The sequence below is a fragment of the Streptomyces sp. AC627_RSS907 genome, from assembly GCF_019049165.1.
Genome location: NZ_JAGMUE010000127.1, coordinates 1 through 107,942, shown reverse-complemented (window position 1 = coordinate 107,942; position 107,942 = coordinate 1). Strand labels below are relative to the sequence as shown.

Sequence of the window (107,942 nt, the reverse complement as noted above, 5' to 3'; positions counted from 1 at the left end):
CGGTACGGACCGTACGCATGCCTCGGACGCGTACGACCGGGGTCATCCGCTGTACCGGTCGATCGCGGCGTTGTCGAAGCTGACGAAGCGGCATCCCGCGTTGCGTGACGGTGTGCAGGAGGAGCGGTACGCGGACGACGGGCGGGGGGTGTACGCGTTCTCGCGCACGGACCTGGAGGAGGGGGTCGAGTATGTCGTGGCGGTGAACAACGCCGAGCGGTCCCGGACGGTCGGGGTGCCGACGTACTCGGCGGGGATGGACTTCCGCGGTGTGTACGGGTCGTCGGCGCGGGTGACCAGTGGCGGTGACAGGAAGGTGGCGGTGGAGGTTCCGGCGTTGTCCGCGGTGGTGCTGAAGGCGGCGAAGCCGCTTGGTGCTCCTGCCGCCGGGCCGTCGGTGTCGGTGCGGGCGCCGGCGGCCGGTGCCACCGGTGATGTGGAGGTCACCGCGGCGGTGGACGGCGGCCGGCTGAACCGGGTCGTGTTCGCCGCCCAGGTCGGTAACGGGCCGTGGCGGACCCTGGGTTCGGCCGACCACGCCCCCTACAGGGTGACCCAGCACCTGCCCGGCACGGTGCGGGCCGGAACACCTCTGCGCTACAAGGCCGTCGTGATCGACAGCGCCGGACGCACGGCGAGCGCCACCGCGGCCACCACCGCCGGACAACCGCCGCTCAAGGCCAAGCCTAGCGCCGTGGACCGCCCCTACGCCGTGGTCCACTACCGGCGGCCGGACGGCGACTACGACGGCTGGCAGCTCAGGTCGTCCGCGGGCACGGCGGACTTCACCGGCCGTGACGCCTACGGGGCCTTCGCCTGGGTCGAGCTGGACGACGCCGCCGACGTGACCTACACCGTCGAGAAGGACGGTACCGCGGACGGCCCGCAACGCACGGTCGAGACGGTGAAGACGGGTGAGGTGTGGATCGAGCAGGGCGGAACGGGGCAGGCGGTGACGGCACCCGACGGCGCGTACCCACCGCAGGACCAGAAGAAGGCCGTCCTGCACTACCACCGCGCCGACGGTGACTACGACGGCTGGGGCCTGCACACCTGGACCGGTGCGGCGAACCCGACGGACTGGTCCAAGCCGTTGGAGCCGGTCGGCAGGGACACCTTCGGCGTGACCTTCGAGGTGCCCCTGGCCGAGGGCGCCACGTCCCTCAGCTACATCGTCCACAAGGGCGACGAGAAGGACATCTCCGGTGACCGGTCCCTCGACTTCGCCACCCACGGCAAGGACGTCTGGCTCACCGGCGGCACCGGCGACTACCTGCTGCCGACCGTGGGCACCGCCCCCGACCTGGACCTCGGCACGTCGAAGGCCCACTGGATCGACGCGGACACGGTGGTGTGGCCGGTGAAGGCCACCGAGGCCACCAGCCAGCAGCTCGTGTACGCACGCAAGGGCCACATCGAGATCGAGGACGGTGCCCTGACCCACGAGGGCCACTGGCTCCGACTGGCGCCCACGACCCTCAGCGACGCGCAGAGGGCGGCGCACCCGCACCTCGCGGACCGCCCGGCCTTCAGGGTCGACCCGCGTGACCGCGACCGGATCCGTACCGCGTTGCGGGGCCAGGTCATCGCCACGCAACGGGCGGCCAACGGAGCGCTGACCGCGGCGACGGGCGTACGGATCGTCAGGCACTGACGCTGACCGAACGGCCCCCGGGGGTGCCCGTGCCGGACGACCGGCACGGGCACCCCCGGCTTTCCACCGGCACATTGCAAGAGTTGCTGAAACTTGTCGCAAAATCATTCATGCCCCTTCGCGGTCTCGTACCTTGAGTGAGTTCGTTCATCAAGTGAAGGGGAGAGTGTGATGAAGCGATTCATGCGTTCAACTTTCGTGTTCTTCACGATGACCCTGACGTTGGCGACGTTCGGCACGGCGGCTCACGCGGCGTCCCCGGAGGACGCGAGCGGCCGGGTCGGCGCACCCGACTGCGTGCGGTTCAGCGCCGGCTGGCGCTACACGTTCGTCACCAACGACTGCTCGAGCACCCACTCCGTGACGGTGGTGTACCGCGACGGAACCGACGTTCCCTGCCGCTCGGCACACCCGGGAGCCCTGGTCACCTTCCCGGGCTACGGAACTCTGGGCAACGAGGTTGTGGGCGTCGCCCTGTGCGACGCCGGCGGCAACGGCTGACCGTCGCCGCCGGCGGCCGGTCGCGCGCCGGCGGCGACCCTGGTCGCGCCTCCTCGTGACGACGAGGCGTGAGCCGTTCTCAGGAGCGATGAAGTGCGGTGCGTGAGCGCCTGATGTCGGTCACATGAATGCCGTTGACGGCACATGACCCAGGTGGAGCGCTGACGCCGGCCTGGTCGCCCTGACGCTCGTCGTGCACGCGGAGGCCCTGCGGGCACGTGGCGACGCACTGCCCGGCCGCGCCCCACGACGCCATCGCCGAGCCGGGTGCGGTGAGGGCCGAGGCACTGGTGGGGCGGCACCTGGCCGGCAACCGTGAGGCGGCCGGTGGGTGCCACCGGAAACAGGCCGGGCCTGCTCGGACCCGACGGTCGAGCCCCCCCGGCGGCGGAAGCCCACCCGCACGTCACCGAGGGGCGGATGCCGTGGCTGTCGTGGGGGCGGCCGATCGGGCCCGGGCGCGGAGTGTCCCCGGAGCCAGACCGAGCCGGGCCTCGGCGGTCTCGATGGCCACGTCGCCGAGGTCCAGGCCGCCCTCCGGCTCCGCGTCGTCGTTGGCATATGATCCCAGGCCGTCGACGGTGATGAGGATGTGCGCCGCTGTCCGGAGCGTGTCGTCGCTCGTGAACTCTCCTGCCTGCACGCCCCTGTCCATGAGGGCCACGAGAGCCGTGCGCGTCAACGATTCCTGCGTGCGCACCGCGAGCCGCAGGGGGTCCTTGAACCTGCTGAGGTGCCGTGCGTTGAGCCACAGGCGACTGAGGTCCAGGTAGTCGCCGTCCGCGAGCCCCACGAGGAAGCGGGCGAGACGGTCGACGGGCGGGAGGTCCTGCTCGTGCGGCGGCAGGAGCGACTCGCGTTCCCTGGTCGTGGCGTGCGTGAACGCCTCGCTCACCAGGTGGTCCGCGACCGGGAAGTAGTGGCTGATGAGGCCGGGGCGCACGCCCAGCTCCTCAGCGACGCGCCGCAGCGTGATCAGTTCCAGCCCCTCCTCCAGCGCGATGCGTGCGGCGGTCTCGACGATCTCCGCACGGCGCTGCTCGGGCGACTTGCGGGTGCGTTTCGGCTGAGGTCTTGACGTCATGGTGCCCAGGCTATTGGATCGGTGACCAACAAACGGTTGGCCGATTGACCAATAGCGGTTGGCCGCTTGTCCAACAACGGGCGACCGCAACGACGCGCCGCCACCGGCACACCCGAGAGGCCTCGATGACGACACAGCCCACAGCCGCCTCCGCGGGACCTCGCCACCTCCAGGGTTCCGAGCGGGCGGGGCAGCCGGAGACCCGGGGAATCGACCTGGTCCCCGTCGACGAGCGCGCGGGTCGCCCGCGCCAGCTCTTCGCGGTGTGGGCTGCGCCGAACGTCAGCTACCTGAGCCTGGCCGTCGGCGGCACGTTGATCCTCATGGGGCTGACGCTTCCGCAGGCGATCGCAGTGATCCTCGTCGGCAACCTGCTGTGGATCTTCACGGGGATCATCGCGGCGAGCGGTCCTGCCGCCGGCACGAGCGGCTCGGTCATCTCCCGCGCGTTCTACGGGGTCCTCGGCAACAAGGCCGTGCTCGTCCTGACCGGCTGGCTCATCGCCGCGGCCTACCTCGCCCTGAACTGGTCGGCCGCCTCGGTCGCGGGCATCAGCCTGGCGACACGCATGGGGCTGCCGGACAACTCGGCCGTGCACGCGGCCGTCATCTGTCTCATCGCCGCGGCGACCCTGCTGATCGCGATCTACGGATACGCGACGATCGTCCGCCTGTACGCCGCGCTCAGCATCCTGCTGACCATCGTGTTCATCGTCGTGACGGGACACGTCCTGGCCGAGGCCGACTGGTCCTACGCCCCGGCGGAGCCACTCAGGGGCGCCGCGCTCGCCGCCGCGCTCGGCATCGCCTTCACCATCGTCGCCTCCACTCCGCTGTCCTACAGCAACAGCCCGGACCTGGCCCGGTACCTGCCCCGTGACTGCAGTCCCGTCGCCATCGCCGGATGGACGGCCCTGGGCGCGTACCTGCCGAGCGTCCTGTTCACCACCGTCGGCGCGCTCGCGGCCACCAGCCTCGACATGACCGACCCGCAGGCCGCGCTGGAGAGCATCCTGCCGGGGTGGTTCGTCCCCGTCTTCGTCGTCGCGGTCGTCGTCAACACCATGACGAACAACGGCATGACGGCCTACAGCGCCAGCCTGTCGATCCAGTCCGTCGGCGTCCGTCTCGCACGTATCCCCGCGGTCCTGATCATCGGCGGCCTGGGTACGGCCATGACGCTCTACGCGATCCTCGTCTGGGACTTCCTGACCAGCGTCAACACCATGCTGCAACTCGTGGTCGTCGTGACCGGCCCGGCCATGGCGGTGGCCGTGACCGATGTCCTCATGCGGCGCAACCGGTACAACGGCGCGGACCTGCTCGGGCAGGAACGCGGCGGGCCCTTCTGGTACCGGGCCGGGATCCACTGGTCCGGCATCCTCGCGCTCCTCACGGGCGGGGTCACGTCCCTGATGTGGGTGACCACGAGCTCCTGGACCGGCCCGATCGCCGCGGCCATGGGCGATTTCGACCTCGCGATCCCCTCCGGCATGGCCGTCGCCGCCACCGTCTACTGGGCCTGCGCACGTCTCCTCGGGACCGTTCCGCGCGCCTGACCCTCCTCGGACCCCGACGCGCCCGTCTGCCGGCCCGCCGGGACGAGCCACCGCACACACGCACCACCAGAAGCACACACGCACCACCAGAAGGGAACCCCCGTGTACGCCGACGCCATCGTGCTGGCCGGTCACGTAGAGACCCTGGCCGGGGCACCGGCCGGTCCGTCCGCGAACGCCGTCGCGATCGCCGACGACCGCATCATCGCCGTCGGTGACATCACGGACCTCGGGCCCGTGCGCGGTCCCGGTACGGTCGTCCACACGTTCCCGGGCGCCACGATCCTGCCCGGCCTCACCGACGTCCACGCCCACCCCGTGTGGGGGTCGATCGAGATCGGCAGCGGCGTGGACCTCGGCGGGGCGTCCACGCTCGACCAGGTCCTCACGCGCCTGGCCGCCGCCGCGGACGGACGGCCGGCCGACAGGTGGATCACTGGCTTCGACCTCGACGTCAACGTCTTCGACGGACGCCCCGACGGCACCCTGCTCGCGGAACGCTTCCCCGGGCGGCCGGTCTCGCTGATGACACGTGACGCGCACGCGCTCGTCGTGAGCCCCCGTGTCGTGGAACTCGCCGGGCTCACCGGCCGCGAGACGTTCACCGACGCCTCGTCGGTCGAGGTGGACTCCGACGGCCGCCCGACCGGCTTCGTGGTCGAGCTCCAGGCGATGGCCCTGGTGTTCGACCACTACCCGGACGTGCCGGTGGGCACCGCCGCCGGGTACGTCCTCCACCAGCTCGAACGCCTCGCGCGCAGTGGCCTGACCGGGCTGCACGCGCTCGACTTCACCGACCCGTCCGAGGCCGTGTACCGGCACATCGAGGAGCACGGGGAACTGCCGCTGCGCGTCCGGTGCTCCCCACTGGTGCCGGCCGACTCGGCCCCCGAGGTCTGGCAGGAGATCGCCGGCCTCCAGGGCCGCCGTGGACGGCGCTGGCACGTCGAGGGCGTGAAGTTCATGCTCGACGGCACGGCGGACAACGGCACGGCGTGGTTCGACCGCCCGGACATCCACGGCGAGAACCGCGAGCCGCTGTGGCGCGACACCGAGGCCTACCGCGCCGCCATGAGGTTCTTCGCCGAACGCGGTGTCCCGACCGCCACGCACGCCATCGGCGACCAGGCGGTCCGGTTCGCCCTGGACGTCATCGAGGAGGTCGGCCCGGTCGCCCGCGCCCCGCACCGCATCGAACACATCGAGTCCATCCCCGACGACCTCCTGGACCGGTTCGCCGAACTCGACGTCGTGGCGAGCCTCCAGCCCGTGCACGGGACCCGGCACACGCACGCCGACGGGACGGACAACTGGTCGCGGCGCATCGGGCCCGACCGCGCCGCCCGCGGCTGGCGCACCCGTGACCTGCTGGACCACGGCGCCGTCGTGGCACTGGGCTCCGACTGGCCCATCGGCCCCGGCGACCCGCGCGTCGGCCTCGCCGACTGCCAGCTGCGCCGCCCGGTCGAGGAGCCGGACACGGCCCCCGTGCAGCCCGGACAGGCGATCTCCGCCCGCGAGGCCTACACCGGGATGACGGCGTCCGCCGCCCACGCCGCCGGCGCCTCGGACGACCTCGGAAGGATCACGGCGGGTCACCTCGCCGATCTCACGGTGTTCGCGGCGAACCCCCTTGACCTGACCCCAGACGCACAGGCCGGCAACCAGGTCCTCGCGACCGTGGTCGGCGGCACGGTGCAGGTCCACATGAACAGCGCAGAAGGAAACTCGTGAACCCGACCATCCCCCGCCCCGCACACCGCCCCCACGTCAAGGCAGCCGCCACCGACCCGTTCGACCGCGGCGTCGCCCGGGGCGAGCAGCTCCGGGACGGCATACCCGCCGCGAGCGAGGTGTACGACCGGCTCTTCGCGCTCGGCGGCATCACCCCCGCCCAGGTGAGTGAGGACGCCGAGCGTGCCCTCGACACGATCGGGCGGTTCCGCCCCGCGGCCCGCGCCGAGATCTCGGGCATCGCCCACGGAGCCGGCGTCGACGAGTGGCGCGTAGCCGCCCTCAACGCCCGTACGGAAATCCTGGCCCGCGGTTCCGCCGTGCCTCCGGGGGAGTGCACCACGATCGTGCGCCGCATCGACGGCGACGACGGTTCGCCGCGCACGCTCGGTGTGCAGACGTGGGACTGGCACGTCGAACTGGGCGCCATGTGGCACACGCTGGAGTCCCGCGGCGGCCGGCACGACTTCGTCGGCCTCACCGAGAACGGCATACTCGGCAAGATGGGCGTCAACAGTGCCGGTCTGGCCCTGCACTTCAACATCCTCGGTCACGTCCGCGACGGCATCGGCGGCATCCCCATGCACGTACTCGCGGCCATCGTCCTCGAGGAAGCGGGAAGTGTCGCCGAGGCCGTCGAGATCGTCCGCGGTTCGCCCCTCGCCTCCTCGGGGTCGTTCGCGCTCTTCGACGAGACCGACGCCGTCCTGCTCGACCTGAGCCCCGTCGGAGTCTTCGAGGTGCCGCCCACGCAGGGCACGCTCGTGCGTACCAACCACTTCCTGACCCCGGTCCCCGCCGCCGGCGAGAAGACCTGGCTCTACCAGCCGGACTCGGGCGAACGCCGCGACTTCGTCCGCGCTCGCCTCGCCCACCGGCAGCCGACGACGGTGGACGACCTGGCGGGTCTTCTCGTGACCGGTGAGGGCGAGCCGCCGGTGACCTGTCTGCCCGACCCGGACAAGCCACTCGGTCAGCGCTGGGCCAGCCTCGCCACCCTCACCCTCGAACCCGCCACACGCACGGCCCGAATCCTCGACGGCACGCCCGCCGACATCGGCTCCCGCGACTGGCGCGTCCTCACCGCCGGCTGACCGGACGCCCGGCCGAGGGCCGGCCACGGCAGGGGCACGAGGCAGCACGGAGCCCGCCGAGCCGGTCCCGGCGGCCGGGTGACCGGCGACGGACAGGGGACCTCCGCACGGCGTCCCGATGAGCACGGCACGGTCGCGAACGCGGGGCGGGCCCGCCCGGCGCTGCGGCAGGTCTCGGCGCACGACGGCCGTGTCGTGCCTTGCCGTGCGCACGTCTCCCGCCCTGGAAGGCGTCTGTCCGTCCGGGTTAGCATGCGTGCCATGGCAGACGCAGCGCCTTGCCCGCAACCGTTCACCCAGCGAACGGACCCCGCAGTGCTCGAGGACCTGCGGGCCCGGCTCAGGGCGACGCGCTGGCCGGACGCCCCCGAGGACGCCGGGTGGTCGCTCGGGACGGACGTCGCCCATCTTCGTGAGCTCGTCACCTACTGGGCGGAAGAGTTCGACTGGCCGAAGCAGGAGGCAGGGCTCGCCCGGCTGCCCCGTTTCCGGGTCCGGCTCGGCGGCCAGGCCATTCACTTCGTGCACGCCCGGGCCGTCGCCCCGTCCGGCCCCGCACTGCCCCTGATCCTCAGCCACGGCTGGCCGGACTCGTTCTGGCGCTACACGAAGGTCATCCCCCTTCTCACCGACCCCGGAGCACACGGCGCCGACCCCGCCGACGCGTTCGACGTGATCGTGCCCGACATGCCGGGCTACGGGTATTCCGACCGCCCCGCCACCGGCTCACCGCTCGACTCGATCGCCGTCGCGGGCCTGTGGGCCGAACTCATGGACACCCTCGGCTACGCCCGGTTCGGTGCGGCGGGCGGGGACATGGGAAGCCACGTGAGCCGCTACCTCGCTCTCGACCACCCCGACCGGGTCGTGGCCGTGCACCGTACGGACGCGGGCTTGCCCGTCTTCACCGGCGACCCGGCCGGTCTCACGGCCGAGGAGCGCGCCTGGTTCAAGGAGGTCGCGGCCTGGGGCGCGGAAGAAGGCGCCTACGGTGCCGTGCACCGCACCAAACCCCAGACCGCCGCGGTCGGGCTCACCGACTCGCCGGCCGGGCTCGCCGCGTGGATCGTCGAGAAGCTCCGGGCATGGAGCGACTGCGACGGCGACATCGAACGGAGCTTCACCAAGGACGAGATCCTCACGAACGTGACGCTCTACTGGCTCACGGGCACGATCGGCTCGTCGATGCGCATGTACGCGGCGAACGCCGAGATCCCGACCGAGCAGCTCACCCGCCGGGTCGAGGTGCCGTCCGGCTTCTCGATCTTCCGCGGCGACGTCGTCCGCCCGCCGCGGGCGTGGCTCGAACGCACGGCGAACACGGTGTACGTGAACGAACCGCCCCGCAGCGGGCACTTCGCACCGTTCGAGGAGCCCGAGCTCTACGCGGAGGAACTGCGCACCTTCTTCCGTCCCTACCGCACTTCCGGGCCCGGCATCCCGAGAGCAGGCGCCTGACGCCGCCCGGGCCGCCCCCGGCGAACGAGGGGCACGTGACACCCGGACCTGGCTAGCGGCCGAGGGCCTCCAGTACGCGGCCGAGCTGTCGCGCCGGCTCGGGGCCGGCCATCCGCAGGACGACCGTGTCCGCCCCGGCCGCCGCCAGGTCGTGGACGCGTTCGGCGGCTTCCCCGGCCCGGCCGGAGACGGTGAACACCTCTTCCGCTGGGCGGCCGAGCCATGCGCCCTGCCCCTCCACCTGGGGCCGCAACGTCTCCGCCACCCGCTGTGGATCGTCGTCCACGCAGCAGAAGGCGAGCACGGTCAGGGTGTGGTCGGGACCGGCCCCGCCCCTTTCGGCCAGCGCCCGGGCCGTCTTCACCTCGTCGGGCCCGTGTCCCTCGGCGATCACCGTGCCGTCCGCGACCCGCCCGGACAACTCCAGGGAGCGGGGCCGTACGACCCCCGCGACCACCGGCGGCGGCTCGACGGGCGGGTGGACCAGCCGCACGCCGTCCAGCCGCACTTCACGGCCCGACAACTCGACCCGTTCCCCGCGCAGCAGCGCACGCACCGAGCCGATCGTCTCCTCCAGGAGAGCGAGCGGAGAGCGTGGTGCGACACCGACGGAGACCATCCACTCCCGCACCCCGTGCCCGACCCCGGCCACCAGCCGGCCCGGGAACACCCGTGCCAGCGTGGCCAGTTCCATCGCCAGCAGAGCCGGACTGCGCAACGGCGCGGGGGTGATCCCGATGCCGACCCGCAGCCGCTCCGTCGCTCCCAGCGCCACGGCCGCGGCGGACACGCCCCCGTTCCAGCCGAGGTCCTCGACCACCCAGAGGTCGTCCACCCCGAGCGCCTCGACCTCCCGCGCGAAGCCGGGCAGCCCTTCCGGGGCCCAGTCGCGGTCGTACATCACACCGATCCGTACGGTCGTCATGGACCGCAACCTATGTTCCGCCCGGGAAATGATCAAGACCCGGACGAGGTGGCGGACGTCGGACGTCAGGTTCCCGGCGCATCCGCCGCCGTCCGCACGGCGGCGTCAGGTGACCAGTCCGTGGCGGTAGGCGTAGACGACGGCCTGGACGCGGTCGCGGAGCTGGAGTTTGGCGAGGATGCGGGAGACGAAGGTCTTGACGGTCTCCTGGCTGATGACGAGGGCCGCGGCGATCTCGCTGTTGGAGAGGCCGTCCGCGATGAGGCGGAGCACCTCCAGTTCGCGAGGGGTGAGCGGGATGTCGCGGGAGGTGTTCTCGGCGGGGCGGATGCGGGCGGCGTAGCGGCCGACGAGCTGGCGTGTCACGTCGGGGTCGAGGAGGGCCGCACCGGTGGCCACCGTCCGGATGCCGTGGAGCAGCCGGTCCGGGGGCGCGTCCTTGAGGAGGAAGCCGCTGGCGCCGGCGCGCAGTGCCTCGTAGACGTATTCGTCCAGGTTGAACGTGGTCACCACGAGGACCTTGACGGGGTGGGGTACACCGGCCCCGGCCAGCAGGCGGGTGGCTTCGAGGCCGTCGAGGACCGGCATGCGGATGTCCATCACGACGACGTCGGGCCGCACCTTGTGGGCGAGTTCGACTCCGGCCTGTCCGTCTCCGCATTCGCCCGCCACCTCCATGTCGGGCTGGGCGTCGATGATGGTGACCAGGCCGGTACGGATCAGCATCTGGTCGTCGCAGACCAGGACCCGGATCGGTGCGTTCACGAGGCGCTGCCGACGGGGATGCGTGCCCGTACCGTGAAGCCGCCGTCCGTACCGCCGTCGGCGCTGAAGTCACCGCCCAGGACGTTGACGCGTTCGCGCAGGCCGGTCAGACCCCGTCCGCTGCCGACGGCGGCGGCGCTGCGCGAGCCGGTACCGTCCGTGCTGACCTCCACGGTGATCTCCCTTTCTCCGTGCCGCACCTCGACCGAAGTCCGGCTGCCGTGAGCGTACTTGAGCGCGTTGGTCAGTGCTTCCTGCACCACCCGGTAGGCGACGAGGTCGGCGCTGCCGGTCGATGCCGGTGGTGTGCCGTGTTCGGTGAAGTCCACCGGCTGTCCGGCCCGGCGGGTCTGCTCGACGAGGGTGAGGAGCCTGCCGGCGGCGGGTGTCCTGGGTTCCTTGGCCTCCGCCGTCCCGGTACCCGTGCCGGTGCCGTGGTCGGGGTTGAGCAGGTCGAGCAGGTGCCGCAGGTCGGTGATGGCGCGGCGGCCGGTGTCGCTGACGGCGGTCAGGGACTGCTCGAGCCGCTCGGGTGCGGCGGTCAAGTAGCGGGCGGCTTCCGCCTGTACGACCATGGCGGTCACGTGGTGGGTCACCACGTCGTGCAGCTCGCGGGCGATCTGGGTGCGTTCGGCGGTACGGGTCTCCGCGGCGACGCGCTCGCGGCGTTCGGCCTCCGCGGCCCGGGTGGAACGCAGCCACGCACCGGCCCACCAGGCCATGCCCAGCAACAGGTAGAACGTCGCGAACCCCGCCGGCGTCTCGCTACCCGAACCGAGCTGGGAGAGCGCGATCGCCAGCGGCAGGTACGCCGCGGAGAGAAGGATCACGGTGGTGCGCCGGCGGCGTTCGAGATGGGACCCCGCACTGATCAGCACGATGGGCAGTGCGCTGCCGGCGACCGTGTGGTAGCCGCGCAGCTGGTCGAGGGCGAAGCCGCACGTGACCAGGGCGAGACAGACGAGCGGCCACCGCCGGCGCACCGCGAGCGGAAGGCATTCGAGGACGAGGGCCACGATGGCGAGCGCGTCGAAGGGACGGGTCGGCAGGTCCCCGACCGACGTCCCGTTGCCGCGCAGTTCCGGCAGGAACGACGCGACCAGGAACAGTATCCCTAGTGGAAGGTCGCGGACGGTGACGTCGAGCCGGCGCCACACCTGGCCGGCTCCCTGGGGGCTGATCACCGGGCGAGTGTAGCGAGGACCTGGGCCCGCTCGGCCCGCTGTCGGGGGACGATGGTGCCGCGCCTGCGGGCCAGCCACAGGAAGGCGATCGTCAGCAGCGCGCCGAACAGCACGGAGTACACACTGGCCTCCGGGCCGAACTCGCCGCCCGTGATCAGCGTGGCGCCCGATATCGAGGCGTCCAGCAGTCCGTGCGTGTCGCCGTTGCCCGAGACCACGGTGCCGAAGATACCGGATGCCGCGAAGTTCCAGCCGAAGTGCAGGCCGATCGGCAGCCACAGCGAGCGGGTGGCGGCGTACGCGGCGGCGAGCATGCCGCCGGCCTCGATCGCGATGGCGACGGCACCCAGCAGGGTGGCGTCCTCGTTGAGCAGATGGGCCGCGCCGAACACCACCGCGGACAGCGCCAGCGCGAGGTACGTGCCCAGACCTCGCTCCACCAGCCGGAAGAGCAGGCCGCGGAACATCAGTTCCTCCGTGACGGCGGCGCCGGCCATGAAGCCGACCAGCCCGATCGCTCCGGTCAGTGAGCCGAAGCCGTGGACCTCGTAGTCCCCGAGGAAGTAGATGTTCGCGATGACGCATCCGAACATCGCGACGCCGATGAACAGGCCCCGCAGGAGCGCCCCCTGCGCTCCCTCGCGGGCCAGCTCAGTGACCGGGCGCCGCTCGGTGCGCCCCACGACCCACCGGTAGACCGACACGGAGAGCACGACCGTCAGGCCGCCCAGGAGGAGCGACAGCCACGGGTTGTCCTGCACCGCGGTGACGCTCTGACCACCGACCGCCCCGACCGCGATCACGGCCAGGATCTGCCACACCATTTTCATGACGACTCTTTCTTCGGTTCCGTTTCCGGTTCCTTGTCCGGTCCGCGGCCGGGGGTGCCGCGGCTGAAACGAACGCTATGGAAACGGTGATCAGGAATCGTCACCTCACAGGGGACACTTGCACGTAGCTCTCACGGGGGACGGGTCTGAGCGCCTCCCGGCCCGGAGCCGGCGACGGCGTGGTAGTCCCGGAGGGGTCCCTGTCCGACGATGGAGTACTCGAACCGCTCGCGAGACTTCGAGACGTCCAACCGCGAGCCCAGCGAGGGCCGTCGGCGAGCACCATGCGCCGGATTGCGCTCCCGTCGGTCACAGCTTGCGGTAGGCGGAGGGCCGCATGCCTGTATGCCGCAGGAACGACGTGGACAACGAACCGGGGCTGCCGAAGCCGCACCGGATCGCGATCTCCGCGACCGAGAGGTTCCCGTCCCGCAGCAGTCACTGGGCGGCCTCGATCCTCAGGCGGGTGAGGTGGCGACGGGGTGTCTGGCCGGTCGTGCGCTTGAAGGTGCTGCGTCAGAACCGGGTCGCCCGCGGCCGCGAGGGCGGCCACCCGCTCGTGGTCCGCTTCGGCGCCGTCCATCTGCTGTGCGGCCCGCTCGACAGCGCGGCGCGGGATGTGTACCTGCACGCTCCGCATGGGCGCCGTCGCCCGATAGCGTCGTGTGGTCGCGCGGCCCGGAACGACCAGTTCCAATCGCCCCGGCACCCAGCGATGCCGCTGCCAGCCACCACCGCTCCGGGTCTCCAGCACCGCCGCGCCCGCGACAGCGAGGACGAGACGCAGATCCGCTGTGCCCGGCAGCTCCACGTGGCCGACGGTGGCCGTGTGCTCGCATCCCTGGACGAGCAGCGAGCGCCACCCGGCGTCGTCCCAGCCGCAGTGGGTCCGCCTGACACAGGGCTCCATGTCGAACCCCGCGTACGGCTGGAGATCGAAGTCGGGAGAGTCGAACACGGCTCTCAGGGGAGCGGCCGACCCCACCGGCCCGGGCGAACACGTGGCCGGCGGGGTCGTCCGGGCCCGATACCCCCGCAGCACGGGGAGACACCTGACCGTCGAACGCTCTGGTCCGGGTCTGGCTGCAGGGCCACTCGGCGATCCGGTCAGTGGCCCCGCAGCTCGATGTTCAGGATTCCGGCACCTTGTAGGCCATGGCCCGCGGGTAGTCCTGCCGGTGCAGGCGGACGCGGACCAGGAGGGGACCGGCGTTGACCGGGTCGTGCGGGTCGTTGAGGCGGGCCAGCAGGTCGTCCAGCTCCGCGGGGTGGCCGATGCTGAGACCGCTCGCCGGGGTGTCCTCGCCGGCGAAGACGGCCGCGAGGCGGTCGTAGTGCCAGGGGTGCAGGACGTTGTAGTGATCTGGCTCGGCGGGATCCTGCCCGGCGTAGTAGGCCGGCCGCACCAGCATCTGCTCGATGCCGTAAAAGTGCCCGTTGTCCAGGACGAACACGACGGAGCGCAGCCCGAGCCGGGTGTGGGTGGAGATCTCCTGGCAGGTCTCCTGGAAGGAGCCGTCGCCGACGAACACCATCGGGCGGGCCCCCTCGCGTTCGGGGGCGAGCGCGGCACCGGTGGCCGCGCCGACCGACCAGCCGATGGACAGCCAGCTGACCTGTGACAGGAAGCCGCCCGCGGGCAGGGACAGGTTCATCGAACCGATGAGGGAGAACGCGGCGTCGGAGACGACTGTCCAGCCCTCCCTGGTCTCCTGGTCCAGGAAGTGGTTGACCCGGTCGAACACGCCGTCGTAGGTGAGTCGTTCGGCATGCCGGGACCGTGCGCCGCTGACGCTCAGCGAGGCACGGTACTGCGCCAGTCCGGCGGGGCGGTCGTCCCGCGCTCCCCGGTAGTCGTAGGACTCGGCGTAGTAGTCGGCGGACAGGCCCTCGGAGCCGTAGGCCTTCACCAGCGCGTCCTGGAGGGCGGGCAGCAGGTGGACGAGCTGGACGTCGGGGAAGTAGGAGGTGCCGACGCTGACGCCGCCGTGCGCCGCCATCACCCAGTCGGTGCCGACGCTCTGCTCGCCGCCGAGGTTCTTCGACGTGGACCAGGCACCGAGCCCGATGCGGCAGGTGGCCCAGTCCTTGAAGACCGCGTACACGTCCGGGTGGCTGGCCTTGCCGTTGTACACGCCGTGGAACTCCGGCAGGTCCTCGTCCACGACGGCCTTGGCGCCGACGGTCGTGCAGAACGGCACGCCGGTGGCCTCCACCACGTCGACGAGCTCCCGGCCGAGCCCGTGCCGGGCGATCTCCTCGCCGGCCCATACGATCGGACGGGGCCTGCCGTCCGGGCCGGGGTGCTCCTCGATCAGGGCGAGGACCGCCTGCACGGCGTCCTCCAGCATGACCTGGTTGCGCGCACTGAAGGGCCGTTCGCGGCGGACGATCGGCACCGTCGGCTCGGGGCAGGGCTCGTCCCACAGATCTTCCATGACCTCCAGGTAGACCGGCCTGCGCTCGGAGACGCACGCGGTGAGCGCGGCGTCGATCTGTGCGGGCGCCAGGCCCGGGTGGGAGATGACCTGCGCGTCCACGGTGACCTGCCGGTAGACGTTCAGGTTGCTCTCCGCCCGGGGGCTCATGTGCGAGGTGAGCAGGCCGACGGCACGGAAGTTCTGCCACTGCTCGTACGGCGGGCAGGCGTTCACCGCGATGAGCGGGACCTGCTCGACGTACGCGCCGCCGCAGGAGTTGAGCAGGTTGAACGCGCCCACGCTGTACGTCACCGCCGCCGCGCCCACGCCGTGGATGCGGGCGTAGGCGTCGGCGGCCTGGCCCGCGCCGCCCTCGGTCGGCGTGCCGACCCACTCGATGTCGCCCTCGGCCCGCAGGGTGGTGAGGAACGGGCCGAGGTGGTTGCCGGGGACGCCGAACAGATGGGTGATGCCCAACTCGGCCAGCCGCAGGGCGAGATAGCGTGCGACCGTGCAGGTGGGGGTGATAGCGGTCATGAGGATTCTCCTTCTCGGTCCGGGCCCGGGGCGTCCTGGTGCGGGGCCGGGCCTGCCCTGTCGGTGACCGGCGCGGCCCGGTGGACGGCGAGCGCGGCGCGGACGGCGCTCTCCAGGGCGCCCTCGATCCAGGCGTGCTTGAGGGACGTGTGCTCGCCGGCGAAGTGCACCGGGCCCTCGGGCCGGGAGACGTCCAGGTGGAAGCTGGTCATCTGGTGCGCGGTGTAGATGGCGGCCTCCCCGAAGGCGTACGGGTCGCGGGCCCAGCTCTGGGTGGCGCCCCGGCCGGTGAAGAACACCTCGATGCGCCGGCCGTGCAGGGCCTGGAGGTTGCGCAGGGCGTAGACGTAGCGCTCCGCCTTCGGCAAGGAGTCCCAGCGGGCGGCGTCGTCGGACCAGGAATACGAGGCGAGGACGACGCCGCCCGTGCTGCCCTCGACCGGGTGCGAGGGGTAGTACATGAATCGGTTGGGGTTGTCGGCGGCGGAGCCTCCGCCGACGCAGTGCGTGGCGGGCCGCACGGCGGGACCACGCAGCGGCAGGCTGGCGTCGATCTGCCGCATCTCCTCGGTGACGAGGTTGTCCTTGACCGCGGCGCCGAGCAGCCCGGCCCCCGGTTCGGGCAATGCGGGCACGGACACGGACAGGGACTCGGTGTCCGCTTCGCGCCCCTGCCGGTAGTACTCGTACAGGCCGGGCGCTATGCCGTCCAGTGCGTCGCGCCAGTCGTTCTCGGTCCACTCCCACCAGCGGTGGCTGAACTCGAGCAGCACCTTGGTGGCCTGGTCGTAGTGGGTCTCGATGATGGCGCGCCGCTTCTTGTACGACATCGAGGGGACGATCTCCACGAAGCGCAGGGCGGAGAAGGGGACGGTGACGATCGCCAGGTCCGCCGTCCACAGACGGGGCGGTCCCTGCGGATCGCCCTCGTCGACGGTCTGCACGGCCACGCCCCACCCATCGGGTCCCACCGTCCCGGTCCCCTCGGGGTCGGTGTCGCGGCCGGGGTCGTGGTACTCGAGGCGGATCATGCGCTGCCCGAACCGCACCTCGTCGCGCAGGCCCTGGTACAGGGCGTGCGGCAGGCGCCAACTGCCGCCGGGGATCTCCCAGTAGCGGACGCCGGGGTTGATGTCGCTGCGGCTCAGGAAGCTGTGGAAGAAGGAGAGATGGAGCCGCGAGGACATGTTCTCCAGGGTTCCGACGGCCTCGACGGCCTCGTCACTGAGCCCGGCGTGGTCGCGCAGGAAGGCGCCCATGGAGTAGCCGTCGAAGTCGCGGATCACCCGCGCCCAGCCCTCGACCCACTCGTCGAACGGCTTGTTGACCCGCTTGCCGTCGACGACGTCGGAGTAGTAGTCGCGCACGCTCTCCAGAGCCTCGTCCACCATCCGCACGACGGGGGCGCGGACCTCGTCGTCGGTGAGGTGGAAGCCCTCGTTGATCCGCTCGGGACCGGCGGCGTAGTCGGCGCGCCGTACCTGGACGCGGTTGGCGCGGATCCAGGAGTTGCCGCGCTTGTCGGGTTCGCGGAAGTCCGGGCTGTCGTCGCCGTACGTCCAGGTCCGGCCGGTGAAGGAGGTGTACGTCACCGGGGGGACGGGCACGTCGGGACCGCTGCCGGTGTCGGGATCGATGTCCACGTTGTAGAACTGGCGCCGGCCGAGTCCCAGTTTGTCGATCAGGGCGAGGACGAGCGGGTGGAAGTCGGGCAGGCGCATGGCTCCGGCCTCGGCGTACTGGGCCGGGTCGGCGAAGGGCTGGTGGTGCTTGGTGGTGCGGAACGTCTTGATGCGTCCGCCCACACGGTTGGCGTTCGCCTCGAGGATGGTGACGTCGTGTCCGGCGTCCTTGAGCAGCCGGCCGGCGACGAGGCCGGTGATACCGGCGCCGACGACGAGGATCTTCTTGCGCGGGTGACGGGTGGGCCCGAGGTCGTCCGTGTCGATCAGGGTGTGCAGGTACTCGAGCTTGAGGTCCTTGCCGTCGGGTCCGACGAGGAGGAGTTCACGGGCGAGCCGGAGACAGGTCTGCCAGCGGGCACGGGTGGCGGAGTTGTCCCGTGGAATGTCGGTCATAGCCTGCGATAGTAGATATGCCGAAACGGTTTTCCGGTTCGCCCTCGGTATAAAGTCCTGAAACCGCCGGGGGATCGAGTGGCGCGTTTTCCACTAGCTCAGATTTTCGGCAGGAAAACGGAGGGCCTTTGAGGGCCGGGAGGGGAGGTGGGGGGCAATTGAAAAAACAATTCGCCTCGCGGAATATGGAATTCCTGGGGTGTGGACGTGCCGACTCCGCCTACTGGCCGGGAGGAAATCCGCCAGCCGACGCCCCAGACAACTGGCCTTTCTGGAAGGCGAGTTGGAACACTCGTCCGGTCGAAGTGCGCCTGACCGCTACTGCGGCACCGGCAGCAGGCAGCCCGTCCGGAATCATGGGGCTCGCGCCGGGCCGGTCGCTGTCGGGCACGAGCTCAATCGGACGGTGTGACGGGGGGCCATATGCCGAACCACTGCTCGGCGCCGTAGGCCTGGAAACGCTCGACCTCGATGAAACCGAGCCGTGCCGCGAGACGCATCGAGCGGACGTTGGCGGTCTGGGTGGCGAGCACGACCGGTTCGCCGGGAGCCGCGCCGGCGAACCACTCGAGCACCGCCGCGCACGCCTCGGAGGCGTACCCGTGTCCCCACGCCGTCGGCAGGAAGAGGTAGCCGAGTTCGGCCTTCCCGGCGGCCTGGCGAAGGTGCCCTGTGTCTTTGGTGAGCGTGACCTGGCCGATCATCGCCCCGTCGAGATCGACGGCGAAAAGGCCCGGGCGTCGGCCGGGCACGCCGGGCATCGTGCGCTCGATTTCGTCACGCGGTCGGGGGCCACCGAGGTAGGCGCCCACCTGTGGTGAGGCCAGCAGCTCGATGACCGCGGCACGGTCCCGGGCCTCGGGCTCACGGAGCACGAGCCTCTCGGTCCTGATCGGCGCGGGTGGCCAGGCGACGGGTGCGAGGTCAGTCATGCCGACCAGCACATCAGCGGGTTCGGCGGCGATCAAGACTCGCGGACCGGCCGGCACACCGGCCCGCGTCCCACCCCCCTCACCGACGGGCCGGGCCCCACCAGCCACGCGGGACGAGCAACGGCTTCCGGCTCGGTGACGCGATGTCACCTGCGGTCAGTCCGTACGACCACGTGGGGGCTTGAGTGCTCGTGCTCGTGCACGCGCCTGGTGGCCCCGGCGGCCGGGAGAACGAAGCCATGACGTCCCTCTGGACCCGCTGGGCGAGCACCGGGACATGTTCCCGCACGGTGGCGGGTGGCGAGCGGCGTCGTCGCCCTCCGGTGGCGCGTGGGGCGCCGTGGGGACAGGGCGGCGTCGCGTCGCGGTACCGGTCCGGTGGCGAGGAACGGCCGCAGGCCCGGACCTGTCCTGCCGCCGCTTGCGCCTCGCGCCGGGGTGCGAGCCTTTCCGGCCCGCCGACCGGCTCCTGACACCGCCGGAGGTCCGCGGTCCCTGCGCATCGAGGCCGTCCGCCCCACCGAGCCGTGACCCGGTGGGCTCGGTGGGGCGCCGGACCCGTGGCGGTACCCCGTCCGTCTCAGGACCGGTGGACGATGGTTCCGCCCGTCATGGTCAGTACGACGGGGGCCGTGCCCAGTTCGTCGGCGGGCGCGGTGACGGGGTCGACGGCGAACGCCGTGAGATCCGCCCGGTATCCCGGGGCGACCCGCCCCGCCACGTCCTGTTCGCCGACGGCGAGGGCGGAGTGCGAGGTGTAGCCCTCGAGGGCCATCAGGCCGGTGAGGGCCTGCTCGGCCGTGACCGGTTCGGTCTCCGGCTGCCCGGGCAGTCGGCGCAGGCGGGCGGTGGCCAGTACCTCGCGCGGATCGTAGTGCGCGATGGGCCAGTCCGAGCCGAGCATCAGGGTCGCGCCCGCATCCCGCAGGTCGCGGCAGCGCCAGGCGCGCGCGGCGCGGTCCTCGCCGACGCGCTTCGACCACTCGTCGGAGTGGTCGGCGCGGGTGTACGCAAGATGGGTGGGCTGCATGGAGGCGGTCACGCCCAGGCGGGCGAAACGGGGCAGCTGACTGCTCGGCACCGTCTCGATGTGCTCGATCCGGTGCAGGGCTCGCCGCCCGGGGTCGTCGAGGAGTTCCACGGTGTCGAGGACGTGCCGGACGGCGGCGTCCCCGATGGCGTGGGTGGCGGTGCGCACTCCGGCCCGGGCGAGATGGTGGACGGCCCGGGTGTAGGCGGCGGGGTCAGGCCAGAACGCCTCGGTGCCCTGCCCGTGGCAGTCGGGGTGTTCCAGCCAGGCGGTGCCGCCCTCGACGGTGCCGTCCATGAAGAACTTCACGCCGCCGACCCGCCAGCGCCGTCCGTGTGAGCTCTGCAGTTCGACCAGGTGGTCGAGGTCCTCCCTGTCCGCACCGGGCATGCACCAGGGGAAGATCCGCAGACGCACCGGAAGCTCGCCGTCCTCCTCCATGTCCGTCAGGAGGCCGAGGACCTCGGGGTCCTGGAGGTCCATGACGTGAGCGCCCGTGAGCCCGGTCGCGGCCATGTCGCGCAGCAGGACGAGGAGCCGTTCCCGGCGCACGGCCGCGGTCTCGCGCGGCAGGACGGCGTCCATCAGGCTCATGGCCGCGAACTCGATGAGATGTCCGGTGGGCCGCCCCTCCGGGTCGCACACGACCTGGGCCCGCTGCTCGAAGCGGCGCGGTCCGTCGATGCCCGCGGCGGACAGGGCCGGGCCGCTGGCCAGGGCGGAATGGCCGTCGTAGAGCCGGATGAAGGCGGGCACTCCGGCCAGGGCCGTGTCGATCAGGTCGTGGTGGACCGGTCGGCCCCCGAAGGCGTTGTGGTCCAGTCCGTGGGCGAGTACCCAGTCGCCGCGTCGGGCAGCGCGGGCCGCGGTGGCCAGCGCGGCGCGCAGCGCGTCCAGGTCCTGGCAGTCGGAGAGGTCGAGTCCGGTGGACATCTCGACGCCCAGACAGGGGTGGCTGTGCCCGTCGACCAGGCCGGGCGTGAGGGTGGCCCCGGCCAGGTCGACGATCTCGGTGTCCGCGCCCCGCCAGTCCCGTACGTCTGCCTCGTCGCCGACGGCGACGATGTGGCCCTCCTTGACCGCCACGGTGCTCGCGGAGGACCGGTCCGGGTCGAGGGTGCGGACCCGGGCGCCGGTCAGGATGGTGTCGGCGGCGGAGGACAGGGGCTCGACGGGGTGTGACACGGGTGTGCTTCCTTGCGTAGAGGGATGGTGCGGGCCGCCGGACGAACGGGGGCGGCGGTTTGGGGAGGGATCGGTCAGCGTGCGGCCTCGCCCGCCTCGCCGGGGTCCTGCGCGAAGTGCGCGTACACATCGGGCCGGCTGCGGCGGACGCGGAGCGAGAGGAGGACGCCGAGGACGAAGGAGGCGGGGACCAGCAGTACGAGTACGACGTTCGTGGCGAACGGCGCCCCGGTCATGAGGCCGATCTTGCTGATGACCAGCCACATCGCACCGGCCATCAGCACGGCGGCGGCCACCGGCGCGATCAGGGACCGCCAGCGGCCCTCCTCGTGGCGGATGCGCCGGAAGTAGCGGAGCACGGCCACGGCGGTGACGGCCTGGAGGCCCAGCAGGCCGAGGGCGCCAGGGGTGTTCACCCACAGCAGGAGTTGCCGGTACGGGTCGGCGCCGGCCAGAGCGAAGCCGGCGACCACCAGCAGCGCGAGGACGCTCTGTGCGATGCCCGCCACATAGGGCGAACGGTGTGTGGGGTGCACCTTGCCCAGTGCTTCGGGCAGGACGCCCTCCTGGGCGAGCGCGAGCCCGTAGCGGTTGATCGCGTTGTGGAAGGCGAGCTGCGAGGCGATGATGCTGGTGACGATGAAGACGTGCATGAGGTCGGCCGCCCAGCCGCCGACGTACCGGGTGGTCGCGGTGAAGAACAGCCCCATGGGGTCGGTGGCGACGGCCTTCATGATGTGCGCGCTGCCGAAGGCCTGGATGACGATCCAGACGCTGAAGGCGTAGAAGAGGCCCAGGAAGCCGACGGCGATGTAGGTGGCCCGCGGGATGGTGCGGGCAGGGTCGCGTGCCTCACTGCGGTAGATGGCGGTGGACTCGAAGCCGGTGAAGGCGGCGAACGCGAAGGCGAGTACCGCGCCGGTGCCCGGCACCAGCACGTTGTCCGGTGTGAAGGAGTCCAGCGCGAGGCCCTCGGCTCCGCCGTCGAGCAGGACGCCACCCGCGAGCAGCACGAGCATGCCGGTCTCCGCGAGAAGCAGGACGCCGAGGACCTTGGCGCCGAACTCGATGCTGCGGTAGCCGAGGAACCAGATCACGAGGACACCCGCGAACGCGATCGCGGGCCAGGGCACGTGGACGCCCCACAGGGCCTCGAGCGCGGACTGGGTGCCCGTGGCGAGCAGCCCGTACACGCCGATCTGCATGCCGTTGTACGCCAGGAGCGCGACCGTGGCGGCGCCGAAACCGGCCGGCCGGCCGAGCCCGCGGGTGATGAAGGCGTAGAAGCCGCCGCCGCTGCGGACATGACGTGTCATCGCGGTGAAGCCCACGGCGAACAGGGCGAGCGCGGCACCGGCGAGCAGGTAGCCGATGGGGGCGCCGATGCCGCCCACACCGATGGCGAGGGGCGCCACACCGGCCATCACCGTCAGCGGTGCGGCGGCGGAGACGACGAAGAACGCGATGTCGGCCACGCCGAGACTGGCCCGGCGCAGCCCGGAGGACCGGTCCTGCTCGGCGGTGCCCGCGCGTGGCGGCGCAGCGCCCTCTGGTACTCCCTCGCGGGGTGCGGACTCAACGGCCATGACGCTCGGCCCTTCTTCGACGGGGAAAAGGGGTGGGCGGCGGCCCGGGACTTCCCAGGGGTGGGGAAGGACGGCGAGGCCGCGGCGTAAATCTAAACCGTTTCGGTTTAGGCAATGTAGACGCCCCCCGTAGGATTCGGGAAGACCTCACGTCAGGAGAGCGGAATATGGGGCGGCCGCGGAAGGCTCTGCTCGATCGGGGGCGCATCGGCCGGACGGCGCTCGAACTCGTCGACGAGACCGGTGACTTCACCGTCCCCGAGGTGGCGCGCAGACTCGGAGTGCAGACGGCGTCGGTGTACCACCATGTGGAAGGCCGGGCCGGGGTGATCGAACTGCTGAGGGAGCAGGTGGTCGACGACCTCGACCCCGGCACGCTCGACGAGCGTCCTTGGGACGTCGCTCTCGAAGCATGGGCACGCGCCTACCGCGCCGCGTTCGCGGCCCACCCCCGGGCTATCGCCATGCTGATGACCTCGCCGGTGCGCGCTTCGCGGGTGATCGAGCAGTACGAGCGGGTGGCCGGCCTGCTGCTGGACGCGGGGTTCGCCCCGGAGGCGGTCATGCCGATCATCATCGGCCTGGACAACATCGTTCTCGGTTCTGCGCTGGACATGTCGGCCCCCGAGGTGATGTGGGTGGTCGGGGACGAGGCGCAGGCCCCGCGCCTCGCCCTGGTGCAGGCGGCCACCGGGCCGGCCCGGGCCGACCTGGCCTTCGACCTCACACTGGCGGGGTTCCTGTCCCATTGCCGGGGACTTCTCTCGCCCGGCCGGTCCGCCGCCGACGGGCCGTCCCGGGGCGCGGTCTCCGACCGGGGCTCCAACGGGCCGGCCCGCGAGTGATGCCGGGCCGTGGTGGCCTGTCGCCGGGCCGGTGGGCGACGCGGCAGGCCACCGCGCGGACCCGCGGTGGGTCCGGCGCTCGGCCTGTGCGGGGTGGCTCGCTCGGCCGCGCGGCCGGAGACCGCTGCGGCGGTGGCCGCGACGGGGCTCGCCGCACTCCCTTTCTCCGGGCCCGGTGTGCCGTGGGGAGTGGGTACCACTGCCGGCGTGCCGCGTCGGCGTTCTCGACGCGGATCAGGTTCGAGGACGGCGGGGCTCGTCCCGCGTCGTCCCTGGCGTCCGGTCAGTGGCGCGTCGTCGGTGCCCTCCGGCTTCCGCGGCGGTGCGCTGATCCGGGCGGGGTCCGTGTCGGCCGGGCCCGTGCTCCTCGTCGACCCCGGGCTTCGCCGCGGGGTGGGCCGGAACTGGTCGGCGATGCCTTCCGCGCGCACGGGGGACCGGTCGCGCACCAGGCCCGAGAGACGTCAGACCCGCTCCAGGCGGCGGTGCGGACCACGAGGAAGCTCCGCCTTGATCGTGTCCCCCGGGTGCACCGCGCCGCCCTCCTTCACGATGCTCATGATGCCGGCCTTGCGCACGACGTTCCCGGCTTCGTCGCGGCCGACGACCTGCTTCAGCAGCCCGTCCTGGAAGTTGTCGATCTGCAGGCAGGGATTGCGCAGGCCGGTCACCTCCAGTACGGCGTGGGCGCCGATGCGCAGCAGTGTGCCGGCCGGCAGGCCGAGCAGATCGATTCCGCGGGTGGTGATGTTCTCGCCGAGGTCACCGGGCGCCACCGTGAATCCCTCCGCACCGACCTCGGCGAAGAGCTCCTCGTGGATGAGGTGCACCTGGCGCAGGTTGGGCTGGGTGGGGTCCTGTGCGACCCGCGAGCGGTGCTTGACCGTTACACCGGCGTGCACATCGCCCTCCACGCCGAGCCCCGCGACCAGCGTGATGCTGTCCCGGTTCGGCTTGGTGAACGAGTAGTCACCGTTGCTGCTGACTGCCGTCACTGTGCCGTTCATCCTCGAAACCCCTTCGCCATGACAACGATCAGCCACGACCCTAGCCTTCGGGCTCCAAGGAGCGGCAGGGAACGGTCGATCGCGGCTGAAGCCCCGGGGACTCCGGTCTGCTGACCGCCCGTCGTAGGAGGCAGAGGAACTGCTCCCGTTCCTCTGGTGTGAACGGTTCGAGCATCTGCTCGCTCACCGCCACCACCGCGGGGGCCAGCTGGACGGCCAGTCTCCGGCCCTCCTCGGTGATGCTCACCAGCTTGCGCCTGCGGTCGCTCTCGTCCCGGGTGAGGTGCACCAGCCCCCGTCGTCGCAGCCGTTCGAGAAGCGGCGCCGCGGTCGACTTGTCGAGATGGGCCCGCGCGCCGAGTGTGCCCTGGTCCATGTCTCCATGGGTGTCCAGCAGGCTCAGTACGGTGAACTGCGGCCCTGTGAGGTCTTGATGCACCTGCTCGTACCAGAGACGGGTGTGCACCTGGTTCAACTGGCGTGCGAGAGGCCCCAGTCCGCCGAGCGCGTCCAGGGGAGCGCCCGGGAGCCCGCCCTCCTGCGTCATCGTTCCCGCCTCCGCCGCGATTGATCAGGACGTACACCTACTATACGGGAGCCCGTATGACGTGCGGAATGACCGGGTGACGAGGAGAACGGCAGAGTGGGAGTCGTCGTCGCCGGAGATCGCCGGAGATCGCCGGTGCGCACGGCGACGCCTTCCGTGGCCCTGGCCGTGTGGCCGGGACGCTGCTGGCACCCGCCTGACCCGCGCGCCTCCAGGGGCGGGTGGGGGTGGTGACCGGGCGGGGTGTGACGGTACGGGGCAGTCGCCGCGCGCTGCCCCGATGCCGTGGACCAGTCGAGGGCCGTGAGGCCTTCGGAGAGGCCGGTGACCAGGCGCCGGACCGGCCGCCCGCCGGGGCGCGGATCGACGCGTGCCCGCGGGCCCGTGGGGCGGATGTGTCCCCTTCGTGTGTGTCCCACACGCGAACCCCGCGGCCCGCTGTCCGGACCGGCCGCCTCATGAGCCCGAGCGGCGGCCGTTCACCAGTAGTGGCGGCGTCCGGCGACGGCGTGCCCCATCCCGCCGAGGATCCACAGGATCGCGCCGACGACCACCAGGACGATCCCGATGGTCCACAGGATGGAGATACCGGTGAGGAAGCCGATGACGAGCAGAATGACGCCCAAGATGATCATGATGTCTCCCTGTGTGGGCTGCGCATTTCCTGTGGTGAGACGTTGCTCCGACGAGGTGGGTGGGGCCGGGAGGGAGCGTCGCGGCGGGTCATCTCACACGGCCTTCGCCCGGTTCGGACTCCTCCTCGTCGGGGAGGTGGACGTCGCCGACGGCGATGTTCACCTCGACGACCTCCAGGCCCGTCATCCGCTCCACCGCACTGACCACGTTGGAACGCACGTCACCGGCCACGTCGACGATGGAGACGCCGTACTCGACGACGATGTCCAGGTCCACGGCGGCCTGCCGCTCCCCGACCTCGACGCTCACGCCCCGGGTGACTCCGCCGCCTCCGCCCGGGACCCGGTCACGCATGGCTCCCCAAGCACGGGCCACGCCTGCGCCGAGGCTGTGGACGCCCGGGACCTCGCGGGCGGCCATGGCCGCGATCTTGGCCACCACACCGTCCGCGATGCTGGTTCTCCCACGGGTCTGCGCCGGAACGTCGGCCCCGGTGCGTCCCTTGAGGGCGCTCACGCCGGTGGCGGTGCTGTTCTCCGTCATGCGATCACCTCGATCGGTGGGGTGGGCACCGAGCGATGCCCTGGAAGACCCGCCCGAAGGCCACCGAGCGCCGCACCCGGGACCGGGCGGGAAGGCCGGCGAACGAGGACGAGCCGGAGAGAGGAGGGGGCCTCGTCCGCGCCCGGGAGGGCGTGTCACGGAGCGCGTTCATGTCGCGTCCTCCGTCCCCGGGCCGCACAGCGGGGCCCGGTTCCGTGGTGCGCCGGGAGCGACGTCGACGTAGGAGGCGGCGTACGGGCGAACTCCCGGCTTCCTCCACCGTAACTCCGTCGGCACGCCGATGCGGTGGCGTGCGCCGGCCGGAGCGCTCCGGTGCTGCTCCTGGTCCGCTGCTTCCTTCTCTTCCCGCTCTTCGTCCTTCTGCCCCTCCGTCAGCCGGATGTCCTGGTGTCTCAGGGAGGCTGAGGCCGTGTGCGGCGGGTGGTCCGGCCCACGCGGGTCAGGCCTTCGGCGGCCAGGTGGGCGCAGGTGGCGGCGAGGTCCTCGCCGGGGTCCAGCTCGCCGCGGAGCGTCGATCCGCCGGCGTCCGAGCCGCCTCCCGCGTCACGGTGCCGGAACACGCAGGGCGAGGAGGGCCACGTCGTCGGCACTGCCGGGAGGCAGGCCGGCGAGCACCTGATCGCAGAGGACGTCCAGCGGTTCGTGCGCGAGCGTGAGCGCGTGACGGCGCAGTCGGCGCAGGCCGGTGTCGAGGTCACTGCCGGGGGTCTCGATCAAGCCGTCGGTGTACAGCAGCAGGGTGGAGCCGGGCGGCAGGGGCCGTGTGGCGGTCGGCCGGCTTGTGCCGGGGAGGGGACCGGTGCCGAGGAGGAGCCCCTGACCGGCCTCCAGGTACCGCGCCTGTCCGTCCTGGGTGAGCAGCAGGGGCGGCGGATGCCCGGCGCTGGTCCACTGCAGGGTCCAGGGGCCGCTGTCCGGGTCGCCCACCACCCGGGCGAGCACGAGCGTGGCCAGCGGCACGCTGGTGATCACGGGCATGGCGTCGTCGAGACGGTCGGCGACGGAACCGGGCGGTCCGGTGCGGTCCCAGGCCAGGGAGCGCAGGATGCCGTGCAACTGGGCCATGCCGGCCGCCGCGGTCAGGTCGTGGCCCACGACATCGCCGATGACCAGGGCGAGCGTGCCGTCCTTCAGCTCGAAAGCGTCGTACCAGTCACCGCCCACCTGGGAGCCGGCCGGGGCGGGCTGGTAGCGGGCGGCCAGTCGCAGGCGGCCGGGCTGGGGCAGCGGGGCGAGCAGGTTGCGCTGCATGGCCTCGGCGACGGCGCGCTGGCGGCCGAACCGGCGGGCGTTGTCGATCACCAGGCCGACCCTGCGGCCGATGTCGCGTACGACCTTCAGGTCGTCGGTGTCGAAGGGGTGGGCGGGGTCGGTGCGCACCACCGTCAGGGCCCCGGTGATCCGGTGCTCGGCGCCGAGCGGCACCGTGATGGCGGAGGTCGCGCCGACCGCGCGCAGGAATCCGCTGTGGACGGCGGCCAGGGGGGAGTGGTCCTCGGGCGGGGCCGACGACTCCACCTCGCCCTGGAGCACGGCATCCCCGTCGTTCAGCACCCGGAACAGAGGCGAGGGAGCCGCCTCACCGGCCTCGGGGAGGTGCTCGCGCCAGCCCTCCAGCCCGCTGTCCCGGCCGGCGGGTCCGGTCACCGCCACGCGGTGGATCTCCCCGGAGGCGAGCCGGAGGTCCACCGCCGTCCAGTCGGCGAGGCGTGGAACCAGCAGATGGCCCAGCCGGGCCAGGGCGTCGTCGGTCTCCAGGGTCTGACCGAGTACGTCGGTGATCTCCGCGACCAGGGTCAGCCGCTCCGTCAGGTCCTCGAGGGCGCGTGTGTAGGCGGCCCGTGCCCGCCGCGCGCCGCGCCCCGCCGCGGCATCCGTGAACAGTACGGCCATGCCCGTGACGGAGCCGTGGTCCGTCAGGGGAGAGGCCGACCAGGAGATCGCGACCAGGCGACCGTCGCCCCGCAGGCAGGTGTCGCCCTCCCCGTGCGCCGTGGTCCCCTCGGTCAGGGTGCGCAGCAGCGGGCACTGACCCCGCGGGACCCTGCCGCCGTCCGCCACCCGGTGCAGCAGGTCGTGGACGTCCTGCCCGCGCATCGCCGCGGCGGTGCGGCCCAGCAGCCGCTCGGCCGCCGGGTTGACCGCGAGGATCCGCCCGGTCCGGTCCGCCACGACCAGGGCCGTGCTCAGCCGCTCGACGACCTGCTGCCACAAGCCCGGCTCGGCCGCGGGCCACCGTGGCCCCTCATCTCCCGCGCCCAGCACCGCACCCGCCCTCCTGTCAGGGAAACTCTCGGCAACCCTCGCCGACGACGGTGGGCATCGGCGGACCGACACACCAGTAGCCCAAGGGTCTCTCCACAGCGAGGACGACGCCCGCACCAGCCGGCGTGAGCTCTCCACCGCACACGCCCCCTGCGCACGCTGAACGCCACGGTGTCCGGTTCTCGCCGGTCCGCGGTAAATGCCTGGACTGGGAACCTCCTCTGACGGGACACTTCCGACTTCCGAACCTCCGGGAGTGTGATGGGGACAACCGACACGCGAGGCCCGGCACCGGGCAGGAGCGCGGTCGTTCTGGCACTGCGCCGCTACGGCCGGGAGCTGTTGCGACTACGCAGACTGGCCCTGCCCGCGCTGCTGCTGCCGGCCGTGGGCAACATCGGCATCCGCTACGTCGCCCCCCTGCTGATCGCGAAACTGGCAGGACAGGCCGCCGACGACGGGGGGCTCACCCTCACCTCCGCGCTGCCCTACGTGCTGGGCTTCGGTGTGACGCTGCTGCTCGCCGAGGCCGTGTGGAGGGTCGGGCAGCACTGCCTGAACCGCGTGGACGCCTTCGGCATGGAACACCTGTACGTGAGCGGCATGGACGAACTCCTTGCCAAGGACGCGGCGTTCTTCCACGACAACTTCGCCGGCTCCCTGACCAAACGGGTGCTGAGCTTCGGCAAGCGCTTCGAGGACTTCTTCGACACGGTGACGTACCGGATCGTGGGCAGTCTCGTTCCCCTGGTGTTCGGTGCCGTGGTGCTGTGGAGCTACGAACCCATGCTCGTCGCCGGCCTCCTTGTCATGATCGCACTGACCGTGGTGGCCGCGACACCTCTGATCCGCCGTCGGCAGAGGCTCGTCAACGACCGTGAGGCGGCCATCGCCCGGGTCTCCGGCCACGTCGCCGACAGCCTCATGAACATGGAGACCATCCGGGCGTTCGCGGCCGAGCCCAGGGAGGCGGAAGAGCACCGCAGACGAGTCGCGGACTCCCGGCGCCTGACGCTGAGGTCGTGGGACTACGGCAACCTGCGCGTCGACACCCTGATCGCCCCGATGTCCGTGCTGACCAACGTACTGGGTCTGCTGGTCGCCATCGCCTTCGGTGGCCCGGGTCAGGGGGTGGAGGAGGTCGTCGTCGCCTTCACCTACTACTCCAACGCGACCCAGATCATGTTCGAGTTCAACCAGATCTACCGGCGCCTGGAGAGCTCGATGACCGAGGCCGCGCAGTTCACGGAGCTGCTGCTGGACCCGCCCACCGTGCTCGACCCGACGGAAGCCGAACCGCTCGCACCACGGGACACCGGCATCCGCTTCGAGGCGGTGACCTTCGCCCACGCGGGTGCGAAGCCGATCTTCCAGGGACTCGACCTGGACGTGCCCGCGGGAGCACGGATCGGTCTGGTCGGCAGGTCCGGCGGCGGCAAGACCACCCTCACCCGGCTCCTGCTGCGGATGTCGGACATCGACGACGGCCGCATCCTGATCGGTGGTCAGGACATCAGCCGGCTGCGCCAGTCCGACCTGCGCTCACTGATCGCCTACGTCCCGCAGGAACCCGCCATGTTCCACCGCAGCCTGCGGGACAACATCGCCTTCGCCCGCCCCGGCGCCACCGACGAGGAGATCCACGCGGCGGCCGCGGCCGCGCACGTCACGGAGTTCGCCGACCAACTCCCCGACGGCTTCGCCACCCTGGTGGGGGAGAGGGGAGTCAAACTCTCGGGCGGCCAGCGCCAGCGCGTCGCCCTCGCCAGGGCCATCCTGCGCGACGCCCCGATCCTGCTGCTCGACGAGGCGACCAGCGCGCTGGACTCGGAGAGCGAGGTCCTCGTCCAGGACGCCCTGTGGCGGTTGATGGACGGACGCACGGCCCTCGTGGTCGCCCACCGACTGAGCACCGTCGCCGGCATGGACCGCCTCGTCGTCCTCGACCACGGAAGCGTCGTCGAGCAGGGCAGCCACGAGGAACTGCTCGCGGCGAACGGCGCCTACGCCAAGCTGTGGCAGCACCAGTCGGGAGGCTTCCTCGGCGAGAGCACCGAGTCGGCCCTCGGGCGCCCGGCCTCAGGAGCCGGTCCCGTCGGACTGCCGGTACCGGCGGATCCGGCGCCGGAGGGGAACCGCAGGACGCCGTCGCACGCGCGCACGAGAACCGGGTCCACGTGACCGAGCCGGAGTCCGGACGACGCGGCTGCCCCCCACCGGGCCGGCGTCGTCGAGTTGGTGCAGTACAAGCTCCTCGCCGCGATGGGACCAGGCGCATCCCGCTGAGCGAGACCCCCCGGACGCCGCTCCCCGTCGCGGCAGTGAAAGCATCGGTCCTGGACTGACACAGCCGAGGAGGGGGAGGGCGTGCCCGAAGGGCGAGTGACCTATGAGGTGAGGTACGCCGTGTCTCCGCCGGCCGTCGTCAGCGAGAGGGGAGCTCTTCGCCTCCACCGCGACGCCGACGCCCCTGCCTCGGGCGGGCACCAGTCCGCCCGCGCCTTCCATCTGGTCCCCGACGGGCAGGCTCCCGTGGCCCGGGTGACCACGGAGCGGAACCTGGGCCCGCGCGTGGGCGGGCACCCCGCCGTCTACCGGGTCGAGGACCCGACCGGCACGCTGATCGGACGGATCACCCTGCGGCGTGGCCGTTTCTTCCGTCTCAGCCGTACCCGGTGGACCGTGGAGCCGGCCAACGGTCCTGCCCTGCGCGGGTATCGGGGACGTCTGGTGTGGTGGGCGCTGTGGTGGCCAGTGGGACTGCCCGTCGGCCTGCTGTGGTTGATCACTTCCCTCCTGGGCGAGGGAGACGGCGCGTTCGGCCCTCCCCGCCGTGTCATCTGGAGAGACGGTTTCGGCCGGGCGCACGTCGTCTTCCGCGGCCTGGCCGACGAGTACCGGGTGCTGGTGCCCGGCTGGGACCCGCGCCTGGTCACCGCGCTCGTCGGACTCCATCAGTCGTTCGATCCCTCCGAGGGGGGAGGAGCGCTGGGCTGGTACGAAGCCTGAGACCGGACGGCGTCCGGGCGCACGGAGCCGTTCTCCGGCGAACAGGTCGACGCCGCGACGGGCCGCGCGCCCTCGGCCGACCGGGAGCAGGCCGAGGCAGCCGGCGGCCTGTGCCCACGTCAGCCCGTTGCGATGCCGCCGTACGTCGGACAAGGTCATGGGCATGGAGTTCTTCTGTTACCACCGCGACCGGCCCGATTCCCTCACGCTACGCAACGAGTTGCTGGAAGAGCACTGGTCGTACATGGACCGGTACGCCAAGGAGATGATCGCTCGCGGCCCTGTCTTCGCCGCCGACGGTGACACGCCCCTCGGCAGCGTGCACATCGTCGACCTGCCTGACCCCGCTGCCGCCCGCGCGTTCGCGTTCGACGAGCCCAACTACCAGGCCGGCGCGTACCGTGACGTGCTGCTGCGCCGGTGGCGCAACATGCTGGGACGCACCATGTGGGACTTCCCGGGTGGCCCGGCCGGCGGCAACCGGTATCTGGTCCTCGGCCTCGGCCCGGGCCGGTCCGCCGACCTGGTCCTGCCGTCCGACCGCGACGAGCTGATCGCGTTCGGCCCGCTGCTGTCGGACGACGGTGACACCTGGCTGGGTACAGCGGCGCTGCTCAGGGCCCCGGACCCGGCTGCGGCACGCGCCGTCCTCACCCCCGGCGGGTACTCCGCGATCGAGGTGCACGACTGGGAGTTCGGCGGGCGACGGTCATAGATCCTGTCTGACCGGCGAGCCACGGTCGTTCCGCGACGAGGCGCTCGCGCAGGGCGTTCCGCAGCGTCTGCGCCCGCCGCGTCGATCGGGCGCAGGCCGACACCCTCAGGGAGCCCTGAGCTCGCCCCACCACTCGGTGCCCCTGCCGCCGCCCTCTCTCCGGGCTCTCTGGTCGGCCCGCAGCGGCGATGCCGCGCAACGACGAGACCTTGCCGTCGCTCACGTCGAAGGCGACGGCACCCACGACCCGGTCGTCGAGCACGGCCAGGGCAGCGGGGGAGCCGTTGACCCGCGCGATATGCAGGGCGGGTGAGCCGCCGGCCAGCCGCCGTTTCGCCGGCGTGGGCTTGAAACCGGCCCGCACGTACGAGGCGCGTCGCGGCGCCTCGATTACTGACAGGACTCGGATGTGATGCGGGTCACTTGGTCGACGCCGCTGCTCGGTCGGACACCAGGGTTCAGGCGGGCAGCGCTCCGTGAACGAGCAGGCGCGAACGGTCCGGTGGCCGGCCGCCGGTGAAGTGGAGCGTGACGGCCGCTTCCTTGGAGATCCCAGGCGCGGCGTCGGTGCTTCCTGCCGGCCCGGTTGTCGTCCCGGGCCGGCGTGCCGCCGCGCATGCCCGCCGCGGTGGCGGGTACGACCCTTCCCGTACGGGGCGTGGGAGAAGCGACCCCAGAGCGAGGGGCGTCGGAAGTGATTCGAAAGCTGCAGGCTGTCGCGCTGGACTGTGCCGATCCGGTACGGCTCGCGGAGTTCTACGCGGAGTTGCTCGGCGGGCGGGTGGTCGCGGACCCCGAGGACGCCGACTGGATCGAGGTGCACGGCTTCGAGGGGACGCCGCTGGCCTGCCAGCGGGTGGACGGCTACCGAGCACCCGAATGGCCCGGCCAGGAGCGCCCGCAGCAGCTCCACCTGGACTTCGACGTGGACGACCTCGACGGAGAGGAACAACGGGCACTCGCCCTCGGCGCGACCGTGCTGCAGCGGACGGACCGGATTCGCCCGGGGGCCAATTGGCGGATCTACGCGGACCCGGCCGGCCATCCGTTCTGCCTCTGCCTCCACTGAGTCTGCTGGCCACCGCAGGCATCGAGGTGGGGCGTCAGGGCCGGTCGCCGGGCGGGACTCCGGCCCCGGGGCTGATCGTGTGGACGCAGTTCGGCGACACGGTCCGCACCGGGGCGTCGACGTGCGTGTGGTGCGGTCGGAGCCGGCCGCGCGAGTCCCACCCCGGCCGGGGCGAAGACCGCCGGAGCTGAGCGGTCGTAGCCCAGCCGCGGGCGGAGGCCGGCCGGCGCGAGCGCCAGGAGCAGGAGCGCCTCTTCCGAGCAGGAGCAGGAAGCCGAGCGGGCCGCGCACAAGGCCGGCGGCCGGCTCTCCCGCTTCCGCGCCTGACCGGGGCAAGCCCGCAGCGACCGACCACGCGGGCAAGCCCGGGACGGTCCTGCGCGAGCACTCGTCGCCGGTGCCCGGAAAGCCGGAGAGAGAGGTCAGGCGTCGGGCGACCACGACCCGTGCCAGGCACTGGCCACCGACGACCCACCGGTACGAGCCGTCCTGGCGTGCGCCACGGCCCGTCGGACCGCGCCGCGCCGACCCCTTGTCGCAGCCGCGCCCGCGAGGAGGAGCGGTCAGCCGCGCCACCACGGTTCCCGCACGTACAGGCTTTCCACGCTCGTGCAACCCGCACCGTTGGAGATCTCCTCGGAGTCCAGGTTCCAGCCCACGATGCCGCTCCCCTTGCGGCCCAGCTCGATGAGGCGGTTGCTCTCGGCCCGCGTGCCCGTGACGACCTGGCAGCGGACGATCGAGGTCCACGCCTGCCCGTCGAGCGCCGAGGCGAAGGACAGCACCGGGAGCGCGACGGTGGTCAGGCCCAGGGCCAACCACTGTTCGAGGGCCGCTGCCCGGCGCAGCCAGGGCGACGGCTGGTAGCCGCCACCGTCACGGCGTGATGCGGTTGTCGTCCGCCGCCCCGCTCGGTGCCCGTGCGGCCGCCGTCTGCCGGAGCGGTACTCCACCACCACGCCCTTGCGCAGCGCGTAGGCGGCGAGTCCGGTGCCCAGCCCCCACCAGGGGCCGAAGAAACACGCGTCCACCACCCCCACGGCGATCGGGTTGACGACGGTCAGGGCCGTCCGCTGGAGCGCCCGCAGAATGCCGCCGCCCACCGGCACCGCGCCGCGCGCCGCGAACAGGGCGAACACGATCCGGGAGACGGTGACGGCCAGCACGGAGGCGAGGAGGGGATCGGTGAGCACCATGCCGATCAGGACGTCCGGCCAGTTCGCGGGTTCCATGGCGACGAACACGTCCCGGGCCGCCCCGCCGCCCCCGACCGTGTACGCGACCTTCGTCACCGGAACCGCGAGGACCAGTGCCAGAAGGACCGTGTGCCCAGGGCCGCCCTTGCGGTCGACCGGCCAGGCCGGCTCCGCCTCGTCCCATGCGCCGTTCGTGCCGCCGCCCGAGCCGTCCGAGCCTGTCGTCTTCGCCACGGCACCTACCGGTGGTCGTGGACGGCGCCCGGTCGTCGCCCGAGCGGGCCGGTGACGAGGGCCGGCCGTTCGCGTGCCGCCTCGGCGCACGGCCAGACGTCCGCGAGGGCCCGCCTTTCCTCGATGCCGGCGGGGTGTGTGAAGGCCATGGGCGTTTCCTGCTTCCGGGACGACGGAGACGCCGACGTGTGATCGCCGTACCTGTCCAGCCTCCGTCCCTCTCCCCGCGTCGGCCACCAGCACTGCTCCAGCCGGGGCGGCCGGGCAGCTCGGCCGCGGCATCGCTGAGCAGGGCACGTCCCCCGCGGGACACCATCGGGGTGCTCGGCTCTCCGGTATCCGACCGCGGGGCTTTGGCCCGGAGGACTGAGCGTTCGCCGGCGCAGTGCCGCATGCGGCATGCCGCTCGTTCTTGCTCCTCCAGCCCGCATCGCGCGCATGCACGAGGCGCCGTCCGACGCCTCGCCCCGCACCGACGGTCCCCCGCGGGCCGGTGGCTCGGTCAGTGCGGCACGGTCTGCGGGGCGGTGGCGAGGGGCGCGAGCCGGTAGGCGTTCCCGTGGGTGATCACGCGGCCGGCGGTGGGCGGCGCGAAGTGGGTGCCGAGGACCAGGGTGTCCGTGTCGGCGAGGGAGCCGAGCAGCTCGCGACGCGAGGCCACGGCCAGTTGCGGGTCGATGTCGACGCACGCGCCGATGGCGGGGTGAGCGATCTGGACCGGGTGGTGGATGCAGTCGCCGGTGATCAGCGCCGACTCGCCCCGGCTGGTCAGCTCGACGGCGATGTGGCCGGGAGTGTGGCCGGGCGTGGGCAGCAGGCGCAGGCCCGGGGCGACCTCGACCCCCTCGGCCGGGACGTCGACGAGGTCGAGCAGCCCCGCCTCCTCGACCGGGATCACGGAGTCGCGGAACATCTGCTCGCGCGCCTCCTCCATGGCGTACGTGGCCCAGAACTCCCGCTCGACGCGGGAGGTGACGTAGCGGGCGCCGGGGAAGGTGGGGACCCACTCGCCGTTCACTTCCCGTGTGTTCCAGCCGACGTGGTCGGCGTGCAGGTGGGTGAGGATCACCAGGTCGACGGAGTCCGGCGGGAAACCGGCGGCGGTGAGGCGCTCGAGGAAGTCGGTCCGCAGCTGGTGCCAGGCGGGGTTGGCCCGCTCCTTGCCGTTGCCGACGCCGGTGTCGACGAGTATGCGCAGCCCGCCGACGGTGAGGGCGAAGCTGTGGCTGTCGAGGTGCAGGACGCCGTCGTGGTCGGCGAAGTCGGGGTGCAGCCACTCCTGCTGCTTGACCACGTCCGTGGTGGCGTCCGGCAGCAGCCAGGGTCCGGTCGCCGGCGGCAGAGGGAGCTCGTCGACGCGGTGGACGGTGACATCGCCCACGGTCCAGGAGGGGGTGGCGGTGGTCTCGATGGCCGGTGCGGTGTTCATGGTCTGTCGTCTTCCTTTGTTCTCAGTGGTGTTCAGCTGTGCTCTGTGGTGTTCAGCCGACGGTGTTGTCCGCGGTCGAGTGCCGTGCGCCGGGGCGCGGTGAGTGCCGTCGTCGCCGGGACACGGTGAGTGCTGCCGCCGCCGCGACGGCGAGGAGAGCGGCGGCCAGGGCGTAGGTGAGGGAGGTGGTCCGCAGTCCGAAGCGCTGGGTGGCAGCGCCCGCGGCGATGGCGGGCAGACTCATGGACAGGTAGCTGAGGACGTAGTAGGCGGCCAGGGTCGCGGCGCGGTCCCCTTCGTCGAGCGAGGCGAGCATCATGCGCAGCGCGCCTTGGGAGACGGCGCCGAAGGCGATGCCGGCCAGCGCCGCGCCGCCGTAGACGGCGGTCAGGCCGGCGCCGTGCAGACCGAGCAAGCTGAGGGCCGTGGAGGGGATGACCACCAGGGTCCCGCCGGTGGCGGCGGCGCGTGGCGCGGTCCCGCGCAGCGTCCACACGGTGAGCGTGGCCGTGGCGCTGACGATGAAGAAGACCATCCCGGCGAGCGCGTGCGGGGCGCCGGGGGCGACCAGACGCACGAGCGCCGGTCCGAGGGAGGAGTAGAAGCCGCCCAGTGCCCAGACTGCGGCGACTGCGGCGCCGGCTGCCAGCAGGGCGCGGCGTGCAGAGGGCGGCACGGCGAGCCGCGGACGCAGCGAGCGCAGCGCGCCGGGGTGCGGGCGGGCCGTTTCCGGCGTCCGGACGACCGCGATCGCCTGGGCGGCGAAGAGTGCCGCCAGGAGTACGTACACGGTGGCCGTGGGGGCGGGAAGGTAGCGGACGAGCAGGGTGGAGGCCAGCACGCCGGCCGCCATGCCGGCGACCGGGGCGATGCTGTTGGTCAGGGCCGACCTGCCGGGACGCCGGGGGTCTTCGAGGTCGAGGAGGGCGGCGCCCGCGGCGCTGGTGGCCGCTCCCGTGGCCGCCCCTTGCAGGATGCGCGCGGCGACGAGTGGCCCGGCGCCGTCCGCCGAGGCGAGGAGCAGCATGGAGGCCGCCTCCAGGAGCAGGGCGCCGACCAGGACGGGGCGCCGTCCCAGGTGGTCGGAGAGCGCCCCGACGGTGAGCAGGGCCACCAGCAGTGTCAGGGAGTAGGCGCTGAAGACCACCGTGACGGTCAGGGCGGTGAGACCCCACTGGTCCTGGTAGACGGGGTACAGCGGCGTCGGAGCACTGGAGGCGGCAAGGAGGGAGGCCACGATCGACGCGTCGAGGGCGAAGGAGGCCGCGCGGTTCCCCGCGCGGGCTGCGGAGCAGGGGCGCGGCGCGGCGGCGTCCGACGTGGCGCTGGGCATGGGACTCCTCTCGTTAAAGGCAATTGGTTTGCTTTAAGGAACCGTAGGCTCTACTGTCACTTAAAGCAAACCGTTAGCTTTTGGTGCGGGGTGCTCCCGTCGCTCCACCGATCAGGAGAGAACCTTCATGTCCGCTGCCGAACTCACGCCACCGGAGGCGGCCCTCTGGGCCGACCGCGCCGGACTCCCCCTGCCTGCCGACCGGCACGCCGCGGTGGCCGCCACCGCCGACCACATCCACTCCGTCGTCGCGGTCCTGCGGGAACTGGACTTCGGGGACACCCCGCCTGCCGCCGCCTACCGCGCCGGAGAGGAGAAGAACGATGCAGCCGTATGAGCTGTCCCTCGCCCAGGCCGCTGACGCGATCCGGGCACGGGTGCTGTCCCCCGTCGAGTTGGTGGACTCCGTCCTCGACCGCATCGAGAAGGTCGAGCCGCGTCTGGGGGCCTATGCCGCCGTCACCGCGGAGCAGGCCCGCCGCGCGGCACGCGAGGCGGAGCGCGACGTCGCGGCCGGCCGCCCGCACGGCCCGCTGCACGGCGTCCCCGTGGGACTGAAAGACCTGATCGACGTGGCCGGCGTGGCCACCACGGCCAGCTCCCGGGTCCGTGCCAACCACCGGGCGCAGGCCGACAGCACGGTCGCCGCCCGTCTGGGCGCGGCCGGCGCGGTCCTGGTCGGCAAGACCCACACCCATGAATTCGCCTACGGCCTGACCACCCCGCAGACCAACAACGCCTGGGACCCGGACCGGGTCGCCGGAGGCTCGAGCGGCGGGTCCGCCGTCGCCGTGGCCGCGGGCGCCGCGACCTTCGCGCTGGGCACCGACACCGGCGGTTCGATCCGGGTTCCCTCCGCGCTCAACGGCGTCGTCGGCCTCAAGCCGACCTACGGCCTCGTCCCCCGTCACGGGGTCACGTCCCTGTCCTGGTCGCTGGACCACGTCGGCCCCATCACCCGCACCGTCGAGGACGCCGCCCTGGCCCTGACCGCCTTGGCCGGCCACGACCCCCGCGATCCTGCCTCCCTCGCCGCCTCCGACCCCGGCTACCGGCCGGTCGGTGCCCCGGAACTGACAGGACTGCGCGTCGGCGTACCGCGCAACTACTACTTCGACCACGTCCACCCGGAGGTCGAGGCCGCCGTACGGCGCGCCGTGGCCGAGCTCGAGAGCCTCGGCGCGCACCTCGTCGAGGTCGAGATCCCCATGACGCGCTACATCCAGGCCACCCAGTGGGGCCTGATGGTGCCGGAGGCCACCGCCTACCACGAACGCACCCTGCGCACCGTCCCCGAGCTGTACCAGGCCGACGTGCGCATCCTCCTCGAAGCCGGTGAGCTGATGCCGGCCGGGGACTACCTGCGCGCCCAGCGCTCGCGCACCCTCATGCGGCAGGCCTGGGCGCGCCTGCTGGAGGAGGTCGACGTGATCGCCGCCCCGACGGTCCCGGCCACCGCGGTGAGGGCCGACGACGAGACGATCACCTGGCCGGACGGCACCGTCGAGGGTGTCTCCGACGCCTACGTACGTCTCTCGGCCCCCGCCAACATCACCGGGGTGCCCTCGCTGTCCGTACCGGTCGGCCACGACACGGCAGGCCTGCCCATCGGCATGCAACTGCTCGGCCGACCCCTCGGCGAGCGGGTGCTGCTGCGCGTCGGCCACGCGTACGAGCAGACCCGGCCCGCGCGTCAGCCGGCGGCGGTATGACGAACTGAGCGAGTGGCCCCGGCCGCACCAGCCGGGGCCGGGTGCTGAGGCCGGGCCGGTACTGGAGGCCGGAGGCGAGGTGAACCCTTGAAGCAACATATTGGCTTTAAGCTGGATCCATGAGCCGAAAAGCAATGGTGCGCCCCGGTGGGCGCAGCGCCAGGGTGCAGGCGTCGGTGCACGCCGCCGTGCGCGAACTGGAAGCGGAGGTGGGCCGCGAAGCGCTCACGGTCCCCCTCGTGGCCACCCGCGCCGGAGTCACGCCGTCCACGATCTACCGCCGCTGGGGCGACCTCCAGGAGCTGCTGTCGGACGTGGCCGTCGAGCGCCTGCGGCCCGAGACGGCGCCGCAGGACAAGGGAAGCCTGGGGGCCGACCTGGAGGCCTGGGCCGAGCAGTTCCTGGAGGAGATGTCCGCCCCCACGGGCCGCGCCTACATCCGCGACGCCCTGCTCGGCGACCCGGACGGCAGCAACGCCGGCCAGTGCTCGGCCTACGCGGCCGAGCAGATCGACGTCATCCTCGACCGCGCGGCCGGCCGCGCGGAGAGCACACCCGATGTCGAGACGGTCCTCGACCGTGTCGTCGCTCCCATCATGTACCGCATCCTCTTCCGCCCGGAGGGGCTCGACACCGCGTACGCGCGTCAGCTGGTGGCAGGACTCGCCGGGTCGGCCGATCGCTGACCCGAACGCCTTCGCGGGCGGGATCCCCCACTCCCGAGCGGGACGGTTCCCCGAGGGCCACCGTGGAAGGCGAGGGAACGATCGGGCAGGGTAGGAGGATGCCTGAGACACCCTTGCCCGGCGGTTTCGTCAATGCGGTCGTTCGTGTCGGGGACACGGTGCGCCGCCCGGCCTCGGGTCGCACGCGGTACGTGGGTGATCTGCTGAGGTTGCTCGAAGCCCGTGGCTGGAAGGGTGCTCCGCGGTATCTCGGTGTGGACGAGAAGGGCCGCGAGATCCTCAGTCACCTCGACGGCCATGTGGCATGGGAACCGCGACAACCTGCTGGTGTGACATCGGACGAGAGCCTGGTGACGGTCGCCCGGCTCGTGCGTGAGTTCCACGACCTGACGGCCGGCACCCCACTGGCCGAAGACCAGGAGGTCGTGTGTCACAACGACCTGTCCCCCAAGAACACGGTCTACCGGCTGTGCCGCGGCGAGCTTCGGCCGGCCGCGTTCATCGACTGGGACCTCGCTGCGCCGGGTGCGCGGATCCACGACATCGCCCATGTCTGCTGGCAGTACCTCGGTCTGGGCCCTGGTGTCACCGACGTCGGGGAAGCAGCCCGGCGCATGAGGCTGATCGTCGACCGGTACGGGTTGCCGGACCGGCGCCGACTCGTGTCCACGATCCTGTGGTGGCAGGACCGGTGCCGGCGCGGCATCGAGGCCCAGGCCGACGCGGGTGACGTCGCCATGGCCCGGCTCCGTGACGCGGGGGTGGTGCGGGAGGTTCAGATGGCCTGGCAGTGGGTCTGCGACCATCAGGACGTGTTGGAACGCTCAGTGCGGTGAACGCGTCGTCGATGTCGAAACCAGCAGGCCGATGGAGACCGGCGCCTTCTCCGCCCGAAGGGCGACGGCCGGGGCCCCTTCGGCGGCGCCCGTCCGCGGCTCCCTGGCCCACGCGACACGGTTCGCGCGCGGGACACGGTGACCCGTGCCGTCGATCCCTGACGGGCGCGCGTTCGTGTCACCGACCCTTGGAACACGAGGCGCCGGAAGGTTCGGGACATGACGGTATCCTGCGCCGTTATGATCACTGCGCGCGAACTCAACCGGGCGTCCCTCAGCCGCCAACTGCTGCTGGAACGTGAGCCGCTGACCGTCCCCGACGCGGTCCGGCGCGTGGTCGCGCTCCAGGCGCAGCATCCGGCCTCGCCGTACGTCGCGCTGTGGAACCGGGTCACCAGGTTCGCTCCGGCCGAGCTCGACGCCGCCTTCGCCGGACGCGCGGTGGTCAAGGCGACCCTCATGCGGATCACCCTGCACGCCGTGCATGCCGGGGATTATCCGGTGTTGCGCGCGGCGATGCAGCCCACCCTGTACGCCTCCCGGCTCGGCTTCCGCTTCGCCGAGGCAGGACTGACCCCGGCGGACGCCGAGGAACTGGTGCCGGAACTGCTGGCCTTCGCCCGCCGGCCGCGGAGCTCGGCAGAGATGCAGGAGTGGGTCGGGGAACGGCTCGGTGCCGACAAGAAGGACGGGGCGTGGTGGGGGCTGAAGGCGTTCGCGCCGCTGCACCACGCACCGACGGGCGGGCCGTGGTCATTCGGCCTCCGGCCGTCCTTCGTCGCGGCGGAGACCGGGACCGTCCCCGCAGGACGGGCGGTGGATCCGCAGGCGCTGCAGACCCTGATCCTCCGCTACCTGGCGGGATTCGGGCCCGCGTCGGTGGCGGACGTGGCGCAGTTCGCCATGGTGCGGCGGGCACCCGTCCGCGAGGCGCTGTGCGCTCTGGACGGCGCCGTCGAGCAGGTACAGGGACCGGACGGCAGCACGCTGTTCGACCTCCCGGACGCTCCCCGGCCGCCCGCGGACACTCCCGCGCCGCCCCGGCTCATGGCGATGTGGGACAGCATTCTGCTGGCTCATGCCGACCGCAGTCGGGTGATACCCCCGGCCTACCGCCCCCTGGTGATCCGCAGGAACGGAGACGTCTTGCCCACGTTGCTGGTGGACGGCCATGTCGCCGGTGTGTGGCGCCCGGTGGACGGCGGCGTCGAGGCCACGGCCTTCCACTCCCTGTCACCCGCCACCTGGGACGGACTCGCCGCGGAGGCCCAGTCCCTGAGAGCGCTCCTCGGCGACCGCGAGGCGGAGTTCTACAGCCGCTACCACCACTGGTGGGCGAAGCTTCCCGAGAGCGAAGTGCGGATGCTGTGACCGGCGGCACCACGCAGGGGCGGCGCGCTGGACGTCGGTTACACCTACGGCGGCCGGCAGCGCTCCGTGCAGGAGTTCCTCGACCGCTTCATCTGTCGTCCTGCGCGACAACGAGGTCGTGGGCGAGCAGTACTTCTCCGTCCACAACGTGGCGAGCCGGTTCAACTCCTGGTCGGTGGGCGAGACGGTGACCGCCACAGCCGTCGGCCTCGCCGTCGCCGAGGGAGGCATCGGCTCCCTGGGCGACCCGGTCACCAAGTACGTCCCCGAGCAAGGGGCCGGCGTACGGCGATGTCTCCGTCCGCGAGGTCCACCGCATGTCGTCCGGCGGCGACTGGCCCGGGCGCAACGAGGACTGCTCCGACCCCGCTGCCGGCATCGTCAAGGCTTCCATCCAGATGGCGTTCGGCGCCCGGATGACCGAGATGGCCAAGGAGACCGAGTCCATCGCCGCGTTCCGTGCGACAGCCGACCACCTTAACGGGAGGTGACCGCACTCCCGGCGCCCGGCGGTCTGCAGGCGTGCAGGCACCCACCGCACCTGTCTGGTGAACCCGGGCTCCGGCCACGTCGTGCCCGGAGCCACTGGAACGGGTCGCCCAGAGGTTGATCGCCCCCTCCATGCCCAACCAATCCGCGCCCGCCCCAACCTGAATCCGGCCAAAGGGTCCGTTGTCATGGACATCTTGGCATTCGGCGGGCACACTTCCTGGTCAGTGATTGCTCACCGCATCGGGAGACCGGCATCCGGAATGACCAACGCTCCGCTCTGAGCGGCTCCGGAAGGTAATCCGGAACACCGGTCGCCACCGGACCGAGGAGATGAGACTTTGAGGAAACTCCGCGCGCTCTGCGTCGCCGCAGCCGCCCTTGTTCCAGTGGTCGTCGGAGCATCGCCGGCGCAGGCTGCCGACTATGACATCGCCACGCCGGGGTCCCTGCCTTCCGACGCCATATGCATGTCCGTCACGAGCGGGAACGGTTGCTTCAGGAAATACGGTGATCAGTTCTGGGTCCGGAACTGGGATTCCCCCACGCTCGGCCTCGAAGTGCGGTGGCAGAACGAACTGTGGGACGGCCAGCGGTGGCTGACCTACCGCACGGGCACCTGCACCGCCTACACACTGGACACCGGGCAGTGGGGAGTCTGCAACAAGGACTTCTACGAGAACACCAGCACCAACGCCTATGGAGACCAGGGCAGCAGGGTGCGGTGGCAGATCGTGACGGGCACGACCTTCGGGGCCTGGTCCTCGTGGCACTTGAACAACCAATGAGCGCTTCCCGAGTCCGGGCCGTGGCCGGGTTGCCGGTGCCGTAGGACGTCGGCCTGACACGAGGCAACCCACAGACCTGGGCGGAAGTTCATTGGACCGTTGCTGCCGTCGGTAGGTCCGGCCCGGACCTGAGTCGGGACGCGGGCTTCTTCCAGGTACTGCTGGAAGACGCGATCGCCGAGGCGCCCGCCGGGGCGAGATCGCATGCGGTGACGATGGTTCCGCGCGGGCAGCAATCCGTTTGGCGGACCATCGCGACCACTGCTACGTTTCCGGAGGCCGTGGTGGAGAGCGAGGAGGTGGTACCCGTGAACGCAGTATCGACATGGGTGCTCCCCTCCGGGGTCACGGTCGGGCGATAGGTCGTCCGGGAGCGCCGTTCATGAGCACTCCCGAAAGGCACGACCATGCACTTCACCACTGAACAACGCCTCGACGACGGCGTCCTCGAGCGCGCGTTCACCCTCGGCGAGATCCCCGGCATCCTGTGGACGCCCACCCCCACGCCCACGCCCGCGTCCGCACCGGTGCCGCTGGTCCTGCTCGGCCACCCCCCGCTCGGACTGCGCGCCATGTACCCCCGACTGGTGGGACGGGCCCGACAGGCCGTGGCGGATGGCTTCGCCGCGGCCACCATCGAGCTCCCCGGGAGCGGTGACCGGCCCCGTTGGGCCGCCGTCGAGCAGGCCCGCGCCGACCTGCGCCGGGCTGTGGAGGCCGGCGAACCGGTCGATGAGGAGACCGTCGACGCCCTCGTCCTCCCGCTCGTCGAGAAGTCGGTCCCGGAATGGCAGGCCGCCCTGGACGCCCTCCTGTCGCTGCCCGAGATCGGCGGCCCGGTCGGATACTCGGGAGGAGTGATCTCCATAGGCATCCGGCTCGCGGTGGTCGAGCCGCGCATCTCGGCCGCCGTTCTGTTCGCCGGGAGTCTCGTGCCCGCCGCCATGTTCGAGGAGGCCCGCCAGGTCACCGTTCCGCTGCACGTGCTGCTGCAGTGGGACGACGCAGGGAATGACCGGCAGGCGGCGCTGGACCTCTTCGACGCCTTCGGCTCCAAGGAGAAGACGCTGCACGCCACCATGGGCGGGCACACCGGCGTCCCGCAGTTCGCGGGGGACGCCGCGGCCCGGTTCTTCGCCCGGCACCTGAAGTAGGACCGGGTGTCCGCCGCGGGAACTCCTCGGCGGGGCAGGCTTCGCAGTCCCGGCGGGGTCGCAGACGACCGCAGGGCGCCGCCAGCACCACCATGCCGTCGGCCCCGCACTGATCGCCGTGCTCGACGCGGGCGTCCCCCGGCGGCCTGCCGGTCGGTCCTTCCGCGACTGCGACGCCTGGCCTGACGGTCGTCGGCCTGCGTCCTGCGGGCCCGTCGGAGAGGAGTATCACGTCATGCGGTGGTAGGAAGGAGTCAGGTGCGGTCCCGAGCCTCAGGAGCGGTGGATGAGCGCGGACGGTCGCGGTTCCGATGTCGTGGAGGTCGTGCTCGGGGCGGATGGCCGGGCGGGCGGTGGAGAGGAGGAGTTGCGGGCGGGTCTCGCCGAGCGGCCCCGCCGTATCCCGCACCGCTACGGGTACGACGCGGCGGGATCGCAGCTGTTCGAGGAGATCAGCCGCTTGCCCGCCTACTACCCACCCCGATCGGAACGCAAGCTGCTGCGGGCCCACGGGAGCGAGATGGTGCGTCTGTCGGGCGCCACCGAACTCGTGGACCTCGGAGCCGGCAGCGCGGAGAAGTCGGAGATCCTGCTGGCGGCCATGGACGAGAACGGGGTCCTTCGCGGCTACACGGGGATCGATGTGAGCCGCCACCCGCTGCGGGCAGCCGCCCGGCGCCTCAGGGGCCGGTGGCCGACAGCCCGTGTCACTCTCGTGCACGGGGACTTCGCCACCGCTCTGCCGTGGCTCCATGGCGGAGGGACGGGGCGTCTCATGGCGATGCTCGGCAGCACCTTCGGTTGTCTGACGCCGCCCGAGCGGGTCGCCTTCCTGCGCGCCCTGCGGGCCTGCTGCGGGCCGCGCGACCACGTGCTGCTCTGCACCGACCTCTTCCAGCCGGTGGACACCGTGCGCCGGGCGTACCAGGCCGGGTACTCGGGGGACAGGCCGGTGCGCCGGCTGTTCGCCCTCAACACGCTGACTCACCTCAACAGGCGGTACGGGGCCGATTTCGACCCGGACTGCTTCGAACCGGAAGCGGTCTACGACGTTCCCCTCCGGCAGGTACGGGGTGAGCTGCGTAGCACCAGGCGACAGCAGGTGGCCGTCCCGCGTCTCGGCCTGACCCTTGCCTTCGCCGAGGGCGAGACACTCGTCCACGATGTGCTGCACAAATTCAAGCTGAGCGAACTGGTGCGTGAGCTGGAATCCTTCGGTTTCCGACACCGCCGGCACTGGGTGGAGGAGGAATGCCAGTACGCGGCCGTACTGCTGAACTGAGACCACCGGTGGTCACTCGGGACCGAGGACGGCCGGACTCCCGGTGCGGCAGCCCGAGGACGACGAGGAGGCGGCGCAGGGAAGCGTCATCCAGGGCATTGACACACCAGGGCCGCAGGACCGCTTCCGTGATTCCGTGACACCTGCAACTCTCGTGGAATCGACGGCAGTTCGATGCCCCTTTGCTCGACCAGGGCTTTACGCTGCTGCGATGTGGATCCGCCCCCTCGCAGTCGACGCGCTGATCGCAGCGGCGCTGACCGGTGTGGCGTTGCTGCTGGGACCGGAGGCCGCGCGCCAGGGGCAGAATCCGCTCGACGCGACCGCCTACGCGCTGGTGGTCCTGGTCCACCTGCCGCTCGTGCTCCGCGGCAGGTCCCCTGTCGTGGTCTGCTGCCTCGTGCACGCGACCTGGCTGGTGTACGTCACCGCCGGCTACTGGGCCGTGGTGTGCAGCTTCGGCCCCATGCTCGCCGTCTACACCGTCGCCTCCCTGCGAGCACTGCGCGTCTCCGTCCCCTGCGCCGCGCTGATGGGCGGGGTCTGGATCTATGCGGGCGCGGTGAGCCACACGGACTCCTGGCCGTCCGTCGTCGGGCAGGCCGTGGTCTATCCGGCCGTGCTGTGGCGGTTCGGTGTCATCGCCCGCCGCTCGGCCGAGCTGACCCGGCAGCTGCGCCGGGAACAGGCCGAGCGGGCCCGTCGGGAGGTGGCAGAGGAGCGTGGCCGGATCGCCCGCGAACTGCACGATGTGGTCGCCCACCACATGTCCGTGATTTCCGTGCAGACCGGTCTCGCGCGGTTCGTCTTCGACACCGACCGACAGACCGCGCGTACCGCTCTCGACACCATCGACGCCACCGGCAGGGAGGCTCTCGACGAGCTGCGCCGCATGCTCATGGTGCTGCGCGCCGCCGACGACGGTGCGCCGGTAGGCCCGATGCCGGGGCTGGCCCGCCTCGACGAGATGGCCGAACGCGTCCGCGCCGGCGGGGTCCCGGTCATCCTGACCATCGAGGGCACCCCGCGCCCGCTCGCCCCCGGCGTGGAACTGTGCGCCTACCGGGTGGTGCAGGAGGCGCTCACCAACGTTCTGAAACACGCGCCCGGCGCGCATGCGGAGGTACATCTGAGGTATGAACCGCATCACGTGACTGTTTCGGTCACGGACGACGGCGAGGGGGTGATTCCGGACAGAGTCCGCACCGGCGGCGGGCACGGCTTGCCGGGCATGCGCGAGCGGGCCAAGCTCTACGGCGGGCAGATCAGCATCGGCCCGCAGGAGCAAGGTGGCTTCGCCGTGCGGCTGACCCTGCCGACCTCCGCGCGGGCCGCAGGGCGGGGGGACGACGCCACCACATGACCACCGTGCTCGTCGTTGACGACCAGTTCCTCATCCGGGCAGGACTGGTGGGCCTGCTGCGCGCCGCGCCTGGCATCAAGGTGCTCGGCGAGGCCAGCGACGGCGCGGAAGCCGTGGCACTCGCCGCCGAGACCGCCCCCGAGGTGATCCTGATGGACATCCGGATGCCCGGCATGAACGGTATCGAGGCCACTGAACGCATCCTCGCCGAGGCCTCCGACCCGCCGCCCCGCATCCTGGTGCTGACCACCTTCGACCTCGATGAGTACGTCTATGGGGCGCTGCGCGCCGGAGCGTCCGGTTTCCTGCTCAAGGACTCCGGCCCGGAACGGCTGCTTGCCGCGGTGACCGCGGTCGCCGGTGGCGATGCGCTCTTCGCACCCAGTGTCACCCGCCGGCTGGTCGAGGCGTACGCCCGCCAGTCCGCGTGCGAACGGCTCGCAGACCTGGATGTGCTGACATCCCGGGAACTGGAGGTCCTGAAGCTGATCGCACGCGGCTTGTCCAACCCGGAGATCGCCGACCTCCTCTCCATCAGCGAGGCGACCGTCAAGACCCACCTGAACCGCACGATGACCAAACTGGACCTGGACAGCAGGGCACAGGCCGTGGTGGCGGCGTACGAATCGGGGCTCGTGACTCCGGGCGGTTAGCGGCCGGATGCCGGCGCTCACCGCACCGGCCGCCGCAGCGGTACCGTCCGCTGCCGTCGCCTGCCCGACCACCCCTGTCGACGACGTCGAGTACGGGGCCACGCACGTCCGTGCCACCCTGACCTGGCACGCCCGGTCGGTCGGGTTTCACGGGCACGTCCGGGCCGTCGCCGCCAGTGGCTGCCGCGGGGCGTGGGCCGGCACGTACGACGCTGCCGACGCCCCGTTGGACGCCAGGAGCACCAGCACGCTGTGCGACGGGGTGAAGTCGATCGACTTCGCGGTTCCTGCGGATGTTCCCGGTGGGGCCGCGCAGTTCCTCGTCTGTCTTGACGACGAGAACGCCGAGCCGCGCAAGTGCGTGCGCTACGAACGCCCTTGACGGCCGTCGTCCGCTTTCCTGCCGGTTTCACCCGGCAGGAAAGCGGGGTGGACACGACGCACCGTGTGGCCGGGGCGCGGCAGGACGACGGTCCGGGGGGATCGGTAGGGCCCTTCGCGGGGCGACCGTGGACGGCCGTTGCTCACCGCCGTGAGAACACTGACCGGGGGGAGACGGTCAGCGCATGCGGAGCTGCGCGGCCCGGGCAGCCGGCGTCCGGGAGGTTCCGGTCAGGCTCGCCACGGCGGTCTCGAGCTCCGAGGCCGGGGTAAGTCCCGGGTCAGGGCCGGAGGTCTGCGGCTGTGGCACTTCTCAGAAAGGGGGTGTATCGGTCCAGCACGTTGAGAGCCGTGTCGGGGTCGGGCTCGGCGTCGAGTTCTTCGTCGTCCTCGTAGGGGACCAGGCGCACGGCGGCCGCGACCGTGTCCCGATTCCAGGTGCCCGCGCGAACCGAGGCCAGGAGGGCGACCAGTGCGTCGCGGTCGCTCTCTCCTTCGGCGACCTCGCCCAGGGCGATGTCCGCTTCGCCCAGGAGGTGCTGGTCGTCGATGACGTTGGCGAGGACGAGACCCGGGGCGCCGACGGCAGGCGTCCAGGAGGTTCCGTTCCAGCGGGCCGCTCCGCTCAGGGCCAGATCCTCCTCGGAGGCGAAAGGCTCCGGGAGTTTCGCGAGTTCCAGCGCGGCGCGGACGTCCTCGTGGGGCAGCTGAACGCCGTACTCGTCGCGATCGCGCGTCACCAGCACAGGCGCAGTCCCGGCCAGGTCGAGCACGAACGAGCTGCCGCCGCCGTCGTCGTGGACGGCCCGCTCGGCCCCGGGCTCGTACCTGGGAGGCAGGTCCATCACCGCGGAGAACGCCGCGTTGAAGGCCAGCCCCGCCGCGATGCGGCTGGGCGAAGGGATCAATGACCAGTCCTTGTGCGCACTCATAACGCAGATCGTCCCACCACCCACTGACAGTTCCACCGGCCAGGGTGCGGCCTGTGCCCACCCGGCTGTGCCGGGCTCTGACCGTGGGGGCCGCCGGCCCTGGCAAGACGCCACGTCGCTGGCCGACTCCACCCGTACCCACTACGCGTCTGACAACGGCACACCCGGAGCAACGGCGACTGATCCAAACGAAGCCGCCCACCGCCTGGCCGTGCTACGTGAGGTCGGCGTGTGGTGCTGTGCGCACCATGCGGTTCACATCAAGGCGCGCCCACGCTCGGTCGGGTGATGACACCGGATCGGCGCAACCCTCCCGGCCGGCTGGTCGTGGTGCCTACCCGAACCCGATCAATGAGGCGCACGTGCGCGGCCGGGCATGGTCGTCGTCGATGTCGTGGCCGCGGACGATGCGACCGCCGTGGCCTTCCAGGAGGCGCTCGCCGGGCGGTGGGGAACCGCGGGCTGCCGACCGGACGGACCCGGCCACCCGGTGAGCCGGGGTGCGGCTGGGGCCGACACAGCCGTTCCGCTCACACCATGTCCTGTGCGGGGAGGCGTGCGAGTCGCTCGCGGCAGCACACGACCGTGGCTGGAAACGGGGCATCAGCCCATGGAGAACTTGGCGACGTACGCGTCGAAGGGCTCGATGCCGACTTCCGCACGGAGTTCGTCGACGCGCTCGGGCTCTTCACAGGGCCACGGAACCGGTGCCCCGTCCTTCACTCCGGCGATCTGAGTGCCGTAGACCTGCTTACGGCCCTCATTGACGAGCGTGCGGTCGCGCAGAAAGGCCAGCTCGCGGGGGCTGGCCGAGCCTGCCACCACCGCCTGCCGCATCAACTGGAGGGCACGGCGCTGAACGTCGAGCTGTCGGTCGGCGTGCTGGGCGATCAGCCATGCCGCGCGTGCGGCCTCTTCACCGACGAGTTTCTCCGTCGGCCAGCCGTACTCGTCCATGATCTCACCGAGCCGGTCACCGTGCCGGGCGGTCAGCCGTCGCCAGGCCAGTTGCTCGGCGGGGTCGTCGCTGTTCGCGTGGACAGCGGACTGGTGATCGGCCGCAGCCATGTCCGTGAGTTCCGCCGCCAGCGCGGCAATATCGTGCACCCCTTCCAACCCCCAGGTGAATCTGAGCTTTTGTGTCCGCCCACCAGCGTAGAGGCGCAAAGCGGACGTAAAGATCATTCCGGAGAACGGTGACAGTCGCCCCCTCGCACGGGGATAATGGACCTACCCCGGAGGTCAGGACCGCGCGGCGAACCGATACGCCCCCGCAGTGCTGGAGGTGCCTCCCCGTGCGGTGGTAGTGCTCACAGGAAGCAGTGCCTCCGGAACTCCCCGACTCCGGTCAGACAGTCATGACGGAACCGGCGAGGGCCCCGATGGCCACGCAGGGGCCGAAGAAGACGTGAGCGCGGCGGGGGCGGCAGCCGCGATCCGCGTCACTCCGACACCACGCCGACGACGACACCAGCAGCTGCCGCCCGGCTCAGGTGTCGTCCCCCTACTCCAGCAAGGGCGCTTCCGTGTCAGCGAACCTGGTCGCTCTTCGGTCCGATGCCTTCGATCCTGGTCGGAGTTCCGTCCGGGGTGAACGAGTGGCGGAAGGTGAAGGCGTGCGGCGCGGAGCCGTGGGCGTGGAGGTGCTCCAGCCTGGAAACCCCGTCCTGCCAGGTGGGTATCACGCCGTCGGAGACCCACCAGAACACGTAATTCGGGTGTCCTGTCCTCTCGAACCAGTCGTGACGCCTGTTCAGCGCCTGACGGTGCAGGCCGGTGTAGACGGCGTCGAAGGCGGGGCGCAGGTCGGTCCAGAGAGAGAGGGTCGTGGCCAGGGCGGTGGTATCCGGCGTACGGCCCTTGCCGTACCAGGCCGGTACGACGAATTCTCCCCACGCACCCCAGTCCGCGCCGAAGAGCGCGCCCCGGTCGCCGTCTGCCGCTTCAGCACGCGCGAGGTATCCGGGGTGCTGACTGATCCTCCGGTAGACGGCCTCGCCAATGTCGTAGAACTCGCTCGTGAGAGGTGTGGGATCGGCGAGAGGCGATTTCAGGACGCCGAATGTGTACAGAGCAAGATGGGGCATGCGTCTCTCCCTGGTCGGGGGTGCCTGGTGTGGACCCGGTCCGGTGGCTTGCCCATGGGGGCGAGGATCCATGGGGTGCGACCGACGCATCCCGTTGTGGGTGGCTCAGCCTGAAGAAGCCCCCTGTGCGACCGTGGGCAACCGCCGAAGACCAGGTGAAGGTAGCTGCCTCTGCGGGCCATGTCGAAGTTGCGTTTTCCCCGTCCAAGTGGCCTCCTGAACAGGCCCTTGGGTGGGTTTCCGTGCTGGAGGCGGTGTTGCACATGGGCGCGGGACAAGACATCCGCAGCATTGATGTCCCGCGTGGGGAAAATCGGAGCGTTCAGTCTTCCGAGTGGCGAAAGGGGGTGATCCTCCACGTGAGGAACGAGCGCCTGGCCCACCTGGACCACCCCGCGGTGAAGCCGCCGTCAGCGGCGACCACGGCCCCCGTGATGAAACTGGAGCGTGGTAGGGCGAGGAAGCACAGGACCTCGGCGATCTCCAGAGCACCCTTCGACGCGCTGCAGGCGGCACCTTCGGGCAGGGCGACGGTGCAGGCGTAGGAGCCGGTGCTGACGATGGCTCCGCCGCCGCTTGCCTTCATGGCCCGGAAGGCTTCGCGGGTGCAGAAGAAGGAGCCGCGGGCGTTGACCGCCATCACGGCGTCCCAGTCCTCGGCTCCATCCACGCCACCCGGCGCCAGGTCCAATCCTGGCCCCACCACTACTGAGCCGACGCACACGGTGATCGGCGGCAATGGCGCCGGCGATCTTCAGAAAGCCTGAAGCCGTTCGTACCAAGGCGTTCGTGATCCTGGACGGCACCCTCCTGCCGATCGAAGAACCGCTGCCTGGCCGAGCAGGCAGCGGCGGCCTCGAAGAGCCGGCGACTCCTGACTCCTGCGGGAGCTCCGCTGCGGCACCAACCGCATCACCGCGATCATCCAGGCCGTACTCGTCCTCCGACACGGGTCAGCGTGAGGCCGGCACAGGCTCGGACGCTGCCCCTGCTCAGGAAGCGGAGTCGGCGAGGAGCGTCAGCCCTGCCAGTAGTCCCGCGTAGGCCAGGACCAGCAGCAGACTGAAGAAGACCAGTATCCAACCGGTCACGATACCGAGCAGCGCGACACCGCGGTCGCGGCCGCCCAGGCGCTTGCCCCGACGGCGGCCGAGGTGCCCAGCGGGGATCGCGACGACTCCCGACGCGAATACCAGGAACGTGTAGAACCCGCCGTACATCAGCCAGAACATCGGCGTCAGGAAGATGCCCGCGATCAGACCGGCGCCCAGAAAGGCGGCCCAGATGCTGATCCGAGCAGGCGTGTTGCGAGGAGCGCTTGCCGCATCGATGTCCTGAGAAGCTGTGGTCACGTTCGTTTCCCCCTGGCTGGTCCCGGCGAGCCACTCTACGAGAACGGCCTGTCTGAGCCACCCACGGCATCCCCCACCACGTCATCCCGCGCCTCGGTTGCGAGCTCCCCACCACGGGTGCCCACATCGCCCGCATGAACGGACCACAAGACCCCCGCAGCCTGGGCAAGGACAAGGACTCCGGCGGACCGTGTGAGGCCGCCGAGGGCCAGGCAGGTGGCCCGTGGGGTCCGTACTTCCGGCTAACCGGGCAGGGCGGTCCGGCGGTCGTCAGGGGGCGGTCAGCTGTCCGCGGGACGGGAGAGCGCGTGCGAACTGGTCGAGGATGTGAGCCAGTTGCCGCTCGTCGTCGAGGTCGAGGGTCCTTGCGCCGTCCGGGGCGGTCGTGATGTGCCGGTCCAGGACGAACCGGCCCTGGCAGACCTGGGCGCCGAGCGCGGTGAGCACCGGGCGCAGGGCGTAGTCGAGGGCGAGGACGTGGGCCGGGCTGCCGCCGGTGGCCAGGGGGAGCACAGGTTTCCCGGTGAAGGCGTGCTGGGGCAGCAGGTCGAGGAAGGTCTTGAGCAGGCCTGAGTAGGCGGCCTTGTAGATGGGGGTGGCCACGACGAGCGCGTCGGCCTCGGCGACCAGGCTCACGGCGCGGGCGAGGGACGCGTCGTGGGTGTCCGCGGTGAGCAGCGGGGCCGCGGGCAGGTCGCGCAGGGCGAGCACGTGCGTCCGGTGGCCGCGGGCCCGCAGGCCCGCGGCGGTGTGCTCGGCCAGGACGGCGGTACGGGACGTACCGGACGGGCTGCCGGCCAGGGCGAGGACGGTGGCCACGAGAACTCCTCGAGAGCCCCTGGAGACTCAGGGGCTCGGTGGTGGAGGGGCGGTTGGGCGGAGGTCCGCCCGTCCGGCGTCAGCGCGGGCTGTCGGGCATGCCGTAGGCGTCGGCGATCAGCTCGGTGGAGCGCAGCCGGGCCTGGACGGAGTGGCCGACGCTGCCGATCATGAGCTCGTCGGCGCCGGAGTCCCGCTGGACCTGGTCCAGGTGGGCGGTGACCTGCTCGGGGGTGCCGTGCGGCACGTGGTCCAGCCAGCTGTCGACGGCCTGGCGTTCCTGGGCGTCGTAGGTGTAGGCGTCCACCTCCTCGGGGGACGGCAGCAGGTAGGACTTGCGCTGGAACATGCGGAGCATGGCGTGCGCGAGGGTGCCGGCCTGGCGGCGGGCCTCACCCTCGTCCTCGGATGCCGCGACGGTGAAGCTGACCAGCGCGTACGGCTCGGCCAGGGCCTCGGACGGGGTGAACCGCTCGCGGTACAGACGCAGGGCGGCCACGACATCGCGCGGGTTGAAGTGCGCGGCGAAGGCGAACGGCAGGCCGAGCCGGGCGGCGAGCTGCGCCGAGTAGCCGGACGAACCGAGCAGCCACACCGGCAGGCGGCCGGTGGGCGCGGTGACGCCGTTGAGCCGGTCCTGGGCGGGCCCGGGCACGGCGTACACGCGGTCGGCGTAGGGGTGCTCGGCCGGGAAGTCGTCACCGAGGAAGTGCAGCAGCTCGATGACCTGCTGGGGGAAGTCCTCGGCGCCGCTCGCGCCGCGGCGCAGGGCGGCAGCCGTGGCGTGGTCGGTGCCCGGGGCGCGTCCCAGGCCCAGGTCGATGCGGCCGGGGGCGAGGGCGTCCAGCATGCCGAACTGTTCGGCGACGACCAGCGGCGGATGGTTGGGCAGCATGATCCCGCCCGCGCCGAGCCGCAGCCTGCTGGTCTCCGCGGTGAGCCGGGACAGCAGGACGGGCGGGCTGGAGGTGGAGACGCCCGGCATGGCGTGGTGCTCGTTCATCCAGTAGCGGGTGAAGCCGCGCCGGTCGGCGAGCCGCGCGAGTTCGATGCTGCCGGCCAGCGCCTCTGCGGCGGTCTGGCCGGTGCCGGTCATGGCGGAGTCCAGTACGGACAGGGCGGCGGGGGCCGAGCCATGGCGGGTGCCGCGGATCGGGTCGGTCATGGTTGTGCGGTCCTTCGGTGTGGAGGCGTGTGGTGCGCGGGGTACGGGGGAGTGGTGGGGGCGCCGGCCGGCAGTCGCGGCGGGTCTCTGTGCGGCCGGTGCCCGGCCGTGTCCGGAGTGCCCGGCCCCTGGCCGGCGTAGGCGTGTGACCTGCGTGGGGTCAGCCGCGGAGGCCGAAGCCGACGCGGTCGGCGAGACCGGCGGCGGCGAAGCTCGGGTCGGTGAGAAAGCGCAGGCCGCCGTACTCGAACAGGGCGGTCGGGCCGCCGAAGACGCGGACGGGGAACGGGGCGTCCTGCAGGGTGGGGGAAGACACGGAAGAGGTTCCTCATGGATAGATTGCCTGTTAACCGTGATTCGACTGTACGCATGTCTCACGGATGAATGCAACTCGTACCATGAGAGCCATGGAAGGGCGTGTGAGGGAAGAAGTCGTCCCGCCGCCGGCACGGCGATCAACGACGCGATGAGCCGCCGCCGACCTGTTGACGGCGAGACCGCCGAGCGCGCCGGCCCGCTCGGCGGAAGACCCACCGGGCGCCGCACCCCGCCCTCCCCGGTGCGGCGCTGCCGGACGGCGGGCCGCCTGCCGCCGTCCGGCAGCAGGAACACGCCGAACACCACCGGCGCCCAGGGGTGCCGACACGGGGTCAGACGGTCAGGCGCAGCAGGGTCTCGTCGAAGGAGGCCGCGCTCTTGGGCGGCCGGTTGTGGGGGAGCCTGGCCAGGGCGGCGGCCATGCCGCAGGTGTTGGTCACGCCGGAGAAGACGAGCCCGGCGCCGATGGCCCCGGACAGCCAGTGCGCGGGCGGCCAGGCGAGGCCGGCCAGGAAGCCGGTGAGGGCCAGGGTGCCGTCGGCGAGGCGAACCTGGTGGTCCATGGGCCAGGCCGTGGACCTGACGGCGCCGCGTCCCTGCGCCCTGCCGTGGGCCATCGGTCCGCCTTCCGCGGTACTCCGCAGGTTTACCCCGGCTCAACCACCGGTGTGACGACCGGGAGGGCGTGCACGCGCCAGCATGGGTGCTCACGTCAGAGCGCCCTGAGGGGCGGGCGAGAACGGGGAATCGAATGCGCGTCGGACGTATGTCCACGATCTGCGGTGTCTTCGCGACGACGGCGGCCATGGTGGTGGGGTTCGCCCCTCAGGCCTCGGCCGCAGGCCACTGGGAGGACCCGTGGAGGAGCTACGCCGGCTACCGGTACACCTCCTCCGACTGGAAGGGCGCCCGGAGCTACATGGAGATCTCCTGGAGCTCCAGCGGCAACGCGTCGGTCTACGGCTACGCGCGCGACACCGCCGGCGACGGCTACGGCGCGCTGGCGCAGGTGATTTACGAGTACTGGAACGGGTCGGAGTGGATACCCACCCAGCGGACCCTGGCGAAGACGAGCGCTGGCAAGGGCAGCGAGTCGTGGAACTACGGCAAGCACGCCACGGTCAAGGTCCGCAACGTCTGGCTTCGCTCATGCCTGTGGAACTCCGCGGGCACGATCTGCGAGGGCGGTGCCCACTGACGCGACCGCCTCGCGAGAGGCCGTACTCCGGCCAACTCCACGCGGCGTGAAGGGCGGGTGGCGGCGCCGCGCGTCCGCGGGTGACCATCCGTGTCCGCAGGCGCGGTCCAGGGCGAGGTGCCCGGTGCCGGCCCGGGGCTCTCGTCACGGACGGTGCGGCGGCGCGGGGCCGGCAGGGCGGGCCGCCGTCCCGATTCTTCCTCGGGGCGGGTGCCGTGATCGTCCTGTATCGGGCCCCGCCCCGTCGAGTCCGAGGCGGACGAGTGCGGCGAGTCACCCGGTCGCCGAGGCTCGGCAGTCACTGCCTCACCGGCCGGTCCAGCGCCGTCGCGGAACGGGGCGCGCGCACAGCGCCCGGTGCGGACTGGGGCGCGCACAGCGTCCGGTGCGGACTGGGGCCCGGCTACCGCGCCGGTCGTACGGGGCGGGGTGCACCGCGGCGGTACGACACCGGATCACCGCTGGTGGTTGACGCCTACGGGCCGGGTCAGCCGTGGCGTCGGGCACGGTCGTGGCCGGGAGCGACGGGGGTGACGGGAGCAACGGGGGTGACGATGTGCTGGCTGCGTCGGTGCAGTTCACCGAGGTGCTGCGGGGCTGGATGCGTGCGGCGGGGGACGCCGGGGCGGCCCGGTGGCCGGCCGCCGCCCGGCTGACGGTGACCCTGGACGACGTCGAGGGTTTTCTGCGGGGCGCCCGCCGGGCTCGTGCCGAGGGCTGGGTGGAGCCGCCCGCGCTCGGGGGTCGCCGCCCGATGACGGCCGGGACCGTCGACTTCTTCGTGCCCGTTCCGCCGGCCGCGCCCACCGGACGCACCACGCGGCTCGGGCTGCTGTACACCCTCCCCTTCACCTCGGCGTGCGGGACGCCGTACATCCTGCACGGGGTCAAGAGGCTCACCGGGGGTGCGCCGTGTCGGATCTGGCCGGAGACCACCGCGTTGGACGTACGGGTCGTCGCCGCCACGGAGCAGGCGGCGGCGCTGACCGCGCCGGAAGAACCCGCCCCGGACGGGCAGATCACGGACGGGCCGGTCACGGACGGGCCGGTCACGGACGGGCCGGTCACGGACCCGGACGGTGTCGTCGCCGAGGGCGAACTGCGCATCGGGCCGGCCGCGTTCCTGCGGCAGCTCACCACCTTCCGCGGCACGGGGCCGGGCGCCGGGCGGGCCGCGGGCGCCTTCGTGCTCGACTTCGCCGCGCATCTGGCCCGCCTGTACACGGTTCCCCGGCCGCCGTCGTCCCGCGGCCGTTCCGCCCGGCCTTCCCGTTCCGGCTGAGCTCCCCGCCCGTGTCCCCGCCCACGCCGTCCTCTTCCACGCACGGAGGAATCCGATGGAACAGCGCCCCACCCGCGGCACGATGGCCGGGGTCGCCGACGTGGCCGTGACCCGGCACTCGTTCGGCACCGGCGACGGCCTGACCCTGGACCTGACCCGGCTGCGCCGCGCCGACTGCGACGACGTGGTGCTGCTGGTGCACGGGCTGACCTCCTCGTCGGACATCTTCGTGATGCCCGAGCACCGCAACCTGGCCGGCTCTCTGCTCGACGCCGGCTTCACCGACGTGTGGACGCTCGACTTCCGGATGAGCAACCGGCTGCCGCACAACACGGAGCCGGGCCCGCACAGCCTGGACGACGTGGCCCTGTTCGACATGCCGGCCGCGCTGGCCGAGCTGCGGCGGCACGTGGTCGGCGGGCGGATCCATGTCGTCGCGCACTGCCTGGGCTCCGTCTCGTTCAGCATGGCCCTGTTCGGCGGGCTGGTGGACGGGGTGACCAGCCTAGTGTGCAACAGCGTGTCGCTGGCCGTCGACGTGCCCGGCTGGTCGCGGCGAAAGCTGTCCTGGGGCCCGCTGCTGGCCCGGCGGGCGCTCGGCACGACGGTCCTGGACCCGCGCGCCTCCCGGAACCCGGCGTGGACCCCGCCGTGGCTGCTGTCCCGGCTGGTGTCGCTGGCGCACCCGGAGTGCGACAACCCCGCCTGCCACATGATCAGCTTCATGTGGGGCAGCGGCTGGCCGGCCCTGTACGGCCACGACAAGCTGGACCCGGTCACCCACGACCGCATCGCCGACCTGCTCGGCCCCTGCGACCTCGGCTACTACCAGCACGTGGCCCGGATGGTGCGCGCCGGGCACGCCGTCAAGTGCCGTCCCGACGACCCGCGCCACGCCGTGCTGCCCGACGACTACCTGGAGGAGGCCGGCGACCCGGACACCGCGATCCTGTTCCTCACCGGCGACCGCAACCACGTCTTCGGCGACTCCGCGCTCCGCTGCCACCGCGAGCTGCTGCGCCGCCACCCCCACCGGGCCCGCGACTGGGAGGCGGCGGTGATCCCCGGCTACGGCCATCTCGACACCTTCATCGGCCGCGACGCCGCCGACGACGTGTTCCCCGTCCTGATCGACTTCCTCAAGCGGAAGGCGGGCTGAGATGCCGGGCCTGCGCGGACCCGGCGCGGGCTCCGGGGGCGCGGAGCAGGTGGACGCGATCGTGGTGGGGTCCGGTTTCGGCGGCGCGGTCGCCGCGTTCCGGCTCGCTTCGGCCGGGCTCTCCGTGGTGGTGCTGGAGCGCGGTGCCGCCCACCCGCCGGGCTCGTTCCCGCGCACCCCGGCACAGTTCGCGGGCGCGCTCTGGGCACCCCGGGACGGCCTGTTCGGTCTGTACGACGCGTGGCGGTTCGGCGGGTTCGATGCCGTGGTCGCGAGCGGCCTCGGCGGCGGCTCACTGATCTACGCCAATGTGCTGCTGCGCAAGGACGAACACTGGTTCGTGCGGAACCGGGAACTCCCGGGCGGCGGGCGGGAGCACTGGCCACTGGACCGCGCCGACCTCGACCCGCACTACGACGAGGTGGAGCGGATGCTCGGCGCTACCCCGTACCCGCTCGACGACCCCGCCTACCTGGCGGCGGCCCCCCGCACGGTCGCACTCCGCGAGGCCGCCGCCGCGACCGGCCACCGCTTCGTGCTCCCGCCCCTCGGCGTCTCCTTCGCGCCCCGGCCCGGCGCCGCGCCCGCACCGGGCCGCCCGCTCGCGGACACCCCTTACGGCAACCTGCACGGTGCGGCCCGGCGCACCTGCCGGCTGTGCGGCGAGTGCAACGTGGGCTGCAACGACGGTGCCAAGAACAGCCTGGACCACACGTATCTGTCCGCGGCCCGGCACCACGGCGCGGACCTGCGGACGCTGCACGAGGTGCGGGAGGTCCGCGCCATGCCGGGAGGCGGTTACGCCGTCGACTACACGCGGCACGTCCGCCCCGGCGGCTCCGCCGGGCCGGGCTCCGGTGACGGCGGCCGGGGAACCCTGCACTGCCGGCGGCTGGTGCTGGCCGCCGGCGCGCTGGGCACGGTCCGGCTGCTGCTGCGCTCCCGCGACCGACTCCCAGGGCTGAGCCCGGCGCTGGGCTCACGGTTCTCCACCAACGGCGACGTCCTCGCGTTCCTGTTGGGCGCCCGCTCCGGGGGACGTCCGCGTCCGCTGGTGCCCAGCTCCGGTCCGGTCATCACCGGCGCGGTCCGGCTGCCCGACGCCGCCGATCCGGGGCCGGGCGGGGACAGCGGCGGTCCGGAGGTCCCGGGCGGTGCCCGGGGCGGCTATGTGCAGGACGGTGGCTACCCGGCCTTCCTGCAGTGGCTGGTGGAGAACGGGCGGCTGCACCGCGGGGCCGGGCGGGCCGCCCGCTTCCTGGCCGCCCGGATGGCCGCCCGCGGCTCCGGCGAGACCAGGATCGGCGCCTCGCTCGCCGGCCTGCTGGGCGACGGCCTGTGGACGGAGACGTCGCTGCCGCTGCTGGGGATGGGGCGGGACGTCCCCGACGGGCGTCTCGCGCTGCGCGGCGGCCGGCTCGCCGTGGACTGGACATCGCGTGCCAGCCGGGCCTACTTCGACGGCATGCGAGCGGCGATGCGGGGCCTGGCCGGGGCGCTGGAGGCCGGGTTCGCCGACAATCCGCTGGGCCGCGGCGGGCGCGTGATCACAGTGCACCCGGTGGGCGGCGCACCGATCGGGACCGGCCCCCGGGAGGCGGTCTGCGACCCGTTCGGCGAGGTGTTCGGCCATCCCGGGCTGTACGTCGTCGACGGGGCGGCCATGCCAGGACCGGTGGGCGCCAACCCGTCGCTGACCATCGCCGCGTTCGCCGACCGCGCCGCCCGCCGGATGCTGGAGCAGCCGCCTCCGGTGCCCGCGGTGCGCCCGGTCCCGGGCCACCGCCGGGCGACCTCGCTGACGTTCGCGCAGACTCTCCACGGTGTCTGCTCCGTGTCCGCCGGACCCGGCGGGGAGCGAGGACGGGCCCGGCTGGCGCTCGCCGTCACCGTGGACGACGCCGATGCCTTCCTGGACGACCCGGATCCGCGGGCCCGGGCCGAGGGCCGGCTCGACTGGCCCCCGTTGGGGAGCGGACTCGCCGTCCGGGGCGAGGTGCGGGTCACCGCCGGCGACGGCACAGCCCACTACCGGCTGGACTTCACCACCCCCGGTGGCCGCGGCCTCCGCCTGCTCGGCCGCCAGCGGCTCCCGGGAGCCCTACTGCGGCCGGGGCATCTGGTCTTCGACATCACCGAGCCGGAAGGCGGAGGGGCTGACGGTCCCGGCCATCCGGTCGCCCGCGGCACGGTCGGGCTGCGGCCGGGGGCCGTGCTACTGCTGCCGCTGACGGTCCGTACGACGGGCCCCCGCGGGCCCGAGGCGGCGGCGCGGGTCGGCACCTTCCTGCTCGGCGCGCTGTGGAGCAGGGGGGTGTGGTGACCGGCCCTGCCGGAAGAGGATGAGGCCGGTGGCCTTCTCCTCGTCGGCGTTCCTCTGTGACGAGTGGTGAGGAGCCTTCGACCGTCGACCGGCTCCTTGCCCGACGGCGCGTCCCGGCAGTGCCGCGTTCACCGCCACCGCGAAGGCGGTGGCGGCCATCGCGCTCACGATCCTGATGCGGCATGGGGGAGCGGCTCGGCCCCCGCCGCGGCGGTCAGCTCGGCGACCGTGCGCATTGCGGGGCGGAGTCCGGCGTCCCCGTTGCCGCGAGGAGGCGCGGGATGGGATCAGTCGTCGACACGCGCGTCACCCTCCGGACGCGGGGACCACGAGCCGGTACGTCCCGTAGTCGAGGAACCCCGCGATGGCGCCGACGGCCAGGAGCACGGCCGGCATGCCCACCCGATCGCCCAGGCCGGAGCAGACGACGGCGTTCGTGGGTCTCCGCGGACGGTAGGCAACCCGGACGGGCTTGCCTTGTTGCGGCCGCCGATGCAGCGGGCCACACCGTCGGTGGCCGTGAAGGCATGGCGAGTATCGCCGTCCCGGAAGAACAGCTGCCCGTACACGGTGATGCCGTAGCGGGGGAGATACCACTCCCGCCACGACATCGTCGTCCCGGTTGAAGCAGCGTTCGCCCCATTGCGGGCTTTGTGGATGTCGCGGTGCGCGGGTTGGAGCGCTGGCGTTGTCGCGTGAGCCCGGCGGGCTCGGCCTTCCGCCGAGCCCGCCACACCGGCTCCAGACCGGAGCCGTACGCGTGTCAGACCGTCAGCGCCGCAGTGTCAGCAGACCCGGACGGTAGGGCAGGAGGCCGTAGTCACCGCCGGAGCCGGGGCTGCGCCCCTGGTAGAGCAACTGCAGATTGCAGGGGTCGACGGTCATGGTCTGATCCGGGCTGGTGCGGATCAGTTCGCCATGGCTGATGTCGTTGGTCCAGGTGGCGCCACTGTTGGCCTTGCCGGCGAAGGGATTGCTCTCGGTCGCGGCCTGGGGCGTCCATGAGCCGTTCAGACTGGTGGCCGTGAACGAGCGGAAGTAGCGGCCCTGCGAGCCGATCGCCTCGACGATCATGAGGTAGCGGTTCTGGCCCTGCAGCTTGTAGACCTGCGGAGCCTCGAACAGGTTGTTCGTCGTATCGCTCATGACCACCGTCGAGGTCGCGCCGAAGCTGCCCGGGAAGTTCCCGATCGGCATGCTGGCCCGGTAGATCTTGCCGTTGTCACCGGCGAAGAACAGGTACATGTTCGTCCCGTCACCGATGAGCGTCTGGTCGATGGGTCCTGTGCCGGAGTCGGGGATGCTTCCGGAGAAGAGCACCTGCTGGGACGACCAGCCGTTCGGGTTGGTGGGATCGCTCGACGTCCGGTAGGAGAAGGCGGTCCCGCCCCACTGGTAGGCGAGCACCCAGATGTTCTTCGGCGCGAAGTAGAAGAGCGTGGGAGCGACGGTGCTGGCTGACATCGTGTTCTGACTGGCCGAGGCCATCTCCGGCCAATGGGTGAACAGGCCGAAGTTCATCGAGCCCCACCTCGTCCCGGTGTCATGCGTCGTCGCATAGACGAGTTGCCTGCCGTCGTAGGGGACGACGGTGAAGTCCTTGAGCGAGACCCACCCCGGCTTCGGCTGCGCCAGCGCGCCCGTCGATGACCAGCGGTACGTCGACGGGAGTTCGCACGGGCCGGGGTTGTCGCCGCCGACCTTGACCAACTGCCACTGCTGGTTGGCGCCGCCCCAGTCGTCGTACTGGACGATGTTCGCGTTGTCGGCGGTGGAGGCGCCTTGCACTTCGAGGGCCTTGTTGCTGTGGCGCGAGACGAACCGCACGTAGCCGTCCGAGCTGTCGGCCAGCCGCCACTGCTGGTTGGTGCCGTTCAGGTCGGCCCACTGGACGATCGAGCCGCCGTTCGCGGTGGACCAGTTGTAGACGTCCAGCACCTTGCCCGAGTGGCGGGACTTGATGCGGTAGTAGCCGTCCCCGGAGTCGACGAACTGCCACTGCTGCTGGTTCTGACCGTTCCTGGTCCACTGGGTGATGCGGGCGCCGTCGTCGGTCGCCATGTTGTAGACATCCAGTGCCTTGCCGCTGTTGCGGTTGACCAGCACGTACGAGGCGTTGGGGTCCACGGTCGCCGCGCCGGCGGGCTGGGCACCGAGGAAGGTGGCCACGAGCAGCAAGGGCGCGAGGACGGCGAGTAAGCGTTTCAGGCGGATCGGGGGCGAGTGGCGAAACCACATCAGAGGAGCTCCTTCGGGGGGTGGGCGGGAGGTGACCACGGCACACCGCGGGCGGATGTGCCGGGGGCAGGGGACCGGCTCGAAACATTTCGGAGGGTGTCCGAATGCTGTGACGCCACAAGTTAGGAATCCGGAGCACTCCGGTCAAGGCCTGTGGCCGATCTCTCCACATGCAGTGCCTCCCCTCCGGGCGTGACAGGCTTCGTGCCGACCGTGGCGTCCGGCTCACCAGAAAGCAGAAAGTTTCGCGCGCGAGACCGAAACTACTTCTGTGCAAAGTATTGACGATCCACCGTCAAAACCTCAATCATCCCTGTCTGAGGGTCGAGCGAGGTTCGAGATGTCGACCACACCGGCCCTGAGCCAGCCGTGCCGCATGGCAGATCCATGCACCGCTGCACGGCAGATTCGCCCCAGAGCACCTGCGCCACCCCTTTTCGTTCCGGTGAGGTTCGCACCGACGCACCTGGCTCTTCGCGCAGTTGGAGAGGTGCGCGACGCCGCGTTGCGGTCCCCCGGCTGAGCCGCGATGGAGTGCCCCATGCCTGTGTCGAAACCCCGCCGCAGTCCGCCGTACGTCGCCCGACGACCGACCGGGTGCCGTCCGTGCCGGTTGAGGAGGTCCCGGTCCCAGGAGCGCGGCGTCCGGTTGATACCGGGCTTGCTTGGGTGACGGACCGGCCCGTCCGTCTGCCGAGTGAAAGCGGACGACGCATTCCCCTGCGCTTCAGTCCTTCCGTGAGTTCTACCTTGGAGGCACAGCCATGGGCTTCTACGCCCTTCCCAGACCCGTTACCCGTCGGACGATCCGCGGCCTGCTGTTGGGGTTGGTCGTCGGGGCCCTCGGCGCGGTCGTCACACTGGTCGCGCCGCCGACCGTACACGCCGCCGAGAGCACGCTCGGCGCCGCGGCCGCGCAGAGCGGCCGCTACTTCGGCACCGCCATCGCCTCGGGCAAGCTGGGCGACTCGACGTACACGACGATCGCGGGCCGTGAGTTCAACTCGGTGACGGCCGAGAACGAGATGAAGATCGACGCCACCGAGCCGCAGCGGGGCCAGTTCAACTTCACCGCCGCTGACCGCGTCTACAACTGGGCCGTGCAGAACGGCAAGCAGGTGCGCGGACACACGCTGGCCTGGCATTCCCAGCAGCCCGGCTGGATGCAGAGCCTCAGCGGCAGCGCACTGCGCCAGGCGATGATCGACCACATCAACGGCGTGATGGCCCACTACAAGGGCAAGATCACCCAGTGGGACGTCGTGAACGAGGCCTTCGCCGACGGGAGTTCGGGGGCCCGGCGGGACTCCAACCTGCAACGCACCGGCAACGACTGGATCGAGGTCGCCTTCCGCACCGCGCGCGCCGCCGACCCGGCGGCCAAACTCTGCTACAACGACTACAACGTCGAGGACTGGACCTGGGCCAAGACGCAGGCCATGTACGCCATGGTCCGGGACTTCAAGCAGCGCGGCGTGCCGATCGACTGCGTCGGCTTCCAGTCGCACTTCAACAGCGGCAGCCCGTACAACAGCAACTTCCGCACCACCCTGCGGAACTTCGCCGCCCTCGGTGTCGACGTGGCCGTCACCGAACTCGACATCCAGGGTGCCCCGGCCTCGACCTACGCCAACGTGATCAACGACTGCCTGGCCGTCGAGCGCTGCCTCGGCGTCACCGTCTGGGGCGTGCGCGACAGCGACTCCTGGCGATCGGAGCAGAGGCCGCTGCTGTTCAACAACGACGGCAGCAAGAAGCCCGCCTACACCGCCGTCCTCAACGCGCTCAACGGCGGCGACTCCTCGCAACCCCCCGCGGACACCGGACAGATCAAGGGCGTCGGTTCGGGCCGCTGCCTGGACGTGCCCGGCACCAGTACCACCGACGGCACCCAGCTCCAGCTGTGGGACTGCCACAGCGGCACCAACCAGCAGTGGACGTACACCACCGCCGGCGAACTCAGGGTCTACGGCAACAAGTGCCTGGACGCCGCCGGCACCGGCAACGGCACCAAAGTCCAGATCTACAGCTGCTGGGGCGGCGACAACCAGAAATGGCGCCTCGGCTCCGACGGATCCATCGTCGGCGTCCAGTCCGGCCTCTGCCTCGACGCCGTCGCGGGCGGCACCGCCAACGGCACCCAGATCCAGCTCTACTCCTGCTCGAACGGCGGCAACCAACGCTGGACCCGCACCTGACGGGTCGCCGCCGTGGTGGCGGCGACCCTCGCGATCGGCATGCTCGCTGCGGTGAATCCGGCGCCCGCCGAGGCGGCGACGGTGGACACCAACGCCTGGTAAGACCTGGTGAATCGCAGCAGCGGCAAGGCGCTGGATGTCTCTGGCGCGTCCACCGCCGACAGCACGCGGGTCGGACGGCGCACGCGGCACCACGGAGCCAACCAGTTTCCGCCTGGCCCACTGTGACGCGGGCCATGCCCGGCTGATCAACCGCGCCAGCTGCAAGGCGGTGGAGGCGCAGGCCGCCTCCACCGCCGACGGTGGCAACGTCGTCCAATACACCGACTGGGGCGGCGCCGACCGGCAATGGCGGATGAGCAAGCTGTCGTCTGCCGCCGCCGGCGGTCGCGACGCGTCGTCCGTGGCGTGCCGCGTTGCGTCAGGCGTCGTGTGTGCCGGAGCGCCGAGCGGCGTGGCGGCGAAGACGCAGTGGCAGCGCGTACCAGCACAGGCCGAACCACAGCATGACGGCGCCGACGAGTATTTCGGCGAGGACGCCGGGGAGCACGAAACGGAGGATCAGCAGGAGCGTACAGCCGATGGTCAGCGCGAGGAGGACCATGCCGCACATCATCAGGCGTCCGGCGGTCTCCACGACCTCGTCCTTCATGCGCTGACCGGTCAGGAAGCGGTGGATGGACACGGGCGCTATGAGCGATGCCGTGGCCGCCGCTCCGAGTACCACTGTGGTGACGTAGATTCCGCGGTCCAGCGCCTCCAGTTGTCTGAACGTGGAGGTGAAGGCGACGCTGAGCAGGAACCCGAAGAGGATCTGCACGCCCGTCTGGGTGACCCGGGTCTCCTGGAGTATCTCGTTCCAGCGGCGGTTGACCCGCTCACGTGGGGTTTCCGTCGTCTCGGCACCAGGGCCCGGGCAGTGGCTGTCGGCGTGTCCACAGCAGGTGGTCTCCTTCGTCACCGACCCGACCGGCTGCTCCGTCGTCGTCATGGCATCCTCCCAAGGGTCAGGCGGACCGTCTGCCCCGCTCGTCGGCTTCCATACAGGTCATGTGACCGTGAGAGGGGGGCGGCGAACCGCACGCGAAGTCCCCGCTTCCGGCCGGCGGCACGGGAAGGGGAGGGCCGCGTGCGTTGTCCCGTGGCCGCGTCGCACGACGGGCCCGGACGCAGCGAAGCGGCTGGGACGTGCCCCGACACACCGCCGCGGAGCCAGCACCCGTGTGCACGCCGCGTCCCTCGGAGGCCTCCCGGTGTCCCGGAGCGGGCGTGCGCGTCATGGCCGGGCTGGTCGAACCGCTACTGGCTGCCGCGGTGAAGCGCGTCACTTCCCGGCCGGGGTGGGGGCTCGTGGAAGGCGTAGCTGGAAGCACGCTCCGAGGGTCCGGGGGGTGAGGGTGAGCGTGCCTCGGTGGCGGTGGGCCAGGTCACGGGCGATGGCGAGGCCCAGGCCGGTGCCACCGTGGTCGCGGGAGCGGGCGTCGTCGAGCCGGACGAAGCGTTCGAAGATGCGCTCGGCGTCCTCGGTGGGCACGCCCGGTCCGTCGTCGTGCACCGTGAGGACGACCCAGGCGTCCTCGTTTCGGATGCTGATCTGGATGCGGTGTGCGGCGTGGCGGGCGGCGTTGTCGATGAGGTTGCGCAGCAGTCGTTCGAATTCGTCGGGGTTTCCCTGTGCGTGTGCGGGGGCCGTGCTGTCGAAGGTGAGGGTCAACGGCCGTTCGTCGAACGGGTATTGCTCGGTCAGCCGGGAGGCGAGGGCTGTCAGGTCGATGGTTTCGGGGCCGGCTGTGGGGGCGCGGGTGTCGAGGCGGGCGAGGAGCAGCAGGTCTTCGGCGAGGGCCTGGAGGCGGCGGGTCTGTCGTGCGGCGGTGGTGGCCGCGGCGGGCCAGTCGGTGCGTTCCGGGTAGGCGAGCGCGACTTCCAGGCTGGCCAGCAGTGTGGTGAGGGGGCTGCGTAGTTCGTGGGCGGCGTCCGCGACGAAGCGCCGTTGCTGGGCGGCGGCGTCGTCGAGGCGTTGCAGGGTGGTGTTGATGGTGGTGGCCAGCGCGGTGATCTCGTGTCCCGTGGCGGGGACGGTGACGCGTTCGCGGGGGTCACTCGCGGTGACCGAGGCAGTGAGGACGCGGATGGCTTCGACCGGCCGCAACGCGATGCGGACGGCGAAGTAGGCGGCGGCGGCGATCAGTACGAGGCCGACGAGCCCGGCCCGCAGCAGCAGGCGGTCGGTGGTCTCGCTGATCGCCTCGGCCGTGTCCGGGAGCACCACCACATAGACCCGCAGCTTGGCGTCGGCGGCGACGCCCAGGGCGGCGGCTTTGTCGCTGCTCAGTTCATCGGCGTTGATTTCGGCGGTTACCACCCGATGGGTCCCGCCGGCCATGTCGCCGCTGAGCCCGGGGTTGTAGTCGCGGTTCACCGGCAGGCGGACGAAACTGGGCGACCCTTGCCCGGTCGGGGCGGGCAGCACATGGCGGGTACCGGGATCGAAGTCGGCCATGCCTCCGCCGTAGGCGACGGCGGAGCGTCGGCCGGTCGCGACGACCTCGTACGGCACGGCGCTTGTGCGCACGGGCACCACACCCTCGTTCAGCTGATCGACGAGAGCCCAGAGCTGTACCGCGGCTTGTTCTTCGGCGATCTGCGTGCCCTGGCGGTAGACGTCGTGGTGTACCCACCAGCCGATGCAGGCCAGGATGACGGCGGCGGCCGAGGCAGCGGCCAGGGCCGTGCGGGCCCGTATCGACCGCGGCCACCAGCGGCGTCGCGGCTCAGTCGCGTTCACGGTCGTCCACCAGCCGGTAGCCGGTACCCCGTACGGTCTGCAGGGACTGCCGGTGGAACGCGGCGTCCACCTTCTTGCGGAGGGCGCTGACGCGCGCCTCCACCAGGTTGGGATCCCAGGCTTCGTCGGGCCACGCGTGATAGAGCAGATCGGATTTGGAGACCGCCTGGCCCGCCCGGCGGGCCAGCAGCTCCAGCACGGCGAACTCCCGGGGTGTGAGTTCCACCCGGGCCCCGGCCCGGCGGCAGACCCGGCCGGCGACATCCAACGAGAGGTCGCCCACGGCGAGGACGGGCGGGGCGGCCGCGGCGGCTCGTCTGAGCAGGGCCCGCAGCCGTGCGACGAGCACCGTGTAGGAGAAGGGTTTGGCCAGGTAGTCATCGGCCCCCGTGTCCAGGGCCTCTGCCTGATCCCACTCCCCGTCCTTGGCGGTGAGCACCAGGATGGGGGTCGCGTTGCCCTCCCGGCGCAGCTGGGCGCAGACCTTGTAGCCGTTGAGTCCGGGCAGCATCAAGTCCAGTACGACAACAGCGTATTCGCCGTTCCGGGCCATCCAGAGTCCCTGTCGGCCGTCATGGGCGAGATCGACGCTGTAACCCTCGGCGGTGAGACCGTTGTGCAGGGTGTGAGCAAGGTCCACCTCGTCTTCGATCACCAGGATGCGCATGTGGTGCAGCCTCGCACAGCGACGGCCCGCCTTCCTGATCGGCCGGTCAGGTCGGGTCAGCAACCGGTCAACGAGGTCCGGGCACGCTGGCGGAGTCTCTTCGTCACCGCTGAAAGGCCCTGCCGCCGATGTTCCTCGATGAACGTGCCCCCGCGGCCAGGACGGTCCTGCCTCCCGCTCCCGCCCGCCGGCCATCACCGGGACCGGCCGAAGCCGTCGTCGTCATCGCGCCCTTGTCGCTGGCCATCGCCCTGGGGCTGTGGGGCATCCGCAGGAAGAACACCATGTGGGGGGACGAGTCCGTCACCTATCAGCTCGCGCACCGCGATCTTGCACAGATATGGCACACCGCCCAGCATGTCGATCTGGTCCATGCCCTCCACTACGCCGTGATGCATGAGATCTTCGGTCTCTTCGGCGGAGGGCTGCTGACGTTGCGGCTGCCGTCCGTGCTGGCAACGTCCGTGGCGGCGAGCGGAGTCGGGCTTCTCGGACTACGCCTGGCGGGGCCCCTTGCCGGGCTGCTGGCCGGGCTGGTGTTTCCGCTCCTTCCCCAGGTACAGAAGTACGCGCAGGAAGGCCGCTCGTATGCCATGGTCTGTGCCCTGGTCACCTGGGCCACCTATGCGCTCGTGGTCAGCGTCCCGCATCGCGTCCGGTGGCGGTGGGCGGTCTATGGCCTCACCATGCTGCTGGCCTGTCTGCTCCATGAGTTCGCGGTCCTCGCCCTGGTCGCACACGGCGTCACACTGGTCGTCTCCCGTGTTCCACGACCGGTGCTGAGGGCGTGGAGTGCGGCTGCCGCCGGCGTTGTGGCCGGGCTGTCGCCGCTGGCGATCTGCAGCGCGGGGCAGTCGGGGCAGGTGTCCTGGATCGGCGGACCCGTGCGGCCTTTTTATTTCCTGGTGGTGGCGGTCGTGGGCGTGGCGTGTGCCCGAGTGCCCCTGCGGGTGAGGGGACCCCTGCGGCTTTCCGTGCTGGCCGTGCCGATCCTTGTGCTCCCGGGCGTTCTGCTGCTGATCGTCTCACTGGTCAAGCCCCTTTTCGTCGACCGGTACGTGCTCTACAGCAATATCGGCATCGCCTTGCTGCTGGGCGCCTGGATGGATTACTTCCACCGGCGGCAGCAGTCTTCCCACCGTGCGTGGATCGCGTGGACGGCGGCGGTTGCCGTACTGGCCGCGCTGGTCCAGCCGAGCCTGGCGCTGAGGACGCCCCAGAGCCGGAGCAATGACGCCACCGCCATCGGCGCCACCGTACGCAAGGAAGGCCGTCCCGGCGACGGGCTGCTCTATCTCTCCGGCCAGCACCGGCTCCTGACCGCGGCCAATCCCGAGGACACCCGTCTCCTGACGGATCTCGCCCTGGCACAGGACCCCGTTTCGTCGAACACACTTGCAGGTGTCGAGCTTCCCGCCCAGGACATCGCGGCACGCATGCTGGAGTTCGACCGGATCGTCGCGGTCCGCGCGGCGGGTGCGCATTCGCTCACCGACCCGCAGGAGGAGGCGAAGACAAGCACCCTGCGGCGGCACTTCCGCGAGCACGGAACAACCCATGTCAACGGGGCGCGAGTCACCGTCTATGTCCGAGACCACGACCAGTCTCCGAAGGCCGGCCCTGGGTCCGGCGGCCCGGGGGCGAGCGGTGGGACGATGAGGTGACCGCGACTGGTGCCGGCCCGGTCGGCAGCACGGCCGTCACGCCGCCTCGACCAGGCAGCCACGGCCTGGACTTGCTGCCGGCCGCTGCTGCCGTGGCAGGGTGCGGCTGGTCTCCGACGCTGTCCAACTCATCGCGACCGCACACCAACGGTGCCTGCGACGCGCCCGCCACCGGCCATGGACGGAATCCCGGCACGCCTCCCGGGACGTTGAGGGTTCAGTGAGCCAATGGCCGGAACAGCTCCGGGACTCCTGCTGGTGGCGGCGCCGGACGAGCACGGCGGGATCGGGCACGCCGAGCCGTGTCGGCCGGGCGGTGGTGCGCTGGTGTTCGGGTCGACCCGGCACACGGGCGGCGTGCACGGCCGGATGCGGGCGGGAACCAGTGCGGTCTGCGTGGTGGGTGACGACGTGGACGCGGTGCACCGGCGGGTGGTCGACGCCGGCGGCGAGGTTCTCGAGGCGCCTCATGAGGCCCGGTTCGGGCCGGGTGCTGCCGCGTACGTGTGCACCGTGCGGGATTCGGAGGGCAACGTGTGGGCTTTCGGCACCTACCGGGGCCCTGCGCCTGAGCAGGGCCCCGGACCGCGACCGGAGGACCCCGGACCGCGACCGGAGGACCCCGGCCCGACGGGCAGGGGTCCTCCGCTGTGAGCGTGCGACGCCGGCGGTCATGTCCACCCTCGCGGATCCGGCTTCTTCAACCTCGGCATGGTCGGCAGTCGAGCGGGTCAGGACGGGGTGACGAGCAGGTCGGCGGGCGAAGCGAGGAGGGACCTCGTCCTCGTGGCCGGGGGTGATACACAGCGACCGACTGTCCTTCGTGGTGAGCAGGACGCTGCGACTGCCGAAGCGGGTCGGCAGTGCCTGTTCCGTCAGCGTCGGGTCCACAGCGCGTCGTTCAGCGGAAGGGGCCGTCGTGCGCGAAGGCATGGGTGGCGAAGCGTTGGCCCATCCGTCGGTATGCGGGGGCGGTGGGATGAAGACCGTCGGCGAGATCGGCGGCCTCCTCCGGGCCGAGCAGGACACGGCCGTCGAGATAGTGGAGGTTGGGGTCACGTTTCTGCCGTGCCGTCACGATCCGTTCGAGCTCGGCACGGACTACCGCGAGGGTCAGCGCCCCAGTGGCCACCTCTGCCGGGTCTCCCAGGGCGGTGATCTTCCCGTCCGGGCCCGTCGTGGTCGGGCCGGGGGTCTCCTCGAGTGCCGGACAACTGACCGGTGACATCAGCAGCAGCGGGGTGTCCGGGTGCCCGTCCCTGATCGTGTCCAAGAATCCGTGGACCGCCGGGCCGAACGTCCGCAGCCGGAAGACGGCGAGGCCGACGATGTTGATGCCTACCTTGAGGCTGATCAGGTCGGCGGGCATGTCGCGGATCGTCCGGGCGATATACGGATCCAGCAACGCGTTACCCGCTTGGCTGATGTTGACCACCTCCGCCCCTCCGAGTGAGGCCGCCACCACCGGCCAGGTGCCGGTCGGACCGTCAGCCTCGATGCAGTGGCTGATGGAGCTGCCGTGGTGCACCCAGCGGCGCCGACCGTCCGGTAGGGGCGGTAGCACGTCGCCGTCGGCGCGCAGTGCCACCAGTTCCGTGGGGGTCTGCTGCGGCAGCCACAGTTCGACGTCCTTCATGCCGGCCGGTAGCCCGGTGAACCGCACGGTCCCCGGCTCGCCCGGAACCAGGCGCTGCACGCTCCCGGGGCCTGCCATCCGCAGCACGTTGCCCACCGGCGCTTGCCGGCGCCCGGCCAGGGTGCCGTTCACCAGCAGCTCGAGCACCCCGGTCGGGCGGGGCCGGGGGTCGCCGTCCAGCTGTCCTGTGGAGGTGAGCACCTCGAGTTCCAGCTCACGTGCGTCGGTGCGGAACACCAGCCGCACGCCCGAAGGCATCACGGTCACCCCGTAGACCGACGGATCCTGGTACTGCTCCTTGGTCCAAGCGGGCAACCGGCGCGGCATCACCCCCGCCGGCGTGATCTCTGCGTCCAGCGCACCACGTAGCTCCACCGGTCCGCCGGTAAGCGGAACCACCCGCATTGCCACCGTCACCGCTCCTGCCCGAAGGGCCTGGTCTCTGTCACGTCCTCATCCTCCCGTACAGGCGGACCTGGTACCCAGGGGGTGGCAGTACCCCCATGAACGGACTCCGTGGTTCCAGGACCAGCGGCGCTTCCTGATCGTCGGCATGACCACGTCTTCCGCACCGGGTCGGCCGGCGCTGGAACGGGTGGCCGCCCAGCCGTATGAGGGAACCATGGCGATGTCGCCGGCCGCGTAGCTGTACGCGAAGGATGTGGCACCGCCCGCGGTGCAGCCCGGCAGCTACCTGCCCGAGCCGTGCCTGCCCAGCGCGGAGCGGATCACCGAATACGCCAACCCCATGGAGTTGAGCAAAGAGACGCCGGAGCCGCTCGGGGATGGGAGCACGTGGCCGGCAGCCCACGCGGGTGTGGACAGCTCCTGCCGGAGGAGTGCTATCGGAAGACCTGTCCACAGCACCCGGCTGGAAAGTCGACGGCTGGGCTTCCCGGGGCGCCACCGACCCAGGCCCCGAAGTGTCGGCACCTGCGGGCCAAGCGTTCCGTAGACTCCCCGGATGACAAGCGATCTTCTCCGTCTCACCGTCCTGGGGAGTGCGACGCCCTACGCGAGCGTGGACAACCCGTGCTCCGGCTACCTGGTTTCCAGCGGCGGCACCCGGGTCTGGGTGGACGCGGGCAGCGGAACGCTGGCTCAGCTGCAGCGGCATGCCCGGCTCGATGAGCTGGACGCCATCTGGATCTCGCACCTGCATGCCGATCACAGCGCGGACCTGCTCACCGCCTACTACGCGGCGCTCTACGCGGACATACGACTCGCCGCGCCCATCCCCCTGTACGGGCCGCCGGGCATCGCCGACCGGTTGGCCCACTTCCTCACCAACACCTCGACGCGCAGCCTGGTCGAGTCCGCCTTCGCCGTCCATGAGCTGGTGGACGGTCATCAGGCACGCGTCGGCGCCCTCACCATGACCAGCCGGGCTGTGGCGCACGGTGTTCCGGCCTTCGCCGTGCGTATCGAGGCCGAGGGCCGGTCGTTGGTCTACTCCGGGGACTCGGCACCGTGCGCGAACCTCACGCGGCTGGCCGAGGGATGCGATGTGCTGCTGTGTGAGGCGGAGAGCGACCGGACGCCGCCCGAGGGCGAGCAGGTGCACCACACGCCCGAAGACGCCGGTGACACGGCCGGCGCGGCCCGGGCGGGCAGGCTGATCGTCACCCACGTCGGCCGTTCCCTCACCCCGCAACAGGCGGTGGCACGTGCCTCGGCGCGGTTCGACGGCCCCATCGACCATGCCGCACCCGGTGCCGTCTTCTCGATCGGTTAGGGGGAGCCTCCTCGATCTCCGGCGGCCAGCCACCCACCACCCGCGTGCACAACATCCCTGCGGGTCAACACGCCCGGCGCTTGTCGACGGCGAGTTCGCCGTTCAGGATCACCACGCTGAGGTCGCGCAGGGTTGCCGATGTCCGCGGTGGGATCGGCGTTCAGCACGAGCAGGTCGGCGCGCCGGCCGGGGGCCACCGTGCCGAGGTCGGGGCGGACGCACTGCCGCGACGCGCCGCTGGTGCCTGCGGCCAGTACCTGGGTGGGCGTCATCCCGGTCGCCACCATGAGTTCGGCCTCTTCCAGAGTGTTGGCTCCGAACAGGCCCCGGCCGCTGAAGGTGTCGCTGCCCAGCGCGATGTGCACGCCGGCCTCGGCGACCTTCTGGAGATTGCCACGGGCGTCCGGGTGGGCGTCGTCGATCCAGAGCGTGGGTGTGTAGGTGATGTCGTGTTCGAGCATCAGGTCGATGAGCGAGCGGTCGGTGAGGGGCTCGACGGTGACACCGTGCTCCAGGCCGTCCGCCCCGGCCTCGATCGCCTCGCGTGCCGCGGCTTGCTGGGTGGTGTGGACGGTGACCCGAAGGCCCCGCTCGTGCCCGGCCTCGATACCTGCCCGAAGGAGGTCGAGGGGAAGTCGTTCCAGCTCGACACCATCCGGAAAGGCGGGATTCTGCCAGAGGTATTTCGGCCCGCCGGAGTGTGCGCACGCGCCCTCTGACAGGAGTTTGATCGCGTCCACCTTGCGGTCGGCGAGGTGGTGCACCAGGTCGCGGATCTCCTGCACGCTGCCGACCTCTCCCGTGAAGCGCTCGCGCGCCCAGGGGTTGTCGCTGAAGACGGTGGCGGCGGGGTGCCCGTCGCGTCCCGTGATACCGCAACCGGTCGCCAGCAGTCGCGGGCCGCGCAGTGTGCCTTCGGCGATTCTGGCCCGTGTGTCCAGGATTCCGCCCGTCGGATCGCCCACCGACTTGATGGTGGTGACCCCGTGGTCGAGGAACAGCCCGAGCCGTCCGGGGAGCTCGTTCTCCTCGAAGGCCCGCATCGAGTCAGGACCAGAGACCGCGCGCACATCGTAGAAGTGGACATGCGTGTCGATCAGTCCCGGCATGACCCATCCTCCGGCCGCGTCCACCCCCTGGCCGCCCCTGAGCGGTTCGGCCGATACGGAGGCGATCTCTGTGCCGTCGATGGCGACGTCGTACAGACCGGTCAGCGCCTGGCGGCCGTCGAAGACATGTGCGCGACGGATGACGAGGTCGTAGGTCGCAGGTTCGCGGGCGTCGGCGCTCGCGAACGCTTCGGCTTTCTGGTGCATCGCTCTCACTCCTGGCACGTCTGGGCAGGTGTTCAGGTCCGGGTGCGGGCAGACGGATCGTGCGGCCGCTGACATCGGGAGCCGGAGGTCCCGGAGCATCACGCCCCCGAACAAACTGCAACTGAGCTAGTTACAGTTAGGGTGTGCGTCATGACACGGGACGTCTGTGCGTCACTGCTGAATCAGTGGTCCTTCGCTTCGTTGTCGCAGGCCAGTATCTGCCGCAGCAGGGCGGCGATCGTCGTCCGGCCGAGCTGTTCCTCCAGAGCCCGCTCCGCGTTCCGGAACTCGACGTCAAGCAGCTCGCCGATGTTGCGGCCGATCACGCATGCCCCACTGGGCGGATGGGGGTGCCTCGAGAAGATCCGCTCCCCCTCTACGGCGGCGTACGCGTCGTAGAGCGTGATGTCCCGCGGGGTGCGGGCAAGGGACCAGCCGCCGCCCCGCCCCTCGGTGGACCGCACCAGGTGAGCGTCTCGCAAGCGGCCCAGGACGCGCCGCACGAGAACCGGATTGCTTTCGAGGCTGTCCGCGATCTCCGCGGAAGTCAACGAGCCTCCACGCCGGTGCGCCAGCATCGCGAGCGCGTGAATCGCGACCGCGCTCCTGCTGCTCAGCCCCGCCATCTCCGGCTCCTGTCGCCGATCAACTGTCACGAACCTAGTTGCAGTTAGCTCGACGGTCAACCGAGCTGTCCGGGGCCTCGGATCTGGGCAGCTCGGATGCAGGGCGACGACGGCCCGGGAAAGGCGGCCGTCGTGAGCAGACGATGGCGCAGGTGAGTCGGAAGAGTTCCGGCGCAGGCCGGCGCGTGTCGTGACGGATGCGCAGGCCTTTGGACTGCTGCAGCCGCACTGGAGGTGAGGTCACGCCCGCAACCCGTCCACCGCCGCGTCGATCGCCGCCAGGGCCGCAGCGCTGTCGAGCCCCGCCCTCGATACGAGCGAGAGACCTTGGACCAGATAGAGCAGCATCTGGGCCTGGGCTGCGGGGCGGGCCTTGTCCGTGACCTCTCCGGCGGCCTGGGCGCGGTCGAGCGCGTCGGTGACGATGTCCGTGAACCGGCGGTACGAGCGCATGACGATCTCCGTGGCTTCGCTGTCCTGGGGGACGAGTTCGGCTGTCGTGTTGCCGACCAGGCAGCCCTGCGGCACGCCCACGTCGGAGATCAGTTCGTCCAGCCGTGCGGGATGGGTCAGGATCTCGCGCAGGGCAGGCAGGAGCGGACTGGTGTCGAGCGTCGCGATCAGGTGCCGCTCGTACACCTCCCAGTAGAGCCTGACGGCTTCGAGGTAGAAACGGCGCTTGTCGCCGAAGGTGCCGTAGAGGCTGCCGCGCTCGACGGCCAGCGCGTCGACCAGATCCTGGATCGACGTCGCCCCGTATCCCCGGGACCAGAACAGTTTGAGTGCGCGCTCCAGCGTCTGTTCCTTGTCGAACTCGCGGGGGCGTCCGGTTCGTGCCACGTGCTCGATCCTACGACTTCTTGACTAGACGTTCAAGAAGTCGTAGCTTCCGTTGCGTCACTTCTTGAACGGGCGCACAGAAGTCGGTCGCTCACTGGCCGGCACGAAGGGCGAAGCAATGGAATTTGCAGGCAAGACGGCACTCGTCACCGGATCCGGCGCGATCGGGGGACTCGGGCACGCGACGGCCAGGGTGCTGGCCGCGGGCGGCGCCGACCTGATCCTGACCGGCACCGATCCACGGCGCGGTGCCCAGGTCGTGGAAGACCTCGGCGCAGCCGGTGGCGAGTCCGCCGGGTCGGTGCGTTTCGTCGCCGCCGATGTGTCCGACTTGGCAGGCGTGCGACAGCTGGCCGAGGACGCCGGAGCCGTCGACATCTTGGTCAACAACGCGAGCGTCATGACGTTCTCCCCGACCACCGGGCAGGATCTCGCGAGCTACGACGCCGCCTTCGCGGTCAATGTGCGTGCTCCGTTCCTGCTCACCGCACTGCTCGCGGAGAAGATGGCCGCGGGCGGCGGCGGCAGCATCGTCAACGTCAGCTCCACCGCGGCCGGCCTCGGTATGCCGGGCATGGCCGTCTACGGCGCCACCAAGGCGGCGCTCGAATCGTTGACCCGCACCTGGGCGGCGGAATTCGCCGAGTCGAACGTGCGGGTCAACGCCGTCGCTCCGGGCCCGATGCGCACCTCGAAGGTGGTCGCGGCGATGGGCCCGGACATGGGGGGCATGGGCCTGACCACCGCGCTCAAGCGCACCTCGGACCCGGCCGAGGTGGCCCGCGTGATCGCCTTTCTCGCCAGTGACCGGGCCAGTTACATGACCGGGGCGATCGTGGCCGCCGACGGTGGCCGCACCGCAATCTGAGGAGGAACAGAACAATGGATCGTCTTGCGGGAAAGTACGCGCTGATCACAGGAGGGACGAGCGGTATTGGCCTTGAAACGGCCCGCGAGTTCCTCGCCGAGGGAGCGACTGTCGCCATCACCGGCCGCTCTCAGGAAAGGCTGGACGAGGCGGCCCGGCAATTGGACGGCCCGCTGCTGACCATCGCCAGTGACGCCGGCGACATACCCGGCCAGGCGGCGCTCGCGGCGCGGCTCCGGGAGGAATGGCCGAGGCTCGACATCCTGATGAGCAACGCCGCCGACGTCACCCACCTCCCCATCGAGGCATGGACCGAGGAGGCGTTCGACAGGCTCCTCGCGACCAATCTCAAGTCGCCGTTCTTCCTGATCAGGGACCTGCTGCCGCTCTTCTCGCAGCAGTCCTCGGTCATCCTCGTCGGCTCGGTCTCCGCGTATATCGGTCACGAGAACGCGACGGTCTACGGCGCGGCCAAGGCGGGCCTGCTCTCCTACACACGTGGGCTGACCCATGAACTGAAGGACCGGGGGATCCGCGTCAACGGACTGAGCCCGGGCCCGACGATCACCAACGCGTTCGCGCCCCTCGGCCCCGAGCGCCAGGCCGCCCTCTACGAGGAACTCCGGCAGACCGTGCCTCTCCATCGTCTGGGAACCGCCACCGAGCTGGCGAAGGCGGCGGTCTATCTCGCCTCGGACGAATCCGCTTACACCGCAGGGACTGTGCTGCGCGTCGACGGGGGCATCGGGCAGCTCGCGTACTAGCTAGTCCTTGGGTCAGGGATTCTGTTCAGACGGCCGGCGAGGGGTTCGGGGATCTCGTCTGCGGTCTTCGTCCGGACACGGGGCTCGGGTCCGGTGTCTCATGCGCCGGTGTCTCATGCGGCGATCCGGGCACGGATGTCCTTCGCCGGGGCCTGGACGCTCGTGTGGACGCCTCGCCGTATCTGCTTGTCCGTCAGCTCTGCGAACCAGTGTTCCACCAGGTTGAGCCAGGGGTTTCGTGGGTGGGTGGCGTGGTCGCCCGCCAGAAGCTCCTGGTCCAGCCTGGCCGGGAATTCCCTGGACTCCTCGGCGCCCGATGTCGGCGGTGCGGGGAGCCGGTCACCGTCCAGGCCGACCCCATCGTGGACCTTGTCGACGAAGCAGTTCCTCGTCCTCGTGCGTCCTCGTGCCGGCGGTGATGGCGGAAGCGCGTGAAGGGCGCGGTCGGACCGGCCGACGACCCTGGGCGGGGCTGGTGGGCTGCCTGATGTGGCGGGCGCGCGATTCGCTACCGGGCCGGGGAGTGCTTGCGGCTGGGGTCCAGTCGAAAGTCGGGACACTCGCGGTTCTGACACGCACCCGGCCTCCATACGGGCACGAATACACCGAGGCTCTTGTGGCGGTGTACTGCGACCGGCACGGACTTCTTACAGGTCGGACATGTGTACGTTTCGGTATTCCGCTTCACTTTGACCATTTCTTTACTATATGCCCGTACTGGGCGTGTCGTGAAGTGACCTCACGGGCGGTGTGCTGGGCTGCTCGGTGGTTCGTGAGGCGTCCTGTGCTTGTCGCTCTGGTGTGCGCTGTCTGCCGGGGCCGGCCTTCTGAGGCTGAGCACCACGGAACCAGCCAGGACGACGACGATGACCGCGAGGCTGATCGGTGAAGGGATTTCCGGGATGCCGGGGCTGATCATCTTGTGACATGCCTGGAGGATGAGCTTGACGCCGATGAAGCCGAGAATGATCGCCAGGCCCTTGTTCAGATAGTGGAAGCGGTCCAGGAGGCCGGCGAGCATGAAGTACAGGGCCCGCAGACCGAGGATCGCGAACGCGTTGCTGGTGTAGACGATGAAGGCGTCGTCGCTGACCGCGAGGACGGCCGGGACACTGTCGACGGCGAAGATCAGGTCGGCCGCCTCGATCGCGGCTACCACCGCGAGCAGCGGGGTCGCCACCCGTCTGCCGGCTTCCCTGACGAAGAACTTCGCCCCGGCGTACTCGTCCCGCACCGGGATGATCTTGCGGAGCATCCGCACGGCGAAGCTCTTGCCCGGGTCGAAGCTCTCCTGCTCGTCTTTGAGGAGCTTGTAGGTGCTGTAGAAGAGGACTGCCGCGAAGGCGAACAGCACCGCGGTGAAGCGGCTGACCACGGCCACTCCGAGGGAGAGGAAGATCCCGCGGAAGACGAGCGCGCCGACGACGCCGAAGAACAGCACGCGATGTTGATAGGCGCGTGGCACCTTGAAGTACGCGAAGATCACGGCGAAGACGAAGAGGTTGTCGACCGACAGGCTCTTCTCCAGCAGCCAGGCTGTCGTGTATTCGGTGCCGGCGGTGGTTCCGAGAACGAGGAAGACGACCGCGCCGAAGATCAGGGCGAGGCCCACCCACAGGCCGCTCCAGGCGGCTGCCTCCTTGAACCGGATGACGTGCGCGGTGCGGTGGGACAGCAGGTCCACCGCCAGCGCCACGACCACCGTCGTGGCGAACGCCCCCCACAGCCAGAGTGGGACCTCAAGCACGCCGAACACCCCTCACTGCCGCCCGCGTGAGATGCGCCGACCCTTGCACGGCCGACCCTTATACACGAGTGTCCGGCATCGAGCCCCCGACAGCATGTGGAGCGGGTGACCGGCGGCGCGGCGATCAACTCCTGCAGTCACGCGGTGTTCGCCTCGCCCACGGCCCGCCACCGTTCCAGCAGCTCCGGCGTTCCATCGGCCACCGGGACCATCCGTACGACCTCGTCTTCCTCCTGGCGCCGGAGCAGCTCCGCGGCCGGGACCTCGTCGACCGCCGGTCGGGGGGCGCACGGCCGCTATGCGGTCGATCTTCTCGAACAGCTCGGCCCTGACGATCCTGCGGTCGGCAGGACAGCCCTGTCGAACGCCACGACGAATGGATCGCCTTCCCCCCGCCGCTACCTCTCCAACGAGAGCGTGGACGCCCTCTGTCCCGACGCCACGATCGTCCTGCCAGCCACATCAAACGACTGATCACCCGCACTTCTGTCCCGGCTGCGGGAGGATGCGTGACCGGCCCGACCGTTCATTGGATCAGGTCGGTGGGTGGGTGTTGTCGGCTGTGAGGGGTCCTGGCCCGCGTAGGAGGAGCCGGCGAGGGCGGAGGGCCTGGTCTTCCTGCGGCGCCCGGCTACGGCCTTCATCGCCGTCCCACTCCCAGGAGGCGATCGTCAGTAGCGCGACCATCTGCACCTCGCGCACAGCGCAGTACCGGGGGTTCGGGTCGATGCGGCCCCAAGGGGGCCGGCCGCCGACCTTCCAGCCGGGTGCGTTGCCCGGCACGGGCCCGCCGACTGAGGGTCGTGGCGCGCGAGGTCCCCAGGGAGATCCCGATGTGACCGGCAAGCCGTCAGCCGGTGTGACGACGCGCCGGAAAGGCGCTGGGCCGGCTGCCGGCGTGGTGCAGCCGGGGGAGTGACGGGCCGGGACGGGAGGCGGACGGCTACCCCGCCACGAGCCGCCCGTTGCGCATCTCGATCGTCCGGTCCGCGAAGTGGCGTACGACCGCCTGGTCGTGGCAGATGAACAGGTATGCGATCCCCAGCTCTTCCTGCAGGCCGGCGAGCAGGTTGAGGATGCCGGCCCGTACGGACGGGTCGAGGGCGGAGACCGGCTCGTCGAGGACGATGAGCCGAGGCTCGGACGCCAGCGCCCGCGCGATGCCCACGCGCTGGCACTGCCCGCCGGACAGCTCGTGCGGGAAACGGTCGCCGTGGGCGGTGTCCAAGCCGACCCGGTCGAGGAGCTCGGCGACCCGGGCGGGGCCGTCCGCGCCGTCCCAGCGGCCCTGAACGCGCAGGGGCTCCGCCACCGCGTCCCGGACGCGGTGGCGGGGGCTGAGCGAGCCGTAGGGGTCCTGGAACACCGGCTGCATCCGGGGGCGGACCGGACGGAGCTCGCGATCGGTGAGTGCGGTGAGCTCCAGGCCATCGAAGAAGACCTCGCCCGCGGCCGGGCGGCGCAGTTGCAGCACCGCGGTGATCGTGGAGGACTTGCCGCATCCCGAGGGGCCGTTCAGGGCGAGGGTCTCGCCCGCTTCCAGGGCGAAGGAGACGTGGTCCACGGCGGTGACCGGGCCGTAGCGCACGACCAGGTCGCGAACGTCCAGCAGCGGGTCCGCGGTGCGGCGCGGCGGGGGGATCACAGGGGTGCTCATACGGACCGCTCCAGGAACAACTCGGCCGCCGGGCGGGGTACGTCCTCCCAGCGGTGGCAGGAGGCCTCGTGGCCGGGGCCCACCGTCCGGGACCGCGGCTCCTCGCGACGGCAGCTGTCGTCGGCCAGCGGACAGCGGGGCGCGAAGGCGCAGCCGGGTGGGAGACGACCGAAGGCGGGCGGGGCGCCGGGGATGGTGGGGAGACGCCGACAGCCGCTGCGCCCACCGGCCTCTGCCGGCGGCAGAGACGCCAGCAGCCCCGCCGTGTACGGCGCCGCAGGGCGGTCCAGCACGTCTCGGGCCGAGCCCTGTTCAGCCTGGCGGCCGGCGTACATCACGAGCACGCGGTCGGCGTGGTCGCGGACCGTCCCCAGGTCGTGCGTGACCAGGACGAGGGCGGCGCCCACCGCCTCGCGCTGCTCCCCGAGGACCCGCAGCACCTGCTCCTGGAGGTCCGGGTCCAGAGCGGTCGTCGGCTCGTCGGCGACCAGCAGATCCGGCTCGTTGATCGTGGCCATGGCGATGACGGCGCGCTGGCGCATCCCGCCGGAGTACTCGTGCGGATACGCCCGTGCCTTGCGCGCGGCGTCCGCGATGCCCACCCGGTCGAGCGCGGCGACCGCCCGCGCCCGGGCCTCCGTCCGTGAGACGCGTGCCACGGACCGTACGGCGGCGGCGAGTTGGTCGCCCACGGAGTGCACCGGGGAGAGCGCGGAGAGAGCGTCCTGCGGGACCAGCGCCGTGCGGCGGCCCCGCAGGGCGGCGAGGGCCGAGGCCCGGGCCCCCACGAGTTCGTCGTACGAGCCCGGCGGGCGGCGCAGCCGCACACTCCCCGTCAGGAGGGCGCCCCGTGGGACTGAGCCCAGCAGCGCGTGTGCCGTGAGGGACTTGCCCGCGCCGGACTCGCCGACCACGGCGAGAACCTCGCGGGCGCGTACGTCGAAGGCCAGCCCGCTGACGGCCGGGACCCCGTGCAGGGTGATACCGAGATCGCGTACCGAGAGCAGGACATCGGGGTCAGGTGGCGTCGCCGTCAAGCTAGGCCTCCTTCCGGGAGGAGGGGTGGGAGGGGGAGCCGGATCGTGCGGCTGTGCGGCCGGGTGCCGTACGGCGGGCGCGGACGGTGCGCCCTTGTGTGTACGCCGCGCCCGCCACGGCGAGGCCGGCCAGCAGCGCGAGGGCGACCGCCGGGCTGAGCCCCGCCCACGGGGCCCGCTCCACGTACGCCCGGGACTCCTCCAGCAGCAGGCCCCACTCGGGGGCGGGTGGCTGGGCGCCGAGCCCCAGGAAGCTCAAGGAAGCGAGGGCGAGGGCGATGCCGGGGAGGCGGAGAACCGCGTGCCGGGTCACGGGGCCGGCCACCGACGGCAGGACGTGGCGGGTCAGGATCCACCACGGGGTGGCGCCGATGGCACGCTGGGCGGTCAGGAACGCCGACGCGCGCACCTCCTGCACCAGGGCCGCCGCGTGTGCGGAGAGCGGGGGCCAGGAGACCAGCGCGACCGCGAGGGCGGCGCCGCCTGTACCGGGGCCCACGGCCGCCGCGACCAGTATGCCGACGATCACCGGTGGCAGCGCGTTGGCGATGTCGGAGGCCCCGGCGGTCACCCGCGGCAGGAATCCGAGGGTCAGCGCGAGGAGCAGGCTCGCGAGGCACACGGCGACGGCCGTGCCCACCGTCGTGAACGCGCCGTGCCCGAGCCGGGCCAGCACGTCCCGGCCGAGCCCGTCGGTGCCGAGCGGATGCGTCCACGACGGGGGCAGCAGCCGGGCCGTCGTGTCCACGGTGTACGGGTCGCGCAGCAGGCCCCAGCCGATGGAGCCCAGCAGAACGGCGCCCAGCGCCACCGGGACTGCCGGGTGAGCGCGCACGGGGCGCGGTGCGGGCAATGTGAGGCCGGCGTCGCGCAGGGCCGGACCGAGCAGACGGCGCCGTACGAGCGCGGCCAGCGCGCCCGCGGCCAGTCCCAGCACCAGCAGGACGAGCACGGAACCCTGAAGCAGCGGCAGGTCCTGGGACTTCGCCGCCCCGAGCGCCGTACGGCCGATGCCGGGCACGGAGAACACCGTCTCCACGGCCACCGCACCGCCGGTCAGACCGACGCTCACCATGCCGAACTGCGGGAGCAGTGGCGGCAGAACGCGCCGCAGCGCGGCCGCCGCGACGCGTGCCCTGTTCACCCCGGCTCCCCGCCACAGTTCCGCCCAGCGCTCGTCCAGCACGGGCGACAGCGCGTCCGCGACCAGGCGGCCGAGGAGCCCGCCCGCCGGGACGCCGAGGGAGACGGCGGGCAGGACGAGGTACTGCGGGCCTTGCCAGCCGGAGGTCGGGAGTATCCCCAGCCACACCCCGCACACCAGCAGCGCGACCGTGGCGAGCAGGAACTCGGGAACGGCGGCGAGCATGGCGCCGAACGCGCCGGCCGTTCCCCGCCCGCGCACGAGCACCGGTGCGACCAGCGCGCACGCGAGCAGCACCGCGACTGCGAGGGCGGCGGCCATGAGGCCCAGCGACACTTGGAGACCGGAGAGCACGGAGGGCAGCACGTCGGTGCCCGACACCCACGAGGTGCCGAGGTCGCCGCGGACCAGTCCGGCGAGCCAGTCCCCCAGCAGGTCCAGGGGACCCGCGTCCAGGCCGAGGTCCCGGCGCACCGCGTCCAAGGCCTCCTTGGTGGGCTCCTGCTCGGCTGACCGGGCCCGCAGCACGGTCAGCGCGGGGTCGCGGCCGGACAGCCAGGGCAGCAGGCCCACGGCGGCCAGTACGGCGGTGAGGCAGACGAGGCGCGTCAGCATGGCCACACCGGCCTGCCCGCGTGCGCGGGACCTCACGTGACCAGGGTGTCGATCGTGACCAGTTCCCGCTCGCGCGGGTCGTGGGCCGCGCCCGCGACCCCGGCCGCGTCACCCTGGATGACGCGCTCGTGCAGCATGGGCACCGCGGCGTCCGTGGCGAGCACGGCGGCCTCCGCCTCGATGATCGCCTTGCGCCGCACATCACCGGCCGGCGCCGAGGACGCCTTCTCCAGCGCCTTGTCGACGGCGGGGTCGGCCAGCTGGGAGATGCCGAAGGATCCCTCGGAGCCGAAGTCGCTGTAGAGGTAGGCGGCCGGGTCGCCGGAGTCGAGGACGGTCGCCCGGGACAGGATGAACGCGTCGAACTGGCCGGCCAGCGCGTCGGACTCGATGTTCGCGTACTCGCGGATCTCCAGCTTCACCTTGAAGCCGGCGTCCCGCAGCTGCTGTTGCAGGGTGGCAGCGACCTCGGGGAGTTCGGCCCGGTCGGTGAAGGTACCGATGGTGATGGTCTTCCCGGCCGGGCTGCCGGCCTTCCCCCGTCCCTCGACCGGCTCGCGCAACCTGGCCGCCCACGGGAGCGCCGGTCCCAGGAGGCCCTCGGCGACGTCGGCGCGTCCCTCGTACACGCCGTCCACGATGGACTTCGCGTCGATCGCCTCCCGCGCCGCAGCGCGCAGCGAGGCGTCCTTGAAGACGCCCTTCTCCGTGTTCAGGTAGAGGGTGTTGGTGCGGGGCATGGGCACCTCGGTGATCAGGTCCTGGTCCAGCACGGCGGCCTGCGAGACGGGGACCGCCTCGACGATGTCGGCCTCGCCGCTGCGCAGGGCGGCGGCGCGGGCGGTGCCGTCGGGGACGAACGTGACGTCGATGCCGGGGGCCTTGGCCCTGCCGCCCCAGTAGTCCTCGTAGCGGTTGAGGGTGGCGGAAGAGGTGCCGTTCACCTTCGTCAGCTCGAAGGGGCCGGTGCCCGCGCCGATCGGGTTGACGGTCTTCCCCTGGTACGCCTTGGCGGCGAGGATCGCGAGTTGCGGAGAGCTGAGGCGCTGCGGGACGAGCGGGTCGTCCTCGGCGGTGGTGACGGTGACCTTGTCCCCGTCGGCCTTCACGGTCATGTCGACGCCGTCGAGGATGCGCGGCTTGGGAGAGGCGGTGGCGGCCCGGGTGAGGGAGTTGGCAGCGGCCTCGGCGGTGAGGTCGGTGCCGTCGTGGAAGGTGACGCCGGCCCGGACGGTGAAGGTCCAACTGCGTCCGGAGTGCTGCCACTCGGTGGCGAGCGCGGGCTCGGCGTCACCGTCCGCGTCCAGCTTCACCAAGGTCTCGGCGGTCGACCACCGGGACAGCTTGAACGCGTCGTCGGAAAGCGGGGAGAGCCCGGAGCGCGGCGGCTGCATCATCGCGACGCGTATGCGGCGGCTCTCGCCCTCCGAAGCACTGTCGGTGTCCGACGCCGCGGAGAAGCAGCCGGTGAGCAGGAAGCAGGCGGTGGCGGCCGCGGCGAGAGAGAGGGGACGGACGGGGAGGCGCACGAGGACACTCCGGGATGGTGCTCGGTCAAGATCGGATGTGCGATGACCGTAACACGATGACAATCGTTTTCATAAGGCCGGGTGCCGGGTGCAACCTGCCGGTTCGGATCGGTGGCGCCGAGTACGAGCCCCGAGGTGCGACACCTCATCGGGAACCGGACCCGGAAGACACGGCTGCACATCCTGAAAGTCGCCGGTGACCTCTTCTGCTCCCGCGGCGTCCACGCGTCGGAATGGACCTGGCGATCAGCAGGGCCGAGGTGGCCAACGCCACCCTCTACCGACAGGTCGCCACCAAGGACGACCTGGTCACCGCCTACCTCGTCACCCGGAACAACGACGGGTGGCAGCACCTGCGTGAAACCGCCGCCGCCGCGCCCGACGCCCGCGCACGCATCAGCGTCCTCTTCGGCCTCACCCGCCAGGACATGAACCAACCCGGCGGCGGGCCGGGCACGGGTGGGGTTCACTCGGTTCCGGTCGTACGGCGGGCAACCGAGCCGGGCCCGGTCCGGGGCGGTGCTCCCAGGGTACCGAGGGCGGCGAGGCGTCCCCGGGCTTCGGTGAGGTGGACGGGGTCGGCTGCCGTGCCGAGGGACACGCACCGGGTGAAGGCGTCCCGGGCATCGTCGCGGTGCCCGGCAGCGGCCAGCAGGGCGTCGCCGAGGCGGGAACATGTTCACTCTCTGCGAGCCCTGACCGTGACTGACAGGCGCTCTGTCAGCGCTGGCGGTCGGCTGCTGATGTGGCCAGTTCGGCGAGCCGGGTGGAGTCCGGCAGGCCGGTGAGTTCGGCGTGTGCCTGTTCGGCGCAGGAGGATGCCATGTGGGCCGCCTTGTCGAGAGCGCCGGTGCGGGTCAGCACGGCGAGGACGTCCCTGTGTGCGGTGACGGGGTCGGTGCCTCCGTTGAATACGGTGGTCATACGGTTCCGGTCGGCTTCGTCGGCGGCTTCGTAGGCGAGCAGGACAGGCAGGGTGGGTTGGAGGTTGGCGACGTCACTGATGGCTGTCTTGCCGGTGACCTGTTCCTCGGTGGTGTAGGGGAGCAGGTCGTCACGGATCTGGAAGGCCATGCCGAGCTGTTCTCCGTACTGGCGCAGGGCCTGGTGCTGCTGCGGGGTTGCTCCGGCCAGGATCGCGCCGGCCTGGCAGGCGGCGCCGGTCAGCGCGGCGGTCTTGGCTTGCATGACGTTCAGGACGGTTGGCACTCCGCAGGTCAGGTCGCCGCGGATTTCTGTTTCGCGCATGATGCCCTGGCACATGTGTCGCAGGGCTTCGATGGTGACGCGTGCCGCTTGCAGCACACGCTCGGCGGGGCCGGAGCTGAGGAGGGCCGCGATTCCGGCCATGGACAGTCCGTCGCCTGCTGCCAGGGCTTCGGCGAGGCCGTACTGTTCGGCGGTGGAGGCCCGCCCGCGGCGTACCGGGTCCTGGTCGATGATGTCGTCGTGGACGAGGCTGGCGACGTGCAGGCATTCGATGCCGGCCGCGAAGGTCAGCACCTGGTCGGCGGTTCCGCCGACGGCTTTGGCCGACTCCATGCACAGCACGGGGCGCAGGAGCTTGCCCGGCGGGAACAGCGCGTCCAGGCAGGCCAGCTCCAGCAGGCTGTCGCCACTGCCCACCCAGCGCAGTAGCTCGGCTTCCAGGAGCGGAATGTCCGTGTCGCTGGAGTGGGGCACAGGAGGAGACATGGCGCGTCCTTTCACAGGTCAGCAGGGGATCGCGGCGCGCATGAAGGGGCGCCACACGTTGAGCAGCGTGCCCAGGGGTGGCTGTACCGGTCGGTGGAGGACGTCCGGGCCTGCGGCCAGCACTGCGGCGATGATCAGGGCCATGTACTCACAGAGGGGGCCTACGGGGCCGTGTTCCGCTCCGGCGGCTTCGCGCAGTCGCTCGGTGACACGCGCGGTCTCGAACGCGATGAGGTCGGCCACAGCCGGTGTCCAGCGTTTGGCCTTGATGTCCTCGGCGCGCACGTCGAACCGGTCGAGATCCTCCAGCGGCAAATAGAGGCGCCCGTCGTCGAGGTCCTCCGACAGGTCGCGCAGCACATCCGTCAGCTGTGCGAAGACGGAGAACTCGCGTACCAGCAGCTCATGGGCAGGTTCGGTCGCGGCGCCCGTCACCCGGTAGTGCACGGCCATCGGACCTCCGACCACTTGCACGCACCATTGGCGCAGTTCGTCGAAGGTAGCGAAGTCACGGAAGTCGAGGTCCCGCCGCATCGCTGTGAACATGTCCTCGACCACCGGCAGTGGCAGACCGTAAGTCTGGTAGGTGTGGACCGTGGCGTGCAGGACGGGGTCGGGGGAGCCTCCGGTGGCGAAGGCTGCCCAGGTGGCCTCGACGAATCGGGTGAAGCGGCGCTGGCGGTCTTCGGTCGGGCCGGTGTCCACGCACCTATCGGCACGGCAACCGTGCGCGGCCAGTGCCGCCGCGTGTGGCCGAGCCGCTGCGGGAGCGCTGCGCAGGCCATGCCAGCGGCCGGTCCCTCCGTCGGCGCTGTCCAGCTCTCGCACACACACCGTGTAGCAGTGCCGAAGGACCGGATCCGTGATACCCGCCGCGTCGAGCCATCGCCTTACCAGCATTTGTGAGCCCTTTCTGCTCAACGGCTCCCTTCCGGGGCCAGGACTTCGCTCTGCGATGAGGGCGCGACCGACCCCGTAGGGCGTCTTGTGAGCTGTCGCACCGGGACAGTTGCTCAGCGGGGCGTCGACGTGGCCCGTGCCGGGGCCGCAGGCCGCCGGTACCTGGCGAGCCAAGGCCGATGGAAGGATGACCTGGTGGTCAGGGCGTCTTTGGTGCGGCGGTGGAAGGCGAGCAGGCCCAGAAGGGCGGCGCCGGCGAACCACAGGATCTGGACGGCCAGACCGCCGGGCAAGGGTGTGTGGGTGAAGCCCGCAGCGGTGGCGGCCTGCATGGTGCCGTAGGTGGGCAGGAATTGCACGGCCGCGCTGTTGGTGCCAACGCTGGCCAGGGGGCTTTGCAGGCCGGCATCGACGAGGCTGGTCATGACCAGGGCGAACATACCCTCCACCTCCCGGCGCAGCAGAGAGCCGAAGACGACACCGAGGGCCCCGTAGGCCATCGCTCCGCAGAACAGGGCCGCGGCGAGCTGTACGGGCTGGCGCGGGCTCCAAGCCGTGCAGATCACTCCGGTGGCATAGACGGCGATGGCGCCCGAGGCCAGGGCCAAAGAGGTGGTCTTGGCCAGGACGAGATGGAAGCGGGGGAAACCGGCCATGGCCAACCGGCGGTCGAAACGTCCGCCGTTGAACGTGACGGCGAACATCATGAACCCGGTGATCAGGGTGACGGCATTGATGGCACCGGTGATCTGCGTGATCTGGTTGCCCGCAGGTTCCAGCAGCCGGCCGGTCGCGCGCAGCCTGAAGGTCAGGGGCCTGCTGGGGATGACGGCGTAGGCCAGGCTGATCCACGAGGGGATGAACAGGGCGACCAGGACCATGGCGAGCCTGTTACGGGCGTGCTCGACCAGGTCGAAGCGGGCTGCTGTGAGATACAGACGCAGGTGTCGCCTCACGCCGACACCGCCCTTTCGGGATGCAGGACGCCGCTCCGAAGCCGGCACAACTCGTCCAGGCCTTCATGGCGGTGGCGGACCGTGCTGCCCTGCGGGCGCAGTTCGCCGGACAAGACCTTCAGTGGCGTCGATGTGCCCGCACCGTCCTCCCCGACGGTCCCGGCCGGCACACCGGGCCGCAGATCAAGCTCTGACCCCCGCAGTACCTCACGATGACCGAACGCATGACGCACATCCCTGACTTCCACCACACCCCCCGGGCCCGCAGACCGTGCCACACACTCGGCGCCGACCACCCACCGTCACTGCAAGGCTAGACATCACATATGACCAAAAGTGCAACTGAAGCCGCTGGATAACCCGCACGGGTGAAGACCCGCGCCGTAAACGCGGCCGGGAGCTCAGTGAACGCTTCCCAGCCTGTGGTTCGCGAGTGAGGGCGGCAGGTGGCCGGGGTGCGTGACGTGGCAGGGCTCCTGGTCGTTTCGGCTGGTGATCTCACTCGCCAACGTCTCGACGCAGGAGTCCTGTTGTCCCCACCGTGCCATGCTCGACGTCCCGCACGAGGTCGTGGAACGTTTCCTGCTGATCCACGCCCGAGGGAGTGAGCTGGGCTCGCGCCGGCACAGGCTGGACTGCTTCCGGCAGGCGCCGCTGGTCCAGGTCCATCTGCGCAAGAACGAGTCGCTGGCCCGGGTCGCCGCGGGGTTCGGCGACTCCACCGCGACCGCCGGCCGGTATGTGACCGAGAGGGTCGACATCCTCGCCGAGCGCGCTCCGAGCCAGCACGAAGCGCCGGCCGGGCCCTGCGGTCGGGTGGCGGTCCTTCCTCTCGTCCGACGGCCCAGCGATTCCGGTCGCATGCGAACTCACCGGAGCGCTTGCGAGAAGCGCACGGGGATGTGCCGGATCCGGTCGTCGCTCACCGGTCGGTGTAGACACGGACTTGCTGCGGCCGCACGATGCGCTCCTCCAAGCGGTAGCCGTGCCGCACTACTTCGGCGACATCGCCGCTCTGCTCCGGGGAGAGCGCGGCGATCACCCCGACGGCCTCCTGCGTGTCGGGATCGAACGGACCTCGGGTGACGGGGATCCGCGTCATGCCGTACTTCTCCAGGAGAACCAGCAGCTCCGCCGCGACTGAACCGGCGAAGGCGTCGTCCTGCCGCTCGACCCGGTCGACGAGGAGTACGAGGTCGTAGAGCAGCGGCTGCAGGATGCGGCCCTCGGCGGCCCTGCGCGTGTGGTCCAGGTCGGCGAGCAGGCCGTCGATGCTGCGCCGGGTCTCCCGGTCGTTGAGCAGCCGCCGGCGGAATTGGTCACCGAGTGCCGCGAGTTCGTCGCGCATGCCGTCGACCGCATCGGCTACGACGGCGAACGGGTCCGGTGCCAGGGCGGGCGGTGGGCTCGGCGGTGGCCAGGACGGCTCCGTGGGCTGTGGGCCCGGTAGCTCTTCCGGCTGTGGCACGGGGGGCGGAATGGTCATGAGGCTCTCCCGGTCTGCGGCTTCTGGTTGGGTGGCAGGTCGTTCAAGGTGTGTCGCCAACGCGGCTTGATGCCCATCGCGATCGGCAGTCCGACGAGTGCGGCAAGGGCCAGTGGCTTGAACACCGGCGGCACCACCAGCATGAGCGCGAAGCAGCCAGCCATGACCCCCGCCATGCTTCTGTACCAGCGCCAGGTCCTGGCGCGTGCCCGGCTCGCGTCCTCTCGGTAGGTGTTCAAGAGGTTGCGGAGCTCGTTGTCCGAGACACCGACGGCCAGTGCCTGCTCCACGCAGTGCGTGACGTTGGAAGCGCCGGTCTCCGAGGCGACGACGTACCGCTGTCTGTCCGGGTGCCAGGACATCGACTCCTCGGCGCGCAGCGTCCAGATCCGGCCGATCTGGTTGCAGATGACCGCGTCACCGGGCCGCTCGACCAGGGCCCGCTCGTAGTTGCTCAGGGCCTCGTCGTAGCGGCCGGCCATGTGGAGGTTCTGGGCAGCGGCGATCCGGTAGTCGATGTCATCGGGGGCGAGGCGTACCGCCGCCAGATACCAGTCGGCCGCGGTGACAGGGTTGTAGAGCCACTCGTAGACCCGGGCGATCAGGACGTGGGTGAGCGCGTCGCGGGGATACAGCGCCAGAGCCCGCCGGAACTCCTGCAACGCGTCTCTCAGCTGCCCTTGAGCGGCGTGAATGGAACCGAGCAGCCGCCAGGCGTCCCCGTTGTTCTCGTCATGGTGCACAGCTTGCCGCAGCTCGTACAGGGCCCCCTCGTCGTCGCCCTCGCTCATCAGTCTGCGCGCGTGCCCCACCCAGTCCCTCACGTGCGGACCCGGCTGCCACTGGAGTTGTTGCTCGGGTGCGGACTTCGCCAAGCGGGAACGCTGCCGTGCCTGGCTCAGCATACGGTCGTAGGCGTGGCGCCGGGTGCGGTCGAGCAGTTCCTTCCTCGCCTGGGAGATCAGCTCGACCTTGTCCTCGGCCTCCCGCCTCTTCTTGGCGTCGGGGGCCCGGCTGGCCCGGCTCGACCAGGTACGGAAGGCCCGGTCGAGCTGCCCGGAGATCTGTTCCGCGGTCGCGGAAGCGTCGATGGCGAACTCCGCGTAGTAGTCGGGTATGTCGTCGGTCGTCATCGCTGTCGGCTCCGGCTGGAGGGGCGGAACTAGAGTGTCGGGATGCGGGCAACACGGTCACCGAGCTCGGTCAGTTCGTCCGGGCTCAGATTGTCGGGGCGCTCGAGCTCGAACTCGCCGAGCCACTTGCCCGTGGTGCCGTCCTTGACCTCGACGTGGATGATGCCGTCGACGTCGTAGGAGTAGACCACCTCGAAAGGCGCCCTCTTCGGATACCGCGGGATCTCGATGGTGCCCTCCCCGACCCGCTTCACATATGCCAGGTCTTCGTCGTCCCCCTCCGTCACCTGTACCCGGAGCCACCGCTGCCGGTCCAGGAGGGTGTAGAACGTGTCGCTCTTCTTGGTCGGCACCGGTGTGTTGTGCGGAATGATCACCGCGTTGTACTGGCGGTCGTGGTTGTCCAGGTCGGTCGCGACCATGCCGAGAGACTGAGAGGTGACGTCTTTGATGGACTTCACCTTCCCCTTGGTGAGGCGGGCCAGGCCGTCGCCGGAGGATGACTCGACGCTCGCCCCGCTGCCGACGTACTTCCGTTTCTCCGCCGCCTCCTCGGCGCGCACAGCGGCGTCCAGCGCGACCAGCGCGGCGCCGAGCGCGACCACCTCGTCCTGGGAGATGCCGCGCTCCGGCTCCCTGCCGGAGAGCCGCCGGATCAGTTCCTGCACCATGGGCATGCGGGTGGAGCCGCCCACCAGCAGCACCCGGTCGATGCCGTCCCAGCCCAGTCCCGCCTCCGCCAGTACGCCCTCGGTGATGATGCGCGTGCGGTCGAGGAGTTCGGCGGTGATCTCCTCGAACTTCTCGCGGGTCACCCGTATCTGCTCGTGGCGGCCGCCGGCAGAGAGCACCACGACGGCCTGCGGGGCGTTGGAGAGAGTCCGTTTGGCGATCTCCGCCTTGTCCCGCAGCTCGGCCTGCAGGCCGCTGTCCTCGGTGAGGTCGGGACCGCCCGAGGCCATGAACGCACCGTTGAGGTGGTTCATCAGCGCGCCGTCCCAGTCGAACCCGCCGAGGTTGCGGTCCCCGTCGGTGGCGATCACCGTGTAATCGCCGTCCTCGACCCGCATGACCGTGACGTCGAAGGTGCCGCCGCCCAGGTCGTAGACGAGTACGGTGCCGATGCTCGCGCCGTCCTCCTCGCCCGCCCCGTCCTGCCCGCCACCGGCGAAGGACCGGTCGAGGCCGTAGGCGAGCGCAGCGGCGGTGGGTTCGTTGACGATACGCAGCACCTCGAGCCCGGCGAGCCGCCCGGCGTCCTGTGTCGCCCTGCGCCGGAGGTCGTCGAAGTACGCCGGTACGGTGATCACCGCCTGTTCGACGGGCTCGCCCAGCATGATCTCGGCGTCTTCCTTGAGGCGTTTGAGCAGCAGAGCGGAGATCTCCTCGGGGCGGTACGGCGTACCGGTCTCCGAGTGGTAGACAGGCTTGGTCTCCCCCATGTACCGCTTGACGAACTGCACCACGTGGTCGGGAGCCGTGGCCGCAGACCGCTTCGCCTGGGAGCCGACGACCACCGTGTCGCCTTGGAACATCACCACGGACGGTGTGATGTTCTCGCCCTCCCGGTTGCGGACGATGGAGGGGCTTCCCGACCGGTCGGCGACCGCCACCGCGCAGTACGTCGTCCCCAGGTCTATGCCCACCACACGTTTCACCGCTGATTCCCCCTCTTCACGCGGAGCTGCTGACAGCAGCAATCATGCCCATTTCAAGAAGCATTGATAGCCGCCCGGCGAACTGTCCCTTCGGGGTGTCGGTTCGGCCCGTCATGCAGCCCAGCCCGTTCCCGTTTCCGGCCGCCCGGGGTCGTCGGACAGTGCCTGTCACCGGAGGCACCGTCCTGGATCCAGGTCGCGCACGGCGAGAGCACCGTGATGCGGCGGGGGAGCGGCTGGCGTAGGTGATCCTGGACGGGACGCCGCTGCCGATCGGGCCGTGTCGCCGCCGACCGACCGATCTACTCGGGGAAGCACCAGCGGCACGGTTGCCCGTCGGCACGTCAGGCCGTCCTGGTAGGAGGCAGTCGCCGTTACGTCGATGTCCACTCCTCCAGCGTGGGCTACGACGCCTGCCGGCCCGCGGACACCAAGTGGGCGAGGGAATCTTCGGCGACGCCGCGGACTACTGGCCTGTCAAGCTCCCCGGGACCCTACTGAACTGCGCTCCCATCGACAAGCGTGTCACCCTGGTCCACCCCCACGCAGATGCCACGTCAACACCGCCGCCCATGTCGAACGAGCCATCCGCATCGCCCTCCTGACCGACCGGCCTCCGGCGCCAGAGCTCCGGCACCCGCGAAGGACGAGGTCCGGGGCACCCTGGCCGGCGAGCGCAAAGGCACCGCTCGCCGAGCCCACCTACAGGGCCATGGCCTGTCTCTTTGATGTGATGACAACCGATGCCGTGCGGAAACTTTGGTTTACGTAGCCGTTTTCGTGAACTATGGTTGTCGCATGACGGTCTCTGAGATCACCCCAGAAGAGCAGGCAGAGCTCGACAAGGCCCTGTACGACGCCTTGAACCCCCTGGTCTCGGCCATACGCTCCCGGGAGACCGGGTTGTCCGCCGACCGTATGTGGGACGCGAGTCCGGTCGAAGTGACCCTGTCCGTCCTGGCCGCATGGAAGGTGATGGATGGCGAGGTCAAGCGGCTCACGGAGCGGGCGGCAATGACCGCCGGCTCCTACGGCGCGAGCTATGAGCAGTTGGGAGCCGTCTGGGGCATCACCCGGCAGGGTGCCCGGAAGAAATGGCCCGATGCCGTCAGCCGCTCAGCACCCTTGACAGCGGGCAAGAGAACGCTTGCGTTGTTCGGAGGGACTGCTGAGCTGGTGCGGTCGCCTTCCGGCGGTTGGGGCTGGACTGGTCTGGGCGCTGATGGAGCATCCGGCACGGCCGCCGAGGGAGCGCCGTACGCGACCGCAGAGGAAGCAGCGGCCCACGCGGGCGCGTTCCTCAAAGAACACGCCCGTGGCAACGGCGATCAGTCCTAGAGTGTCTCATGCGGGTCGCCTGCGGGCCCGGACGAGGACGGCTGCGAGGTGGAGTGCGGCCTGGTAGGCGGTGGCGAGCTTGTCTGTTCGCATGGCGGGGACGTGGCCATTGCGTGCGAACCCTGGCCGAAGAGCGGCCTGGCAGCAGCCTGCGTCTGCGCGTCCCGACCGCCTCAGCGCACCCAAGGCGCCGAACTCACGGTCCACCCGGACATCGCGAAGTTCACCCCGCCATATCCGGCCCGCGGGGAGCTTCACGTCAGGGCGGAGCCCGGGACAGTCCCTCGACCCTGGCGGAGTTTGCCCATGTCGGGTACGTCGACCACGATGTAGTCGTCTCCGATGGGGGAGCCGTTGGGCGGGGCCAGATCCTCCAGCTCAGCGGGGGCGGCCATGGCCGGGGTGCCGACAGAACCCAGGGTCGCAGCGGCGAGGGCGGTGGCAACGAGCAGCTCCTTCGTGATCGTCTCAACGCCCGAGGCCCGCCGGTGGCACGGACCCCTGGCCAAGGGCCCCTCGTCCGGACGCAGCCGACGGCTCCCTGGTCCGAGGCGGTCCCCTGGGGGTCCGAGCGGAACGCCTTCATGACCACCAGCCGCCTCGCCGGAGAACTCGTCACCCGCTGATCGCCATCTTGCCTGGCTGCCCTCTGAGGCATACCGAGACTGAACTCGAGGACGACGACCCCGCCCGGCCCGTCGAAGTAGAGCTCGACGCGGTTCTCGGTCAGGGCTGTTGTGTGACGCCTGGGGGCCTGTCTCGTGGATCTTGTCGGCTGAAGAACCGCCCTGCCGACGTCGCGCAGATGGGAATATGTGACGGTCGCACCCGCTCAACGGAAGGGAATCCTCGGCATGGCCGTCATCCACCACGTTGCTCTCAAGCCGACCAAGCTGGAACTGCTCGCCTCCTGGCTACCCTCCCAGCCGTGGTACGTCGGCGGCGCGGGCGAACCGGAACTGGCCAAGGCCGGCGGCTTCCGGCTGGACGACCCCCAGGGTGAGGTCGGGATCGAGTTCATGGTGGTCACCGATACCTCGGGCACCCAGCCCACCGCCTACTTGGTGCCGCTCACCTATCGCGGTGCCCCACTCGACGGGGCAGAGCACGCCCTGGTCGGCACCATGGAGCACGGGGTGTTGGGGCGGCGCTGGGCTTACGACGGCTGCCACGACCCGGCGCTGGTCGCCCAGTTGCTGGCTCTGATCGGGGGCCGGGTCCAGGCCCAGGACCAGAACACCAGCGACACCCCCGACCGGGAGGTCACCCGCTCCTGCATCGGTGACAGCCCCGCTTTCACGGAATTCACCGCCACTGCCATCGACGACCAAGAGGGCACTGAGCTGTCTGCACCGCATGGTCCGGCTCTCCGCCTGCACCGGGTCCTACGTCCCACCCCAGACGACGCGCCCGTTCTTCCGCCGGGGGCGACTGGCCACGTCGCCGGCGCCTGGCACATGCCGGATGGCACCCGCGCGCGGGGGCTGTTCGTGGTCTTGCACAACGGAGGACAAGCAGCTGCTGGACCCAACTGAGAAACTGGGAGGGGACCCTGCCGAGCCGGATCTCGGTGAACAGTGCAGGTCTGCGGGGCCAGCTACGAGAGATACGTCTGGATATGCGTGATCGTTCAGCGGTTTCGTCGGGGTTGAGGCTGCGTTGTCGGTCAGCCAACGACACCCAGGCGGTGTTGACCGCATTCGCGGACCCCATGACGACGTGGCAGGTCAGCGTGCCGATCCAGTCACTGGACGCTGCTGATCGATGGCTGGCCATCCAGCCAGGCAAGAACTCGGCAAGGGCCCGGCCGCACACGGTTTCGGGGACGAGCGGTGGGCTCCGGCCCGGGCCCAGACCGTGATCCGCCGCCGGTTCCGGCTGAGTCCTTCGGTGGCGACGGTGTGGCGGCTGTTGAAGCGGAACGGCTGGTCCTGACAGGGCACCCGCCCGCCGGGCCCTGGAACGTGACGAGCACACCACCGAGTTGTGGAAGAAGGAGGTGTGGCCGCGGGGAGAAGACTCGCGGCGGCGTGTGGGGCCTGGACCGTCTTCGAGGACGAGGCCGGCTTCTCCATGACGTCGCCGGTCGCCCGGCCATGGCCAACACCGCCTTCCACACCCCCGACGACCTCGACCACACACTGCGTCGGGAGTAACGCAGAATCCAGAACAGCCCCGACCTCATCGACGCCTGCCTCACCGCGCCCAGACCCAGAGCGGCACGTCGATGGCCACTCCCCATGTCGCGGGCGCCGCCGCCATCCTGGCGCAGCAGCACCCGGACTGGACCGGCGAGCGGATCAAGGCGGCGCTCACCGCTTCCGCCAAGCCCGGCCCGTACAGCGTGTACCAGCAGGGCACCGGCCGCACCGATGTGGCCCGGGCGATCGGGCAGACCGTCGTCGCCGAGCAGGGGCCGATCGGCTTCGGCCGCCCGAAGTGGCCTCACACCGATGACGAGCCGGTGACGAAGGAGATCACGTACCGCAATCTCGGCACCGAGCCGGTCGTCCTGGACCTGGCAATCGAGGCGCTCGGGATGGACGGCGGGCCCGCCCCCGCGGGCATGTTCGAGATGTCGTCGCGACAGCTCACCGTTGCGGCGGGCGGTGCGGCGAGCACCACGGTGACCGCCGATACACGCGTCGGCGGCGAGGCCTACGGCTCGTACGGCGGCTCGGTGACCGCGACCTCGGCCGACGGCCGGACCCGGGTGCGCACCGCCTTCGGCGTGGAGCGCGAGATCGAGTCGTACGACCTGACCATCAAACACCTGGACAACGACGGCAAGCCGACCGGCAAGGGTTTCACGGCGATCGATGGCCGGGACCACGACTACTACCAGGAGTTCGCCGACGCGACGGACGGCGAGTTCACGGTGCGCCTGCCCAAGGGCGGTTATGCGCTCACCGGGATCCTCAACGCCGGCGGCGAGTCCGCCGCCCCCGACTCCCTCCTCCTGGCCCCGGCCCTGCAGCTGACCAAGGACACCACGGTCATCATGGACGCCCGGGAGGCCAAGCCCACGCGCATCACCGTCCCCGACGCGGGAGCCGAGAACCACCACGCCCAGCTCATCCCGGGCTACACCCGCTCCGACGGGCAGCCCGTGGGCTTTACGCCGACCATCTTCGACTTCCCCGATTTCCAGAGCTTCAAGGTCGGTCACATCGGCCCAGAGGCGCCGAAGGACGCGGCATACGCCCAGTACAGCGGTTTCTGGACACGTCAGCCGGCCGACGGGCGCGCAGTGAACTACCGTCTCGCGTGGAACCGTACGGGTTCACTCGGCGGCTTCTCCGCCGACGTCCGGCGCGAGCAGCTGGCCGAGATCGACTTCGCGGCCGGCAGGCCCGGCCCTGAGCCAACCGCTCAGGTCGCGGTGATGCCTCTGACACCCATCGGCGAGTTCGCGGCCGACTTCAGCACCCCCACCCAGCGCCAACTGCCGCTGCGGACCTCTGAATACGTCCTCGGCAACGGCGTCAAGTGGACCTACTCCGTACACCAGTGGGAGTCGGGGAACGCGCAGCTGGGAAGGTTCACGGCGTACCAGCCGAAGAAGAGCTACACCGCGCGGTTCAACGTCGGTGTCTTCGGTCCGCTCCTGCCCCCGGGTGAGGGTGAACCCCGGTGGGGGCGTCCCGGGATCGCGCGGAGCGGGAACACGATCAAGGCGTATCTGCCCATGTTCGGCGACAGTGACGGGCATGAGAGCAGCAGCGGCTACACGAAGCTGGAGAGTTCGCTCCGCGCCGACGGCGAAGAGATCCCCGCCGAGGGCGATCCGCTGAGCATCGCCGAGTACACCGTCCCCGCCGGGGACGGCCGGTACGAACTGAGCGTCGACGCCCCCCGGGACCCCGAGCTACTCGCGGTAAGCACCCGCGTGCGGGCGCAGTGGACGTTCAGGTCGGCCGGCGTGTCCGGGGACAGTTGGGCCCGGCTGCCGCTGTCCGTGGTCCGCTTTTCCCCCGGGCTGTCACTGACCAGTACGGCGAAGGCCGGCGAGAGGTTCAAGGTGCCCTTCACCGTGGAGGGCGCGGCCACCGCTCGGACAGCCAAGAAGCTGGAGTTCGAGGTGTCCTATGACGACGGCAGGACCTGGACCACGGCCAGAGCCGTCAACGGCACCCACCTGTCGCTGAACCACCCCGCGCAGCCGGGCACCGTCTCGCTGCGTACCAAGCTGACCGACCGTGACGGCAACACCCTGGTCCAGACGACCGACCGCGCCTACCTCACGGTCCGGTAGGGCGAGGGCAGCGCAGCGAGGGCCGAAGGGCCCGTTCCGACAGGGCCCGGGTCGAGGATCCGGGTCCTGCCGGTGTGGTCGCGCTCCGGTGGACGGCCCAGCCGACGGATATGCACTCCCAGTCTCGGCCAGGTCATGAGGCTGCGTGGCGCATTGCCGCCGTTGACCGTCTTGTCCGTTCCATGTCACCTTCGAACGGCCCCCGCGCCGGGGGCACTCATCCCACGGGAGGGGCACATGGTGACGACAGGCAGCGGGCACAGAGGAAGCAGCGGCACCCGGGTCGCCGTCGCGCTGACAGCGATCGTGGTCGCGGCGGCCTGGACGGGACCGGTCGCGGCAGCCGCCGGCGGACCGCCCGCTGGCGCGCCGGTGACCATGGAGGCGATCGCGCTGAGCGACCCGAGCTTCGAGGAGCAGGAGCAGCTGCGGGCGATCGCCGGCGCCATCTGGACACCCGAACTGGCAGCCGGCTGGAACATGAACGCCGAAGTGGCCGACGTCCTGTCCACGGCCACCGGCGAGATCCTCAAGTGCAGCGAGGCGTTCGCCCTCGTGCCGCGCCCGGCCGGTTTCCTGCCCGGACTCGGCTATCTGGTCAACTACTGGAAGAACCTGCGCGACTACTTCCTGGCTGTCAAGAACGACCGGACGTACCGCGCTTGCGTGGTCACCGCCGCGGCCAACTACCGCTCTCCCCTCGAGATGGCCTCCATGGGCATCTGACACGGCAGGCGTTACTGCTGCGACCGGCACGCGTTCGCCAGCCGGCCGCCGGGGGCTGTGGCAGCACCGCAGGCCCGCGTCGGCCGGGCCGCCGCGCCGCCCCGCCGTCTGCGCGGCGGCGTCAGGCGGGGAACAGCGGCCGGGGGAAGCCGGCGTGCGGGGTGGCGCCACCGGCCGGATGCGTCGTGAGCGACGTCGACGACCGGCCGGGGCCGGCAGATCGGCGAGAGCGCGGCCGGCCGCGGAGGGCATGACCGCGCGGCGGGCGGCGCCGTAGGGGCGGAGCTTGCCGGTGACGATCACCCGGGCGTCCACCTGCACGCGGTGATGGTGAGCTCGGTGATGCGTCCGTCGTCGTCGAGCGTGAAGGCGTGGGCGAGGTCGACGGTGCCGCCGAGGAAGTCGCCTTCGAGGCGTTGGGTCACCGTCCAGCGCCGGTCGTCGTGCGGGACGGCGGTGAGGGGGGTGGTCGTGTAGGTGTACTCGGTCGAGGTCCTGTCGAGCCAGGCCCGGACCGCGTCGCGGCCGCGATGCGTGCGGCCGTCGTCGACGACCACCGGGGCGGGGCCGAAGCAGTCCGCCGCCGTGGGCACGTCGTGGCGGGTGTGAGCGTCGAGGTACGTCCGGATGCGGACGGGCAGGCCGAGGAGGCCGTCCGGGGTCATGCGGGTGCTCTCCTAGTAGGTGCGGGGTGGGGTCAGAGGGTGGGGACGGTGCCGCCGTCGATGGTGTGCTCGGCACCCGTGATGGCGGCGGCGCGGTCGGAGACGAGGAAGGCGACCAGCTCGGCCACCTCCTCGGGGCGTGCCGGGCGGCCGAGGGGGATGCCACCGAGCGAGGCCAGCACCTGGTCCCAGGCCGCGGCCCGGTCGATGCCCTGTGCGTCGGCGATGCGGGCGACGAGGGCCGTGGTGCCCTCCGTCGCGATCGCGCCCGGGGAGACGACGTTGACCCGTACTCCGTGCGGGGCCAGTTCCCGGGCGAGGCCCTTGCTGTACGTGGTCAGCGCGGCCTTGGCGGCGGCGTAGCCGAGTGTGGCGTCGGGCAGGGGCAGCCGGCGCTGGATGGAGGAGACGTGGACGACGGCGCCCCGGCCCGCGTCCCGCATCGCCGGGAGCAGTGCGCGATCGAGGCGTACGGCGGCGAGCAGGTTGAGGGCGAGCTCGTCCTGCCAGTGGGCGTCGGTGAGGGCGGCGAACCCGCCGGCCGGCGCGTGTGAGCCGCCGAGGGTGTGCACGACGACGTCCGGGGTGCCGAGCCGGTCGCGCACCGCCGAGACCACGGTGCTGACGCCGTCCGGCGTGGTCAGGTCGGCCGTGACGAAGAGCGGGTCGGCCGCCGCGGTCGCGGGCGCCGTGCGGGCCGTCGGGAGCACGGTGGCGCCGGCCGCGCGCAGGCGGGCCGTGATCGCGGCGCCGGTGCCCCGTCCGGCGCCGGTGACGACGGCGAGACGCCCCGCGAGGTCGGGGGAGAGGGAAAGGCTGCTGGTCATGTGCCGGAGCGTGCCGCCTCCCGCGGCACCCGGGTCAAGCGCTGTACTCTCCCCCTGCGGGAGGGTGCACAGTGGGGGGTGTGCTGACGATCGGCGAATTCTCCCGGCTGACCCACCTGAGCATCCGTACGCTGCGCCGCTACCACGAGGCCGGGCTGCTGGAGCCCGCGCACGTGGACCCGTCGAGCGGCTACCGGTACTACGACCCCGGCCAGATCCCCAGCGCACAGGTCATCTCCCGGCTGCGGGAACTCGACGTACCGCTCGCCGACGTCCGGCGGATCCTGCTCACCCCGGACCCGACCGTGCGCGCGCACCTGGTGGGCGAGCACCTCCAGCGGCTCCAGGACCAGCTGTCGCGGACCCAGGCGGCCGTCGCGTCGCTGCGACGGCTGCTGCGCCCCGAACCGGCCGGTGTCGCCGTCGAGCTGCGCCCCGCGCCCGCGCGGCGCGTGGCCGCGGTGCGGGGCACGGTCACCCACGAGGAGGTGCTGTCCTGGTACGCGGGCGCGATGGCCGAGCTGGACGCCGTCATCGACGCGCCCACGGGCCCCGCGGGCGGCCTCTACGACAACGCGCTGTTCAGCGAGGGCCGCGGGGACGTGCTCGTGTACGTCCCGGTCGCCGCGCCCGTGCCGGACCTGGGGCGCGTCCACGGCACCGAGCTGCCGCCCGCCGAGCTGGCGGTCACCGTGCACCCGGGGTCCCACGACACCATCGACGTCACCTACGGCGAGCTGGGCAGGTGGGTCGCCGACCACGCCCTCGCCGTGGCCGGGCCGGTGCGCGAGACCTACCTCGTGGGCCCGCGCGACACCCCGGCCGCCGAGGAGTGGCGCACCGAGATCGGCTGGCCGGTGTTCCGGGTCGCCGGTGCCGGCCCCCGCCCGGTCTGAGTCCGGCACGGCCCGGCGGGGACGCTGGGTCGCGCCAGGTGACCACCGCCTGCCGATCGGACGACGGCCAGAGGCAGACAGGTCGTCGGGCGTTCCGGGGAACAGTGGCGCGTACGTGTCGGGGGCCTTGCGCACGAGCGCGGACCGGCGGCTCAGATGGGACGTCTCGTCGCCGAGCCAGGGCGGCAGCTCCCCGGCGTCGGCGCGGGCGGGCTGGTCGCGGACGGGGGCGTGCGGGTGGCCCGCCGCGTACCCGGCGACCAGCGAGGCGGCGCAGCTGTCCTGGTGACCCAGCTCCCGCCACACCCGGCAGACCTCCAAGCCGTAGCGGACCAGGGCGGCGCGTGTTCTGGAGAACGGGCCTGCCTGCGAAGAGGCGTACGGGCCGCTGCCCGAGATCTGATTCACCGACATCGACATCGACATCGACACCGACGGCAACGTCGACCAGGATGCCGTCGCCCGCTACCGGGAGACCGGCACCGTGGTCGCGGAGTGGAACTGCGGCCCCGCCGGCGACGGCGACGGCGACGACGTCGCGCCCGAACAGCCGGAGTCCGCCCGCCGGTGACCACCGGGCGCTCGTGTGGTTGCGGACACAGTATTCGCATGGCCCGGAGTCATTGACCGCGCCCTCGGCCGGTCGGGGTGCCGCTGGGCTAGCTAGGTCACTCCCCGGCGGCGGTGCGGGACATACCTGCGACGTGGGTGGCAATGGTGTCGAACATCCGCATCGTGGCGTGATGCTTCCACTCGTCCACCGGGTCCGGCCAGCTCGACAGCTTCACGCCGACCACGTCACGAGCACGGTCGATGTAGACGAACTGACCATGGATGCCGAGGCACAGCGCCACGTCTCCCCCCGCCCTGGGGAACCAGAACTTGTTGCGGTAGCGGCCGCCCGGCATCCCGTGGGCGTCGGGCCCGGCTGCGAACGCCTCGGCCGAGTCGGCTCCGCCGGTGAAGATGTCCTCCACCCACGCCGGGGACACGACTCGTTCCCCGGTGAGCGAGAGACCGCCGGCCAGGATCGCCGCACCGAACCGCGCCAGGTCGCCCAGCGTCGCGCAGACACCGCCGTCGAAGATCCCGGTGCCCTCCGCGTCGACGCTGATGAAGGCGTCGTGCTCGGCACCCAGGCGGGACCAGAGCAGTTCGGAGGCCAGATGCGCGAACGGCCGGCCGCCCGCCGCCTCGCAGACCCACCCCAGGACGTCGGTGTCGGCGCTGCGGTACCGGAACGGGCCACCGTGCGGACGCTCCTGCCGCAGGGTCGCCAGGAACGCCTTGAGTGTGCGAGGGGTGCCGGTGCCGCCGGGGGCCCATCCGGCGGAGACGTCGAGAAGACTGACCTCCGCCCCGGGATCGAGATAGTCCTCGCTGAACCGGACGCCGCTGCGCATGTCCAGCAGGTGCCGCACCGTGGCCCCGGCGTACCCGCTGTCGGCCAGTTCGGGAAGGTAGTCGCTCACCAGGGCCTCGGGAACGATCAGACCACGGTCGACGAGGGCTCCGGTGACGGTGGAGACCAGTGACTTGCTGACCGACATGAGCAGATGCCGGGTGGCGGGGGTCAGCGGGCTCATGTACTCCTCGGCGACGACCCGGCCGCAGTGCATGACCAGCCAGCCGTCGGTGTCGCTCGCCTCGACGACCTCGGGGACGGTCATGGTGGTCCCGTCCTGAAGCGGGACCTGGAGTCCCGTCAGGTCGACCGGGTCGGCGGGCAGGCCGACGACGGGGCCGCCGCCCCGGGAGATGACGGCCGTGGGGAAGATGTCGTCCATGTGCTGGAACGACCAGCCGATCCGCTCGGGGGACCGCCAGTTCTCCACGGTGACCGGCGTGGACGGTACGTCGTGCTCCGGGTGCATGTGTCTTACCTCCGCGACTTCGGTGTGGACGGCCCGGCCGGTCGGGAGCGGGCCGCGACGGTGGGCGCTTACGGGGTCCGCCCAGGGGCGTCGCCCCGGACGGCGCGCGTCCCTCACTCAGCTCCACGGAAAGTGTTGCGGTATGCGCGCGGTGACACGCCCAGCGCTTCTCGGAAGTGTTGACGCATCGCGCTCCCTGTCCCGAAACCGGCTGCGGCCGCGATACGGTCCACGGGCTCATCCGTGCGTTCCAGCAGTTGGCGAGCGTACTGCAGGCGCTGCTGGCCGAGCCACTGCATCGGAGGCAGCCCGGTCTCCTGACGGAACTTGCGGGTCAGCGTGCGCACACTCGTCGCCGCCTGGCACGCCAGGTCCTCGAGAGTGAGGGCCTCACCGAGGTGCTCCAAGGCCCAGACGCGGGCGGCGGCGACTGAGTCGTCCGCGGGTTCGGGCACGGGACGGTCGATGTACTGGGCCTGGCCGCCCTCGCGGTGTGGGGGAACCACCGTTCCGCGTGCGACGGCGTTGGCGACGTCGGCTCCGTAGTCACTGCGGATCATGTGCAGGCACAGGTCGATCCCGGCGGCTACACCGGCAGATGTCAGGACCCGGCGGTCATCGGTGTACAGCACGTCGGGGTCCACGTCGATCTCCGGATACAGGGCGGACAGTTCTGGACAGGACTTCCAGTGCGTGGTCGCCCGCCGGCCTGCGAGCAGACCGGCCGCCGCCAGCACGAACGACCCGGTGCAGATGGACGCCAGACGTGCATGTGCCGGCACTTGCGCGAGGGCAGCCCGCACAGGGGGACTCAGCCGGCCACGCTGCTGAGGACCGTAGTCCTCGACCGCGGCGGGTACGACCACGGTGTCGGCGTTGCGGAGCGCCTCCGGCCCCACTGGCACGTTGACGGTGAAGTCGGCGTCGGTGGTGATCTCACCCGGCTCCGCAGCGCAGGTCACGACCGAATACAGAGGCCGCCCGGCGTCATCGACGGCGGTGCCGAACAGGCGGTGCACGATTCCCAGTTCCATGGGCAAAAGCCCGGGACGCACCAGGACGACGACTCTGTGCAGAGGTTCATCACTGACTGTCATGGCCAGATTCTTTCACTACATGTCCAAACGGCCAATGGTTCCAGGCGCCCCTCTCACTGAAGGTGGAGTACATGCATGACACGATCGGCCCTCACACGAAGAGCTCCGGGCGCCGCGCATGGTGGGTAGCCACTGTCGCAGGAGGGGCGATCGTCGTCGCGGGCGCTTTCTCCACCATGCCAGGCATCCTGCAAGAGCCCCTGCGTCAGGAGTTCCACTGGTCCCGTGGCTCCATCAGCCTGGCGGCATCAGTCAACATGATCCTCTACGGGCTCACCGCCCCCTACGCGGCCGCCCTGATGGACCGGTTCGGCATCCGCCGGGTCGTCGTCGCCGCGCTCGAAACCGTCGCCGCCGGAGCAGTGCTCACCACCGTGATGAGCGCCGCGTGGCAGTTCACACTCTTCTGGGGTTTTCTCGTCGGCCTGGGTACCGGCTCGCTGTCCATGACCCTCGGCACCACCGTCACCAACCGGTGGTTCACCACCCGCCGCGGCCTGGTGACCGGCATCCTCTCCTCTGGCAGCGTCCTCGGCCAGATGGTCTTCCTTCCCGCCCTGTCATGGACCATCGCCCGCTACGACTGGCGCCCCGCTCTCAGCAGCATCGCCCTCGCAGCCCTGGCAGTCACGCCACTGGTCTATCTCGTCCTGCGTGACCACCCTGCTGACCTCGGACGACGCCCCTACGGCAGCACCACCTTCGTCCCCCGCCCCGCACCCGTCCCGGGCGCCGCCCGCCGTACCGTGACCGTCCTGCGCAGCGCCGCACGGACCGTGCCCTTCTGGCTGCTCGCCAGTGCCTTTGCCATCTGCGGCGCATCCACCAACGGCATCATGTGGACGCATTTCGCCCCAGCCGCCCACGACCATGGAATGCCCGTCACCACGGCCTCGACCCTGCTGGCGTTCATCGGCATCTTCAACGTTGTCGGCACGATCGCCTCCGGGTGGCTCACCGACCGCACGGACGCACGCCGGCTTCTCGCTGTCTACTTCCTCGTGCGGGGCTTGCTGATGGTCAGTCTGCCAGTCATCATGACCTCCACCGTCAGCCCGCCCATGCTGGCCTTCGTCATCACCTTCGGCCTGCTCGACCTGGCGACCGTGCCTCCGGTCATCGCCTTGTGCCGCACCTTCTACGGGGATGACAGTGCCGTTGTCTTCGGCTGGACCAACGCAGCCCACCAGATCGGAGCCGCGTCCGCCTCATTCCTCGGAGGCGTCACCCGCGACACTTTCGGCAGCTACGACTTCGTCTGGCTCGCCCTCGCCGCCGCCTGCGCAACCGCCGCCCTGCTGTCCCTGGTCATCCGTCTCCCTCTGGCGACTTCCATCAGTGACGAGCAACAGACCTACCCCTCCTCGGCCGCCGGCAAGTGACAGCGCTGTACATCACGACATGCAGCCCGCCAGCGCGAAATGCAGCGACACCAGGGCCACAGAACCGGCCCTTCACAGGGGCGTTCACGAGAGGGACGGTGTGTCCGGCCGGGCAGGTCACCGTGGCGGCGGTGGTATCGATGGTGAAGTCGTCCAGGGTGAAGCCGCCGGGGACGGCCGCCCGCAAGGGGGCGGGCTTGAGGAACAGCCGGTGGCCTGCTTCTTCGAGGGCCTGGCGGGCCACGCCGGTGGAGTATGGGGTGTCACCGAAGGCGTCCACCGGTCCGTCTTCTCCGGCGAGCAGGCCGAGGCCGACGGTGGCCTCGTGGTGGTCGGCTCCGGCACAGGGCGTGAGGGCGACGGCGGTATATGACCCGGTCTCCGGCTCGACGGCGAGGTGGGCCTTGAAACCCCTGCCGGTGAGTGCGGGTCTTGTGCACATGCCGGCCCCCGGGGTCGACGGTGGAAACCATCCGGTCCTGCGCGGTCCCCGGGCGATGCGCCAGCGTCCGTCACGGCCGCCGGAATCCTCGGCTGGTTCGGCATCCTGCCCGGCCGCCAGGGCCAGGATGCCCATCGCGTTTGCCACCTTCTCACCCAGTTCCTGCTCGGGCAGATGCCCCAGCAGCCTGAGCGCGTCGGTGACCAGGGCATCCACGAGACCGGCGCGGGCCTCCTCGTCGTTCCAGGCGATCCGTGGTCTGCCCGGGTCGCTGTAGTCATGCGCGGTGCACTGCACGGCTGCCACTTGGCCGGCTCCCCGGACCCCCCGGATGACTGCGCGGACGGCGGCGATGAGCTGCGTGACAGTGTCCTGGGTGGCGACCGCGTCGTCCAGCACGGTGGAGTCCAAAGCCCGCTGGTGCTTGCCCCTGAGCACACCGGTCGCCTTCACCACCTCCCGCACCGCCGAACACCCGGTTGGAGCGCACCGAACGGGAAAGACGGCGGCGGAAGCAGGCCAGCAGCGACGGATCGAACGCCATGTCATGAAAGAGTCTGGCCCCGCCGCTCATCCGGCGGGGCCAGAACCCCAAGATCTTCATGAGCCTTCTAGGCCGTGTTTTAGGTCGGGATTCTGATCCACGCCTCGTGCTGTGATGATCACGTTGTGGGGCGTGGGGATCTTTCTGATGAGCAGTGGTCTGTGTTGGAGTCGTTGCTTCCTGCGGCGGGTGTGAGTCGCAGGTCGCCGGGTCGTCGGCGGCTGGTGGACGGTGTTCGGTGGCGGGT

At 71.1% G+C, this 107,942-nt stretch carries 91 protein-coding genes and 9 pseudogenes; 44 read left to right on the top strand and 56 right to left on the bottom strand.

The window, feature by feature from the left end:
- Together KUM32_RS43825 and KUM32_RS26680 are read left to right on the top strand one after the other, a co-directional pair.
- Positions 1–1,639: pseudogene (locus KUM32_RS43825) on the top strand (pullulanase-associated domain-containing protein); the annotation flags it as partial.
- A 198-nt stretch (positions 1,640–1,837) separates the two neighbouring features.
- Positions 1,838–2,155 (top strand): alpha-amylase, encoded by a 318-nt coding sequence (locus KUM32_RS26680; protein ID WP_254406164.1) that lies wholly within the window; start codon positions 1,838–1,840, stop codon positions 2,153–2,155.
- Positions 2,156–2,561: 406 nt separating this feature from the next.
- Here the strand turns inward: KUM32_RS26680 and KUM32_RS26675 are convergent, their stop codons facing one another.
- Entirely contained in the window at positions 2,562–3,239 is a 678-nt protein-coding gene (locus KUM32_RS26675; RefSeq protein WP_217144503.1) for a TetR/AcrR family transcriptional regulator, read from the bottom strand.
- Positions 3,240–3,364: 125 nt separating this feature from the next.
- Here KUM32_RS26675 and KUM32_RS26670 point away from each other — a divergent pair, with 125 nt between their 5' ends.
- From KUM32_RS26670 to KUM32_RS26655, 4 genes are all read left to right on the top strand, one after another.
- Positions 3,365–4,798 carry a cytosine permease gene (locus KUM32_RS26670; protein WP_217144502.1) on the top strand — a complete coding sequence of 478 codons (1,434 nt, stop codon included), beginning with the start codon at positions 3,365–3,367 and terminating at the stop codon, positions 4,796–4,798.
- Between the two features lie 102 nt (positions 4,799–4,900).
- Positions 4,901–6,532 carry an amidohydrolase gene (locus KUM32_RS26665; protein ID WP_217144501.1) on the top strand — a complete coding sequence of 544 codons (1,632 nt, stop codon included), beginning with the start codon at positions 4,901–4,903 and terminating at the stop codon, positions 6,530–6,532.
- A complete protein-coding gene (locus KUM32_RS26660) occupies positions 6,529–7,626 on the top strand; it encodes a C45 family peptidase (RefSeq protein ID WP_217144500.1) in 1,098 nt (365 codons plus the stop codon). The genes KUM32_RS26665 and KUM32_RS26660 overlap by 4 nt, the downstream gene beginning before the upstream one ends.
- A gap of 261 nt (positions 7,627–7,887) precedes the next feature.
- The gene (locus KUM32_RS26655; RefSeq protein ID WP_217144499.1) at positions 7,888–9,084 is read left to right on the top strand and encodes an epoxide hydrolase family protein; all 1,197 of its coding nucleotides are present in this window, start codon (positions 7,888–7,890) and stop codon (positions 9,082–9,084) included.
- A gap of 52 nt (positions 9,085–9,136) precedes the next feature.
- Here KUM32_RS26655 and KUM32_RS26650 read toward each other — a convergent pair whose 3' ends face one another.
- The 10 genes from KUM32_RS26650 to KUM32_RS26605 form a co-directional block, all read right to left on the bottom strand.
- Positions 9,137–10,009, bottom strand: coding sequence for an LLM class flavin-dependent oxidoreductase (locus tag KUM32_RS26650; protein WP_217144498.1), 873 nt, complete (start codon positions 10,007–10,009; stop codon positions 9,137–9,139).
- A 105-nt stretch (positions 10,010–10,114) separates the two neighbouring features.
- On the bottom strand, positions 10,115–10,774 hold the full coding sequence (locus tag KUM32_RS26645) for a response regulator transcription factor (RefSeq protein WP_217144497.1): 660 nt from the start codon (positions 10,772–10,774) through the stop codon (positions 10,115–10,117).
- Positions 10,771–11,958 (bottom strand): histidine kinase, encoded by a 1,188-nt coding sequence (locus KUM32_RS26640; protein WP_217144496.1) that lies wholly within the window; start codon positions 11,956–11,958, stop codon positions 10,771–10,773. The genes KUM32_RS26645 and KUM32_RS26640 overlap by 4 nt, the downstream gene beginning before the upstream one ends.
- A complete protein-coding gene (locus KUM32_RS26635; RefSeq protein WP_217144495.1) occupies positions 11,955–12,788 on the bottom strand; it encodes a CPBP family intramembrane glutamic endopeptidase in 834 nt (277 codons plus the stop codon). The genes KUM32_RS26640 and KUM32_RS26635 overlap by 4 nt, the downstream gene beginning before the upstream one ends.
- Before the next feature lie 309 nt (positions 12,789–13,097).
- Positions 13,098–13,187 carry a hypothetical protein gene (locus KUM32_RS45025; RefSeq protein WP_308408727.1) on the bottom strand — a complete coding sequence of 30 codons (90 nt, stop codon included), beginning with the start codon at positions 13,185–13,187 and terminating at the stop codon, positions 13,098–13,100.
- A 731-nt stretch (positions 13,188–13,918) separates the two neighbouring features.
- The gene (locus tag KUM32_RS26625; RefSeq protein WP_217144494.1) at positions 13,919–15,745 is read right to left on the bottom strand and encodes a thiamine pyrophosphate-binding protein; all 1,827 of its coding nucleotides are present in this window, start codon (positions 15,743–15,745) and stop codon (positions 13,919–13,921) included.
- A complete protein-coding gene (locus KUM32_RS26620; RefSeq protein ID WP_217144493.1) occupies positions 15,742–17,823 on the bottom strand; it encodes an NAD(P)/FAD-dependent oxidoreductase in 2,082 nt (693 codons plus the stop codon). The genes KUM32_RS26625 and KUM32_RS26620 overlap by 4 nt, the downstream gene beginning before the upstream one ends.
- 395 nt (positions 17,824–18,218) lie before the next feature.
- Entirely contained in the window at positions 18,219–18,755 is a 537-nt protein-coding gene (locus KUM32_RS26615) for a GNAT family N-acetyltransferase (RefSeq protein WP_217144492.1), read from the bottom strand.
- Positions 18,756–19,335: 580 nt separating this feature from the next.
- Complete coding sequence (locus KUM32_RS26610; RefSeq protein WP_217144551.1) at positions 19,336–20,949, bottom strand: amidohydrolase; 1,614 nt, start codon at positions 20,947–20,949, stop codon at positions 19,336–19,338.
- A gap of 95 nt (positions 20,950–21,044) precedes the next feature.
- Positions 21,045–22,556: an APC family permease gene (locus KUM32_RS26605; protein WP_217144491.1), complete on the bottom strand. Its 1,512-nt coding sequence runs from the start codon at positions 22,554–22,556 to the stop codon at positions 21,045–21,047.
- A gap of 167 nt (positions 22,557–22,723) precedes the next feature.
- Between KUM32_RS26605 and KUM32_RS26600 the strand changes: the two genes are divergently transcribed.
- A complete protein-coding gene (locus tag KUM32_RS26600) occupies positions 22,724–23,401 on the top strand; it encodes a TetR/AcrR family transcriptional regulator (RefSeq protein WP_217144490.1) in 678 nt (225 codons plus the stop codon).
- Positions 23,402–23,865: 464 nt separating this feature from the next.
- On the opposite strand, the gene KUM32_RS26595 is transcribed toward KUM32_RS26600, so the two are convergent.
- From KUM32_RS26595 to KUM32_RS26575, 5 genes are all read right to left on the bottom strand, one after another.
- A complete protein-coding gene (locus KUM32_RS26595; RefSeq protein ID WP_217144489.1) occupies positions 23,866–24,408 on the bottom strand; it encodes an MOSC domain-containing protein in 543 nt (180 codons plus the stop codon).
- A 40-nt stretch (positions 24,409–24,448) separates the two neighbouring features.
- Entirely contained in the window at positions 24,449–24,955 is a 507-nt protein-coding gene (locus KUM32_RS26590; protein ID WP_217144488.1) for a MarR family winged helix-turn-helix transcriptional regulator, read from the bottom strand.
- 479 nt (positions 24,956–25,434) lie between these two features.
- Positions 25,435–25,590, bottom strand: coding sequence for a DUF6131 family protein (locus tag KUM32_RS26585; RefSeq protein ID WP_217144487.1), 156 nt, complete (start codon positions 25,588–25,590; stop codon positions 25,435–25,437).
- A gap of 88 nt (positions 25,591–25,678) precedes the next feature.
- Complete coding sequence (locus KUM32_RS26580) at positions 25,679–26,134, bottom strand: Asp23/Gls24 family envelope stress response protein (protein ID WP_217144486.1); 456 nt, start codon at positions 26,132–26,134, stop codon at positions 25,679–25,681.
- Positions 26,135–26,698: 564 nt separating this feature from the next.
- Complete coding sequence (locus KUM32_RS26575) at positions 26,699–28,369, bottom strand: SpoIIE family protein phosphatase (RefSeq protein WP_254406163.1); 1,671 nt, start codon at positions 28,367–28,369, stop codon at positions 26,699–26,701.
- Between the two features lie 312 nt (positions 28,370–28,681).
- Here KUM32_RS26575 and KUM32_RS26570 point away from each other — a divergent pair, with 312 nt between their 5' ends.
- The 3 genes from KUM32_RS26570 (at position 28,682) to KUM32_RS26560 (ending at position 32,144) form a co-directional block, all read left to right on the top strand.
- Complete coding sequence (locus KUM32_RS26570; RefSeq protein WP_217144484.1) at positions 28,682–30,601, top strand: ABC transporter ATP-binding protein; 1,920 nt, start codon at positions 28,682–28,684, stop codon at positions 30,599–30,601.
- A 225-nt stretch (positions 30,602–30,826) separates the two neighbouring features.
- Positions 30,827–31,429: a hypothetical protein gene (locus KUM32_RS26565; protein ID WP_217144483.1), complete on the top strand. Its 603-nt coding sequence runs from the start codon at positions 30,827–30,829 to the stop codon at positions 31,427–31,429.
- A 163-nt stretch (positions 31,430–31,592) separates the two neighbouring features.
- Positions 31,593–32,144: a YciI family protein gene (locus KUM32_RS26560; RefSeq protein ID WP_217144482.1), complete on the top strand. Its 552-nt coding sequence runs from the start codon at positions 31,593–31,595 to the stop codon at positions 32,142–32,144.
- Positions 32,145–32,316: 172 nt separating this feature from the next.
- Here KUM32_RS26560 and KUM32_RS43820 read toward each other — a convergent pair.
- Positions 32,317–32,523: pseudogene (locus tag KUM32_RS43820) on the bottom strand (RNA polymerase subunit sigma-70); the annotation flags it as partial.
- Positions 32,524–32,838: 315 nt separating this feature from the next.
- Between KUM32_RS43820 and KUM32_RS26555 the strand changes: the two are divergent.
- Entirely contained in the window at positions 32,839–33,213 is a 375-nt protein-coding gene (locus KUM32_RS26555) for a VOC family protein (RefSeq protein WP_217144481.1), read from the top strand.
- Between the two features lie 563 nt (positions 33,214–33,776).
- Here KUM32_RS26555 and KUM32_RS26550 read toward each other — a convergent pair.
- From KUM32_RS26550 to KUM32_RS26535, 4 genes are all read right to left on the bottom strand, one after another.
- Entirely contained in the window at positions 33,777–34,643 is an 867-nt protein-coding gene (locus KUM32_RS26550; RefSeq protein ID WP_217144480.1) for a hypothetical protein, read from the bottom strand.
- A gap of 5 nt (positions 34,644–34,648) precedes the next feature.
- Positions 34,649–34,792, bottom strand: coding sequence for a hypothetical protein (locus KUM32_RS26545; RefSeq protein WP_217144479.1), 144 nt, complete (start codon positions 34,790–34,792; stop codon positions 34,649–34,651).
- Positions 34,793–35,145: 353 nt separating this feature from the next.
- A complete protein-coding gene (locus KUM32_RS26540) occupies positions 35,146–36,072 on the bottom strand; it encodes an MBL fold metallo-hydrolase (RefSeq protein ID WP_217144478.1) in 927 nt (308 codons plus the stop codon).
- A 52-nt stretch (positions 36,073–36,124) separates the two neighbouring features.
- Positions 36,125–37,405, bottom strand: a complete 1,281-nt coding sequence (locus KUM32_RS26535) for an MFS transporter (protein WP_217144477.1) — start codon at positions 37,403–37,405, stop codon at positions 36,125–36,127.
- A gap of 127 nt (positions 37,406–37,532) precedes the next feature.
- Between KUM32_RS26535 and KUM32_RS26530 the strand changes: the two genes are divergently transcribed.
- From KUM32_RS26530 to KUM32_RS26475, 13 genes and pseudogenes are all read left to right on the top strand, one after another.
- Positions 37,533–37,742 carry a hypothetical protein gene (locus KUM32_RS26530; RefSeq protein ID WP_217144476.1) on the top strand — a complete coding sequence of 70 codons (210 nt, stop codon included), beginning with the start codon at positions 37,533–37,535 and terminating at the stop codon, positions 37,740–37,742.
- Positions 37,729–39,117 (top strand): amidase, encoded by a 1,389-nt coding sequence (locus tag KUM32_RS26525; protein ID WP_217144475.1) that lies wholly within the window; start codon positions 37,729–37,731, stop codon positions 39,115–39,117. Before KUM32_RS26530 ends, KUM32_RS26525 begins: the two co-directional genes overlap by 14 nt.
- A 119-nt stretch (positions 39,118–39,236) precedes the next feature.
- The gene (locus tag KUM32_RS26520; protein WP_217144474.1) at positions 39,237–39,803 is read left to right on the top strand and encodes a TetR/AcrR family transcriptional regulator; all 567 of its coding nucleotides are present in this window, start codon (positions 39,237–39,239) and stop codon (positions 39,801–39,803) included.
- 329 nt (positions 39,804–40,132) lie between these two features.
- Positions 40,133–40,639, top strand: coding sequence for a phosphotransferase (locus KUM32_RS26515; RefSeq protein WP_308408723.1), 507 nt, complete (start codon positions 40,133–40,135; stop codon positions 40,637–40,639).
- 240 nt (positions 40,640–40,879) lie between these two features.
- Positions 40,880–42,010, top strand: coding sequence for a winged helix DNA-binding domain-containing protein (locus KUM32_RS26510; RefSeq protein WP_254406161.1), 1,131 nt, complete (start codon positions 40,880–40,882; stop codon positions 42,008–42,010).
- A 97-nt stretch (positions 42,011–42,107) separates the two neighbouring features.
- Positions 42,108–42,278: pseudogene (locus KUM32_RS43815) on the top strand (serine hydrolase); the annotation flags it as partial.
- 49 nt (positions 42,279–42,327) lie between these two features.
- Positions 42,328–42,501, top strand: a complete 174-nt coding sequence (locus tag KUM32_RS43810; RefSeq protein ID WP_254406160.1) for a hypothetical protein — start codon at positions 42,328–42,330, stop codon at positions 42,499–42,501.
- A gap of 558 nt (positions 42,502–43,059) precedes the next feature.
- Complete coding sequence (locus KUM32_RS26500; RefSeq protein WP_217144471.1) at positions 43,060–43,287, top strand: hypothetical protein; 228 nt, start codon at positions 43,060–43,062, stop codon at positions 43,285–43,287.
- 407 nt (positions 43,288–43,694) lie between these two features.
- On the top strand, positions 43,695–44,441 hold the full coding sequence (locus KUM32_RS26495; protein ID WP_217144470.1) for a dienelactone hydrolase family protein: 747 nt from the start codon (positions 43,695–43,697) through the stop codon (positions 44,439–44,441).
- 286 nt (positions 44,442–44,727) lie between these two features.
- Positions 44,728–45,723, top strand: coding sequence for an L-histidine N(alpha)-methyltransferase (locus KUM32_RS26490; protein WP_217144469.1), 996 nt, complete (start codon positions 44,728–44,730; stop codon positions 45,721–45,723).
- A gap of 211 nt (positions 45,724–45,934) precedes the next feature.
- Complete coding sequence (locus KUM32_RS26485; protein ID WP_217144468.1) at positions 45,935–47,086, top strand: sensor histidine kinase; 1,152 nt, start codon at positions 45,935–45,937, stop codon at positions 47,084–47,086.
- Positions 47,083–47,739: a response regulator transcription factor gene (locus KUM32_RS26480; protein WP_217144467.1), complete on the top strand. Its 657-nt coding sequence runs from the start codon at positions 47,083–47,085 to the stop codon at positions 47,737–47,739. The genes KUM32_RS26485 and KUM32_RS26480 overlap by 4 nt, the downstream gene beginning before the upstream one ends.
- Before the next feature lie 7 nt (positions 47,740–47,746).
- The gene (locus KUM32_RS26475) at positions 47,747–48,121 is read left to right on the top strand and encodes a hypothetical protein (protein WP_217144466.1); all 375 of its coding nucleotides are present in this window, start codon (positions 47,747–47,749) and stop codon (positions 48,119–48,121) included.
- 280 nt (positions 48,122–48,401) lie between these two features.
- On the opposite strand, the gene KUM32_RS26470 is transcribed toward KUM32_RS26475, so the two are convergent.
- The 9 genes and pseudogenes from KUM32_RS26470 to KUM32_RS26430 all read right to left on the bottom strand — a co-directional run bounded on the left by KUM32_RS26470 (position 48,402) and on the right by KUM32_RS26430 (position 55,410).
- On the bottom strand, positions 48,402–49,052 hold the full coding sequence (locus KUM32_RS26470) for a hypothetical protein (protein ID WP_217144465.1): 651 nt from the start codon (positions 49,050–49,052) through the stop codon (positions 48,402–48,404).
- 603 nt (positions 49,053–49,655) lie between these two features.
- Entirely contained in the window at positions 49,656–50,120 is a 465-nt protein-coding gene (locus tag KUM32_RS26465) for a DUF6624 domain-containing protein (RefSeq protein WP_217144549.1), read from the bottom strand.
- Positions 50,121–50,581: 461 nt separating this feature from the next.
- Positions 50,582–51,139, bottom strand: a complete 558-nt coding sequence (locus KUM32_RS26460; RefSeq protein WP_217144464.1) for a DUF3291 domain-containing protein — start codon at positions 51,137–51,139, stop codon at positions 50,582–50,584.
- 394 nt (positions 51,140–51,533) lie between these two features.
- Positions 51,534–51,800: pseudogene (locus tag KUM32_RS26455) on the bottom strand (SDR family oxidoreductase); the annotation flags it as partial.
- Between the two features lie 331 nt (positions 51,801–52,131).
- A complete protein-coding gene (locus tag KUM32_RS26450) occupies positions 52,132–52,491 on the bottom strand; it encodes a DUF4190 domain-containing protein (protein WP_217144463.1) in 360 nt (119 codons plus the stop codon).
- A 270-nt stretch (positions 52,492–52,761) separates the two neighbouring features.
- The gene (gene ssuE, locus KUM32_RS26445; RefSeq protein ID WP_217144462.1) at positions 52,762–53,310 is read right to left on the bottom strand and encodes an NADPH-dependent FMN reductase; all 549 of its coding nucleotides are present in this window, start codon (positions 53,308–53,310) and stop codon (positions 52,762–52,764) included.
- Between the two features lie 79 nt (positions 53,311–53,389).
- On the bottom strand, positions 53,390–54,475 hold the full coding sequence (locus KUM32_RS26440; RefSeq protein ID WP_217144461.1) for an LLM class flavin-dependent oxidoreductase: 1,086 nt from the start codon (positions 54,473–54,475) through the stop codon (positions 53,390–53,392).
- A 196-nt stretch (positions 54,476–54,671) separates the two neighbouring features.
- Positions 54,672–54,791, bottom strand: a pseudogene (locus tag KUM32_RS26435) (MBL fold metallo-hydrolase); the annotation flags it as partial.
- 334 nt (positions 54,792–55,125) lie between these two features.
- Positions 55,126–55,410 (bottom strand): DUF2892 domain-containing protein, encoded by a 285-nt coding sequence (locus KUM32_RS26430; RefSeq protein ID WP_374227557.1) that lies wholly within the window; start codon positions 55,408–55,410, stop codon positions 55,126–55,128.
- A 134-nt stretch (positions 55,411–55,544) separates the two neighbouring features.
- Here KUM32_RS26430 and KUM32_RS26425 point away from each other — a divergent pair, with 134 nt between their 5' ends.
- The 4 genes from KUM32_RS26425 (at position 55,545) to KUM32_RS26410 (ending at position 60,755) form a co-directional block, all read left to right on the top strand.
- Positions 55,545–55,991 carry a hypothetical protein gene (locus KUM32_RS26425; RefSeq protein ID WP_217144460.1) on the top strand — a complete coding sequence of 149 codons (447 nt, stop codon included), beginning with the start codon at positions 55,545–55,547 and terminating at the stop codon, positions 55,989–55,991.
- A gap of 556 nt (positions 55,992–56,547) precedes the next feature.
- Positions 56,548–57,273, top strand: a complete 726-nt coding sequence (locus tag KUM32_RS26420; protein WP_217144459.1) for a hypothetical protein — start codon at positions 56,548–56,550, stop codon at positions 57,271–57,273.
- 55 nt (positions 57,274–57,328) lie between these two features.
- Positions 57,329–58,432 carry an alpha/beta hydrolase gene (locus tag KUM32_RS26415; protein ID WP_217144458.1) on the top strand — a complete coding sequence of 368 codons (1,104 nt, stop codon included), beginning with the start codon at positions 57,329–57,331 and terminating at the stop codon, positions 58,430–58,432.
- 1 nt (position 58,433) lies between these two features.
- Positions 58,434–60,755, top strand: coding sequence for a GMC oxidoreductase (locus KUM32_RS26410; RefSeq protein ID WP_217144457.1), 2,322 nt, complete (start codon positions 58,434–58,436; stop codon positions 60,753–60,755).
- A 771-nt stretch (positions 60,756–61,526) separates the two neighbouring features.
- Here the strand turns inward: KUM32_RS26410 and KUM32_RS26405 are convergent.
- On the bottom strand, positions 61,527–62,993 hold the full coding sequence (locus tag KUM32_RS26405) for a non-reducing end alpha-L-arabinofuranosidase family hydrolase (RefSeq protein ID WP_217144456.1): 1,467 nt from the start codon (positions 62,991–62,993) through the stop codon (positions 61,527–61,529).
- 764 nt (positions 62,994–63,757) lie between these two features.
- On the opposite strand from KUM32_RS26405, the gene KUM32_RS26400 reads away from it, so the two are divergent.
- Complete coding sequence (locus tag KUM32_RS26400) at positions 63,758–65,191, top strand: endo-1,4-beta-xylanase (RefSeq protein WP_217144455.1); 1,434 nt, start codon at positions 63,758–63,760, stop codon at positions 65,189–65,191.
- 136 nt (positions 65,192–65,327) lie between these two features.
- A pseudogene (locus KUM32_RS45420) lies at positions 65,328–65,501 on the top strand (hypothetical protein); the annotation flags it as partial.
- A 111-nt stretch (positions 65,502–65,612) separates the two neighbouring features.
- Here KUM32_RS45420 and KUM32_RS26390 read toward each other — a convergent pair.
- The 3 genes from KUM32_RS26390 to KUM32_RS26380 all read right to left on the bottom strand — a co-directional run bounded on the left by KUM32_RS26390 (position 65,613) and on the right by KUM32_RS26380 (position 68,643).
- Positions 65,613–66,182, bottom strand: a complete 570-nt coding sequence (locus tag KUM32_RS26390) for a DUF6328 family protein (RefSeq protein WP_217144454.1) — start codon at positions 66,180–66,182, stop codon at positions 65,613–65,615.
- 333 nt (positions 66,183–66,515) lie between these two features.
- Positions 66,516–67,976, bottom strand: a complete 1,461-nt coding sequence (locus tag KUM32_RS26385; protein ID WP_217144453.1) for a cell wall metabolism sensor histidine kinase WalK — start codon at positions 67,974–67,976, stop codon at positions 66,516–66,518.
- The gene (locus KUM32_RS26380) at positions 67,963–68,643 is read right to left on the bottom strand and encodes a response regulator transcription factor (protein ID WP_217144452.1); all 681 of its coding nucleotides are present in this window, start codon (positions 68,641–68,643) and stop codon (positions 67,963–67,965) included. Before KUM32_RS26380 ends, KUM32_RS26385 begins: the two co-directional genes overlap by 14 nt.
- 128 nt (positions 68,644–68,771) lie before the next feature.
- On the opposite strand from KUM32_RS26380, the gene KUM32_RS26375 reads away from it, so the two are divergent.
- Both KUM32_RS26375 and KUM32_RS45415 read left to right on the top strand, forming a co-directional pair.
- The gene (locus KUM32_RS26375; protein ID WP_217144451.1) at positions 68,772–70,307 is read left to right on the top strand and encodes a glycosyltransferase family 39 protein; all 1,536 of its coding nucleotides are present in this window, start codon (positions 68,772–68,774) and stop codon (positions 70,305–70,307) included.
- 228 nt (positions 70,308–70,535) lie between these two features.
- Entirely contained in the window at positions 70,536–70,961 is a 426-nt protein-coding gene (locus KUM32_RS45415) for a VOC family protein (protein ID WP_374227556.1), read from the top strand.
- Between the two features lie 247 nt (positions 70,962–71,208).
- Here the strand turns inward: KUM32_RS45415 and KUM32_RS26370 are convergent, their stop codons facing one another.
- A complete protein-coding gene (locus tag KUM32_RS26370) occupies positions 71,209–72,348 on the bottom strand; it encodes an SGNH/GDSL hydrolase family protein (RefSeq protein ID WP_217144548.1) in 1,140 nt (379 codons plus the stop codon).
- A 559-nt stretch (positions 72,349–72,907) separates the two neighbouring features.
- On the opposite strand from KUM32_RS26370, the gene KUM32_RS26365 reads away from it, so the two are divergent.
- The gene (locus KUM32_RS26365) at positions 72,908–73,678 is read left to right on the top strand and encodes an MBL fold metallo-hydrolase (RefSeq protein ID WP_217144450.1); all 771 of its coding nucleotides are present in this window, start codon (positions 72,908–72,910) and stop codon (positions 73,676–73,678) included.
- Here the strand turns inward: KUM32_RS26365 and KUM32_RS26360 are convergent.
- The 3 genes from KUM32_RS26360 to KUM32_RS26350 form a co-directional block, all read right to left on the bottom strand.
- Positions 73,675–74,994 carry an amidohydrolase family protein gene (locus tag KUM32_RS26360; RefSeq protein WP_254406159.1) on the bottom strand — a complete coding sequence of 440 codons (1,320 nt, stop codon included), beginning with the start codon at positions 74,992–74,994 and terminating at the stop codon, positions 73,675–73,677. The genes KUM32_RS26365 and KUM32_RS26360 overlap by 4 nt on opposite strands.
- A gap of 182 nt (positions 74,995–75,176) precedes the next feature.
- Positions 75,177–75,620 (bottom strand): Rrf2 family transcriptional regulator, encoded by a 444-nt coding sequence (locus tag KUM32_RS26355; RefSeq protein WP_217144449.1) that lies wholly within the window; start codon positions 75,618–75,620, stop codon positions 75,177–75,179.
- A 240-nt stretch (positions 75,621–75,860) separates the two neighbouring features.
- Positions 75,861–76,460 (bottom strand): TetR/AcrR family transcriptional regulator, encoded by a 600-nt coding sequence (locus KUM32_RS26350; protein WP_217144448.1) that lies wholly within the window; start codon positions 76,458–76,460, stop codon positions 75,861–75,863.
- A 118-nt stretch (positions 76,461–76,578) separates the two neighbouring features.
- Between KUM32_RS26350 and KUM32_RS26345 the strand changes: the two genes are divergently transcribed.
- Together KUM32_RS26345 and KUM32_RS26340 are read left to right on the top strand one after the other, a co-directional pair.
- Positions 76,579–77,328 carry an SDR family NAD(P)-dependent oxidoreductase gene (locus KUM32_RS26345; protein WP_217144547.1) on the top strand — a complete coding sequence of 250 codons (750 nt, stop codon included), beginning with the start codon at positions 76,579–76,581 and terminating at the stop codon, positions 77,326–77,328.
- A gap of 14 nt (positions 77,329–77,342) precedes the next feature.
- Complete coding sequence (locus tag KUM32_RS26340; protein WP_217144447.1) at positions 77,343–78,092, top strand: SDR family oxidoreductase; 750 nt, start codon at positions 77,343–77,345, stop codon at positions 78,090–78,092.
- Between the two features lie 739 nt (positions 78,093–78,831).
- Here the strand turns inward: KUM32_RS26340 and KUM32_RS26335 are convergent.
- The 8 genes from KUM32_RS26335 to KUM32_RS26300 form a co-directional block, all read right to left on the bottom strand.
- Positions 78,832–79,839, bottom strand: a complete 1,008-nt coding sequence (locus KUM32_RS26335) for a TerC family protein (protein WP_217144446.1) — start codon at positions 79,837–79,839, stop codon at positions 78,832–78,834.
- 943 nt (positions 79,840–80,782) lie between these two features.
- A complete protein-coding gene (locus KUM32_RS26330) occupies positions 80,783–81,496 on the bottom strand; it encodes a dipeptide/oligopeptide/nickel ABC transporter ATP-binding protein (protein ID WP_217144445.1) in 714 nt (237 codons plus the stop codon).
- Positions 81,493–82,533 carry an ABC transporter ATP-binding protein gene (locus tag KUM32_RS26325; RefSeq protein WP_217144444.1) on the bottom strand — a complete coding sequence of 347 codons (1,041 nt, stop codon included), beginning with the start codon at positions 82,531–82,533 and terminating at the stop codon, positions 81,493–81,495. Before KUM32_RS26325 ends, KUM32_RS26330 begins: the two co-directional genes overlap by 4 nt.
- A 1-nt stretch (position 82,534) precedes the next feature.
- Positions 82,535–84,292, bottom strand: coding sequence for an ABC transporter permease subunit (locus tag KUM32_RS26320; RefSeq protein WP_217144546.1), 1,758 nt, complete (start codon positions 84,290–84,292; stop codon positions 82,535–82,537).
- A gap of 32 nt (positions 84,293–84,324) precedes the next feature.
- Complete coding sequence (locus tag KUM32_RS26315) at positions 84,325–85,821, bottom strand: ABC transporter substrate-binding protein (RefSeq protein ID WP_217144443.1); 1,497 nt, start codon at positions 85,819–85,821, stop codon at positions 84,325–84,327.
- 720 nt (positions 85,822–86,541) lie between these two features.
- Positions 86,542–87,516: a polyprenyl synthetase family protein gene (locus KUM32_RS26310; protein WP_217144442.1), complete on the bottom strand. Its 975-nt coding sequence runs from the start codon at positions 87,514–87,516 to the stop codon at positions 86,542–86,544.
- 18 nt (positions 87,517–87,534) lie between these two features.
- Complete coding sequence (locus KUM32_RS26305; RefSeq protein ID WP_217144545.1) at positions 87,535–88,416, bottom strand: squalene/phytoene synthase family protein; 882 nt, start codon at positions 88,414–88,416, stop codon at positions 87,535–87,537.
- A 113-nt stretch (positions 88,417–88,529) separates the two neighbouring features.
- Complete coding sequence (locus KUM32_RS26300) at positions 88,530–89,372, bottom strand: ABC transporter permease (protein ID WP_217144441.1); 843 nt, start codon at positions 89,370–89,372, stop codon at positions 88,530–88,532.
- Positions 89,373–89,392: 20 nt separating this feature from the next.
- Here KUM32_RS26300 and KUM32_RS26295 point away from each other — a divergent pair, with 20 nt between their 5' ends.
- Positions 89,393–89,566 carry a hypothetical protein gene (locus KUM32_RS26295; protein ID WP_217144440.1) on the top strand — a complete coding sequence of 58 codons (174 nt, stop codon included), beginning with the start codon at positions 89,393–89,395 and terminating at the stop codon, positions 89,564–89,566.
- Positions 89,567–89,918: 352 nt separating this feature from the next.
- Positions 89,919–90,140: pseudogene (locus KUM32_RS45410) on the top strand (transposase family protein); the annotation flags it as partial.
- Between the two features lie 154 nt (positions 90,141–90,294).
- On the opposite strand, the gene KUM32_RS43800 reads toward KUM32_RS45410, so the two are convergent.
- From KUM32_RS43800 to KUM32_RS26280, 3 genes are all read right to left on the bottom strand, one after another.
- Positions 90,295–90,720, bottom strand: coding sequence for a nucleotide exchange factor GrpE (locus KUM32_RS43800; RefSeq protein WP_254406157.1), 426 nt, complete (start codon positions 90,718–90,720; stop codon positions 90,295–90,297).
- A 134-nt stretch (positions 90,721–90,854) separates the two neighbouring features.
- A complete protein-coding gene (locus KUM32_RS26285) occupies positions 90,855–91,991 on the bottom strand; it encodes a tetratricopeptide repeat protein (protein WP_217144438.1) in 1,137 nt (378 codons plus the stop codon).
- Positions 91,992–92,020: 29 nt separating this feature from the next.
- Entirely contained in the window at positions 92,021–93,649 is a 1,629-nt protein-coding gene (locus KUM32_RS26280; protein ID WP_308408722.1) for an Hsp70 family protein, read from the bottom strand.
- 798 nt (positions 93,650–94,447) lie between these two features.
- Between KUM32_RS26280 and KUM32_RS26275 the strand changes: the two genes are divergently transcribed.
- Entirely contained in the window at positions 94,448–94,987 is a 540-nt protein-coding gene (locus tag KUM32_RS26275) for a hypothetical protein (RefSeq protein ID WP_254406156.1), read from the top strand.
- Between the two features lie 254 nt (positions 94,988–95,241).
- Here KUM32_RS26275 and KUM32_RS26270 read toward each other — a convergent pair whose 3' ends face one another.
- Positions 95,242–95,496 (bottom strand): hypothetical protein, encoded by a 255-nt coding sequence (locus tag KUM32_RS26270; RefSeq protein ID WP_217144437.1) that lies wholly within the window; start codon positions 95,494–95,496, stop codon positions 95,242–95,244.
- Between the two features lie 345 nt (positions 95,497–95,841).
- Here KUM32_RS26270 and KUM32_RS26265 point away from each other — a divergent pair, with 345 nt between their 5' ends.
- The 4 genes from KUM32_RS26265 (at position 95,842) to KUM32_RS26250 (ending at position 99,968) form a co-directional block, all read left to right on the top strand.
- Entirely contained in the window at positions 95,842–96,522 is a 681-nt protein-coding gene (locus KUM32_RS26265; RefSeq protein WP_217144436.1) for a 1,4-alpha-glucan branching protein, read from the top strand.
- 229 nt (positions 96,523–96,751) lie between these two features.
- Entirely contained in the window at positions 96,752–96,922 is a 171-nt protein-coding gene (locus tag KUM32_RS45405; RefSeq protein ID WP_217144435.1) for a winged helix-turn-helix domain-containing protein, read from the top strand.
- Positions 96,923–97,214: 292 nt separating this feature from the next.
- A complete protein-coding gene (locus tag KUM32_RS43795; protein ID WP_254406155.1) occupies positions 97,215–99,242 on the top strand; it encodes a S8 family serine peptidase in 2,028 nt (675 codons plus the stop codon).
- 237 nt (positions 99,243–99,479) lie between these two features.
- Positions 99,480–99,968, top strand: a complete 489-nt coding sequence (locus KUM32_RS26250; RefSeq protein WP_217144434.1) for a hypothetical protein — start codon at positions 99,480–99,482, stop codon at positions 99,966–99,968.
- A gap of 299 nt (positions 99,969–100,267) precedes the next feature.
- Here KUM32_RS26250 and KUM32_RS26245 read toward each other — a convergent pair whose 3' ends face one another.
- Together KUM32_RS26245 and KUM32_RS26240 are read right to left on the bottom strand one after the other, a co-directional pair.
- The gene (locus tag KUM32_RS26245) at positions 100,268–100,633 is read right to left on the bottom strand and encodes a nuclear transport factor 2 family protein (RefSeq protein WP_217144433.1); all 366 of its coding nucleotides are present in this window, start codon (positions 100,631–100,633) and stop codon (positions 100,268–100,270) included.
- 32 nt (positions 100,634–100,665) lie between these two features.
- Positions 100,666–101,460 carry an SDR family oxidoreductase gene (locus KUM32_RS26240; protein ID WP_217144432.1) on the bottom strand — a complete coding sequence of 265 codons (795 nt, stop codon included), beginning with the start codon at positions 101,458–101,460 and terminating at the stop codon, positions 100,666–100,668.
- Between the two features lie 80 nt (positions 101,461–101,540).
- On the opposite strand from KUM32_RS26240, the gene KUM32_RS26235 reads away from it, so the two are divergent.
- A complete protein-coding gene (locus KUM32_RS26235) occupies positions 101,541–102,356 on the top strand; it encodes a MerR family transcriptional regulator (RefSeq protein WP_217144431.1) in 816 nt (271 codons plus the stop codon).
- A 49-nt stretch (positions 102,357–102,405) separates the two neighbouring features.
- On the opposite strand, the pseudogene KUM32_RS43790 reads toward KUM32_RS26235, so the two are convergent.
- From KUM32_RS43790 to KUM32_RS26225, 3 genes and pseudogenes are all read right to left on the bottom strand, one after another.
- Positions 102,406–102,695, bottom strand: a pseudogene (locus KUM32_RS43790) (MSMEG_6728 family protein); the annotation flags it as partial.
- A gap of 329 nt (positions 102,696–103,024) precedes the next feature.
- Positions 103,025–104,230, bottom strand: coding sequence for a serine hydrolase (locus KUM32_RS26230; protein WP_217144430.1), 1,206 nt, complete (start codon positions 104,228–104,230; stop codon positions 103,025–103,027).
- A 113-nt stretch (positions 104,231–104,343) separates the two neighbouring features.
- Positions 104,344–105,249, bottom strand: coding sequence for a helix-turn-helix domain-containing protein (locus KUM32_RS26225; protein WP_308408721.1), 906 nt, complete (start codon positions 105,247–105,249; stop codon positions 104,344–104,346).
- A 149-nt stretch (positions 105,250–105,398) separates the two neighbouring features.
- Between KUM32_RS26225 and KUM32_RS26220 the strand changes: the two genes are divergently transcribed.
- Positions 105,399–106,709 carry an MFS transporter gene (locus KUM32_RS26220; RefSeq protein WP_217144428.1) on the top strand — a complete coding sequence of 437 codons (1,311 nt, stop codon included), beginning with the start codon at positions 105,399–105,401 and terminating at the stop codon, positions 106,707–106,709.
- Between the two features lie 97 nt (positions 106,710–106,806).
- Here the strand turns inward: KUM32_RS26220 and KUM32_RS26215 are convergent.
- Positions 106,807–107,692 (bottom strand): annotated as a pseudogene (locus KUM32_RS26215) (IS5/IS1182 family transposase); the annotation flags it as partial.
- Between the last annotated feature and the right edge of the window lie 250 nt (positions 107,693–107,942).

Coding starts and splice junctions, on each gene's coding strand:
- KUM32_RS26400 (WP_217144455.1), top strand. CDS start 63,758: ATGGGCTTCTACGCCCTTCCCAGACCCGTTACCCGTCGGACGATCCGC.
- KUM32_RS26655 (WP_217144499.1), top strand. CDS start 7,888: ATGGCAGACGCAGCGCCTTGCCCGCAACCGTTCACCCAGCGAACGGAC.
- KUM32_RS26415 (WP_217144458.1), top strand. CDS start 57,329: ATGGAACAGCGCCCCACCCGCGGCACGATGGCCGGGGTCGCCGACGTG.
- KUM32_RS43795 (WP_254406155.1), top strand. CDS start 97,215: ATGGCCACTCCCCATGTCGCGGGCGCCGCCGCCATCCTGGCGCAGCAG.
- KUM32_RS26680 (WP_254406164.1), top strand. CDS start 1,838: ATGCGTTCAACTTTCGTGTTCTTCACGATGACCCTGACGTTGGCGACG.
- KUM32_RS26585 (WP_217144487.1), bottom strand. CDS start 25,590: ATGATCATCTTGGGCGTCATTCTGCTCGTCATCGGCTTCCTCACCGGT.
- KUM32_RS26370 (WP_217144548.1), bottom strand. CDS start 72,348: ATGCGGGTGGTTCCGCTTACCGGCGGACCGGTGGAGCTACGTGGTGCG.
- KUM32_RS26320 (WP_217144546.1), bottom strand. CDS start 84,292: ATGCTGACGCGCCTCGTCTGCCTCACCGCCGTACTGGCCGCCGTGGGC.
- KUM32_RS26305 (WP_217144545.1), bottom strand. CDS start 88,416: ATGCTGGTAAGGCGATGGCTCGACGCGGCGGGTATCACGGATCCGGTC.
- KUM32_RS26595 (WP_217144489.1), bottom strand. CDS start 24,408: ATGAACGGCACAGTGACGGCAGTCAGCAGCAACGGTGACTACTCGTTC.
- KUM32_RS26620 (WP_217144493.1), bottom strand. CDS start 17,823: ATGACCGACATTCCACGGGACAACTCCGCCACCCGTGCCCGCTGGCAG.
- KUM32_RS26520 (WP_217144474.1), top strand. CDS start 39,237: ATGAGCCGAAAAGCAATGGTGCGCCCCGGTGGGCGCAGCGCCAGGGTG.
- KUM32_RS26285 (WP_217144438.1), bottom strand. CDS start 91,991: ATGACGACCGACGACATACCCGACTACTACGCGGAGTTCGCCATCGAC.
- KUM32_RS26410 (WP_217144457.1), top strand. CDS start 58,434: ATGCCGGGCCTGCGCGGACCCGGCGCGGGCTCCGGGGGCGCGGAGCAG.
- KUM32_RS26485 (WP_217144468.1), top strand. CDS start 45,935: ATGTGGATCCGCCCCCTCGCAGTCGACGCGCTGATCGCAGCGGCGCTG.
- KUM32_RS26375 (WP_217144451.1), top strand. CDS start 68,772: ATGTTCCTCGATGAACGTGCCCCCGCGGCCAGGACGGTCCTGCCTCCC.
- KUM32_RS45405 (WP_217144435.1), top strand. CDS start 96,752: ATGGCTGGCCATCCAGCCAGGCAAGAACTCGGCAAGGGCCCGGCCGCA.
- KUM32_RS26470 (WP_217144465.1), bottom strand. CDS start 49,052: ATGAGTGCGCACAAGGACTGGTCATTGATCCCTTCGCCCAGCCGCATC.
- KUM32_RS26430 (WP_374227557.1), bottom strand. CDS start 55,410: ATGGCCCACGGCAGGGCGCAGGGACGCGGCGCCGTCAGGTCCACGGCC.
- KUM32_RS45415 (WP_374227556.1), top strand. CDS start 70,536: ATGGCCGGAACAGCTCCGGGACTCCTGCTGGTGGCGGCGCCGGACGAG.
- KUM32_RS26250 (WP_217144434.1), top strand. CDS start 99,480: ATGGTGACGACAGGCAGCGGGCACAGAGGAAGCAGCGGCACCCGGGTC.
- KUM32_RS26605 (WP_217144491.1), bottom strand. CDS start 22,556: ATGGCCGTTGAGTCCGCACCCCGCGAGGGAGTACCAGAGGGCGCTGCG.
- KUM32_RS26360 (WP_254406159.1), bottom strand. CDS start 74,994: ATGCACCAGAAAGCCGAAGCGTTCGCGAGCGCCGACGCCCGCGAACCT.
- KUM32_RS26330 (WP_217144445.1), bottom strand. CDS start 81,496: ATGAGCACCCCTGTGATCCCCCCGCCGCGCCGCACCGCGGACCCGCTG.
- KUM32_RS26625 (WP_217144494.1), bottom strand. CDS start 15,745: ATGACCGCTATCACCCCCACCTGCACGGTCGCACGCTATCTCGCCCTG.
- KUM32_RS26545 (WP_217144479.1), bottom strand. CDS start 34,792: ATGGCCTTCACACACCCCGCCGGCATCGAGGAAAGGCGGGCCCTCGCG.
- KUM32_RS26540 (WP_217144478.1), bottom strand. CDS start 36,072: ATGAACACCGCACCGGCCATCGAGACCACCGCCACCCCCTCCTGGACC.
- KUM32_RS26460 (WP_217144464.1), bottom strand. CDS start 51,139: ATGCCCCATCTTGCTCTGTACACATTCGGCGTCCTGAAATCGCCTCTC.
- KUM32_RS26265 (WP_217144436.1), top strand. CDS start 95,842: ATGGCCGTCATCCACCACGTTGCTCTCAAGCCGACCAAGCTGGAACTG.
- KUM32_RS26590 (WP_217144488.1), bottom strand. CDS start 24,955: ATGACGCAGGAGGGCGGGCTCCCGGGCGCTCCCCTGGACGCGCTCGGC.
- KUM32_RS26675 (WP_217144503.1), bottom strand. CDS start 3,239: ATGACGTCAAGACCTCAGCCGAAACGCACCCGCAAGTCGCCCGAGCAG.
- KUM32_RS26345 (WP_217144547.1), top strand. CDS start 76,579: ATGGAATTTGCAGGCAAGACGGCACTCGTCACCGGATCCGGCGCGATC.
- KUM32_RS26230 (WP_217144430.1), bottom strand. CDS start 104,230: ATGCACCCGGAGCACGACGTACCGTCCACGCCGGTCACCGTGGAGAAC.
- KUM32_RS26615 (WP_217144492.1), bottom strand. CDS start 18,755: ATGACTGACCTCGCACCCGTCGCCTGGCCACCCGCGCCGATCAGGACC.
- KUM32_RS26530 (WP_217144476.1), top strand. CDS start 37,533: ATGTCCGCTGCCGAACTCACGCCACCGGAGGCGGCCCTCTGGGCCGAC.
- KUM32_RS43810 (WP_254406160.1), top strand. CDS start 42,328: ATGTCGTCCGGCGGCGACTGGCCCGGGCGCAACGAGGACTGCTCCGAC.
- KUM32_RS26560 (WP_217144482.1), top strand. CDS start 31,593: ATGGAGTTCTTCTGTTACCACCGCGACCGGCCCGATTCCCTCACGCTA.
- KUM32_RS26295 (WP_217144440.1), top strand. CDS start 89,393: ATGCAGGACGCCGCTCCGAAGCCGGCACAACTCGTCCAGGCCTTCATG.
- KUM32_RS43800 (WP_254406157.1), bottom strand. CDS start 90,720: ATGCGCGACGAACTCGCGGCACTCGGTGACCAATTCCGCCGGCGGCTG.
- KUM32_RS26510 (WP_254406161.1), top strand. CDS start 40,880: ATGATCACTGCGCGCGAACTCAACCGGGCGTCCCTCAGCCGCCAACTG.
- KUM32_RS26635 (WP_217144495.1), bottom strand. CDS start 12,788: ATGAAAATGGTGTGGCAGATCCTGGCCGTGATCGCGGTCGGGGCGGTC.
- KUM32_RS26310 (WP_217144442.1), bottom strand. CDS start 87,516: ATGTCTCCTCCTGTGCCCCACTCCAGCGACACGGACATTCCGCTCCTG.
- KUM32_RS26475 (WP_217144466.1), top strand. CDS start 47,747: ATGCCGGCGCTCACCGCACCGGCCGCCGCAGCGGTACCGTCCGCTGCC.
- KUM32_RS26220 (WP_217144428.1), top strand. CDS start 105,399: ATGCATGACACGATCGGCCCTCACACGAAGAGCTCCGGGCGCCGCGCA.
- KUM32_RS26245 (WP_217144433.1), bottom strand. CDS start 100,633: ATGACCCCGGACGGCCTCCTCGGCCTGCCCGTCCGCATCCGGACGTAC.
- KUM32_RS26480 (WP_217144467.1), top strand. CDS start 47,083: ATGACCACCGTGCTCGTCGTTGACGACCAGTTCCTCATCCGGGCAGGA.
- KUM32_RS26240 (WP_217144432.1), bottom strand. CDS start 101,460: ATGACCAGCAGCCTTTCCCTCTCCCCCGACCTCGCGGGGCGTCTCGCC.
- KUM32_RS26440 (WP_217144461.1), bottom strand. CDS start 54,475: ATGACCGACCCGATCCGCGGCACCCGCCATGGCTCGGCCCCCGCCGCC.
- KUM32_RS26570 (WP_217144484.1), top strand. CDS start 28,682: ATGGGGACAACCGACACGCGAGGCCCGGCACCGGGCAGGAGCGCGGTC.
- KUM32_RS26490 (WP_217144469.1), top strand. CDS start 44,728: ATGAGCGCGGACGGTCGCGGTTCCGATGTCGTGGAGGTCGTGCTCGGG.
- KUM32_RS26355 (WP_217144449.1), bottom strand. CDS start 75,620: ATGGCGGGGCTGAGCAGCAGGAGCGCGGTCGCGATTCACGCGCTCGCG.
- KUM32_RS26275 (WP_254406156.1), top strand. CDS start 94,448: ATGACGGTCTCTGAGATCACCCCAGAAGAGCAGGCAGAGCTCGACAAG.
- KUM32_RS26380 (WP_217144452.1), bottom strand. CDS start 68,643: ATGCGCATCCTGGTGATCGAAGACGAGGTGGACCTTGCTCACACCCTG.
- KUM32_RS26670 (WP_217144502.1), top strand. CDS start 3,365: ATGACGACACAGCCCACAGCCGCCTCCGCGGGACCTCGCCACCTCCAG.
- KUM32_RS26525 (WP_217144475.1), top strand. CDS start 37,729: ATGCAGCCGTATGAGCTGTCCCTCGCCCAGGCCGCTGACGCGATCCGG.
- KUM32_RS26405 (WP_217144456.1), bottom strand. CDS start 62,993: ATGTGGTTTCGCCACTCGCCCCCGATCCGCCTGAAACGCTTACTCGCC.
- KUM32_RS26535 (WP_217144477.1), bottom strand. CDS start 37,405: ATGCCCAGCGCCACGTCGGACGCCGCCGCGCCGCGCCCCTGCTCCGCA.
- KUM32_RS26390 (WP_217144454.1), bottom strand. CDS start 66,182: ATGACGACGACGGAGCAGCCGGTCGGGTCGGTGACGAAGGAGACCACC.
- KUM32_RS26465 (WP_217144549.1), bottom strand. CDS start 50,120: ATGGCTGCGGCCGATCACCAGTCCGCTGTCCACGCGAACAGCGACGAC.
- KUM32_RS26340 (WP_217144447.1), top strand. CDS start 77,343: ATGGATCGTCTTGCGGGAAAGTACGCGCTGATCACAGGAGGGACGAGC.
- KUM32_RS26425 (WP_217144460.1), top strand. CDS start 55,545: ATGCGCGTCGGACGTATGTCCACGATCTGCGGTGTCTTCGCGACGACG.
- KUM32_RS26650 (WP_217144498.1), bottom strand. CDS start 10,009: ATGACGACCGTACGGATCGGTGTGATGTACGACCGCGACTGGGCCCCG.
- KUM32_RS26580 (WP_217144486.1), bottom strand. CDS start 26,134: ATGACGGAGAACAGCACCGCCACCGGCGTGAGCGCCCTCAAGGGACGC.
- KUM32_RS26600 (WP_217144490.1), top strand. CDS start 22,724: ATGGGGCGGCCGCGGAAGGCTCTGCTCGATCGGGGGCGCATCGGCCGG.
- KUM32_RS26365 (WP_217144450.1), top strand. CDS start 72,908: ATGACAAGCGATCTTCTCCGTCTCACCGTCCTGGGGAGTGCGACGCCC.
- KUM32_RS26495 (WP_217144470.1), top strand. CDS start 43,695: ATGCACTTCACCACTGAACAACGCCTCGACGACGGCGTCCTCGAGCGC.